The 115,343-nt window shown below is 61.9% G+C and carries 101 protein-coding genes (2 of these 101 cut by a window edge); 45 read left to right on the forward strand and 56 right to left on the reverse strand.

What is annotated here, in order from left to right; all coding sequences use genetic code 11:
- From J2W46_RS11110 to flhC, 3 genes are all read left to right on the forward strand, one after another.
- Positions 1 to 405, forward strand: the end of a protein-coding gene (locus J2W46_RS11110) for a YeeE/YedE family protein (RefSeq protein WP_027777596.1). It extends 819 nt beyond the left edge of the window; only the last 405 of its 1,224 coding nucleotides appear in the window; its start codon lies off the left edge, out of view; its stop codon occupies positions 403 to 405.
- Positions 406 to 932: 527 nt separating this feature from the next.
- Positions 933 to 1,253: a flagellar transcriptional regulator FlhD gene (gene flhD / locus J2W46_RS11115; protein ID WP_020068239.1), complete on the forward strand. Its 321-nt coding sequence runs from the start codon at positions 933 to 935 to the stop codon at positions 1,251 to 1,253.
- Positions 1,254 to 1,266: 13 nt separating this feature from the next.
- Entirely contained in the window at positions 1,267 to 1,836 is a 570-nt protein-coding gene (flhC, locus tag J2W46_RS11120; protein ID WP_020068238.1) for a flagellar transcriptional regulator FlhC, read from the forward strand.
- A gap of 169 nt (positions 1,837 to 2,005) precedes the next feature.
- Here flhC and J2W46_RS11125 read toward each other — a convergent pair whose 3' ends face one another.
- From J2W46_RS11125 to J2W46_RS11170, 10 genes are all read right to left on the reverse strand, one after another.
- On the reverse strand, positions 2,006 to 3,337 hold the full coding sequence (locus J2W46_RS11125; RefSeq protein WP_087753864.1) for an Nramp family divalent metal transporter: 1,332 nt from the start codon (positions 3,335 to 3,337) through the stop codon (positions 2,006 to 2,008).
- A gap of 59 nt (positions 3,338 to 3,396) precedes the next feature.
- Positions 3,397 to 4,599 (reverse strand): acyl-CoA dehydrogenase family protein, encoded by a 1,203-nt coding sequence (locus J2W46_RS11130; RefSeq protein ID WP_310353639.1) that lies wholly within the window; start codon positions 4,597 to 4,599, stop codon positions 3,397 to 3,399.
- Positions 4,600 to 4,798: 199 nt separating this feature from the next.
- Positions 4,799 to 5,455 carry a methionine ABC transporter permease gene (locus J2W46_RS11135; protein ID WP_020068235.1) on the reverse strand — a complete coding sequence of 219 codons (657 nt, stop codon included), beginning with the start codon at positions 5,453 to 5,455 and terminating at the stop codon, positions 4,799 to 4,801.
- Positions 5,448 to 6,608, reverse strand: coding sequence for a methionine ABC transporter ATP-binding protein (locus J2W46_RS11140; RefSeq protein WP_310353641.1), 1,161 nt, complete (start codon positions 6,606 to 6,608; stop codon positions 5,448 to 5,450). Before J2W46_RS11140 ends, J2W46_RS11135 begins: the two co-directional genes overlap by 8 nt.
- A 13-nt stretch (positions 6,609 to 6,621) precedes the next feature.
- Entirely contained in the window at positions 6,622 to 8,028 is a 1,407-nt protein-coding gene (locus J2W46_RS11145; RefSeq protein ID WP_310353644.1) for an LLM class flavin-dependent oxidoreductase, read from the reverse strand.
- Between the two features lie 42 nt (positions 8,029 to 8,070).
- The gene (locus tag J2W46_RS11150) at positions 8,071 to 8,910 is read right to left on the reverse strand and encodes a MetQ/NlpA family ABC transporter substrate-binding protein (protein WP_310353645.1); all 840 of its coding nucleotides are present in this window, start codon (positions 8,908 to 8,910) and stop codon (positions 8,071 to 8,073) included.
- Between the two features lie 223 nt (positions 8,911 to 9,133).
- Positions 9,134 to 10,729 (reverse strand): efflux transporter outer membrane subunit, encoded by a 1,596-nt coding sequence (locus tag J2W46_RS11155; RefSeq protein ID WP_087753869.1) that lies wholly within the window; start codon positions 10,727 to 10,729, stop codon positions 9,134 to 9,136.
- A 13-nt stretch (positions 10,730 to 10,742) separates the two neighbouring features.
- Positions 10,743 to 13,928: an efflux RND transporter permease subunit gene (locus tag J2W46_RS11160; RefSeq protein ID WP_310353650.1), complete on the reverse strand. Its 3,186-nt coding sequence runs from the start codon at positions 13,926 to 13,928 to the stop codon at positions 10,743 to 10,745.
- Between the two features lie 70 nt (positions 13,929 to 13,998).
- Entirely contained in the window at positions 13,999 to 15,207 is a 1,209-nt protein-coding gene (locus J2W46_RS11165) for an efflux RND transporter periplasmic adaptor subunit (protein ID WP_020068229.1), read from the reverse strand.
- A 45-nt stretch (positions 15,208 to 15,252) separates the two neighbouring features.
- Positions 15,253 to 16,107, reverse strand: coding sequence for an alpha/beta hydrolase (locus J2W46_RS11170; protein WP_027777587.1), 855 nt, complete (start codon positions 16,105 to 16,107; stop codon positions 15,253 to 15,255).
- A 172-nt stretch (positions 16,108 to 16,279) separates the two neighbouring features.
- On the opposite strand from J2W46_RS11170, the gene J2W46_RS11175 reads away from it, so the two are divergent.
- Positions 16,280 to 17,284 carry a LysR family transcriptional regulator gene (locus J2W46_RS11175; RefSeq protein ID WP_020068227.1) on the forward strand — a complete coding sequence of 335 codons (1,005 nt, stop codon included), beginning with the start codon at positions 16,280 to 16,282 and terminating at the stop codon, positions 17,282 to 17,284.
- Positions 17,285 to 17,507: 223 nt separating this feature from the next.
- Complete coding sequence (locus J2W46_RS11180; protein ID WP_020068226.1) at positions 17,508 to 17,822, forward strand: DUF4148 domain-containing protein; 315 nt, start codon at positions 17,508 to 17,510, stop codon at positions 17,820 to 17,822.
- A gap of 272 nt (positions 17,823 to 18,094) precedes the next feature.
- Here J2W46_RS11180 and J2W46_RS11185 read toward each other — a convergent pair whose 3' ends face one another.
- The 5 genes from J2W46_RS11185 to J2W46_RS11205 form a co-directional block, all read right to left on the reverse strand.
- Positions 18,095 to 19,168, reverse strand: a complete 1,074-nt coding sequence (locus J2W46_RS11185; protein WP_310353655.1) for a purine-nucleoside phosphorylase — start codon at positions 19,166 to 19,168, stop codon at positions 18,095 to 18,097.
- A 156-nt stretch (positions 19,169 to 19,324) separates the two neighbouring features.
- Positions 19,325 to 20,230: a cation diffusion facilitator family transporter gene (locus J2W46_RS11190; protein WP_310353659.1), complete on the reverse strand. Its 906-nt coding sequence runs from the start codon at positions 20,228 to 20,230 to the stop codon at positions 19,325 to 19,327.
- 157 nt (positions 20,231 to 20,387) lie between these two features.
- Entirely contained in the window at positions 20,388 to 25,241 is a 4,854-nt protein-coding gene (locus J2W46_RS11195) for an NAD-glutamate dehydrogenase (RefSeq protein WP_310353662.1), read from the reverse strand.
- 110 nt (positions 25,242 to 25,351) lie between these two features.
- Positions 25,352 to 26,227 (reverse strand): alpha/beta fold hydrolase, encoded by an 876-nt coding sequence (locus J2W46_RS11200; RefSeq protein ID WP_310353665.1) that lies wholly within the window; start codon positions 26,225 to 26,227, stop codon positions 25,352 to 25,354.
- Positions 26,224 to 27,258: a M14 family zinc carboxypeptidase gene (locus J2W46_RS11205; protein WP_088173345.1), complete on the reverse strand. Its 1,035-nt coding sequence runs from the start codon at positions 27,256 to 27,258 to the stop codon at positions 26,224 to 26,226. Before J2W46_RS11205 ends, J2W46_RS11200 begins: the two co-directional genes overlap by 4 nt.
- Positions 27,259 to 27,558: 300 nt before the next feature.
- Here J2W46_RS11205 and J2W46_RS11210 point away from each other — a divergent pair, with 300 nt between their 5' ends.
- The 3 genes from J2W46_RS11210 (at position 27,559) to gabD (ending at position 31,391) form a co-directional block, all read left to right on the forward strand.
- Entirely contained in the window at positions 27,559 to 28,395 is an 837-nt protein-coding gene (locus tag J2W46_RS11210; protein ID WP_310353667.1) for a DMT family transporter, read from the forward strand.
- A 234-nt stretch (positions 28,396 to 28,629) separates the two neighbouring features.
- Complete coding sequence (locus J2W46_RS11215) at positions 28,630 to 29,919, forward strand: 4-aminobutyrate--2-oxoglutarate transaminase (protein WP_087753878.1); 1,290 nt, start codon at positions 28,630 to 28,632, stop codon at positions 29,917 to 29,919.
- 11 nt (positions 29,920 to 29,930) lie between these two features.
- Positions 29,931 to 31,391, forward strand: coding sequence for an NADP-dependent succinate-semialdehyde dehydrogenase (gene gabD / locus J2W46_RS11220; RefSeq protein ID WP_310353669.1), 1,461 nt, complete (start codon positions 29,931 to 29,933; stop codon positions 31,389 to 31,391).
- A gap of 69 nt (positions 31,392 to 31,460) precedes the next feature.
- On the opposite strand, the gene J2W46_RS11225 is transcribed toward gabD, so the two are convergent.
- Together J2W46_RS11225 and J2W46_RS11230 are read right to left on the reverse strand one after the other, a co-directional pair.
- Positions 31,461 to 31,784 carry a DUF4148 domain-containing protein gene (locus tag J2W46_RS11225; RefSeq protein WP_020068216.1) on the reverse strand — a complete coding sequence of 108 codons (324 nt, stop codon included), beginning with the start codon at positions 31,782 to 31,784 and terminating at the stop codon, positions 31,461 to 31,463.
- 113 nt (positions 31,785 to 31,897) lie between these two features.
- A complete protein-coding gene (locus J2W46_RS11230; RefSeq protein WP_131316788.1) occupies positions 31,898 to 32,905 on the reverse strand; it encodes a GlxA family transcriptional regulator in 1,008 nt (335 codons plus the stop codon).
- Positions 32,906 to 33,271: 366 nt separating this feature from the next.
- On the opposite strand from J2W46_RS11230, the gene J2W46_RS11235 reads away from it, so the two are divergent.
- The 6 genes from J2W46_RS11235 (at position 33,272) to J2W46_RS11260 (ending at position 38,653) form a co-directional block, all read left to right on the forward strand.
- The gene (locus J2W46_RS11235; protein ID WP_087753882.1) at positions 33,272 to 34,225 is read left to right on the forward strand and encodes a choline ABC transporter substrate-binding protein; all 954 of its coding nucleotides are present in this window, start codon (positions 33,272 to 33,274) and stop codon (positions 34,223 to 34,225) included.
- Positions 34,226 to 34,271: 46 nt separating this feature from the next.
- The gene (locus tag J2W46_RS11240) at positions 34,272 to 35,201 is read left to right on the forward strand and encodes a BKACE family enzyme (RefSeq protein ID WP_020068213.1); all 930 of its coding nucleotides are present in this window, start codon (positions 34,272 to 34,274) and stop codon (positions 35,199 to 35,201) included.
- A gap of 72 nt (positions 35,202 to 35,273) precedes the next feature.
- Positions 35,274 to 36,239, forward strand: a complete 966-nt coding sequence (locus J2W46_RS11245) for an L-carnitine dehydrogenase (protein ID WP_310353675.1) — start codon at positions 35,274 to 35,276, stop codon at positions 36,237 to 36,239.
- 104 nt (positions 36,240 to 36,343) lie between these two features.
- On the forward strand, positions 36,344 to 36,853 hold the full coding sequence (locus J2W46_RS11250; protein WP_131316782.1) for a thioesterase family protein: 510 nt from the start codon (positions 36,344 to 36,346) through the stop codon (positions 36,851 to 36,853).
- Positions 36,846 to 37,793 carry an alpha/beta hydrolase gene (locus J2W46_RS11255; protein ID WP_310353682.1) on the forward strand — a complete coding sequence of 316 codons (948 nt, stop codon included), beginning with the start codon at positions 36,846 to 36,848 and terminating at the stop codon, positions 37,791 to 37,793. The genes J2W46_RS11250 and J2W46_RS11255 overlap by 8 nt, the downstream gene beginning before the upstream one ends.
- A 362-nt stretch (positions 37,794 to 38,155) precedes the next feature.
- On the forward strand, positions 38,156 to 38,653 hold the full coding sequence (locus J2W46_RS11260) for an acyl-CoA thioesterase (RefSeq protein ID WP_020068209.1): 498 nt from the start codon (positions 38,156 to 38,158) through the stop codon (positions 38,651 to 38,653).
- Between the two features lie 22 nt (positions 38,654 to 38,675).
- On the opposite strand, the gene J2W46_RS11265 is transcribed toward J2W46_RS11260, so the two are convergent.
- From J2W46_RS11265 to J2W46_RS11300, 8 genes are all read right to left on the reverse strand, one after another.
- A complete protein-coding gene (locus J2W46_RS11265; protein WP_310353686.1) occupies positions 38,676 to 40,106 on the reverse strand; it encodes a sensor histidine kinase in 1,431 nt (476 codons plus the stop codon).
- A gap of 23 nt (positions 40,107 to 40,129) precedes the next feature.
- Positions 40,130 to 41,101 carry a response regulator gene (locus J2W46_RS11270; RefSeq protein ID WP_087753986.1) on the reverse strand — a complete coding sequence of 324 codons (972 nt, stop codon included), beginning with the start codon at positions 41,099 to 41,101 and terminating at the stop codon, positions 40,130 to 40,132.
- Between the two features lie 288 nt (positions 41,102 to 41,389).
- Complete coding sequence (locus J2W46_RS11275; RefSeq protein WP_020068206.1) at positions 41,390 to 42,064, reverse strand: HAD family hydrolase; 675 nt, start codon at positions 42,062 to 42,064, stop codon at positions 41,390 to 41,392.
- A 57-nt stretch (positions 42,065 to 42,121) separates the two neighbouring features.
- Positions 42,122 to 42,808, reverse strand: coding sequence for a DUF2894 domain-containing protein (locus J2W46_RS11280; RefSeq protein WP_310353688.1), 687 nt, complete (start codon positions 42,806 to 42,808; stop codon positions 42,122 to 42,124).
- 34 nt (positions 42,809 to 42,842) lie between these two features.
- On the reverse strand, positions 42,843 to 43,490 hold the full coding sequence (locus tag J2W46_RS11285; protein WP_310354142.1) for an OmpA family protein: 648 nt from the start codon (positions 43,488 to 43,490) through the stop codon (positions 42,843 to 42,845).
- Between the two features lie 5 nt (positions 43,491 to 43,495).
- Positions 43,496 to 45,940, reverse strand: a complete 2,445-nt coding sequence (locus tag J2W46_RS11290; RefSeq protein ID WP_310353690.1) for a DUF802 domain-containing protein — start codon at positions 45,938 to 45,940, stop codon at positions 43,496 to 43,498.
- 10 nt (positions 45,941 to 45,950) lie between these two features.
- A complete protein-coding gene (locus J2W46_RS11295; protein ID WP_310353694.1) occupies positions 45,951 to 46,850 on the reverse strand; it encodes a DUF3348 domain-containing protein in 900 nt (299 codons plus the stop codon).
- 176 nt (positions 46,851 to 47,026) lie between these two features.
- Positions 47,027 to 47,674 carry a helix-turn-helix domain-containing protein gene (locus J2W46_RS11300; protein WP_310353695.1) on the reverse strand — a complete coding sequence of 216 codons (648 nt, stop codon included), beginning with the start codon at positions 47,672 to 47,674 and terminating at the stop codon, positions 47,027 to 47,029.
- Between the two features lie 106 nt (positions 47,675 to 47,780).
- On the opposite strand from J2W46_RS11300, the gene J2W46_RS11305 reads away from it, so the two are divergent.
- Both J2W46_RS11305 and J2W46_RS11310 read left to right on the forward strand, forming a co-directional pair.
- The gene (locus J2W46_RS11305; RefSeq protein ID WP_088173336.1) at positions 47,781 to 49,067 is read left to right on the forward strand and encodes an MFS transporter; all 1,287 of its coding nucleotides are present in this window, start codon (positions 47,781 to 47,783) and stop codon (positions 49,065 to 49,067) included.
- Positions 49,068 to 49,272: 205 nt separating this feature from the next.
- Positions 49,273 to 50,505, forward strand: a complete 1,233-nt coding sequence (locus tag J2W46_RS11310) for an NAD(P)/FAD-dependent oxidoreductase (RefSeq protein ID WP_310354144.1) — start codon at positions 49,273 to 49,275, stop codon at positions 50,503 to 50,505.
- A gap of 63 nt (positions 50,506 to 50,568) precedes the next feature.
- On the opposite strand, the gene J2W46_RS11315 is transcribed toward J2W46_RS11310, so the two are convergent.
- Positions 50,569 to 50,841: a hypothetical protein gene (locus J2W46_RS11315; protein ID WP_310353700.1), complete on the reverse strand. Its 273-nt coding sequence runs from the start codon at positions 50,839 to 50,841 to the stop codon at positions 50,569 to 50,571.
- A gap of 114 nt (positions 50,842 to 50,955) precedes the next feature.
- Entirely contained in the window at positions 50,956 to 52,431 is a 1,476-nt protein-coding gene (locus tag J2W46_RS11320) for a putative bifunctional diguanylate cyclase/phosphodiesterase (protein WP_310353702.1), read from the reverse strand.
- Positions 52,432 to 52,657: 226 nt separating this feature from the next.
- On the opposite strand from J2W46_RS11320, the gene J2W46_RS11325 reads away from it, so the two are divergent.
- Positions 52,658 to 53,608, forward strand: a complete 951-nt coding sequence (locus J2W46_RS11325) for a LysR substrate-binding domain-containing protein (RefSeq protein ID WP_087753896.1) — start codon at positions 52,658 to 52,660, stop codon at positions 53,606 to 53,608.
- A gap of 102 nt (positions 53,609 to 53,710) precedes the next feature.
- Here J2W46_RS11325 and mctP read toward each other — a convergent pair whose 3' ends face one another.
- Together mctP and J2W46_RS11335 are read right to left on the reverse strand one after the other, a co-directional pair.
- A complete protein-coding gene (gene mctP, locus J2W46_RS11330; protein ID WP_087753898.1) occupies positions 53,711 to 55,192 on the reverse strand; it encodes a monocarboxylate uptake permease MctP in 1,482 nt (493 codons plus the stop codon).
- Positions 55,189 to 55,386 (reverse strand): DUF3311 domain-containing protein, encoded by a 198-nt coding sequence (locus tag J2W46_RS11335; protein ID WP_020068194.1) that lies wholly within the window; start codon positions 55,384 to 55,386, stop codon positions 55,189 to 55,191. The genes mctP and J2W46_RS11335 overlap by 4 nt, the downstream gene beginning before the upstream one ends.
- Positions 55,387 to 55,713: 327 nt before the next feature.
- Here J2W46_RS11335 and J2W46_RS11340 point away from each other — a divergent pair, with 327 nt between their 5' ends.
- The 3 genes from J2W46_RS11340 to J2W46_RS11350 all read left to right on the forward strand — a co-directional run bounded on the left by J2W46_RS11340 (position 55,714) and on the right by J2W46_RS11350 (position 58,404).
- Positions 55,714 to 57,135, forward strand: a complete 1,422-nt coding sequence (locus J2W46_RS11340) for a cache domain-containing protein (protein WP_204523008.1) — start codon at positions 55,714 to 55,716, stop codon at positions 57,133 to 57,135.
- Positions 57,132 to 57,779 (forward strand): response regulator, encoded by a 648-nt coding sequence (locus J2W46_RS11345; protein WP_020068192.1) that lies wholly within the window; start codon positions 57,132 to 57,134, stop codon positions 57,777 to 57,779. The genes J2W46_RS11340 and J2W46_RS11345 overlap by 4 nt, the downstream gene beginning before the upstream one ends.
- 97 nt (positions 57,780 to 57,876) lie before the next feature.
- Positions 57,877 to 58,404 (forward strand): hypothetical protein, encoded by a 528-nt coding sequence (locus J2W46_RS11350; protein WP_310354145.1) that lies wholly within the window; start codon positions 57,877 to 57,879, stop codon positions 58,402 to 58,404.
- 53 nt (positions 58,405 to 58,457) lie between these two features.
- On the opposite strand, the gene J2W46_RS11355 is transcribed toward J2W46_RS11350, so the two are convergent.
- The 6 genes from J2W46_RS11355 to J2W46_RS11380 form a co-directional block, all read right to left on the reverse strand.
- A complete protein-coding gene (locus J2W46_RS11355) occupies positions 58,458 to 58,943 on the reverse strand; it encodes a hypothetical protein (RefSeq protein WP_020068190.1) in 486 nt (161 codons plus the stop codon).
- Between the two features lie 22 nt (positions 58,944 to 58,965).
- Positions 58,966 to 59,850, reverse strand: coding sequence for an H-NS family nucleoid-associated regulatory protein (locus J2W46_RS11360; RefSeq protein ID WP_310353708.1), 885 nt, complete (start codon positions 59,848 to 59,850; stop codon positions 58,966 to 58,968).
- 252 nt (positions 59,851 to 60,102) lie between these two features.
- Entirely contained in the window at positions 60,103 to 60,441 is a 339-nt protein-coding gene (locus J2W46_RS11365; RefSeq protein WP_087753905.1) for a hypothetical protein, read from the reverse strand.
- Between the two features lie 221 nt (positions 60,442 to 60,662).
- Positions 60,663 to 61,736 (reverse strand): DUF6765 family protein, encoded by a 1,074-nt coding sequence (locus tag J2W46_RS11370; RefSeq protein ID WP_020068187.1) that lies wholly within the window; start codon positions 61,734 to 61,736, stop codon positions 60,663 to 60,665.
- A gap of 225 nt (positions 61,737 to 61,961) precedes the next feature.
- Positions 61,962 to 62,363 (reverse strand): FKBP-type peptidyl-prolyl cis-trans isomerase, encoded by a 402-nt coding sequence (locus tag J2W46_RS11375; protein ID WP_020068186.1) that lies wholly within the window; start codon positions 62,361 to 62,363, stop codon positions 61,962 to 61,964.
- 57 nt (positions 62,364 to 62,420) lie between these two features.
- Positions 62,421 to 63,278, reverse strand: coding sequence for a carbon-nitrogen hydrolase family protein (locus J2W46_RS11380; RefSeq protein WP_310353712.1), 858 nt, complete (start codon positions 63,276 to 63,278; stop codon positions 62,421 to 62,423).
- 170 nt (positions 63,279 to 63,448) lie between these two features.
- Here J2W46_RS11380 and J2W46_RS11385 point away from each other — a divergent pair, with 170 nt between their 5' ends.
- The 5 genes from J2W46_RS11385 (at position 63,449) to J2W46_RS11405 (ending at position 71,013) form a co-directional block, all read left to right on the forward strand.
- Positions 63,449 to 66,106 carry a ligase-associated DNA damage response DEXH box helicase gene (locus J2W46_RS11385; RefSeq protein WP_310353714.1) on the forward strand — a complete coding sequence of 886 codons (2,658 nt, stop codon included), beginning with the start codon at positions 63,449 to 63,451 and terminating at the stop codon, positions 66,104 to 66,106.
- Positions 66,103 to 66,765 carry a ligase-associated DNA damage response endonuclease PdeM gene (gene pdeM / locus J2W46_RS11390; RefSeq protein WP_131318845.1) on the forward strand — a complete coding sequence of 221 codons (663 nt, stop codon included), beginning with the start codon at positions 66,103 to 66,105 and terminating at the stop codon, positions 66,763 to 66,765. The genes J2W46_RS11385 and pdeM overlap by 4 nt, the downstream gene beginning before the upstream one ends.
- Positions 66,766 to 67,099: 334 nt before the next feature.
- Positions 67,100 to 68,488 (forward strand): FAD-binding oxidoreductase, encoded by a 1,389-nt coding sequence (locus tag J2W46_RS11395; RefSeq protein WP_131318847.1) that lies wholly within the window; start codon positions 67,100 to 67,102, stop codon positions 68,486 to 68,488.
- Positions 68,489 to 68,686: 198 nt separating this feature from the next.
- The gene (locus tag J2W46_RS11400; RefSeq protein ID WP_131318849.1) at positions 68,687 to 69,277 is read left to right on the forward strand and encodes a BPSL1445 family SYLF domain-containing lipoprotein; all 591 of its coding nucleotides are present in this window, start codon (positions 68,687 to 68,689) and stop codon (positions 69,275 to 69,277) included.
- Between the two features lie 248 nt (positions 69,278 to 69,525).
- A complete protein-coding gene (locus J2W46_RS11405; RefSeq protein WP_310354147.1) occupies positions 69,526 to 71,013 on the forward strand; it encodes a SulP family inorganic anion transporter in 1,488 nt (495 codons plus the stop codon).
- 69 nt (positions 71,014 to 71,082) lie between these two features.
- On the opposite strand, the gene J2W46_RS11410 is transcribed toward J2W46_RS11405, so the two are convergent.
- Entirely contained in the window at positions 71,083 to 71,622 is a 540-nt protein-coding gene (locus tag J2W46_RS11410) for a YbaK/EbsC family protein (RefSeq protein ID WP_310353725.1), read from the reverse strand.
- Between the two features lie 210 nt (positions 71,623 to 71,832).
- Here J2W46_RS11410 and J2W46_RS11415 point away from each other — a divergent pair, with 210 nt between their 5' ends.
- The gene (locus J2W46_RS11415; protein WP_310353728.1) at positions 71,833 to 73,158 is read left to right on the forward strand and encodes a YihY/virulence factor BrkB family protein; all 1,326 of its coding nucleotides are present in this window, start codon (positions 71,833 to 71,835) and stop codon (positions 73,156 to 73,158) included.
- 401 nt (positions 73,159 to 73,559) lie between these two features.
- The gene (locus tag J2W46_RS11420) at positions 73,560 to 74,756 is read left to right on the forward strand and encodes a porin (protein WP_310353731.1); all 1,197 of its coding nucleotides are present in this window, start codon (positions 73,560 to 73,562) and stop codon (positions 74,754 to 74,756) included.
- A 248-nt stretch (positions 74,757 to 75,004) separates the two neighbouring features.
- On the opposite strand, the gene J2W46_RS11425 is transcribed toward J2W46_RS11420, so the two are convergent.
- The 7 genes from J2W46_RS11425 to J2W46_RS11455 form a co-directional block, all read right to left on the reverse strand.
- On the reverse strand, positions 75,005 to 75,877 hold the full coding sequence (locus J2W46_RS11425) for a proteasome-type protease (RefSeq protein ID WP_131318853.1): 873 nt from the start codon (positions 75,875 to 75,877) through the stop codon (positions 75,005 to 75,007).
- 281 nt (positions 75,878 to 76,158) lie between these two features.
- Positions 76,159 to 76,959 carry a transglutaminase family protein gene (locus tag J2W46_RS11430; RefSeq protein ID WP_088173324.1) on the reverse strand — a complete coding sequence of 267 codons (801 nt, stop codon included), beginning with the start codon at positions 76,957 to 76,959 and terminating at the stop codon, positions 76,159 to 76,161.
- Between the two features lie 10 nt (positions 76,960 to 76,969).
- Positions 76,970 to 77,920, reverse strand: a complete 951-nt coding sequence (locus J2W46_RS11435; RefSeq protein ID WP_020068174.1) for an alpha-E domain-containing protein — start codon at positions 77,918 to 77,920, stop codon at positions 76,970 to 76,972.
- Positions 77,921 to 78,061: 141 nt separating this feature from the next.
- The gene (locus tag J2W46_RS11440; RefSeq protein ID WP_027777539.1) at positions 78,062 to 79,471 is read right to left on the reverse strand and encodes a circularly permuted type 2 ATP-grasp protein; all 1,410 of its coding nucleotides are present in this window, start codon (positions 79,469 to 79,471) and stop codon (positions 78,062 to 78,064) included.
- A gap of 409 nt (positions 79,472 to 79,880) precedes the next feature.
- Positions 79,881 to 80,333, reverse strand: a complete 453-nt coding sequence (locus J2W46_RS11445; protein ID WP_020068172.1) for an HU family DNA-binding protein — start codon at positions 80,331 to 80,333, stop codon at positions 79,881 to 79,883.
- A 450-nt stretch (positions 80,334 to 80,783) separates the two neighbouring features.
- Positions 80,784 to 82,271 carry a MocR-like pyridoxine biosynthesis transcription factor PdxR gene (gene pdxR, locus J2W46_RS11450; protein ID WP_310353736.1) on the reverse strand — a complete coding sequence of 496 codons (1,488 nt, stop codon included), beginning with the start codon at positions 82,269 to 82,271 and terminating at the stop codon, positions 80,784 to 80,786.
- 103 nt (positions 82,272 to 82,374) lie between these two features.
- On the reverse strand, positions 82,375 to 83,916 hold the full coding sequence (locus J2W46_RS11455; protein WP_310353739.1) for a peptide MFS transporter: 1,542 nt from the start codon (positions 83,914 to 83,916) through the stop codon (positions 82,375 to 82,377).
- 445 nt (positions 83,917 to 84,361) lie between these two features.
- On the opposite strand from J2W46_RS11455, the gene J2W46_RS11460 reads away from it, so the two are divergent.
- The 7 genes from J2W46_RS11460 to J2W46_RS11490 all read left to right on the forward strand — a co-directional run bounded on the left by J2W46_RS11460 (position 84,362) and on the right by J2W46_RS11490 (position 92,333).
- On the forward strand, positions 84,362 to 84,934 hold the full coding sequence (locus J2W46_RS11460; RefSeq protein WP_020068169.1) for a cupin domain-containing protein: 573 nt from the start codon (positions 84,362 to 84,364) through the stop codon (positions 84,932 to 84,934).
- Positions 84,935 to 85,107: 173 nt separating this feature from the next.
- On the forward strand, positions 85,108 to 86,724 hold the full coding sequence (locus J2W46_RS11465; protein WP_310353742.1) for a peptide ABC transporter substrate-binding protein: 1,617 nt from the start codon (positions 85,108 to 85,110) through the stop codon (positions 86,722 to 86,724).
- A gap of 15 nt (positions 86,725 to 86,739) precedes the next feature.
- Entirely contained in the window at positions 86,740 to 87,678 is a 939-nt protein-coding gene (locus tag J2W46_RS11470; RefSeq protein WP_020068167.1) for an ABC transporter permease subunit, read from the forward strand.
- A 2-nt stretch (positions 87,679 to 87,680) separates the two neighbouring features.
- Positions 87,681 to 88,595, forward strand: a complete 915-nt coding sequence (locus tag J2W46_RS11475) for an ABC transporter permease (RefSeq protein WP_027777533.1) — start codon at positions 87,681 to 87,683, stop codon at positions 88,593 to 88,595.
- 1 nt (position 88,596) lies between these two features.
- The gene (locus J2W46_RS11480; RefSeq protein ID WP_310353744.1) at positions 88,597 to 89,598 is read left to right on the forward strand and encodes an ABC transporter ATP-binding protein; all 1,002 of its coding nucleotides are present in this window, start codon (positions 88,597 to 88,599) and stop codon (positions 89,596 to 89,598) included.
- The gene (locus J2W46_RS11485) at positions 89,595 to 90,614 is read left to right on the forward strand and encodes an ABC transporter ATP-binding protein (RefSeq protein WP_087753919.1); all 1,020 of its coding nucleotides are present in this window, start codon (positions 89,595 to 89,597) and stop codon (positions 90,612 to 90,614) included. The genes J2W46_RS11480 and J2W46_RS11485 overlap by 4 nt, the downstream gene beginning before the upstream one ends.
- 156 nt (positions 90,615 to 90,770) lie before the next feature.
- The gene (locus tag J2W46_RS11490; RefSeq protein WP_027804654.1) at positions 90,771 to 92,333 is read left to right on the forward strand and encodes an OprD family outer membrane porin; all 1,563 of its coding nucleotides are present in this window, start codon (positions 90,771 to 90,773) and stop codon (positions 92,331 to 92,333) included.
- Between the two features lie 80 nt (positions 92,334 to 92,413).
- Here the strand turns inward: J2W46_RS11490 and J2W46_RS11495 are convergent, their stop codons facing one another.
- Positions 92,414 to 93,313: an IclR family transcriptional regulator gene (locus J2W46_RS11495; protein WP_087753920.1), complete on the reverse strand. Its 900-nt coding sequence runs from the start codon at positions 93,311 to 93,313 to the stop codon at positions 92,414 to 92,416.
- 276 nt (positions 93,314 to 93,589) lie between these two features.
- On the opposite strand from J2W46_RS11495, the gene J2W46_RS11500 reads away from it, so the two are divergent.
- The 7 genes from J2W46_RS11500 to J2W46_RS11530 are packed head-to-tail and all read left to right on the forward strand — an operon-like array spanning position 93,590 to position 100,428.
- Entirely contained in the window at positions 93,590 to 94,681 is a 1,092-nt protein-coding gene (locus J2W46_RS11500) for an ABC transporter ATP-binding protein (RefSeq protein ID WP_087753921.1), read from the forward strand.
- Positions 94,674 to 95,588, forward strand: coding sequence for an ABC transporter permease (locus J2W46_RS11505; RefSeq protein WP_310353750.1), 915 nt, complete (start codon positions 94,674 to 94,676; stop codon positions 95,586 to 95,588). The genes J2W46_RS11500 and J2W46_RS11505 overlap by 8 nt, the downstream gene beginning before the upstream one ends.
- Before the next feature lie 27 nt (positions 95,589 to 95,615).
- Positions 95,616 to 96,410 (forward strand): ABC transporter permease, encoded by a 795-nt coding sequence (locus J2W46_RS11510; protein WP_131318868.1) that lies wholly within the window; start codon positions 95,616 to 95,618, stop codon positions 96,408 to 96,410.
- A gap of 23 nt (positions 96,411 to 96,433) precedes the next feature.
- A complete protein-coding gene (locus tag J2W46_RS11515) occupies positions 96,434 to 96,802 on the forward strand; it encodes a (2Fe-2S)-binding protein (RefSeq protein WP_310353752.1) in 369 nt (122 codons plus the stop codon).
- The gene (locus J2W46_RS11520) at positions 96,799 to 98,232 is read left to right on the forward strand and encodes an FAD/NAD(P)-dependent oxidoreductase (RefSeq protein WP_310353754.1); all 1,434 of its coding nucleotides are present in this window, start codon (positions 96,799 to 96,801) and stop codon (positions 98,230 to 98,232) included. The genes J2W46_RS11515 and J2W46_RS11520 overlap by 4 nt, the downstream gene beginning before the upstream one ends.
- Complete coding sequence (locus tag J2W46_RS11525; protein WP_310353757.1) at positions 98,225 to 99,352, forward strand: NAD(P)/FAD-dependent oxidoreductase; 1,128 nt, start codon at positions 98,225 to 98,227, stop codon at positions 99,350 to 99,352. The genes J2W46_RS11520 and J2W46_RS11525 overlap by 8 nt, the downstream gene beginning before the upstream one ends.
- Before the next feature lie 29 nt (positions 99,353 to 99,381).
- The gene (locus tag J2W46_RS11530) at positions 99,382 to 100,428 is read left to right on the forward strand and encodes an ABC transporter substrate-binding protein (protein WP_020068155.1); all 1,047 of its coding nucleotides are present in this window, start codon (positions 99,382 to 99,384) and stop codon (positions 100,426 to 100,428) included.
- A gap of 76 nt (positions 100,429 to 100,504) precedes the next feature.
- On the opposite strand, the gene J2W46_RS11535 is transcribed toward J2W46_RS11530, so the two are convergent.
- From J2W46_RS11535 to J2W46_RS11590, 12 genes are all read right to left on the reverse strand, one after another.
- Complete coding sequence (locus J2W46_RS11535; protein WP_088173314.1) at positions 100,505 to 100,804, reverse strand: hypothetical protein; 300 nt, start codon at positions 100,802 to 100,804, stop codon at positions 100,505 to 100,507.
- A 69-nt stretch (positions 100,805 to 100,873) separates the two neighbouring features.
- Entirely contained in the window at positions 100,874 to 101,809 is a 936-nt protein-coding gene (gene panE, locus J2W46_RS11540; protein ID WP_310353760.1) for a 2-dehydropantoate 2-reductase, read from the reverse strand.
- Positions 101,810 to 101,938: 129 nt separating this feature from the next.
- Entirely contained in the window at positions 101,939 to 102,904 is a 966-nt protein-coding gene (locus J2W46_RS11545) for a nucleoside hydrolase (protein WP_310353762.1), read from the reverse strand.
- 7 nt (positions 102,905 to 102,911) lie between these two features.
- Positions 102,912 to 103,310 carry a cytidine deaminase gene (locus tag J2W46_RS11550; protein WP_374726820.1) on the reverse strand — a complete coding sequence of 133 codons (399 nt, stop codon included), beginning with the start codon at positions 103,308 to 103,310 and terminating at the stop codon, positions 102,912 to 102,914.
- A 7-nt stretch (positions 103,311 to 103,317) separates the two neighbouring features.
- Positions 103,318 to 104,595 (reverse strand): NupC/NupG family nucleoside CNT transporter, encoded by a 1,278-nt coding sequence (locus tag J2W46_RS11555; protein ID WP_310353767.1) that lies wholly within the window; start codon positions 104,593 to 104,595, stop codon positions 103,318 to 103,320.
- A 75-nt stretch (positions 104,596 to 104,670) separates the two neighbouring features.
- A complete protein-coding gene (locus tag J2W46_RS11560) occupies positions 104,671 to 104,880 on the reverse strand; it encodes a hypothetical protein (protein WP_087753931.1) in 210 nt (69 codons plus the stop codon).
- Positions 104,877 to 105,170: a hypothetical protein gene (locus J2W46_RS11565; RefSeq protein WP_310353771.1), complete on the reverse strand. Its 294-nt coding sequence runs from the start codon at positions 105,168 to 105,170 to the stop codon at positions 104,877 to 104,879. Before J2W46_RS11565 ends, J2W46_RS11560 begins: the two co-directional genes overlap by 4 nt.
- 112 nt (positions 105,171 to 105,282) lie before the next feature.
- Positions 105,283 to 105,915 carry a response regulator gene (locus J2W46_RS11570; protein ID WP_020068147.1) on the reverse strand — a complete coding sequence of 211 codons (633 nt, stop codon included), beginning with the start codon at positions 105,913 to 105,915 and terminating at the stop codon, positions 105,283 to 105,285.
- Positions 105,912 to 107,543: a hybrid sensor histidine kinase/response regulator gene (locus tag J2W46_RS11575; protein WP_310353774.1), complete on the reverse strand. Its 1,632-nt coding sequence runs from the start codon at positions 107,541 to 107,543 to the stop codon at positions 105,912 to 105,914. The genes J2W46_RS11570 and J2W46_RS11575 overlap by 4 nt, the downstream gene beginning before the upstream one ends.
- Positions 107,540 to 109,699: a hybrid sensor histidine kinase/response regulator gene (locus J2W46_RS11580; protein WP_310353777.1), complete on the reverse strand. Its 2,160-nt coding sequence runs from the start codon at positions 109,697 to 109,699 to the stop codon at positions 107,540 to 107,542. The genes J2W46_RS11575 and J2W46_RS11580 overlap by 4 nt, the downstream gene beginning before the upstream one ends.
- A 192-nt stretch (positions 109,700 to 109,891) precedes the next feature.
- The gene (locus J2W46_RS11585) at positions 109,892 to 110,212 is read right to left on the reverse strand and encodes a hypothetical protein (RefSeq protein WP_020068144.1); all 321 of its coding nucleotides are present in this window, start codon (positions 110,210 to 110,212) and stop codon (positions 109,892 to 109,894) included.
- Between the two features lie 171 nt (positions 110,213 to 110,383).
- Positions 110,384 to 111,283, reverse strand: coding sequence for a hypothetical protein (locus J2W46_RS11590; RefSeq protein WP_310353779.1), 900 nt, complete (start codon positions 111,281 to 111,283; stop codon positions 110,384 to 110,386).
- Positions 111,284 to 111,606: 323 nt separating this feature from the next.
- Here J2W46_RS11590 and J2W46_RS11595 point away from each other — a divergent pair, with 323 nt between their 5' ends.
- The 4 genes from J2W46_RS11595 to J2W46_RS11610 form a co-directional block, all read left to right on the forward strand.
- Positions 111,607 to 112,953, forward strand: a complete 1,347-nt coding sequence (locus J2W46_RS11595) for a class I SAM-dependent methyltransferase (protein WP_310353781.1) — start codon at positions 111,607 to 111,609, stop codon at positions 112,951 to 112,953.
- A gap of 253 nt (positions 112,954 to 113,206) precedes the next feature.
- Positions 113,207 to 114,370, forward strand: coding sequence for an HPP family protein (locus tag J2W46_RS11600; RefSeq protein ID WP_310353783.1), 1,164 nt, complete (start codon positions 113,207 to 113,209; stop codon positions 114,368 to 114,370).
- A gap of 146 nt (positions 114,371 to 114,516) precedes the next feature.
- Positions 114,517 to 114,933, forward strand: coding sequence for a MarR family winged helix-turn-helix transcriptional regulator (locus tag J2W46_RS11605; protein WP_027804649.1), 417 nt, complete (start codon positions 114,517 to 114,519; stop codon positions 114,931 to 114,933).
- 2 nt (positions 114,934 to 114,935) lie between these two features.
- A protein-coding gene (locus tag J2W46_RS11610; protein WP_310353791.1) for a chloride channel protein crosses the window boundary here: on the forward strand, positions 114,936 to 115,343 show its beginning. It continues 1,392 nt past the right edge of the window; the window shows 408 of its 1,800 coding nt (coding positions 1-408); it begins with the start codon at positions 114,936 to 114,938; its stop codon lies beyond the right edge, outside the window.

Below are 115,343 nucleotides of genomic sequence, written 5' to 3' on the forward strand. Positions count from 1 at the left end.
CTTTTTGCCGCGCTGGGCGTGGACGTGGCGAGCTGGCCGTACTGGGCGACCCGCGCGAACGCGGGCGCGCTGGCAGCGCCTGTTACACATGACGTCACCACGGTGATGGACGTCGGCATCATTCTCGGCGCCATGGCCGCCGCCGCGCTCGCCGGCCGCTACGCACCGGTCTGGAAAGTGCCGGCGCGCTCGCTGATCGCGGCTGTCGTCGGCGGCCTCCTGCTCGGCTACGGTGCCCGCCTCGCCTATGGTTGTAACATCGGCGCCTACTTCAGCGGCATCGTCTCAGGCAGCCTCCACGGCTGGCTGTGGCTCGTCGCCGCCTTCATTGGAAACGTGCTCGGCACGCGCCTGCGGCCCGCGTTTGGGCTCGAAGTCGAGCGAGTTCGCCCGACGGGCTGCTAATTCTTACCGATCCGGTTACAAACTCGCTGAGTTTGTAACCGGGGCGCCATCTTTTCGTTACAAAATCGGTCCGTCCCTGAAACGGGAAATCGGAAGGTAGTAATTACACGACTCAGCGCGCACTTTTCGCTTCGTTTCCATTCAGTCTTAATTACCGGTTCTCTCCGAACCGCCTCGGTGTTGCGCGGACGACACGGTCTAATCCCCGCCGCACAAGGGTTTTCATGGATCTGACGAAAGCTCGACAAGGCGGAAAAGGCGTCCAGCGCGGCCCATTACAGGCCCATGAAATTCTTACCGAAATTTCATGTACTTTTTCGAGATATTTTTTTGAGAAGGGATTGATTTCTGGTTTTGCCCTTCATACAATTCGTCCCAAGCTGTTACGAAATGTAACGCGATGTATCAAAAGGTCGCCATGTGTATCAGGGACGACTTGTAGCCGAAGGACAACGTTTTCGGCGAGGCATAAAAGACATAACGGCAAAAAGCCGACATAGTAATTCGGGGCTTCGGAAACAGAGAAAATGGACCGTAGCAGCGAGACGCTGGACTCAATCCGCGAGATTAACCTGTCGTACATCATGCTTGCGCAACGTATGTTGCGTGAGGACAAACCGATCGGAATGTTCCGTCTGGGTTTGTCGTCGGAACTGGCTGATCTGCTTGCCGGGCTGTCGCTCGCACAGATCGTCAAGCTGGCGTCTTCCGATCAGCTGTTGTGTTTCTTCCGCTTCAACGACCACTCGATGCTGTCGGCGTTGACGCAGACGACGAAGCACACCGCAGTTGCACCGACTCACGCGGCGATCCTGCTTGCAGGCCAGCCCGCTGAGCAATTTGCCTAATAGGGTGACTGCGATGCTCAAGCGTAGCCTGACGGAAGATGCACAAGAAGTGTTTCGTGCGATCGCGTTGATCGAACTCGGCGCACGCATGCAGGTGCTCGAGAGCGAGTTGACGCTCTCGCGTGACCGCATGATCCGCCTGTACCGCGAGGTGAAGGGCGTATCGCCGCCCAAGGGCATGCTGCCGTTCTCGGCGGACTGGTACATGACGTGGCTTGCGAACATTCACGCGTCGCTGTTCTACAACACGTACCTGTTCCTGAAGAACGAAGCGCGTTGCTCGCATCTCGATGCGCTGACCAAAGGGTATCGGCTGTATCTCGAACACTGCAAGCACAGCGAAACCGAACCGGTGCTCGACCTGACGCGCGCCTGGACGCTGGTGCGTTTCTTCGACGCTGACATCCTGCAGTTGACGAAGTGCTGCCGTTGCACCGGCAAGTTCGTCGCACACAAGCACGACCTGCAGCACAACGTCGTGTGCGGCGCATGCCAGCCGCCGTCGCGTGCCGGCAAGACGAAGAAAGCCGCAGCCGCTCGTCAGGAAGCACTCGAAGCCGCGCAGGTCGCCCAGGCCGCCTGAGCCACGCGGCTTGCCAGATTGAAATCCGATGACGGCTGGTCCGCCCGATTCGAATCCGAAGCCTTAAAGTAAAAGGTCCGCCAGTTTGCGCGGACCTTTTTTTGTTCGACGTTCGCGCTCTTCGCGCGGCAACGCGGCGATGCATCAGGCCGCGCCGCACTTCGCCCCTTCAGTCTCCAACGAGTCCCACCGTCTGCACGACGAGCCACAGGTTCGCCGCGGTAATCACCGCGAACAGCGTCCACGCGACGATCCGCGTGAGCAGCGTATTAGCGAACTCGCCCATCAGCGAGCGGTCGCCGGTCATGCGGATCAGCGGATAAAGCGCGAACGGCAATTGCAGGCTGAGCACGACCTGACTCGCGACGAGCAGCTTGCCCACCGCGCCGTTGCCCATCATCTGCACGCCGATCAGTGCGGGAATCAACGCAAGCGCCCGCGTGATGAAGCGCCGCTGCCAGCACGGAATCTTCAGCTTCAGGAAGCCTTCCATGATGACCTGCCCGGCAACCGTGCCGGTGAAGGTCGAACTTTGTCCCGACGCGAGCAGCGTGATCGCGAACAGCACCGCCGCGAAGCCGGTGCCGACAATCGGCGCGAGCAGCTTGTAGGCGTCTTCGATTTCGGTGACCTGATTATGGCCGGTCGCATGAAACGCGGCGGCCGCGAGAATCAGGATCGCCATGTTGATCATAAGCGCCAGCAGCAGCGACACGATGGTATCGATGCGCGACATGCCGATCGCGGAGCCGATGCTCGCCGGATCGCGCTTCACCGCTCGCGTTTGCACGATTGACGAATGCAGATACAGGTTATGCGGCATGACCGTCGCGCCGAGAATGCCGATCGCGAGATACACCGGTTCGCGCGAGCTCAACGCCTGCCACGACGGAATCAGCCCTTGCGCGACCGACGGCCAATGCGGCTTCACGAGTGCGAGTTCGACGATATACCCGACGCCGATCGTCGCGATCAGTCCAAGCATGATCGCTTCCAGATCGCGGAAGTTCTTGCCCTTCAGGCCGAGCACGATCAACGTGTCGAACGCGGTCAGCAGCACGCCCGTGGTAAGCGAACATTTGAAGAGCAGATGAAAAGCGAGCGCGCCGCCCAGCACTTCCGCGAGATCGCACGCGACGATCGAAAGCTCGGCAAGAAACCATTGCCCTCGCGCGACCGCAGGCGAATAACGCGCCCTCGACAATTCGGCCAGATCGCGCCCCGTCACGATACCCAGGCGCATGCTCAGACATTGCAACGCCATCGCCGCGAGACTCGACAGCATGACGACGAACAGCAGGCTGTAGCCGTAACGCGAGCCGGCTTCAATGTCGGTCGCCCAGTTGCCCGGGTCCATATAGCCGATGGAAACCAGCAGACCGGGGCCGGCGAACTGCAGGATCTTTTTCCAGAAAGGCGCGCCTTGCGAGACGGCGACCGAGCCTTGCACTTCAGACGGGCAAAACGGCGCTGTTGCCGTGGTCGGTAATTTGAACTGCAATCCGGAGATCTCTTGAGAAGGAATAAACGCGGCGCAGACTGGCTGCACCGCGGACCGCCTCAAGTGTACAAAGAAACTTCCGGCAATGTCCCGCTGAGTGCATAACGGCCGACATCGCGCACGCGATAGTCGAGCGGATCGTGCAGCGTGTGCACGCGGGCGTTGCGCCAGAAACGATCGAGCGCGAGCGGCGCATGTGTGGCGCGCGCGCCGCAGACGTCGAACAGTTTTTCGCTGACGTCGAGCGCCGCACGATGCGCGACGATTTTCGCCTCTGAAGTAGCGAGCGCAACGTGGGCTCGCGCTTCGGCGGAAAGCGACGGGCCTTCGCGCCACGCGGCATCGAGCGCTTGCGCGGCGCGCACGGCCAGCGCTTCGGCGCTCACCGCCTGAATACGCATCTCGCCAAAACGCTGGATCAAGTAAGGATCGTCGGTGGCTTTCGCCACGCCCGAAGTCATCCACGGCTTGCCATATTGCGTGACGTACGCACGCGCTTCATCGAGCGCGCCTTGTGCGATGCCCACGAACAGATTGGTCATGACCTGCTGCGAGACGAGCGTGCGCAAACTCGCATACGGCGTGTCGCCACGTTGCAAGACTTCTTCCGGTTCGACCCGGACCTGGACAAACGACACGCTGCCGCTGTCGGTCTGCCGCTGGCCGATCGGATTCCAGTCTTCGTTGACGGTGATGCCCTCGCGCGTGGTCGGCACGACTGCGAACATCGTGCTGCCGGTCTGCGGGTCGTGTCCGGAGACCGTCATCATGTGCGAGCCGCGCGTGCCCGAGCAAAAGCCTTTCTCGCCGTTCAGAACATAGCCGCCGTCGCCGGTTGCGTTGGCAACGAGCCGGGTGTCGAGCGGATTCACCGCGTTGCCCCACCACCAGCGCTCTTTTACCGTACCGCCCAGGTAGCGGGCACGCTGCTCCGCATTACCCCACACATAGACGCTGACCTCTTGCAAGAACGTGAAGCCGAGCAGATGCGCGAGCGCGCTGTCCACCTGCGCGATCTTACGAATGGTGTCGTAGATTTCCGGCCACGAAGCGCCCTCGCCGCCGAATTCGCGCGGCACGGCAAGCGCGAGCAAGCCCGCGTCGGCTATCCACTGTTTCTCCTGCGCGGCGTGGCCGCCCGCAAGGTCGCGCTCCGCGGCGCTCGCATGCAGTGCCGCGAGCAGGCCGGCGAGATCGCGCACGGCTGGTGCGGCGGACGCCTCGCGCGTCTGCAGCGCCGCGGTCTGGCGAAAATCGTTCATGCTGTTTCCACGTGATGATGTTTTCGAGGCGACCCTGCAGTGCAGGTGGAATGGGCTCGCGAGAGGCTTGCGGCGCATCCGGCAGCTTTCATGATAGGCGGTGAGGTCCGCGACCGATAGGGCGCGCGTCATTCGTCATGCGAATGCACTGTATCAGCAGGCCGACGCGAACACGGCAGTCAGTATGCGAACGCGCTCCTCACGCGCGCTGCGCGAGTCGCCGCACGAAGCGATCGCCCACCAGTTGCACCGTAGTTACGATCGCGATCAGCAACACGATCACCGTCACCATTACCGTCGTATCGAAACGCTGATAGCCGTAGCGGATCGCAAGATCGCCGAGGCCGCCTGCGCCAACCGCACCGGCCATCGCCGAAGATCCGATCATCGCGACTACGGTGATCGTAAAGCCGCCCACTATGCCTGGCAGAGCTTCGGGCAACAGCACATGCCAGATGATATGCCTGCGTTGTGCACCCATTGCTTGCGCCGCTTCTATCAGGCCGCGGTCCACTTCGCGCAGGCTCACTTCGGCTACGCGGGCGAGGAACGGAATCGCGGCAATGCTGAGCGGCACGATTGCCGCCCATACGCCGATAGTCGTGCCGATCAGCAAGCGCGTGAGGGGCAGCAGCGCGACCAGCAGAATGATGAACGGCGTCGAGCGAAACGCATTGACGAGCGCGCCGAGCGTGCTGTTCACCGCGCGCTTTTCGAAGATGCCGCCGCGCGTGGTCGTGACCAGCACCAGCGCCAACGGAATGCCGACCAGTGCCGCGATTACTGCGGACACGCCGACCATTACAACCGTATCGCGTATCGCCCCGACGAGTTCCGACAGCCAGAGATCAGACATAACCCAATACCTCGACGTGGTTAGCGTGGCCGAGCGCGCGTTCCACCAACGCGGCGACCTGCGCATGCACCGTGGCGCCCTTCTTTGCGCGGACCTGCGCGGACACGATGAGGCGCCCTTGCGCATGCCCTTGAATGCGGTCGATTCCACCATGCACGAAGCTCACGCCGCCTCCGTCGATGCTCAGCGCGGAAGTCAGACCGGCGAGGTCGGGGTCACGTGCATTGCCGCCAGTAAAGCGCACGTCGAGCAGAACGCGCGCGTCGGCTTGCGCGATCCCGGCAAGCGGCTTCACGCGATCGGCAAGATCCGCAGGCAAGTCGTGAACCAGCGTGCGCAGCAGCGCCCGCGTTGCATCGTGCTGCGGCTCGCCGAACACACGCCACACCGGACCCGTCTCCACTACGCGGCCACGCTCGATCACGGCGACCGTATCGCACACCTCACGAATCACCTGCATTTCATGCGTGATCAGAACGACGGTCAGGTTTAACCGACGGTTGATGTCGCGCAGCAGCGCGAGAATCGCTTGTGTCGTTTCTGGATCGAGTGCGGATGTGGCTTCGTCGCACAGCAGAATGTCGGGGTCCGTGACGAGTGCGCGCGCAATGCCGACACGCTGCTTCTGTCCGCCCGACAAGCTCGCTGGATAAGCGTCCCGCTTTGCCGCGAGGCCGACCAGTTCGAGCAACGCATCGACCTTCCTGTCGATCGCCGCTTTCGGTACGCCGGCAATCTTCAACGGCAATGCGATGTTCTCGCGCACGGTCTTCGCGGAGAGCAGATTGAAGTGCTGAAACACCATGCCGATGCGACGGCGCAGCGTCACGAGTCCGCGTTCGTCGAGTTCGCCGACATTGATTCCATTCACACGCACTGCGCCCGAACTTGGCTTTTCGAGTCCGTTCACGAGCCGCAGCAACGTGGACTTCCCTGCGCCGCTGCGGCCGATAATGCCGAACACCTCGCCGCGCGCAACGTTCAACGTCACCTCTGCGAGCGCCGCGGTCGGGGCACCGCTGGACCCCGCGAATACTTTGCCGACGTGGTCGAATACAACGGCCGACTGCGCCGGCGCCGCGTTCGCACGATGATCGGCCGCGGCAGACGGTGCATCTTCGATAAACTGCGGCACGTCGAAAAGATTAGCCATCGCTTCGTTCCTCTCAGGCTTCCACGGTTTGTTTGATGCCGCTTTGCGGCGCTCGCCGATGCTGTGCGCCGGCATGCACGTCCGGTAAACGCGCGCGGCCGCCGCCGAACAGCTTCTCCCGCAGCGTAGGCGCGGGATCGTAGTCTTCCTTGTAGACGCCGCGGTTCTGCAACTCCGGCACGACGAGGTCCACGAAGTCCTCGAACGATTCCGGCATCACCGTGCGTGTCAGATTGAAACCGTCGACGCCCGCTTCGTCGATCCACGAAACCAGTTCGTCCGCGATCTGCTGCGGCGAGCCCACCACCGGTTTTGCGCGACCGCCGAGCGTCATCTGTTCGAGTACTTTGCGCTTGGTCCAGACGCCGCTCACGCTCTTCTTCGAAATGGCTTCGACCGCCGATTGCATGGATTGCGTCTTTACATACGAGATCGGCTCATCCAGCTCGTATTGCGAAAAGTCGATACCTGTCGAGCTGGAAAAATGCGCGATGCCGCCTTCAGCGCTTGCATAGCGCCGGTACTCTTCGAACTTTTCCTGTGCGGCTCGTTCGGTTTCGCCGACCACCACGGTGATGCCCGCGAAGATCTTGATGTCGTCAGGCGAGCGCCCAAAGCTCACGGCTCGTGCGCGAATGTCGTCGACGATCGAACGCGTCAACTGCTTGTTCTGTCCGCCGACAAACACGCACTCCGCATGGCGCGCCGCGAAATCCACGCCGCGGCTCGACGATCCGGCCTGATACAACACGGGTGTGCGTTGCGGCGATGGCTCGCTCAAGTGAATCGCGTCGATGGAATAGAAAGGGCCGTCGTGTTTCACGCGATGCACCTTGCCCGGTTGCGAGAAGATGCGTGAAGCGCGGTCGCGCACCACCGCGTCGTCTTCCCAGCTTTGTTCCCAGAGCTTGTAGACCACATCCATATAGTCGTCGGCACGGTCATAGCGGTCATCGTGACTGATCTGTTGCGCGAGACCCATGCCGCGAGCGGCGCTATCCAGATAGCCGGTGACGATATTCCAGCCGACCCGCCCTTTGGTCAGATGGTCGAGCGTCGACATGCGCCGCGCGAACAGATACGGCGGCTCATACGTCAGATTCGACGTTACGCCAAAACCGATATGACGCGTCACATGCGCCATCGCGGGCACGATCAGCGAGGGATCGTTGATTGGAATCTGCACGGCTTCGCGTAACGGCGTGTCCGGGCCGCCCTGATACACGTCGTACACGCCGACAATATCCGCGAGAAAGATCCCGTCGAACTTGCCGCGTTCGAGCGTTTGCGCAAGACTCGTCCAGTAGTCGAGATCGGTGTAATGCGCCGAACGATCTCGTGGATGCGTCCACAAGCCGTGATTGATATGGCCCACTGCATTCATGTTGAATGCGTTCAACAGAATCTTCTTCTTCGGCATTGCGTCACTCCTGTTGTTTCTGATCAGCGCGAAATGCGCCGCTTACCAGGCGACCGCGTACAGAGTGCCGAATGCTTTGTCGAGCGCGGCGCGCACCGCCGGCGAATGCTGATAGATCGAAATGAACTTGCGAATGCGCGGATCGTTCACGCTCTCCGGACGCACGACCCACTGAATTGCGTAGTTCTTGTTCTCCAGACCGTCGAACAGCAGCGCGCTATTCGGGTCCGTCGTCCCCGCGAGCTTGATGAAGCTCGGATAGCCTTGCGCAAGATCGACATCGTCGAGCGAACGCGCCAGTTGCGATGCTTCGAGTTGAACGATCTTCAGATGCCGGGGGTTGTCGATAATGTCGAGCGTAGTTGCGCGATAGTCGATTCCGGGCGTCAGCTTGATGAGCCCCGCGCGTTGCAGCAGCAACAAGCCGCGCCCGCCATTGACGGGATCATTGGCGATAGCCACGGTCGCGCCGTCTTTCAACTCGTCGAAGCGTTTGATCTTCTTCGAGTACAGACCGATCTTCATGATCGTGCCAGGGGCAATTGCGACAAAGTTATAGCCGCCCTGCTTCTTCGCGTTCTCGAGAAACGGAATGTGTTGGAAGTAATTGACGTCGATATCCTTATTCGCGAGTGCGGCGTTCGGCGTGTTCCAGTCTGTGAATTCGATGACCTTCACGTCGAGCCCCTGCTCTTTCGCCTCGCGCACGGCTACTTTGAGTGCCTCGATTTGCGGACTCGTGGCCGTGCCGATTTTCAGTGTCGGCGCGTCCGCTGCGAATGCGGGCGCTGCGGGCAGAGCCAGTGCGAAGCCGAAGGCGCTGACAAGCGCGAGCGCCGGCGCGTGAAAAAAACGCCGCATGTTTGAAGCGAAATTGCGCATGGTGGACTCTTGTAGTCGATACGTGATTTGGTTCGCGGCGAGCCTGTTCGACAGCCCGCGTCATGGTGCGAATCATCATAGAGTCCACGATACCTACGGGTCTACGAACGGATTTTCGAATGGAAAGTGCTAAAAAAGATTTGCGCAGAAAAAAGCCGGACCGCGCTCATCGCGCGATCCGGCCTGTTTGCAGCACTCGGGTCCAGCCTCAGCAGTAAAACGTCTAGCGCCTGGCCACCTGCTCGGCAGGCGCCGCTGACGAAGCCGGCGTTGCAGCCGGTGCAGCGGAACCCACTGCGGTGTCGGACGCAGCCACATCGCCCCAGCCGCCGCCGAGGGCGCGAATCAGGTTGACCGTCGCGACAGCCTGCGTGCCCTGCAAGTGGCTCGCCTGCAGTTGCGTACTCAACACCTGCCGCTCGCCGTCGATCACGTCCAGATAGCTGACCGCGCCTTCGGTGTACTGCGTGCGCGACAGACGCGCCGCGCGCTGCGAAGCCTGCACGGCATTGTTCTGCTCGCGCATCTGATCGTCGAGCAGGCGCAGGTCGGCCAGGTTGTCCTCGACTTCGCGGAACGCGACCAGAACCTGCTGACGATACTGCGCGACGTCCTCGTCGTATTTCGCACGAGCCTGCGCGAGATTCGCCTTACGCCGGCCGCCGTCGAACAGAGGCAACGTCAATGCAGTGCCGGCAAACGGTCCGAGAATGAACGCGCGGCTCGACCACATGAACAGATTGCCCAAGGTTGCCGACTCATAGCCAAATGCGCCAGTGATATCGAGCTTCGGGAAAAACGCCGACTTCGCGAGACCGACACGCGCGTTTGCCGCCGCCATCGCGCGTTCGGCTGCCGACACGTCCGGCCGCCGTTCAAGCAGCGCCGAAGGCAAGCCCGGCGGCACGCGCGCCGCTACCGGCACGAGCGGCGCTTCTGCGAACGAGAAGTCTGCCGGCGGCTTGCCGAGCAGAATCGCGAGACTATGCTCTGACGCCGCGCGCTGACGTGCGACGCCCACGGCATCCGCACGCGCACTCGCAAGTTCGTTGCGGGCGCGAGAAACATCGAGCTCGCTGATGTCGCCTTCCTTGAAACGACGCTCGACGAGCTTCAACGTATCTTCACGCAATGCCACTGTGCGGCGGTACAAGTCCTGATCGGTATCGAGTTCGCGCAACTGGAAATAGTTTTGCGCGACGTCGGCCTGCAACGACAACTGCACCGAGCGGAACAGCGCTTCGCTTTGCTGCTCGTCCGCACGCGACGCATTGACGTTAGAGCCGACACGCCCGAACAGATCCGCTTCATACGACGCGCCGACCTGCGCACGCCAGATGGTGCCGGTCGTGCCGCCCGCGCTATCCGGCTGGAATTGCGACGCTGCGGACGCACGTTCGCGAGTCGGGCCGAAGCCCGCATCGATCTTCGGGAACCAGTCCGATTTGGCTGCACGCGTGACCGCACGGGCCTGTTGCACGCGCGCTGCTGCCGCCTTCAGGTCCTGATTCGCGGCGGCCGCCTGCTCTTCGAGCGCGTCGAGTTGCGCGTCGCCGAAAATCTTCCACCATTCGCCGCGATGCGCGTCGTCGGCAGGTTGCGCCGTCTTCCACGTGCCGGCGTCCGGTGCCGATGCAGCGGAGGGCGCCGAAGCTGCCGAGGCCCCCGAAGCCGCTACCGGGGCTTCCTTGAACGCGGTGGGCGTATCCACTTCCGGCCGCTTATAGGTGGGCTCCACCGAGCAGGCGGCGAGCAGTGCAAGCAGCAAACCGCTGGCTGCTGCCCGGCCCCATCCACTCAAACTTTCAAAGCGTTTCATTGTTGTTTTCTCCTCAGGCGTCCGTGACCGGTGCGCCAATGCGCGGCGAATCCTTCTGCGCGACATGAATCGTCCCGCCGGCCAACGTACGCAGCACCACATAGAATACCGGCGTGAGCATCAGCCCGAACAGCGTGACACCGAGCATGCCGAAGAACACCGCGACACCCATTGCGTGACGCATTTCCGAACCGGCTCCGGTCGACAGCACGAGCGGCACCACACCCATGATGAACGCGATCGACGTCATCAGAATCGGTCGCAGACGCAGCCGGCTCGCCTCAATCGCCGCCGACAATGGCGTATGTCCATCGTGTTCGAGTTCTCGGGCGAACTCCACGATCAGAATCGCGTTCTTCGCCGACAAGCCCACCAGCACCATCAAGCCGATCTGCGTGAAGATGTTGTTGTCGCCGCCCGTGAGCCACACGCCGGTCAGCGCAGACAGCACGCTCATCGGCACGATCAGGATCACGGCGAGCGGCAGCGTCAGGCTTTCGTACAGTGCGGCAAGCACGAGGAACACGAGCAACACGCTGATCGGGAACACCCACAGGCCCGCATTACCGGCGAGAATCTGCTGGTACGTGAGGTCGGTCCATTCGAGCTTCACGCCGCGCGGCAGAACTTCGGCCGCCACGCGCTCAGCCGCGGCTTGCGCCTGACCGGACGAGAATCCCGGCGCCGGTCCACCGTTGATGTCCGCTGCGGTATAGCCGTTGTAACGCACCACCATTTCCGGGCCGAACGTCGGCGTGACCGACACGAGCGACGACAACGGCACCATGTCGCCCGCGGCATTGCGCGTCTTCAGTTGCAGGATGTCGTCGGCGCGTTGACGGAACGGCGCGTCTGCCTGCACCCGCACCTGATACACGCGGCCAAAGCGGTTGAAGTCGTTCACATACAGCGAGCCCAGATAAATCTGCATCGTGTTGAACACGTCGGTAACCGGCACGCCGAGCTGCTTCGCCTTCACACGGTCGAGGTCCACGTTCAATTGCGGAACGTTGATCTGATAGCTGGAGAAGGTCGGACCGAGTTCAGGCGTTTGCGCGGCCTTCTTCACGAATGCCTCCGCCGCCTTGTTCAGTTCCGCGTAACCGAGCGCACCGTGATCCTCCAGTTGCATCTTGAAACCGCCGAGCGTGCCGAGACCGAGCACAGGTGGCGGCGGAAACACCGCGACGAACGAGTCCTTGATCGCACCATATTGCTGGTTCAACGCGCCGGCAATCGCACCCGCAGAGAGCTTCTTGTCGCCGCGCTCCTTGAACGGCTTGAGCGTGACGAACACAATGCCCGCGCTAGAACTGTTCGTGAAGCCGTTCACCGACAAACCCGGGAACGCCACTGCGCTTTCCACGCCCTTCTGCTTGAGCGCAATCGCGCTCATGTCGCGGATCACTTTTTCCGTACGATCCAGCGATGCGCCATTCGGCAACTGCGCGAACGCAATCAGGTACTCCTTGTCCTGCGCGGGCACGAAGCCGCCCGGCACGACACGCGAGATCAGCACCGTTGCACCGAGCAGAATCGCGTACACCGCGAGCATTGCACCCTTACGGCGCAGCACGCCGGTCACGCCGCGGCCGTATGCCGTCGAGCCGCGATGAAACACCTTGTTGAAGCCGTTGAAAAAGCGGCCCAGCACGCGGTTCATCACACGCGTCAGCAGGTCTTCCTTCGCACCGTGACCGCGCAGCAGCATGGCGGACAACGCCGGCGACAGCGTCAACGAGTTGAACGCCGAGATCACCGTCGAGATCGCGATGGTCATCGCGAACTGCTTGTAGAACTGACCCGTGAGGCCCGTCATGAACGCGAGCGGCACGAACACGGCGACGAGCGTGAGCGCGATGGCGATAATCGGCCCGCTCACTTCCTGCATCGCCTTATAGGTTGCATCGCGCGCACTGAGCCCGCTTTCGATATTCCGTTCGACGTTCTCCACCACCACGATCGCATCGTCCACCACGATCCCGATCGCGAGCACCATGCCGAACAACGACAACGCATTGATCGAGAAACCGAACGCAAGCAACAGCGAGAACGTACCGACAATGGACACCGGCACGGCGATCAACGGAATGATCGATGCACGCCACGTCTGCAGGAACACGATCACGACGATCACCACCAGCGCGATTGCTTCGAGCAGCGTATGCACGACCGCCTCGATACTCGAGCGCACGAACTGCGTCGGGTCGTAGACGATCTTGTATTCGACGCCCGCGGGCATGTCTTGCGCGAGGTCCTTCATCGCGGAGCGAACTTCATCGGAAATCGCGAGCGAGTTCGCGCCTGGCGCCTGGTTGATTGCGAGCGCAACCGCCGGCTTGTTGTCGAGCAACGAACGCAGACCGTATTCCGACGCGGCCAGTTCGACACGAGCGATGTCACGCAGATAAGTCACGCCGCCATCGGGCGCGGTTTTCACGATGATGTCGCCGAATTCGCCCTCGGTCTTCAGACGGCCGCGCGCATTGACCGACAACTGCAATTGCGTACCTGGCACCGAAGGCGATGCGCCGATCACACCGGCCGCCACCTGAATGTTCTGCTCGCGAATCGCGTTGACCACTTCTGTCGCTGTCAAACCGCGTTGCGCGACCTTCTGCGGATCGAGCCACACACGCATTGCGTAGTCGCCCGAGCCCCACAATTGAACCTCGCCGACGCCCTGAATACGCGCGAGCCGGTCCTTGACGTTCAGCAGCGCGTAGTTGCGCAGATACGTCATGTCGTAGCGGTTATTCGGCGAGATCAGGTGGACCACCATTGTCAGCGTGGGCGAACTCTTGATCGTCGTCACGCCGAGCCGTTGGACGTCTTCCGGCAAACGCGGCAGTGCCTGGTTCACGCGGTTCTGCACCAGTTGCGTCGCGAGGTCCGGGTTCGTGCCGAGCTTGAACGTGACCGTCAGCGTGAGATTGCCGTCGCTATTTGCTTGCGACTGCATATACAGCATGTTCTCGACGCCGTTGATCTGCTCTTCGAGCGGCGAAGCGACGGCTTCCGCGATCACTTTCGGATTTGCGCCAGGATACTGCGCGTGCACCACGACCGACGGCGGGACCACTTCGGGGTACTCGGAGATCGGCAGCTTGAAGAGCGAAATGACGCCCGCCAGCAGAACCAATACCGATAGCACGCCCGCAAAGATCGGCCGATCGATGAAGAATTTGGATATGTTCATTGGAAGCTCTTGATGTTGGAGCAAGCGGTTGGAGCAAGGCGCCGCGCGTTCAATGCCGCGGCGGCGACGCTCACGAATTCTTGTCCGCTTTGGCGCGCGTCTGTGCAAGCGGCGCGCTGTTCGGGTCCTGGTCGGTCGTCATGGGCACCATGTGCGCGCGCACTGCATCGCCCGGACGCACACGCTGAATGCCGTTGACGACGATCCGGTCGCCCGCTTTCAGTCCGCCCTTCACGACGCGCAGGTTGCCCTGCATATCGCCGACGGAAATCTCGCGGTACGCAACGTGATTGTTTTGATCGACCACCAGCACGAACTTCTTGTCCTGGTCGGTGCCCACGGCGGCGTCGTCGATCAGCAGCGCGGGATGCGGCTCGCTGCCGCCCACTTTTACGCGTGCGTAGAGGCCCGGAATCAATGTGCCGTCCTGGTTATCGAAACGCGCGCGAACGCGAATCGTGCCCGACGACGTATCGAGCCGGTTGTCTACCGACTCGATCACGCCGTTGCGGGAGTAGCCGCTTTCGTCGGCGAGACCGAGTTCGACCGGCACCTTGCCGCCGTCTTTTGCACGACGCAGGTATTGCAGATACGTTTGTTCGTCGGCGTCGAACGATGCGTAGATCGGCGAAACCGACACGAGCGTGGTGAGCGGCGTCGAGCTCGCGCCCGCCGACACCACGTTGCCCACCGTGATTTCCGCACGCGACACACGGCCCGAAACCGGCGCAACAATCTTCGTGTAGCCGAGATTGATGCGCGCGGTTTCGAGCGCGGCTTGCGCGGCCTTCAGGTTCGCGCTCGCTTCCCGCGCGGCATTCTGCTTCTCGTCGTAGTCACGCTTCGCGATTGCGTTGTCGGTGATCAGGCGCTGCGCGCGCTCCCAGTCGCTTTGCGTGTAGCCGGTGCGCGCCTGCGCGGCCGCGAGCTGCGCTTCCGCTCGGGCCACTTCCGCCGCATACGGGCGCGGGTCGATCACGAACAGCGTGTCGCCTTTCTTCACGAGCGCGCCGTCCTTGAAGTTGACCGACACGATCGTGCCAGGCACCTGTGAACGGACGTCCACTTTTTCTACCGCCTCAAGGCGGCCCGAATAGCTCTGCCAGTCAGTAATGGTTTTTTGCACCACAGTGGCGACATCGACTTCCGGCACGATGGTCGGCGCGGCAGGCGAACTGGCGTCGACACGAATTGCGCCGAACGTGCCGAGGCCGGCTACGACGATCACGGCTAGCGCGGCTATCGCCACACGGCGACGGGAAAGAGGAAGAATGGTCATTTGAAGCTCCCGGTATCGTTGATTGAAGTTCTGCTTATTTGTGTTTCATCGATGGGCGCGCGCATCGAAGCGCCACTGAAAAAATCGCACCGCTTCCTGCAAGGCGGGCGGATGATCGGCCAACGCCGCATGCGAGACGGCCGGATAGCGGACCACCTGGGTCAGCACACCTGCGTCGATCAGGCTGCTCGCGTATTTCTCCGCCTCGACGTGCAGCACGTCGTTTTGCGCCGTCGCGATCAGCGTGGCCGGCAAGCCCGCGAGTCGCGACGATTCGAGCGGCGCCGCATACGGATGCATGCGTTGCGACGCTTGCGGCAAGTACGCGCGGTAACAAGCCGCGCACTCTCTCGCCGTGATGTCCGAGCCGAGGCGCTTTTCGTCGCCAAGGCGGGTGAGACTCGGGTCCAGCATCGGCCCGAACAAAGCCTGCGCGGCAATCTGCACGTCGCCGCGATCACGCGCGATGAACGCGAGGCAATTGGCCAATTGCCCGCCGGCGTCATGGCCCGCTACGCCAACCTTTCTGCTATTGCCGCCAAAAGCGCGCGCCCGCGTCTGGACCCACAATGCCGCGCGATGCGCGTCTTCAGGCGCGGCGGGGAACGGAAACGCCGGCGCCAGCGAATAACCGACCGACACCACCAATGCCGGTAAATGTTCTGCGAAATAACGCGAGGCGAAGTCGGCTTGATCGATAGATCCCTTCGTAAAGCCGCCGCCGTGAAAATAAAGCAGTACTGGCAGTGCGGTTTTCTTTCCCTGCCGGTACAAACGCAATGTGATGTCCTGAGCGTGCCCTTCTATCTGCACGTCAGTGACTTCGAGTGCCGTGCTGTCGGCCTCTACCGGTGCACTGCCGGTGGGCTCAAAGGAGTACGGCGGTTTAAATGCTTGCATGTCGAGCCGCGCAATGCGCAAAGAACTTCAATGGTGCGAATTGTGGGTTCGGCAGACTCGTAAATAAATGCCTATAATCCGGCAACACAATTCGGCGCCCCTGAACAATCCATCCGATTGCTCCGCGGATTCGAATCCTGATCAGTACGCCTGCCCCTTCTGGAGGTTTGCAATGGACCGGCTTCAGGCCATGCAAGTGTTCACACGCGTTGTCGACACCAACAGCTTTACCCGTGCGGCGGAAACGCTCGACCTGCCCCGCGCATCGGTTACCACGATCATTCAGAACCTCGAAGCGTTCCTCGGCACGCGGCTCATGCACCGCACTACGCGGCGCCTGTCGCTCACGCCGGACGGCGCCGCTTATTACGAGCGCTGCGTGCGCATTCTCGCGGACGTCGAAGAGACCGAGGCCAGTTTTCAGAGCGGCAATAAAAAGCCGCATGGCAAGCTGCGCATCGACATGCCGGGCTCGATCGGCCGCTTGCTGGTGATTCCTCAACTATGTGAATTCCACACGCGCTACCCGGACATCGACCTGCAACTCGGCTTGTCGGACAGACAGGTCGACCTTTTGCAGGAAGGCGTGGATTGCGTGGTGCGCGTCGGCGCACTCCAAGATTCTTCGCTGGTGGCGCGGCGTATTGGCCTATTCGAGGGCGTGACGTGCGCGGCCCCGGAATACATTGAACGGGCCGGCATGCCGACTTCGCTCGACGACCTGGAAAATCACAAAGCAGTCAATTACTTCTCCAGCCGTACGGGACGCACGCTCGACTGGGCGTTTATGGTTGATGGCAAAGAGGTTGAAGTAAAAATGAAGGGCATTGTGTCGGTCAACGACGCCGATGCCTACGTGACCTGCGGGCTGGAAGGTTTTGGCCTGATTCAGCCGGCTCGTTTCATGGTGCTGCCGCATCTGCGTTCAGGCCAACTGGTTGAAGTACTGCCAGAACTCAAGCCTTTGCCGATGCCGATTTCCGCAGTCTATCCGCACAGTCGGCATCTGTCGCCTAAAGTCCGTGTTTTCGTAGACTGGATCGCCGAAGTATTCGATCGCTGCCCATTGCTGAGCGGCCGCGGTGCGCTCGATGCAACATGCTCGCAACGCACACTGGAAGAACGCGAGTCGGCTCCGGCACTCGACACGCCGATTATTTCGGAATGGGTCGCGTAATTCAATTAGATTGAAGTACAAAATCTGGAACAGTGAATTCCAACCGCGGCGCTAATGCCGCGGTTGTTGTTTGAGCCCGTGTTTATAGGGGTCGTCGCGCGATTGTTCCGAAATCGCGACAATTCATTTCGCGAAAGCGCGATTTATCGAGGCCGGCTCGAAGTCTACATTTCACCCTGTCGCAGCACCCCTCGTGCTGCAAACGAATCGACAGGAGTGAATCATGAAACGCAATCTTCTCGCAGGTCTTGCTCTCTCGCTGCTCGCCAGCGCGCCGGTATTTGCACAAAGCAACGGCGGCGGCAACGGCATTGGCCACGCCGGTTCTTACCAGACTCAACCCACTTCGACGACGAGCGGAAAAACGCGCGCCGAAGTGCAGGCTGAATTGGTTGCCGCATATCGTGACGGTTCGTTGCCCGCGCTCAATCGCACGAGCTACCCGAACAAAGGTCTGATCGGCCAGACGCAGGCCGCACGCATCGCGTTGCAGGAAGGCACGAGCGGCGACGTCACGCGTGTGGCGAATGGTCAGTAACGGGCAATAAGCAAAGCACGAGCGGAGCAACAAGCGGGGCATTGAGCAAAGAGGAAAGCAAACGCCAGAATCGTTAGTTTTCCGGAATAAATGCAGATCGCCTCGCTAGCTTTCCAGTCTTTAGAAAAAGGAGCACATCATGACACCATCGGAACTCGATCATTGGGATACGGACGCCGCCGTCTGGACACCGTATCGCGCACCACAACATTGAGTGTCGCGCGCCATTGCAGTGCGGGCCGCATGAAGCGGCCCGCACTGCAATTAGCTGGTTAGCGTTTGGGCACGCCCTCGCGCCATTCGCTCCAGTGCGTGACAATGTCCTGAACGAGCGGATTACCCGAGCGGTACAGATTTTCGAGAGCAATCGTGAAGCCGCCTTGCGCGGAGTAGTTCAGCAGGTTGTCGGCGCTGGTCTGTCCGTCGTACGGACGGTCGAAATCAGAGCCCGCACGCACCACGGCAACGCGGTTCAAATCGACCTTGTGCACCGAAGCCGCGCGTTTTAGCGCTTCGTACGTGGCATTGTCTTCCTGCTGCGTGGTGCAATACACGCCTTTTTGATCCGTCAGGATCTTGGTCCAGTCGCGAGCCCGTTGCCCGAGCAGCGTGCCCGACCACCACGTATCGCCGGCGAGCGTATCGCATTGAATGACGGTCGGCGGACGATTAGCCGGCGCGTATGAATACTTCGCACGCGCGGCCTGCGCCTGCGCGTTGTCGGAAAGCACCACATTGCGCGACAGGGCGAATGCGGTATCGGCGAGTTGCGTATTGAGCTGGAACACTTCGGTCCGGTAATCGAGCGGCGGCTTTTCTGACGGGCTCTTTGTGTTGATGCCGAGATAGCCAGTATTCCAGTCGGCCGGAATCTCGCGCCCGTCGATCTCCCATTGAATGCCGAAGTCGACGAGATATTTGGCCCACGCAGCGGAGCCGACCGTGCCCTGTTGAGGATCGATGCCGGCAATACCCGCCACCATGAAATACGTATGCCGCAAATCGAATCGCGGTGAGAACGTCAATGCCATGATCGACGCGGCCGCGTTCGTGTGACCCATGCCGGTCGTCATTACGCATACGTCCTGGCGGTTGCAATGTACTGCCGGGTAATCGGGTGACAGGCCGTCTACCGGAATATCGCGCCATGGCCCGAGCTTATCGAGCCACACCTGGCCCTCCGGACCAAACATCGAAATAATCATCACCTTGACTGGCCGCCCGCGCGAGCCGCCGCCGTCATGCGAGAAAGCGTCGTTGTCGTCCGCGCTTGCCGGCCCGGAAGTAAAGGCTGTGCATGCCGCGAGTGCAATGACCGAGAGAGCGTTAAACGTGCGAGTCAGCATCGTGATCTTCCTTTTGCTTGTGATGCAGTTTGGGAGAGTGCCGCCTTCAAGCCGAAAGAAGTATAGATGCGAAGAAATTATTTTCCACTACAGGAAGTGTCGATTGCGTAACTCGCGCAAAGCCCTGCGCGAGTTACGTGCGCGGAAAAAGCACGGTTAAACGCGCGGCACGTCTGGTTCAAAAAATACCCAGCGCACCTGCGGAAATGCGGCTTGCAGATCTGCCTCGATCACGTTGATCGCGTCGACCATCGCGCGGCCGCTCGCGTAGTCGATCATCTCAGCCTGCACGGCGACCACTACATGACGTCCCCATTGCAGGGTAATCATGTTGATGATGCTGCGAATCTCACCGCGGGCGCGCAAATGCGCCTCGATTGCGCGGCGCACTTCAGGGCTTGCCGATTCGCCGACGATCATTGACTTCACCTCGCGCGCCACGAGGCCGGCAATCACCATCAGCAGCAAACCAACGGCGATGGAACCCAGCGCGTCATAGACAGGATTGCCGGTCACCAAAGTGAGCAGCACGGCCACGAAGGCCATTCCCAGGCCGGCCAGCGCGGCAATATCCTCGCCCGCGACCACCAGCAACTCGGACTCGCGCGTTTCCCGGAACCAGCGCCAAAGCGATTTCTCGGGGTGCACCTTGCGGATCTCCTTCATCGCGCCCCACAGCGAGAAGGCCTCCAGCACCACGGAGACGCCGAGCACTACGAGCGCGACATACGCATACTGCAGCGGCTCACGCGCGACCAGGCGATGCACGCCTTCGTACACTGAAAATGCGCCGCCGACAAAGAACAGCAGCAGCGCGACCAGCAGCGAATAAAAGTTGATCTCGCGCCCGCCGCCCATCGGATGCAAAGGGCTTGCGGGTCGGCGCGCCTGGCGCAGGCCGAAAAGCAGCAGCAGTTGATTACCGCAGTCGGCGGTGGAGTGAATAGCTTCGGCGAACATCGAACCGGAGCCGGTGAACGACGCAGCGGCGAACTTGCAGACGGCAATGCCAAAGTTGGCGGCAAGCGCATAAATAATGGCTTTCGGCGATTCTTCTTTCATCGTCGTGGAGGGCGTTAGTTGATTTTCAAAAGGCTTTCACTTGCCGGGAATCCGTATTATGGACATGCCGGGCAGCGTGCGTCCAACCGCGGTGCTATGCGCACCGCGTGCGTGGACCTTTGGCCAGCCTTTCTTTACCGCTTCATCCACGCAATGCTCATGCCCTCTCGAGCGCAGCCATTTCCCGAACAATCACCAGCAGCATCGACAGGCTCGCTCCGCCGGTGGCCCTCAGGTCGGCAAGCAGGCGCGCATAACGCTCGAGCTGCGTGGCGCGCTTCTCGCGCCACGCCTGAACCAGCGCGTCCGGCGTGGCTGCCTCGTCGGCGCCGGCAAGCGCGCTCATCGTGAGCGCGCGTTTGAGTCGCGCAAGTTCGGCCAATGCGGACGCGCGCGCCAGCATGTCCCAGTGCGACGGCGCGGGCAGCGCGGCCGCGCGTTCGCTGATCCAGTTGTAGTTGAGCAGCGTGCCGAGCGCGAAATACACACCCGCCACCAGTTCGAGCTTGCGCTCGCACGTGGACGCTACTTCTGCGATGTCGAGCAGCGCCGCTGAAATCTCGCCGCTCGCAATGCGCACCGCGAGTTCGCTATCAACCCCGGCGTCGACCAGCACACGCTGGCGTTCGGATAGCGCTTCGAGATCGGCAGCCGGCAGCAAAGCGGGCCATTGCGGCGCGAGACGCTGCGCGGCGTCGCGGCAACGCGCGAGCAGACCGGTCACGTCGTCGCTGTTCACGCCCGGCGACGACAGATGTCGCAGGAACCACAACGCCGATCGTTCGACGAGCCGCGCGACCTCGACAAACATGCGAGCCTGCACGTCGTCGGCGACGCGGTTATCCAGCGCGTCGATGCTGCGCCACACATCGTCGAGATCGAACACATCGCGAGCCATGATGCAGGCCCGCACGATGTCGCCGGGTTGCGCATCGGTTTCCTCCATCAGCCGATGCACGAACTCGCAGCCCACGCGGTTCACCAACGCGTTGGTTAGATGAGTCGCAAGGATTTCGCGGCGCAGAGGATGACGCTGCATCGGCTCACTGAAGCGCTGGCGCAAAGGCCTCGGAAAATATTCGATCAACATGTCGCTGACGAGCGGGTCTTCGGGCACCGAAGAATCGAGTAGCGCGTCGTACAGCCACATCTTGCTGTACGCGAGCAGCACCGCGCGCTCCGGCGTGGTGAGCCCTTGTTTCGCGGCCTGCCGCTCGGCCACTTCTTCGTCGTTCGGCAGAAACTCGATCGCGCGGTTCAGGCGGCCGGCGCGTTCCAGATAGCGCATGAGGCGCGTTTCAGCGTCGAGCAGTTCGACACCATAACGGCCTGCAATCGAGAGCGCCTGAGTCTGGTAATAGTTGTCCGTCAACACCAGCAGGCCGACTTCGTCGGTCATTTCCGCAAGCAACGCGTTGCGTTGCTTGGCGGTCATCTCGCCGTCGGCCACCACGAGTCCCAGCAGAATCTTGATGTTGACCTCATGGTCGGAACAGTCGACACCTGCGGAGTTGTCTATTGCATCGGTATTGATGCGGCCGCCGCGCTGCGCAAACTCAATACGGCCGAGTTGCGTGAGCCCCAGGTTGCCGCCTTCGGCTACGACCTTGCAGCGCAAGTCCGCGCCGTTCACCCGGATCGCATCGTTCGCCCGGTCGCCAACCTGCAGGTGCGTTTCACGTGAGGCCTTCACATACGTGCCTATGCCGCCGTTGTAGAGCAGGTCGACGGGCGCCTGCAGAATCGCGCGCATCAGTTCGGCCGGCGAGAGCGCCGCTGCGCTGATGCCGAGTACCGATTGCACGGCCGGCGAAAGGGCAATGGTCTTGGCCGTGCGCGGAAACACGCCGCCGCCCGCTGAAATCAGCGAAGGGTCGTAGTCGGCCCAACTCGATCGATCGAGAAGAAAGAGACGTCCGCGCTCGGCAATACTGGCTGCCGGATCGGGATTCGGGTCCAGGAAAATATGCCGATGATCGAACGCGGCCACGAGCCTGATATGCGGCGACAACAGCATGCCATTGCCGAACACGTCGCCGGACATATCGCCGATACCGACCACCGTGAAGTCCATCGTCTGCGTATCGACGCCCATTTCGCGGAAATGCCGCTTGACGGACTCCCAGGCGCCGCGCGCCGTGATCGCCATTTTCTTGTGGTCGTAGCCGACCGAGCCGCCCGACGCAAACGCGTCGTCGAGCCAGAAACCGTATTCCTGCGAGATCGCGTTCGCGTAGTCGGAAAACGTGGCCGTGCCTTTGTCCGCGGCGACCACCAGATACGGATCGTCGGGGTCGTGCCGCACTACGTCGCGCGGCGGCACGACCGTCGTGCCCGCGAGATTGTCGGTCAGATCGAGCAAACCGCGCAGGAACGTTTGATAGCACGCAATGCCTTCGCGCATCCATGCGTCGCGTTCCGATTGCGGCGGCGGGTTCTTCACGACGAAGCCGCCTTTCGAGCCGACCGGCACGATCACGACGTTCTTCACCATTTGCGCCTTCATCAGACCCAGCACTTCAGTGCGGAAATCCTCGCGACGGTCCGACCAGCGCAAGCCGCCGCGCGCCACACGTCCACCGCGCAAATGCACGCCTTCGACGCGCGGCGAGTAGACCCATATCTCGAACATCGGCTTGGGCTCCGGCAAGCCGGGCACCTGCGCCGGATTGAACTTGAACGATAGATACGGCTTGGGCTTGCCGTCAGCATCGAAGACGTAATAGTTGGTGCGCTGCGTGGCTTTGATGACGCCGAGAAACTGCCGCAGTATCCGATCCTCGTCGAGATTGGGGACCTGGTCGAGCGCGCTGTCGATCGTCTTCAGCAAATTCGCCACGCGCGCCTCACGTGTGCCGGCCAATGACGGGTCGAAGCGCGCGATGAAGAGTTCGACCAGCATGCGCGCAATCGCGGGATTGCCGGTCACCGCGCGTTCGATATACGCATCGCTGAAAGTCGAGCCCACCTGACGCAGATACTTTGCGTACGCACGCAGTATCGTCACTTCGCGCGCGCTCAGTTGCGCGCGTAGAACGAGGCGGTTGAAGTCGTCGCTTTCTATCGCGCCGGTCCACACCTGCTCGAACGCATCTTCGAAAAGATCCTTCACGCGCTCGATATCGAACTCGGCGTCGTCGACCACTTCGAGCCCGAAGTCGTGAATCCAAGCAGGTGTCGCGCCCAGCGCTTCGATCAGATACGGCCGCTCTTCATCGACACGCACGCCCAGGTGTTCGAGCATCGGCAAACTGCGCGACAACGCGATCGGCATTCCCGCTCGATAGACCTTGAAGCGGAATGCGCGCGGCCCGGCTTCGATTGGACGATACAGGTTCATCGCGAGGCGCTCGCTGCCCTGCACGCGCTCGATCAGTTCGATGTCGCGCACCGCCGTGCGCGCGGCATAGTCGTCGCGATAGCCGGGCGGAAACGAATCCGCGTAGTGCTGCAGCAGACGATTGCCCTGCTCTTCACCGAACGCGTCGAGCAGCGCATCGGCGAGATCGTCCTGCCAGCGGCGCGACACCTGCACGAGACGTGCTTCGAGTTCGCGCGTATCGACATCGGGCATGCCGCCCGGTTTTGCATGCACGACGAAGTGAATGCGCGCGAGCGTGGATTCGGAAAGCAGCGGCGTGAACTCGACGCTCGCTCCGTTGAATGCTTCAGTAAGCAGATTAGCGATACGTTGCCGCAAATCGGTGTTGTACTTGTCACGCGGCACGAACACGAGACACGACACGAAGCGGTCGAAGCGGTCGCGCCGCACAAACAGGCGCGTGCGCTGATGCTCCTGCAAACGGAGCACGCCGAGCGCGATATCGTAGAGCTGGTTCTCGTCGGCCTGAAACAGTTCGTCGCGCGGATACGTTTCCAGCACCGTCACGAGCGATTTCGCCAGATGACCTTTCGGCAAGAATCCGGCCCTCCTCACGATGTTCGCGCACTTGCGCCGAACGATCGGAATCTCGGCCGCCGACACAAAATACGCGGTCGACGTATAAAGGCCGATGAAGCGCCGCTCGCCGACCACCTTGCCGTCAGCACCCGCGAGTTTGATGCCTACGTAATCCAGATATCCGGGCCGATGCACGGTTGCCCGCGAATTGGCCTTGGTCAGGAAGATCGGCGAGGCGCTCGAAATGATTTCGGCAGCGGCCGGCGGTAAGACCGTCACCTCTGGCGTCGCTGCGGCGCCATCCGTTGCACGCAGTTCATCGCGCATGATGCCGAGGCCCGAGCCGGGCACCGCGCGCAGTCCGTAGCCCGTGCCCTGCTGCACGAGTTCGTAATCGCGGTGGCCGAGAAAGGTGAAATGGTCGGCGACCATCCATTCGAGAAACGCGCGCGCTTCCATCGCATCCGGCCCGCTCTCGCCGACTTTCATGGCCTTGATCGTGACGCGTGCGAGTTCCACTATCTTCGGCCAGTCTTCAACCGCGGCGCGCACGTCGCGCAGCACTTTCGCGATGTCGTCGCGCAGCGCGTCCAGTTTCGCCGCGTCGCCGCAACGGTCGACTTCGAAGTGAATGAACGAAGCCAATTGCGAGCGCGTGTCGGCAGCTTCTTCCGAGCCCTGCGTCACACGCGCGATGTCGCCGTCGGGCCCGCGCCAGATGCGAAACACCGGATGCACGACCGAATGCAACGCGAGACCTTGCCGATTGACCGCCATCGAAACGGAGTCGACCAGAAACGGCATATCGTCGTTGACGATTTCTATTACCGTGTGATCGGAGTGCCAGCCATGCTGCTCGAGAATCGGGTTGTAGACGCGCAGCCTTTCCCTGCCGGGCACAAAGCGTTGCGCGGTCTGCCAGTGGGCAAGCGCGGCGCCGTACAGATCGGGAATGGAGCGGCTTTGCAGATCGTCGACGTCGACGAAATCGTAGTAGTGCCGCAGAAAGGGCTCGACGATGTGAAACGTCGGCTCGGGCAAGCGCGCTCGTGCAAACTCGACGACATCGTTCAGCAAGTGCGTGACGGCTTCTTCGTTCTTTGCTTGCATGATGAACTCCCCGGCTGTCGGCAGTGGCGGGTATCGCCCGGATCGCATGCATCGTCTGAACAAGGATTATGCGCCTGCATGCCGCAATGCGACCCATGCACCGACTTAGGTTATACCCGCTGCCCGGCCTTATGCTGCAGGCGCGCAATCGCCATTTGCCGTACATGGTCCGCTTCGGCGGCTTCGGCGGCTTCATGCGCGAGCCATGCACTCACCTGTTCGCCGACCCACGCGGGATCGTCGTGCGGCAGGTCGTGGCCTGCCCATGCATGTTGGCGATGACGCGCGCCCCACGCTGCGGCCAGCTTCGCGGAGCAAACCGGATCGACGAGCCGGTCTTCATGCGAAGACAGAATCAGCAGCGGACAAGCCGGTTTGGCCGCGCCTGCGGTAAAGCGCGCCGCCGCCGATAACTGGCGCAACGCATTGCCGCGGCTCACCGGCGCGCTGCGGCGAATCATGCTCCATGATTGCAGATCGGCTTCAAGGGTATCGACGTTGTTGCACGTCAATCGATGAATGGCGGACTCAGCGCGCACCGTGTCGTTCCAATGCATGGCTGTTGTCAAAAGATCCGGCCATGCGGACGGACGCAGCCGTTCGTGTACGCGGCTGAACGGACGCATGCTCGTGTTGATCAACACAAGGCGCCCAATTTCGTCGGGGTACCGTTGCGCCCAGGCAGTCGCGACCATGCCGCCGAGCGACATCGCCAGCACGTTGAATGGGCCGCGCGTGGATAGATCCGTTGGATCGGCGCCGACCGTGCTCGTGCCGTTCGCCCCTCCTTGCACAGCAGCAATGCGCACGAAGTCGACCATTCCGGCGACGGTCGCTGGCGCGCGCAAGTGTGCAAATTCGCCGTTGCCCGGCAAGTCGATCAAGCTCACGCCCGAAGCGCCCGCGGCTTCACGTAACACATCGGGCAAACGGCCCCAGTGACGTGTCTCGCGTGTCAGTCCGCGCAGCAGAATCCACGTGCTCATGCGTTGTCCGGTCTGTACCAGTGATCGATCGCGCTTTGCAGCAATTGCTCGCGGCGGTTGCCTTGCGGCAGCCAGCGCTGCGCCGAAAAAACGGCGCGCGCCAGAAAATCGAGCAGGTTCGCGTGGCGCCGCAAAACACGCGCCGTGCGATGCGCCTTCACCGGATTGAAGATTCCCTGACGCGAGAACAATTGCCGCGGGTTCTTCTTGATCCATAGCCACGAACCGAGTTCTAGCGTCATCGGCAGAAAGACGTTGGGTGCGGGCGCGCGGTCGTACGCGAAGTCCCACAGATCGCCGTGCAGCAGATATTGATGGCTCTGCGGCTCGAACGTATAGCCGTGATGCGGATGCGAACGCTCGAACATGGTTTTCAGCACGTACATTTCCGGCAGATGCGGCATCAGCTTGCGCGTGCGCGCATACGGAAACCAGATGCTGTCGTTCCAGCCGTAACCCGAATGGCAATCGAGCGCGATGCTCAAGGGCCGCGCGGCCAGTTCCGTTTCGACTACCTGCAGCAGCGCGGCGGCCTCGGCTTCCATCGGGGCGCCGCGGCGTCCGCGATACCACGGCAGCCACGCACCGACGCGCTGGCCGCCCGCCAGCAGCGGCACGCGCTCGTCCGCGTTTTGCGGCGCGTTGCGCATCAGGTCGACGCCGTTCGGATTGGCTCGCGTGGCCGCCCACATGCCGCCCGGATTGACGATCGGCACGAAGATAAGGCGAATCGACTGAAGTTGCCGGACCAGCAGTTCGTCCCATTCGAGCCGTGCAAGCAGCGCGCGCATGTAATCGAGCACGAGTTGCGAGCCGATTCGCTCGAGTCCATGAATGCCGCCGAAGAAGCCGATGGCCGGCGCGCGCGGATCGGTCGAACCGATGCTCGCGGTATGCACGCCGAAACGCCGGCCACGCACCGTCGTCTCGCAGAGCGTGCGGATCGCAAAGCTTGCACTGCCCTGATCGAGGATCGCCTTGAGATCTTCGTACTCGGCAAAGCTGTCGGGAAGAAAGCTCAAAGGCTGCATGGGGGCGTCGCGAGGAGTGCTGGGTGTCGGGGACGGCACGGCGAATGAAGCAATATAGCCTGGCCGCAGGCCCGGATGCATGACGGCTGCGCAGCGATGAAACGCTGACATACGCGCGTCATATTAACGTCGCATGGACGTCATCATGACGTCACCCGGGCCACCACAAATCGCCTCCTTTTTCCCCATAAAGCCCCTCCATTTTGGTCGTGCACTCATCCATTTGCGTCTTCTGCTGGAATAATCACGGGCTTGCGGCCGGCAGTCAGGCCAGCCAACCTAGCCCTGTCCTGACCTTCGATGGAAACCCTTGTCGTCCTGCTGGTCCTGCTGTCGGCGCTCCTGCACGCCACGTGGAACGCCTTCCTGCATCTGTCCGAAGACCGTGTGTGGCTGCTCGGCATGATGGCGATTCCCTACCTCGCCGTGAGCGCGGTCGGTGTGATCGTCCTGCCGTTGCCGGCGCCCGCCGCGTGGCCGTATATCTTTGCGTCGGTGGTCCTGGAGTTCGGCTATCTGCTGGCGCTGATTCGCGCCTATCGAAGCGGCGACTTCGGGCAGATCTATCCGATTGCGCGCGGTCTGTCGCCGATGCTCGTCTTCGTCGGTGCGCTGGTGTTCGCGCATGAATCGCTCAAACCGCTCGCCGCGATAGGCGTCGCGCTGGTGTCGATCGGGATTGTCTCGCTCGCGTTTCGCCGCAGCATGCGCTTCTCCGGCGAGAGCGTGCCGTTCGCGCTGTTGACGGGATTTTTCATCGCGACATATTCGGTCGTCGACGGAATCGGCGCGCGCGTCGCAGGCAATGGCCTTAGCTACATCATGTGGGTCTATCTGATCTGGAACGTGCCGCAGTTTCTGCTCGCATGGCATTGGCGCGGCGGCGCCAAAGGGCTTTTCATCGGCCGCTCGGTGGTGCTCAAAGGCATGGCGTCCGGCGCGCTCGCGCTCGTCGCGTATTGCCTGATCATCGAGGCATACCGTTATCTGCCCATTGCGATGGTCTCCGCGCTACGCGAGTTGAGCTCGATCTTCGCGGTGTTGATCGGCTGGCTTTTCATGCGGGAAAAGCTCACTGCGCGGCGCATCGTTGCATGTGCACTGGTGACGTTGGGTGCGGTGCTGATCCGGATTTGATGCTGGCGGCGCGGCCAGCGGCCTTGCGCTGACAAGTTGCCGCTTAGGAACTGCGAATTCTCAATCTCGAACTTCGCCTGGCGTGCTCACGCACGCGCCGCCCTTCTCCTCAGCGCCCCCAATTGGCTCCAACGTTTTCATTTAAATGGCTCTGAAGCTAAGAGCCAAATCTAACTATAGTCGCTCCATGTGCCGCGCGACGCGCGGCGTCCGCCGACACAGAGGAGCCACGCGATGAACCTGAAGAACGCAGAATTGAAGAGCCGCAAGGATGCCGCCACGCCGCGCGGCGTCGGCGTGATGTGCGATTTCTATGCAGAGCGTGCGCAGAACGCGGAACTATGGGATGTGGAGGGTCGCCGCTTCATCGACTTCGCTGCGGGAATCGCAGTGTGCAATACCGGCCATCGTCATCCAAAGATCGTCGCCGCCATTCGCGACCAGCTGGACCGTTTCACGCACACGGCGTATCAGATCGTGCCGTATGCGTCGTATGTGGAACTCGCGGAAAAGCTCAACGAGCGCGCGCCTGGCGATCATCCGAAAAAGACCGCGTTTTTCACGACCGGCGCGGAAGCCGTTGAAAACGCGATCAAGATTGCACGCGCCGCGACCGGCCGTCCGGGCGTGATTGCCTTCACCGGCGGCTTTCACGGCCGCACGCTGATGGGCATGGCGCTGACCGGCAAGGTCGCGCCGTACAAGGCGGGCTTCGGTCCGTTCCCATCCGACGTATTCCATGCTCCGTTCCCCAATCCGCTGCATGGCGTGAGCACGGCCGACTCGCTGAAGGCGATCGAATTCCTGTTCAAGGCCGACATCGATCCAAAACGGGTGGCCGCGATCATCTTCGAACCGGTTCAGGGTGAAGGCGGGTTCTATCCCGCGCCGGCCGAGTTCGTGCGCGCGCTGCGCAAGCTCTGCAACGAGCACGGCATTCTGCTGATAGCCGATGAAGTCCAAACCGGCTTTGCCCGCACCGGCAAGCTGTTCGCAATGCATCACTACGACGTGGTGCCCGATCTGATGACGGTTGCCAAGAGTCTCGCGGGCGGCATGCCGCTGTCGGGCGTGATTGGCCGCGCCGACGTCATGGATGCGGCGGCGCCCGGCGGGCTCGGCGGCACCTATGCGGGCAACCCGCTGGCGGTGGCCGCCGCGCTTGCGGTGCTCGACATCATTGACGAAGAGAAGCTGTGCGAGCGCGCCACGATCCTCGGCGACCGCGTCAAGGCGAAGCTGATCGCGCTGCAAAACGAGGCGCCGCAAATCGCCGACGTGCGTGGCCCGGGCGGCATGGTGGCCGTCGAGTTCTGCAAGCCTGGCAGCACGGAACCCGACGCTGAATTCACGAAACGCGTGCAAACACGCGCGCTCGAACGCGGCTTGCTGCTGCTCGTGTGCGGCGTCTATTCGAACGTGGTGCGCTTCCTGTTCCCGCTGACGATCGAGGACACAGTCTTTGACGAAGCGCTTGCGATTCTCGAAGACGTCATCAAGGACAGCGTAGCTGTCGCAGCTTGAGGAAACGCCCAATGACCACGCTCACTCTCAAAGACCCGGCTCTGCTGAAGTCCCACGCCTATCTCGCGGGCGAATGGCAAGGCGCCGACGACGGCTCTACCTTCGAAGTTGTGAATCCCGCAACCGGCGAAGTCGTCGCGACGGTGCCGCGCATGGGCACCGCGGAAACGCGGCGCGCCATCGACGCCGCCAACGCCGCATGGCCCGCATGGCGTGCAAGCACCGCCAAGCAACGCGCCGTGATCCTGCGCAAATGGCATGACCTGATGCTGGAGAACGCCGACGACCTCGCGCTCATTCTCACCACCGAGCAAGGCAAGCCGCTTGCCGAGGCAAAAGGCGAAATCCAGTACGCCGCCTCGTTCCTCGAATGGTTCGCGGAAGAAGGCAAGCGCGTGAACGGCGACACCATTCCGACTCCCGCAAACGACAAGCGCATTGTCGTGACGAAGGAGCCCGTCGGCGTTTGCGCGGCCATCACGCCGTGGAATTTCCCGGCCGCCATGATCACGCGCAAGGTCGGTCCGGCGCTCGCAGCGGGCTGCCCGATCATCGTCAAGCCGGCTGAAGCGACGCCGCTTTCCGCGCTCGCGCTCGCCGTGCTGGCCGAACGCGCAGGTGTACCGCGCGGCGTGTTCAACGTGGTGACGGGCGAGCCGAAAGCGATCGGCGCGGAAATGACCGGCAATCCGATCGTGCGCAAGCTGTCGTTCACCGGCTCGACGCCCGTTGGCCGTCTGCTGATGGCGCAGTGCGCGCCAACGGTAAAAAAGGTGTCGCTCGAACTGGGCGGCAACGCGCCGTTCATCGTTTTTGACGACGCGGATCTCGACGCCGCCGTGGCCGGCGCGATTGCATCGAAATATCGGAATAGCGGCCAGACCTGTGTTTGCACGAACCGCTTCTACGTGCACGACAAGGTGTACGACGCGTTCGCCGCGAAGCTGCGCGCCGCCGTCGAGCAACTGGCCGTGGGCCGCGGCACCGAGGCAGGCGTCACACAAGGTCCGCTGATCAATGAGGCGGCGGTGCTCAAGGTGGAGTCGCATATCGAAGACGCACTCGCCAAAGGCGCGCGCGTCGTGACGGGCGGCAAGCGTCATGCGCTCGGTCACGGCTTCTTCGAGCCGACCATACTCGCGGATGTCACGCCCGACATGAAAGTGGCGCGCGACGAAACCTTCGGTCCGCTTGCGCCGCTATTCCGTTTTTCATCGGACGAGGAAGTCATCGCGCTTGCGAACGACACCGAGTTCGGACTCGCGTCGTATTTCTATAGCCGAGACATCGGACGCGTCTGGCGCGTCGCCGAAGCGTTGGAGTACGGCATGGTCGGCATCAACACAGGACTCATCTCGAACGAAGTCGCTCCGTTCGGCGGCGTCAAGCAGTCGGGCTTGGGGCGCGAAGGCTCGCACTATGGCATCGACGACTACGTGGTCATCAAATACATGTGCGTCGGTGGCATCTGAATGCAAAAACGGCACGCAAAAGCGTGCCGTTTTTTTTCGCGCGGCGAAAAGCGCCGCGCCGCTGTTCCGTTACTGCCCGACGTAGACCGGAGCCGAATACGAGCTCGACGTCACTTCAGCGCGGTTGCCTGCTTGCGACGAGCCGTTCGTTGCCGAACCGTAGCCGCTCGTTTGAGCCGCACGGTTCTGTGCGGCGACGCGCGCTTCGGCAGCCTGAATATTTGCCGGGTAATCGTAGTCGTTCGACGTTGCCGGGTTATATCCCGCCTTCTCCAGCTGGATCAGTTCCGCGCGGACCTGAGCGCGGGTAACCGGCTGGTTCGATTGCGCGAAAGCGGCGAGCGGTGCAGAGATAAGAGCGGCGATAACAGCAGCTTCGATCAGGGATTTCATGATTACTACCTCCAGAGATTGTTCTGTGCTGGGCTGAAGGCGGTTTGTCTTCAGCAGATGGACACAGTTTAGGAGGCCAGGAACCTAGGGTAAACCCCAGATCATAGAATTCACTATTGTCGTATTTGTGATAATTCAGCCGCGTGCGCGCTGATTAGCGCGTTCTTCGACACGAGACCGCCGGTCACCTGACGGTCGCTGCGCGGGCTTGCGCCGAATCGCGCGCGATAGGTCCGCGAGAAATGCGACGGTGATTCAAACCCGCACGCGACGCAAATCGACGTAATGGACATGTCGGTCTGCTGCAGCAACTCACGCGCGCGAGCAAGGCGCAACTGCAGATAGAAATGCGTCGGCGTGTCCTTCAGCGACGCGCAGAACAGCCGTTCGAGTTGCCGGCGCGTCACGCCGATCTCCTGGGCGAGCCGGTCGGGCGTCAACGGCTCTTCCATATGCTGCTCCATCACGCCGATCACCTGAATCAGCTTGCGGTTGTGCACGCCGTAGCGCGCGGCGATCTCCATGCGTTGATGGTCGGAGCGCTGACGGATGCGGCTCACCACGAACTGCTCGGACACCGCCGAAGCCAGCGCCGCGCCGTGCTTGCGGCCGATCAGGTCGAGCGTCATGTCGATCGACGCGGTGCCGCCTGCGCATGTAATGCGCCTCGCGCCGATTTCGAAGAGTTCCTGACTGGCATTCAGCGACGGATAGCGCTCGCGAAACGCCGACAACGCCTCCCAATGCACGGTCACGTTGTCCTCGCCGCCGAGCAGCCCAGCTTCCGCGAGAACGAAGCTGCCCGTGTCTATCCCGCCGAGCGTCGCGCCGGCCCGGTCCAGGCGCCTGAGCCACTCGGCCAGTTCGCGCGTGTAGCAGGCGAGCGGCTCGAAGCCCGCCACCACGAACAGCAGCCGCGCATCGTTCACTTCGGCGATGGCCGCGTCGGCGTTAATCGAAATGCCGTTGCTGGCTGCGACCGGTGTGCCGTCGAGGCTCACGATGCGCCAGCGGTAGAGCTCGCCGCGAAAGCGATTGGCAACGCGCAACGGCTCGACCGCCGACATGAAGCCGATCGCCGAAAAACCAGGCAGCAGCAGGAACGATATCTCTTCAGGCATTGCGCGGGACCCGGTCAGATGCGAAGACGAAGATGCGAGACGAAAGCGGCAAGCGCAAGCCGCCCCGCGGTTCCGGGCGAGCGTAGCAAGGGCGTCGCGGGCGGGCAAGGCGTGCCAAAAATCTCCCAGCCAATTGCTGCGTTGCAACCGCACGGCAACGTCGGCGCATGCTGGTTTTCCCTTGTTGTCGCGTGGAAGCAAGAACGGGTCGCTGACGGTCGCTTTGGCGGCAATATGGGGCATTAACGTTAGGGCATCGAGGCAGGCGATTTCGTGAGATGGCAGCCGTGCCTTGCAGCCTCACCGGTAAGCGGTCCATTCGACAACGCGCGGTTAAACGCGCACAAGCGTCAATAGGGGAACGTCATGGAATTACGCATCAAAACGCGGCTGGCCCGGCTTGCGTACCTCGCCGCCGCCGTTACCGCGCTGCCTGCGTTTGCGCAGGACCCGGCCGCCTGCCGCGCCGTGCATTTCGCGGACATCGGCTGGACCGACATCACGTCGACAACTGCCCTTGCGTCTACCGTTTTCGAGGGGCTCGGTTACCAGCCGGTCACCACCGTCGCTTCCGTGCCGATTTCGTTCGCGGGCCTGAAGAGCAAGCAGCTCGATGTGTCGCTCGGCTACTGGTGGCCGGTGCAGGAAAAAGCCATCGCGCCGTTCGTCGAATCGAAATCGATCCAGGTGTTGCAGCCGCCCAATCTGACGGGCGCAAAGGCGACCTTCGCGGTGCCCGCTTATGCGTATGACGCGGGCCTCAAAACATTCGCGGACATCGCCAAACATCGCGATCAGCTCGACGGCAAGATCTACGGCATCGAACCCGGCAGCAGCGCGAATGCTGCGATCCAGAAAATGATCGCGACCAACCAGTTCGGTCTCGGCGGATTCAAGCTGATCGAATCGAGCGAAGCGGGCATGCTCGTTTCCGTGGACCGCGCGATCCGCGACAAGAAATGGGTGGTGTTTCTCGGCTGGGAACCGCATCCGATGAACATTCAGATCGACATGAAATACCTGTCCGGCAGCGAGGGCGTATTCGGTCCGAACGACGGCGAAGCCCGCGTTTATACGCTGACGTCGCCCGATTATCTGACGCGTTGCCCGAACGCCGGCAAGCTCGTGAGCAACCTGCGCTTCTCCACGCAACTGGAGAACCTGGTCATGCAATCGGTGATGAACAAGCAAAAGCCCTCGGATGCCGCGAAGGCTTATCTGAAGAAAAACCCGCAAGTACTCGACGCATGGCTCGCCGGCGTCAAGACCTACGACGGCAAGGACGGTTTGCCCGCGGTCAAGGCCTACCTCGGGCTATGAGTCGGCGCGCGAGTCGTGACACTTTCATTTACAGGACCTGGTAAGCATGAACCATGAAGTCATCGTGACCTGCGCGGTCACCGGCGCGGGCGACACAGTCGGCAAGCATCCCGCCATCCCTGTCACGCCCAGGCAGATCGCCGAGGCCGCGATCGAAGCGGCGAAAGCGGGCGCCACCGTCGCCCATTGCCATGTGCGCGATCCGAAAACCGGACGCGGCAGCCGCGATCCGCAGTTGTATCGCGAGGTAGTCGACCGGATTCGCTCGTCGGGCACGGACGTCATCATCAATCTGACTGCGGGCATGGGCGGCGACCTCGAAATCGGTCCCGGCGAAGACCCGATGCGCTTTGGCGCGAACACGGATCTGGTCGGCGGCCTGACGCGCCTCGCGCACGTCGAAGAGTTGCTGCCGGAAATCTGCACGCTCGATTGCGGCACGCTCAATTTCGGCGATGGCGATTACATCTACGTTTCGACGCCCGCGCAACTGCGCGCCGGAGCAGCGCGCATTCAGGAACTCGGCGTGAAGCCGGAACTGGAAATTTTCGACACCGGCCATTTGTGGTTCGCAAAACAATTGCTGAAGGAAGGCCTGCTCGACGCGCCGCCGCTGTTTCAACTTTGCCTCGGCATTCCGTGGGGCGCGCCCGCGGACACCACGACGATGAAAGCCATGGCCGACAACCTCCCGCCTGGCGCGCAATGGGCGGGTTTCGGCATCGGCCGCATGCAGATGCCGATGGTCGCGCAGGCGATGTTGCTCGGCGGCCATGTGCGAGTCGGTCTCGAAGACAACATCTGGCTCGATAAGGGTGTGCCCGCAACGAACGGCACGCTCGTGCAGCGCGCGGTGGAAATCATCGAACGGTTGGGCGGACGTGCACTCACACCCGCCGAAGGACGACGCAAGCTCGGCCTGCCCGCGCGCGGAGAACGGCAACTCGAACGACGCGTAGCCGGGGAATACGTTTAAGCGTGCGGCGTTGCATGCTCACGAACGGCTAGGGCATCGAAGAACTCATAGGCAAACAAGGAAACGTCAGCAATGGCAGTGATCGTCGATATCAAAACATTTGCCGCGATCGGCGCGGGCGTGATCGGCAGCGGCTGGGTGGCGCGCGCGCTCGCGCACGGGCTCGATGTGATCGCGTGGGACCCCGCACCGGGCGCGGAAAAACAGCTGCGCGAGAACGTCGCCAATGCATGGCCCGCGCTAGAACGCGTCGGTCTCGCGGAGGGCGCGTCGCAGTCGAGACTGCGCTTCGTCGATACGATCGAAGCGTGTGTCGCGAACGCGGACTTCATTCAGGAAAGCGCGCCCGAGCGGGAAGAACTGAAGCTCGCGTTGCACGAGCAGATCAGCCGCGCCGCGAAGCCGGACGCGATCATCGCTTCGTCCACTTCGGGGCTATTGCCGAGCGACTTCTACGCGCGGGCTGTGAATCCGGAACGCTGCATCGTCGGGCATCCATTCAATCCGGTGTATCTGCTGCCGCTCGTCGAGGTGCTCGGCGGGGAGCGGACGGCGCCCGAAACCATCGACGCCGCGCTGCACATTTACCGCTCGCTTTCAATGCGCCCGCTGCGGGTTCGCAAGGAAGTGCCAGGCTTTATCGCGGACCGGCTGCTCGAAGCGCTGTGGCGCGAGGCCCTGCATCTGGTCAACGAAGGCGTGGCGACCACCGGCGAAATCGACGACGCCATCCGCTTCGGCGCCGGCATCCGCTGGTCGTTCATGGGCACGTTCCTTACTTACACCCTTGCAGGCGGCGATGCAGGCATGCGCCACTTCATGCAGCAGTTCGGTCCCGCGCTGGAGTTGCCGTGGACTAAACTGATAGCGCCGAAGCTGACCGGCGAACTGATCGACCGCGTCGTGGACGGCACCGCCGAGCAGGTCGGCCCGCGCTCGATCAAGCAGTTGGAGCGTTATCGCGACGACTGCATCACGAGTGTGCTGGCCGCAATCGGCGAAGCCAAGGCGCGGCACGGATTGATGCCGGCGGATTGACGCGAGTCGCGCAATGCGCGGCACCGCACCGTGCCGCGCCGCTTCCGCCATGTACGCCGCAAAGCGCGAAGCAGGCGAGGCATCAGACAAGGAGACTCCGCAACATGCTGCAAACCGCTTCCCTGCCCTGCTATCGCGACACGGTGCGCGCGGAATGGGTCGATTACAACGGCCATTTACGCGACGCGTTCTACATGCTGATCTTCAGCTTTGCGACCGACCAGCTGATCGACCAGATCGGTTTGCCGGACGCCGTGCGCAAGGAGCGTGGCCGCTCGATCTACACACTCGAAGCGCACATCAACTATCTGCACGAAATCAAGGAAGGCACGCGCGTGCGGGTCGATATGCGCGTGCTCGGGTGCGACGCCAAGCGGCTGCAACTCTACCTGGAGATGTTCGCCGAGGGCAGCGACACGCCGGTCGCGGCGGGCGAGCAGATGCTGTTGCACGTCGACACGGGCGGGCCGCGCTCGGTCGCGTTCGATGCCGACGTGGCCGCTCGCGTGCAGGAATTGGCCGACGCCCATGCCGCGTTGCCGCCCGCGACCTACGCGGGCCGCATGATCGGCTTGCCCGCCGCCGCACAACGTAGCCGGAGCCAACATGCTTGAGCCGCAGATGGCTGAATTTATCGCGCGAGCCGCCGCGGTCTATCCGGGGCATAGCACCTCGTTGACGCCGCGCGAGCAGCGCGAAATCTACGACCGCTACGCGGCTGCGCTCACTCCGCCTTTGCCGGCAGAAGTCGTCACGGAAGACGCGCAATTCCTGTCCGCGGCAGGCCATTCGATTGCGCTAAGGCTGTATCGCAACGGTGCGAATGCGGGCACGATGCCGCGCGGCACTGTGCTGTATTTCCACGGTGGCGGCTTCGTGCTTGGATCGCTCGACAGTCATCAGGTCATCACGGCGCGCCTTGCCGCGGATACCGGCCTCGATGTAATCGCCGTCGATTACCGGCTCGCGCCCGAACACCGCGCACCGGCCGCGCATGACGACTGCATGGAGGTCACGCTCGCGGCGCTGGAACGGCGGCTGCCCTTCGATTTGCCTGACGGCGCCACGCTGCAACTCGCGGGAGATAGCGCCGGCGCCACGCTCGCTGCCAGCGTGGCGATGCGATTGCGCGACGAGGGCATCGAAGGAATAAGCGGTCTCGCGCTGATTTATCCGATGCTCGGCACCGACCCGCAGCCGCCCTCACGCGATACCGAAGCGCAAGCGCCCATGCTCACGCTCACCGACGTCCATGCGTTTCGCGACATGTATTGGGGCGAAACGGCGCCATACCCCAAGTGGACCATCCCGCTCGACGCCACGCGTTATGACGGACTTCCGCCCACGCTTGCGATAGGCGCCGAACACGATCCGCTCAGAGACGACGCGCGTGTGTTCGCCGAACGCATTCAGGCTGCAGGCGGAGAAGCGCACCTGTGGATCGGCACAGGACTCGTGCATGGATGCTGGCGCGCTATCGAATCGAGCCCTGGCGTGCAGGCGATGCATGGCGAAGTCTGCCGCTTTCTGTCCGCAAAAGCCCACGCGGTGTGAACGGCAATCGCCGCGTCATTTATGCGCTTTCGATAAACGCCGTTTGTCAATCGGTCATTAAACCTGAAACGCGCTGCATAGCGGGTTTCCTTCCCGCTCATACCCATTGCCGCATTCGGCGTCGCAGTTCGATTTGTTCTGTTGGCTGACCCACTGAATAAAAGAATCGCTGCATCAACACTGTCGTCGGACTGATGGTCCGTTCACCAGGGCCCCGTCGTGCGAGCCGCGCACGAATTGCGGGCGCTTGTTGCGCGCGAATAGCCATATCAGCCATTTCCCCAAGAGAATGGGATGTGCCCGCCGTGCTGGCCGGCATGTGTGGCTGCCACAAGCAGCCGTTCCTGTAAAAGGAAAATCGTATGTTGATGCGAGAAGCTATCCCTCACGCTTTGAATCGTGGCAATGCTCATCTTTCGGACAGCCCGCTGGTAATGGATTCGCCGAAAACCTTTGTCCATTCTTTCGACATCTATCTAAAAGATTCGAATGCGTTCATGAACACGTATTTCGCCCGCTATTTCGAGTGGCAAGGCGTTTGCCGCGAGCGGTGGTTCCACGAGTGCATTCACGACAACCTGCTCGGCTCGGACGGCATGTTCGTGACCAAGCGGGCGCACCAGGAATACGTGCATGAAACCTTTCCGTTCCAGCGGGTCGATTGCTACCTGAACACGGTGCAAGTGAGGCAGTGCTCGGCGTACTTGCTGTTCCGCTTTTGCGTCGATGGACGCAAGGTGTCGCAAGGCTATCAGCAGATTCTGTATGCCGGGCGCGACCGGAAGATCCGCCGCTTTCCGGATGGAATCGTCGACCGCGTGAAGGAGTATGAGTTGCCGTTGTCGGCGCTGACGGAATAAGCCACAGCGCTCAACCGAAGTCTCAACGCCGGCGCGCTTCGCGTACCGGCGACCTGGACAATGCCCTGTCCGCTGCCGAGCCCGGCAGCGGCAGACGCACGATAAATGTAGTGTGCGCACCGCGCACCGACGTGCATTCGATACTGCCGCCCAGCAGCTCCGTCGCGCGGCGGCAGAACGCGAGTCCCATGCCCGCGCCGCTGCCGTGCCGCTTGGTCGAGAAGAATGCGTCGAAGATGTGCGGCAGAACGTCCGGTGCAATGCCTGGTCCCGTGTCGCGGAATTGCAGCATGCAGAAATCCTGGTCTTCCAGCGCGCTGATCGTGATCTGGCCTTCGCCGTTCACATGAATCGCATGCAATGCGTTTTTCAGCAGATTGAACAACACGAAGACCACCACCGTATCGGAGCCGGAAAAGCGCAGCATTGGATCGATCGGCAAGATCGTGATGCGCTCGCGTTCGTCGGCGCGGAACGGGTAGCGTTCCAGCGCGGAATCCACGCACTGCCGTACCGGATGGGCACTGAAACGGCTGCGGTCGAGCCGGTCGAGCGTGTATGAAGCCAGCGCCATTTCGACCATCGCGCTCGTGCCGGACACCTCGCGTCTAATCGCCGTGGCAAGCTGGCTGATGCGCTCGGACTGGCCGGAATGTTCTTCATCGTCATACAGGCCGTGCGCGACGGCGAGGCGGTAGCCTTGGAAAACATGACTCCAGACGCTCGCGATCTCGTCGGCGTGCATGCCGATCGTGGCCAGCGGAGTGGCGATCTCGTGCGCGATGGTAGCTGCAAGCGCATACGGGTGAATCAGGTGGTAGCGGACAATCGTGATGGCAAGCAGCCCCAGACTCAGCGCGATGAACAACACGCCAGGCGGATAGAACGGGTAGCCATAGTTGACCGCATAGTCGACGGCTGCAAACGAGTAGAGACCAAGCGCCGCGAGACACAGGTCCAGACGCCGGCGCGCCTGGCCGCCTGCATTTTTTCGCGCGCCAAGCAGAAGCTGGCCGCTGCGCGCGGCAAGCAGAACAGTCTGCACGACATGCAGCGGATGCAGCGGCCCGGCAATCGGATAGTAGCCAAAGAAATAATGCCGATAGCCGGCAACGACTTCATTGCCTGGCAGCAACACCGCGAGCACGAAACACAGACCATACGACGCCAGCAGCAGCGGCCGCTCCCGGCGCCGCGCCGCAACTTCGGTGACGAAGTGATAGAACGTGGTTGGCAGAAAGAGAATGAAGAGATAGCCGACGCGAACCAGCAAGCCGGCGACTTCCGTATCTTTGGTCTGGAACAGCAGCGTCCATGTGCCCTGCCATGCGAAAGTCGCCGCGCACATCAGGAGGAAAGGCACCGAGAGCCGCGTCACCCCTTGCGTGATGACCACGTAGAGGCCGAACACGACGAACATGGCCGACACGAAGGCAGTGGGGATGGCGTACATGTTGCTCGACGTGCCGGCAGACGTTAGCGTGCCCGGTCACTCCGCCACTGCGCGAACGTGAGCGGCCTGACGCCGGCCTGGACCACTTCGGGCGTCTCGATCGGGCTCCAGCAGTAAAACGCGTCGCCCCAGCCGGGAATGGGTTGCGGCTTGAGCATTCTGAATTCGACGCCCGAGCGGTAGGCGAGATGCGGCCAGAAAAGCGGCATGACTTCGCGCACTGCCATCTGTTTGAGCAACTCGGCGGGGCCGCTTTCGTCTGCGACGATTTCGCCCTGAGATATCCAGTCGTGCTCGGCCCACGCGACGAAGACACTGCCCCTTCCCTCGCGATCGAACATGAGAATCGCATTCTGCTCGGGCCGCCAGTAATACTCGACGATGCCTTTGTCCTTCACCACTTCGTCCAGCACCTTGCGCGTGCGCGGGTCGCAATACGTCATGCCGTTCTCGCCCAACGCGAGCCAGCCCATTTCGGAGCAGTGACGGCTCTTCGCGTCTTTGAGGAAGTGGACGAGCCGGTTTGCCGAATCGGCGTCGGTCTTGCGCAGATATAAATCGACAATGCCGGCGTTGAACGCTTTCACTGCGACAGTTTCGTCCGCGACGCCTGTGAGCAGAATCTTCGCGCAATGCAGGTTGGATATGGAGGACAGGAACTCGACACCGCTCACGCCCGGCATGTCGTAGTCCACTACGACGGCTGCCACTTCGGAGAAACGTGTTGCGCGCGCGAGCACATCTCGCTGCGGCGATGACTCGACGAAGCGATCAAAACCGGTCTCGCTCAAGCATGCTGAAGCCGGCGCGAATTCCAGCGAGTTCTCACGCGCATGCTGGCGTATGAAAGCAAGCCCCGCCTGCGGACGCGAGAAGAACAGATTGGTGGAAACGTCCGGAAAGAAGCGGCGCAGGGCGTCGAGGTAGTTGTCGTTGTCGTCGACGAAAACAACCGTTGTCGGATAGGAGACGGGTGGTCGAATAAACTTGTTCATGTTTTTAGCGTGGTTCGTCGGGCCGCCGCAGAGCGTTACCGTGACAGGCTCGCCGGCCACCGCATGAGCTCGTGGAACATACCGGCGCGCCGCCATATGCGTACACGCCGGTCAACTATTGCAGGTTGCAGGGCCGGCCCCGTTTCACCATATAGTACAGGGCTCTTGGCGCGAACAGTACAAAGTTACGCGTGGTGCCGGCAGCCTATGCGCGTTGAATCAACCGGATGAGCATGGGTGGAACGAGCCACCGCGGCCGCGTTGCTTGCGGTCGCGCGATGCTCGTGATTAGGGCCGCGAGGCGACTTCGTCGAGATGGTCGAGTAGAGCCGCGGGGTCGTCGTAGACGCGCAGCGCGCCGGAACGCTCCAACTCTTCGGTGCCGTAGCCGCCCGACAGCAATCCGACACCGAGCGCGCGGCAGCGCCGCGCCGCGAGCATGTCCCAGATGCTGTCGCCTACTACGACCGAGTGTTCGATCTCAACGCCAAGGCGTTCGGCCGCCGCGAGGAAAAGGTCGGGGTCGGGCTTCGCATATTTAACGTCGTCGCGCGTCACGACGACCGCTTTTGCCGGATCGACGCCGAGCGCTTCGAGATTCACCGCAGCGGTTTCCATGCGCCCGCTGGTCGCCACCGCCCAGGGCGTGCCCGCTTGCGTCAAGGCATCGAGCAGTTCGCGCGCACCCGGCAGCGGACATACCTGGGCGCGCAAGTTCTGATAGGCAGCCGCGTGCGCATGACGAAGACGCTCGCTGCGCTCGGCGCTGATCTCTCCGTGGGTCTCACGCAGAAGCTGATTGGTGAAGAGTCCCCCGCTCATGCCGATCTTTCGATGAATCCGCCAGACCGACAGGGGAATGCCTTCGCTGTCGAGCGCTTCTTTCCACGCCAGCACGTGTTGATAAACACTGTCGACGAGCGTGCCGTCGAGATCGAATAAAAATGACGTCTGGATTCGCATGGTGGGCTCCTTTCGATGGCTACCCCACCAATATGCCACGGCCCACGCCGTCCGGCATCAGCGGGACTTGCTGCGAGTGCCTTTGGCGGACGCCCCGGCGCGCGGCGCATCCTTGCTGGCCGGGACGCCGCCGCTCAATTGCTCCATCCAGGACAGCGCGTCGACATACGACAAAAACTGTTTCAGATAGCCCGGCGACAACTCGCGCATGAGCGACAGCGAACGGTGCACGAGGCTGCTCGAATTGAGCGGACCGGCATTGCCGGGCGCCGGCTGCAGCGACTGCCGCAACTGCTTTTCAGTGCGGACCTTGGCCCAGGTTTCCCTGAAATAGTCGAGAGCGGGAAGCTCCGGGTAGGGGGCCCGTTCGCTTGCAAGGTGCCGCGGCTCGTCTTGCATGTAGCCGACGAGTTCGGCAAGCGTGCCGCTTGCAGGCGCATCCGGAGACGACGAATGACCGGCGGTGGCCGCCGCCTGGTCGACTTTGCGCGCATAGGTTTCGAGCAGCGCGGCAAGCTTCTCGTCGAGCACGTGGCGCGCAGCGCCGGTGTGCGCGGCGGCACGTCGTTCGAACGCGTCGATGAAAGCGAAACGCAGCGGATCAAGGCGGTCGGCGCCGCGCTCGCGCCACGCGTCGAGGGTGGCGCGCGGGGTTTGCACGGCGGATTTCGTGGGCGCGGTCCCGGGTGGGTGGTTTGCCTCGGCCGCGTGCACCGTTTCACCCGTGCATCCGGCCTGCGGCATACCCGGCGTCGGCCTTGCGTCGACGTTCGCGCTGTTACTCATGAGGCTTGCCTGCCGCAGCCGACGGCCTCGGAACCGGCGCTATTTCCACGCGACGGTTGCGCGCCCGTCCTGGTTCGTCGGCATTCGAGCTAACGGGTTGTCCGGAGCCGAATGCCGCCGCGAATACCGACGACGCCGGCACGCCCGCATCGATCAGCGCGCGGGTCACTGTCAGCGCGCGCTGCGCCGACAATTCCCAGTTGTCCGCGAAACGACGGTTGCCTTCGCGTAGCCGCTGGTCGTCGGTAAAGCCGCTCACCATCAGGATCTGGTCGTTCGCGCGCAGATACGCAGACAACGGCCCGGCGAGGCTCTTCAACAGATCGCGCCCTTGCGGCTGCAGCTGGTCGGAGTTCAGCGCAAACAGCACGTTGCCGCTGATGCCGATACGTCCGTTCACCAGCGTCACGCGGCCCGCCGCGAGCGGCCCCGCCAGCGCCTGTTCGAGCGTCTTGCGGCGCTGCGTTTCAAGCTGACGCTGCTTGACCTCCTGGTCGAGCTTGTTCGACAGTTCGAGCTGCACGCCGATGACAGCCACCAGAATCAGCATGAACGCGCCGAGCAGCACCGACATCAGGTCGCCGAACGCCGCCCAGATCGGCGTGCCCTGCTCCACGCCGCCGTCGATGTCCTCGCTCATCCCGCTCATGCTGCCTCGGCTCCATCCGCGGCGCGCTGGGCAGCGAGCAGCTGCAGATCTTCGACGATCTGCTTTTGCGACATCACGCTCAGATCGACCACCTCGCGTGCTTGCGCGACGTAATACGCAAGCTGCTCGTCACTGCGGGCGAGCGACTTGTCGAGCGCGGCCTCGATTCTCTCCAGATGCGCGACGAGCTTGTCGTTCGACTCGCCGAAACGCTGAACGGCCGAGCCGAACGCTTCACCGAGGCTCGCCACTTCGACGGCGCCGCCGGTGATCTGCGCGGCAATCGCGCCGATCCGGTCCGCCTCGGTTTCGACCTTGTCGGTGAACCTTGTCCCGACACGCTCGAGAAGATCCGCCGACGTCGCGACGAGCGCATCCACCGCCGTGCGCTGCTCCGTCGATGCATGGTTGACAGCATCGAGCAGCGTTTCGAGCGTCTCCATCAAGCGGCTGCGCTCCTGCAACATGGCGGTGTCGCGCACCATGCTGTCCGACAGCTTCTGACGAAGTTCCGCGACCACTTCGGCGGCAGCCTTCGGTGCCTCCGACGCTGCCTGCACGAGCCGCGATATTTCGGCGATGGTCTCGCTCGCGTGCGCCTGCGTTTGCGCAGCGATATCGCTCGCGGTCCGCGCGAGGGTGTCGCATATCTCCTGCTGACGGCTCGCCGTGCGCTCGCCCGCCTGCTGCCATTCCTTGCCAAGCGTGGCGGCCATTGAATCGAGCTTCGAGGTCCACGCCGTCAACCGCTCTTCATTACGCTCGCCGGCCTGCTGCCACTCCTTGCCGAGCATGGCCGCCATTGAATCGAGCTTCGAGGTCCACGCCGTGAGCCGCTCTTCATCACGCTCGCCTGCCTGCTGCCACTCCTTGCCGAGCGTGGCCGCCATTGAATCGAGCTTCGAGGTCCACGCCGTCAACCGCTCTTCGCTGCGCTCGCTCGCCTGCTCCCATTCCTTGCCGAGGCTGGCCGCCATCGAATCGAGTTTCGAGGTCCACGCCGTGAGCCGCTCTTCATTACGCTCGCCTGCCTGCTGCCACTCCTTGCCGAGATTGGCCGCCATCGAGGCCAGCGTCGCCGTCCACGCCGCGAGCCGCGCTTCGTCTTGAGAAGCCAGTTCAGTCCGCAAATCGGCATGCGACTGCCCGACGGTCCGCACCAACGACGCCGAACGCTCTTCGAAGCTCGCCGCCGCTGCAGCGAGCGCCTGCTCGTGCCGCACTGCAAGCGTCTCGCCGGCCTGCTCCTGACGCGAAAGCGCTTCCTTCCACGCCTGCGATACGTTGCCCGCCGCGGCTTCCAGCCGCGCGGACACGCCGTCGACCAGGCCGGCCGAGCGCTCGTCGAAAGTCTGTGTAAAGCGCTCCAGCGACGCGCGGAACTGCTGCGTCATGTCCTCGTTCGAACGCTGCTGGCCCGCAAGCGCCTTGCTCCAGATGTCGGCGACCGTCGCAGCGGCTGATTCGAACCCGCTCGACAGGCCATCCAGTTGCTGCTGAACCGCTTGACCCACGCTCGCGTGCAACGCCGCGGACTCGCGCGCGAGGCCGGCCATCGTTGCTTGCATGACGGGCTCCAGCGCCTCGCCGGCCGCGCGCGTGCTGTCCGCGATACTCCGCTTCAGCGACTGCTCGACCGACGCCGCGAGCTGCGTATAGGCGACCTGCGCATTGCTGTGGAATGCCTCCTGACTCGCAAGCTGGCGCTCGTTGAAAGCGAGGCTGTGCTGCTCCATCGCCGCCATCATGGTTTGCAGGCGATCGACGAGCGTCGGCATCAATTCAGCCTGCGTTTGCAAGAGCCGGAAGCTTTCGTCGCGCTGATGAGCCTGCGAGTAGATGCGCAAGCTCGTCGCGATCTTGACGTCGAGCCGTTGCGCCGCTTCGAGCCGCTCGCGCCGGCAGAGCGCCGACAACAGGCCGAGCATCGCCGAGCTGGCGACGCCCGCGATCGACGTGCCGAATGCGAAGCCGAGCCCCTTGACCGGCGCGGCAAGCGAAGCGCGGATCGCTGCGAGGTCGGTCGCGCTTTCGAGCGCCATGCCCGTGCCTCGCAGCGTCACGACCATGCCCAGCAGTGTGCCGAGCATGCCGAGCAGCACCAGCAAGCCAACCAGGTAAGGCGTCAGTGCAGGGCCCGGCAACGCAACGCGCTCGCCTTCGATACGCAGCCGCGCCGCGTTCCGTAGACCCGGATGCAGCAGTTCGAGCCACGCGCCTAGCTGCGGCGGCGGCTCGGACAAACCGGCCACGGCACGCGCGAGCGTCCCAGTGGCCTGGCTATAGCGACGCAATTCGAGCGCGCCCGCCAGATAGCAGGCGCCGATAAGTAACGTGACCGCCAGCGCCAGCCAGTTCGAACCGACATAGCCGATAGCGATGCCGCACACCGCGGCGAGACCTGCCGCGAACACAACGAATTCAATACGAAATCTGGACATAGTGTCCCAGTTAGCGAGTACGAAGAGCGGCGAGCAGCCCTTCGACCGGTTGTAAACGAACATCCAGCTCAGCAAGCAACACGCTCTGCATGTCCTTGCGGAAAACGTCGAGCCACGCATTGGGCGCGACCGCTTGGGCGGGCGTCGGCGCAGCGTCAAGAGCGGTTGCTTGCGGCTGGGGCGGGACGTGGGCCTTCGCCTCAACGCTGCCCTCTGCGGCACTGCTGCCCGCGGCTGCGGCAGCGGCGTTGCCTGCCGCCGTGCTTGCGGCGCGGCTCGCTGCAATCTCCGCTTGCGTACCGTCGTCCAGTGCCGGCGCCGGCTCCTGGTCTTGCGCCTGCTGCGCGGCCTCGCGAAGCCGCTCGAAGTGCCCGGCGAGCAGCACGGGCACGCTCGCCAGCAGATTCCGCTCACGCTCGCCGAGCGCGCGCTCCATCACGGCGTCTAGCAGCGCAAGGCGGCCCATTGCGGGAGTTTTCGCGGCGAGCAGCGCCCGCAACCGGCCGCGCAAATTGCCGACGCCCGTTTCCATCGACTGCTGCATGGCCTGGTAGCGTTGGCGAAACAACGCGTAGTCCGCCGGCATGGCCTGCGGCTCGACGTACCCGGCACCGCGGCGCCTCGCGGCGGCAAAGGCGCTGTCGCCCGTAATGATCTTGACTAGCGACGCACGCACGCGCGCGCATTCCGCCTCCTCCGCGCTGCCGAACGCTCGCGCGGTCGCAGGCACCGAGGGCGGCGCGCCAGTAAGCGCCGAAGACAGCGCAATCGCGTCCGTCCAGCCGAGCCACTGGCTCAGCCTGTCGGACAGCGATTGCCGGGGTTCGGGGACGTCGGCATCGGCGAAACGCGCCAGCAGGCGGATGAGCGCCGGGCCGCTGGGAGCTGTGCGCTGAAGGGCTTGCAACATACCACCGGATGCAAAAAAGTCAGCAGTTTACACGCTGACGCGGACGACGGCTTCCGTCCCCCAAAGATCGGTCCGCAACAGGGACGTGTCGCGGCCCCGCATATTGCGTTCGGTAGAGCTGCGCGTCTGGCCCGCGGCCCCGTGGTCACGCGACGCACGAGCGCAAACGCATTCGTTCAAATGGCCCCGCGGGGACGATGTTCGTCCGTATCGACGCAGCACACGAGCGCATCGGCGTCTTCGTCGCCGACGCTCAGATAGATGTGCCCGACCGAGCTATCGAAGTAAAGACTGTCGCCCGGCATCAGCTTGAACGACTTGCCGTTCTCGAAGCGCAGTTCGAGTTTGCCGCTCAGCAGAAAAACGAATTCTTCGCCCGAGTGCCGGATGTATTCGGGGAAGTCGGATACGGCGCGGGCGTGAATGTGTGCGCGCATCGGCATCATGCGTTTGCCGGTCAGACTGTTCGCCAGCATCCCGTACTCGTAATTCGGCGTGTCGTAAATCTGCTGCTTGCCCGCCGCCGTGAACGAGGGCTTCATCGCACCGGCGGCCGGCTTGCGACGCCGCCCGAAGATCGCGTCGAATTCGAGTTCCAGCGAATGCGCGAGCGCCGCGAACTTGTCATAGGTCAGCGCAATGTCGCCGCGTTCCGCCTTCGAGATCGTCGATACCGCAATACCCGAGCGCTCCGACAGTTCGGCCAGCGTCAGTGCGCGCGCTTTGCGCGCCTGCCGCAAATGCGCGCCCACCAGCTTGTGATCGAGCAAGGGCGGCGCTTCATGTCCTAACGCCGCCTGTTGTTTCACTGCTACTTTGGCCATCTCACCGGATTCCGCTTGCAAGGAAAATTTCTCGTATGTGAGAAATTTATTTTTTCTCGTATATGATAACTCACGTCGATTCCACCTTTTCTGTGGGAACCCTATCGTGTCTACCCTTGCTCTCAGTAAGCCCGGTTTGACGAAGACCCGCGTCATCACCGCCACGACCATCGGCACCGCGCTCGAGTTCTACGACTTCACGATCTACAGCTTTTTTGCTATTCAGATCGGGCAGTTGTTCTTTCCTGGCGCGTCGCCGGTCAACCAGTTCCTGCTGTCGATCGGCGTATTCGGCGTCGGCTTCGTGGTCCGGCCTTTGGGCGGCGTGGTGATCGGCGCCTATGCGGACCGCGCGGGGCGCAAGAACGCGATGGTCCTGACCATCATGCTGATGGCGCTCAGTTGCGCGATGATCGCGTGCGCGCCGACTTATGCGGTTGCGGGACTCGCCGCGCCGTTGATCGTGCTCGTGGCGCGCCTGATCCAGGGTTTCGCGGCGGGCGGCGAATTCGGGCCTGGCACGACGCTGCTCGTCGAGTACGCGACCGACGACACCCGCGCCTTCTTTGCAAGCTGGAACTTCGCCGCGACCGCAGCGGGGCTCGTGCTCGGCGCGCTCGTCGCAACGCTCGTCAATGTGTTGCTGCCGAAGCAGGCGGTGCTCGAATGGGGCTGGCGTCTCCCGTTCGTGCTCGGCATTGTCGCGGCACCGGCCGGCATGCTGATCCGCAGACGCCTCGAAGAAACGCTCACCGAACGCAAGCCCGGCGAACCCGCGCCGCGCGGCGCGCTGAAGGCCGCGCTGACCACGCACCTGAAGCTGACGATTCTCGGCACTTTCGCCGAATTGGGCGGTTCGGTTTCTGTGTATATCACCGCGTTTTTCCTGCCAAGCCATGCGGTGCGCGCGCTGCACCTTTCTTCCACGTCCGCGGTGATCTCGGGTATCGTCAGTTCGCTCGCGCTCTTCGTTTCGGCGCCGCTCGCGGGCATGCTGGCCGATCGCTTCACCCGCAAGCGGGTACTGGTGATCTCCCGCGTGGCAATGCTCCTGCTCGTGTATCCGGCGTTTGCATTTCTGAGCGCGCATCCGTCCATGGCAGCGCTTTGCATGGTCTCGGCGCTGCTCGCGGTCTTTGTGTCCGGGCAGATCGTGCCCGTGCTGGTGATGATTCCGGAACTGTTCCCGAAACATGTGCGCGCAACGGGAATTGCGTTGACGTATGTGGTGAGCGCGTCGTTCTTCGGCGGCTTCTCGCCGTTTATTGCAAGCTGGCTGGTCGCGCGCACCGGCAATCCGCTCGCGCCGGCCTGGTATGTGGCCGCTGCCTGCGCGATCTCGCTAGTACCCGTGATCTGGCTGCGAGACCGTACGGGCGAAGCGCTCGGCTGACAATGAACAGGCAACAAGCAAGAATGCAATGAGCGAACAGGCGACGACTACCGACACCGGATTGCCTGGGTGCAGAGCGGTCGAGTTGCGCCGCATGATTGGCGTGAAGACAATCGCCTGTAGAACTGCTCGGCGCGTACCTTATCTTCTCAACCGGTCCGGCTCGAATGGCTCGGGCCTTTCAGCGCTTTAACCGATGACTGCAATCAAATTCGATACCGTAGTGTTAGGCGCAGGCATTGTCGGCGTGTGCGTGGCCGTGCATCTGCAACAACGCGGCCGTCAGGTCGCGCTGGTCGATCGCAAGCTGCCCGGCAACGAGACTTCGTTTGGCAACGCAGGCCTGATCCAGCGCGAAGGCGTCTATCCGTATGCGTTCCCACGCGGACTCGGCACCCTGCTTCGGTACGCGCGCAACCAGTCGCTCGACGTTCGCTACCATGGCGATGCGCTGTTCCACGCCGCGCCCTTTCTGTGGAGGTACTGGCGCAATTCCGAGCCCGCGAAACACGCTGCAATCGCGAAGTCGTACTCGACGCTCATCGAACACTGCATTAGCGAACACCGCGAATTGGCCGCAAACGCAGGCGCGAGTGCATTGCTTCGGCCCACCGGCTGGATCAAGGTGTTTCGCAGTAATGCGGCCCAAGACGCGGAAATACGTCTCGCGGAGCAATGGCGCCGCGAATATGGCGTCGAATTCGAAACGCTCGACGCGGCTCGATTGCAGCAGGCCGAACCCGATCTCGACAAGGCATTGCAAGGTGGCTTGCGCTACACGCAAGCCGATTCGGTGAGCGATCCGAACGCACTCGTCACGACCTACGCCAAGTACTTCGAGACACTCGGCGGACGCATCTTCACCGGCGATGCGAACACGCTTCGCAATGGCTGGGAAGTGACGACAGACGCGGGGACTATCGCGGCCTCTTCGGTGGTCGTCGCACTCGGGCCGTGGTCGGACGTTCTCACTTCGAGGCTCGGGTACTCCCTGCCGCTCGGCGTCAAGCGCGGCTATCACATGCACTATTCGCCAAGGGCTGGAGCACGCCTGAATCATCCGGTGCTCGACGTGGAAAATGGCTACCTGCTTGCGCCAATGGCGCGCGGCATCCGCTTGACGACGGGCGCCGAAATTGCGCTGCGCGACGCGCCGAAAACCCCCACGCAACTCGCCGCTGTCGAGCCGATTGCGCGCACGCTGTTCCCACTGGACCAACGTGTCGACGATCAACCGTGGATGGGCGCGCGGCCTTGCACGCCCGACATGATGCCGGTGATCGGGCGCGCTGGAAAACATCAGGGCTTGTGGTTCGCATTCGGCCACGCGCATCACGGACTTACGCTGGGGCCAGTGACAGGCCGCCTCATCGCCGAAATGATGACCGGAGAGCAAACGCTGGTGGACCCGCGGCCGTTCAGAGTGGACCGGTTCTAACGGCGAGCGCGAGCGGCGCCATTGCCGCTCGCTTTTACCGGCGCCGCCACTGCGCCGCCGGACTCAGTGCAGCGGTTGCAAGGCCGCCCAGCGGGTCCAGCCACCTTCGCTCTCAGCCGCGCTAACCCGCAACGCACGCGAGCCGTCGGCAAAAATCAGCGACTCGGTACGGCACGCGTCGCTATCGGGAATATCGCGCAAGCCGACGAAGCCATGCTCGTGTTTGAACGTCAGATTTCCTTCCCTCAGTATGCCGAGGTAAGACGCCTCCGGTTCGTCGAATGGCTGAAGTGTGCAACGGTTCAGCAACACAGCAGCGACTTCTGCATCGCACATAGTCTCTCTCCTCATTAGTGCAACACCGCCCGTGCGACGGGCACTCGATCTCGTCGTTTTTATAAAATTGATTCTAGAATCCATGGTAGAAAACGCTACTTCTTTTAGTTAGGATCACTTATCCACGTGGCAGTTCTTCATTCGCACAGGCCGCCGCGACAATGCGGCCGCGCATTCTGCAGCGTTGCATGGACGGCTGAACAGATAGCCTTGCAGCGCGTCGCAACCGATTTCGCGCAACGTAACGGCCTGCGCTTCGGTTTCCACGCCTTCCGCCGTTACGCGCATATTGCATGCGTGGGCCATTGTCACGAGCGCATGCGTGATCGCCACCGAATCTGCATCGCGCGGCAAACCCGCAACGATCGACCGGTCGATCTTCAGGCTATCCACCGGGAACCGCTTCAGGTATGACATCGACGCGTAACCGGTGCCGAAGTCGTCGATTACCAGCTTGACGCCTAGCTTCGCAAGCGCCGCAGTGGTGGCGCGCACGGCCGCGTCATCGGGCAATTGCATGCCCTCGGTGATTTCGAGTTGCAGCGCCGACGGCTCGAGACCGCTGTTCTCGAGACATGCAGCGACATGTCGCACCAGACGCTCGCTGAATTGCGACGGCGAAATATTCACCGAGACAGCGATGTCCGGCGCGATACTCCAGCGCCAGTCCGCAGCCTGTGCGCATGCCATCTCCAACACCCAATCGCCGATGCTTTCCATCAACCCGACCTGTTCCGCAACGGGAATGAACTCGGCGGGTGGAACGTCGCCAAGTTCGTTGCTCGTCCACCGCGCCAGCGCCTCCACGCCTATCGTCTTGCGTGACGTCGCATCCACTACCGCCTGATAGGCAAGTCGGAATTCGCCGCGGGCGAGTGCATGGTGCAACAGACCTTCGATCGCAAATCGGCGCTGCACCCCTTCCCGCATCTCGCCGGTGAAGAAGCACACGGTGCCGCGGCCACACCGCTTCGCGTGGCGCATCGCGGCCCCGGCGTCACGCATCAGGGAAGCCGCATTGCGCGCATCGTCGCCGGAGACAGCAACGCCCACCGATGCACTCACGCGATACTCGCGCCCGGCGATCACGAATGGCTCGCCGAACGACGCGAGCACTTGCTGCGCGAATCGGGTCAGCCGCGACACATCGCCGAACCTATGCATCACGATCACGAACTCGTCGCCGCCGATACGGGCGAGCAACTCGTCCTCAGAGATGGAGCTTGCAAGCCGCTGAGCAACGCGGCGCAGGAGCCGGTCGCCGAGATCATAGCCGGCAATGTCGTTGATTCTGCTGAAGCCGTCGAGGTTGACGACCAGCATCGCAACGTCTCCCGCCTTCGCAGCTGCGAGCAAATTTCCCGCGCGCCTCGTTGCGCAAGCGCGGTCGTACACACCAGTGAGCAGATCGAAAGACGATGCGCGCGCAACGTTTCCATGATCCGGACTTTGCGCTATCACCCCCGAATTGTGCGCATGGTGCGACGGTGCGCTGCGAGACGCAGAGGGTGACTTTGCGTGCGAACGGCTCGCCGGCAATACCGAGACTTGCTGAGTCATCGCTACGCTCCTATGATAAGCATTACACATCAACCGAAATTCAGCTTGTTTTATGCATTTACCGAATCTTCACTTACCTTAAGGACTCCGTATATCGAATCTGGTTAAAGCGGGGAGAACAGGCCGGCACTGCAACGCTGTATTCGTGCCTCCAAGATATTCCGGCATAGCACTTCTGAGAATGGGTCGCGTTGGTGAACGCGTAAAGCAACGGCAAACGCTTCGCCACGTCCCGCACAAACCGCTGGACAACATAATGAAAATTCATCAGCTACGCGCTCTCATCGCCATTGCGGATGCGGGCAGTGTCAGGGGCGCCGCGCGAGTGCTCGATTCATCGCCGGCCGCCGTCACGCAATGCATTCAACAACTGGAAGAAGCGGTACGCATGCAACTCGTTGTGCGCACATCTTCCGGCGTGACGCTTACGGCATCAGGACAAACCCTCCTCTTGCACGCGCGACTCGTGGCCGCGCAAATGAAGCGTGCGCAGCAAGCCATGAACGCAATACGCGGGGAGCCGGGTGGGCGTTTGTCCATCGCCGTGACTGCATGGGTCGCGCTTACCTTTCTGCCGGAAACAGTGGCCCGGTTTCGCGCGAAGATGCCGACCATTCAGCTGGAGCTATTCGAAGGCTTATTGGCGATCGCGACACCGCGCTTACGCGACGGCAGTCTCGACATTTATGTGGGCCGCCAGGCGCCGGGCGCGACAAGTTGCGACTTCACCTATCAACCGCTATTCGCATCGAGTCGGGCAGTTGTGGCGCGGCACGATCATCCGTGTGCGGAGTGCCGCTCGCTGGCGGAATTGCGCGACGCCGACTGGCTCGTGGCGCTAGACCCTGAAACCGATGCGCAAGCGCCGTATCAGATATTCGGCCGCCGCGCGTTTCCCGAGCCACGCAGTATTCACTATCTGCACTCGCTGACTGTCGCGGTCGCGCTGCTCAAGCGCACTGACATGCTCAGCATTTTTCCCTGGCCTCTTGTCGAGCTTTGTGCGGCGCGTGACGGTCTGTGTGCGATCCCGTTGCGGGACGAACTCGATGAGTCCACCGTCGGCGTCATAGTGCGCACTGGCGAGCCGGCCGATGCCGCGTCGCGATGCTTTATCGATTGCCTGATCGAAACGATTCGCGACGAATCGTGGGCCCGAACGGGCGACATTCGCCGGGCCATGCAATCGGTCGAAGTATTGGTCTAGGGCGTTTGCTGCAGGCTGCGCTTCGTTCTTTCGATCAAACAAAAACGCCGCGGGCCTTACGGCTCGCGGCGTCTGCCAAGCTGAACAGCAACTGGACGACGATCAGGCGCTAACTGCCACCCGGCGCGGCGACACGGCAGAGACGACAAACGTCACGACAATGTTCACCACCAGTGCGATGAGGCCGATATAGATCGGGTACACAGCATCGCCGAGATGCAACGCAAACACCGGCTTGAGCCCCTGCGAAATTGCGAGTGCCGTGCCCAACACGATACCCACGAGCCAGCCGGCGAACAGGCCCGGCGTATTCAGGCGACGCGTGTACAACGAGAACACGATAGCCGGGAAAATCTGCAGTATCCACACGCCGCCGAGCAATTGCAGGTCGATTGCATATTGCGTGGGCAGGAACACGATAAACAGCAGCGCGCCGAACTTCACCACCAACGACACGATCTTCGCGTTCGACGCCTCGGCCTCCGGCGTGATGTTCGGCGACACCAGCGGACGCCACAAATTGCGCGTGAACAGGTTGGCCGCACCGATCGACATGATCGCTGCCGGAACCAGCGCGCTGATCGCGATCGCCGCCGCGGCGAAACCGACGAACCACGACGGGAACAAGGTGCCAAAGAGGGTCGGCACAATGTCCGACGCCGACTTCACATGCACGCCGGCCGCAATCGCCATATAGCCGAGCAACGCGATCAAACCCAGCAACAACGTATAGGCCGGCAGGAAAATCGCATTCTTGCGGACCGTAGTCGCCGATGAAGAAGACAGCACCGCCGTCATCGTATGCGGATACATGAACGCGGCGAGAGCGGAACCCAGCGCGAGCGATGCATAAGCCGTGAATTGCGTCGGCTTGAGGATGATGCCGGTCGCGCCACCCTTTGCCTTGAAGTACGTATCGGCTGCGTCGAACACATGCGCGTAGCCGCCGAGCTTCGCGGGAATCAGCCACACCGCCGCAATCACGACGATATAGATCATGATGTCCTTCACGAACGCGATCATCGCCGGAGCACGCAGGCCGCTCGCATACGTATAGAGCGCGAGGATCACGAACGCGACGATCAGCGGCAATTCGCCGGTCACGCCAAGCCCCTTGATCACTACTTGCATGCCGACGAGTTGCAGCGCGATATACGGCATGGTCGCGACAATGCCGGTCAGCGCAACAGCGGCCGGAAACCACTTGCCGCCGTATTCACCGTGCACATAGTCCGCTGCCGTGATGTGGTTTTTCGCATGCGCGACTTTCCACAGTTTCGGCATGACAGCGAACACGAACGGGTAAACGATGATCGTGTACGGCAGCGCGAAGAAACCATAGGCACCGACGGAGTACACGAGCGCCGGAACCGCGATCACCGTGTATGCGGTGTAGAAGTCTCCGCCCACCAGGAACCACGAAATCACCGTACCGAACTGCCGGCCACCAAGCCCCCACTCATGCAATTGCGTGAGGTCGCCGCGCTTCCAGCGCGCCGCGAAGAAGCCAATCACCGTAACGAGAACAAAGAACGCGATGAAGACGGTCATCGCCACCGGATTGACGGGATTCAGATCGCTCATTTGACACCTCGATACACGACGTAAATCAGTAGCGAGGTCAACGGCACCCACAAGAACTGATACCAGTAAAAGAACGGAAAACCGGCGAACGACGGACGCGTGTCGTTATAGAACGGCAACCACAGCAACGCGATGTACGGGAGCAAAAGAATGAGCCATAGCCATGACCGGCCGGCGGTGGGGGAGGTCTCCATGTACTTCTCCTAGATCTATTATTGACACCACGCATCCGGACTTGTGGTCCGGCACGCGGAAAGCCGGCACCGGGCATCTGTTTGCAATACCCCGGGTGCCAAACCGGGTTTGCCTTGCGCGCTGCTAACGCCTGTCAGGCGCAGCATTAACAGGGCCCGGCTCAAACGTTCATACGAAATGCGCGGCGGCATGAGGTCGAAAAGGGCCCGCAAAGACGCAGAACGCCGCGGGGATGTAGTATTCGCCTTCGTAAGCGTCCTCACAAGCGCGCAACTACGTAAGCCGGCTACGTATTACTACGTAGCCTACCGGCCGTTTTTTCAACGATGAAACTCAAAGCCAAGATTGTTCTGCTGGCGATCGTGCCATTTCTCGCTGCTATTGCCAGCATCGAAATCGGTGTGCGCCGCGAAGCGACCGCGCTTGCGCAAACGCAGCACGCGACGACCCAGGCTGCGTACATGACCAGCAAGGAGATCGAGCTCAAGCATTACGTGGAGTTGGCCACTTCCGCAATCGCACCGCTTTATGAAGCAAGCCAGGACAATGCGCGCGACGATGCACTGCGCCGCACGCGAGCGCTCGACATCCTTGAAAAGATGGATTTCGGCAAAGACGGTTATTTCTTTGTCTACGACATGCACGGCCGCTCGCTGATGCATCCGCGCGAACCGGACCTCGTCGGGCGCGATCTATCGGAATTGCGCGATCCGCAAGGCGTGCCGACGATCCGCAAACTGCTCGCCGCGGCTTCGCAAGGCGGCGGCTATGTGCGTTACCTGTGGCATCGTCCGTCGACGGGCAAACTGGCGTCGAAACTCGGCTACGTCGTGCCGCTCGAACGCTGGGGCTGGATGATCGGCACAGGTATTTACCTCGACGACGTCGACACAACGCTCGCGCATATCGACGAACGGGCGGCGATGAATATCGACCGCACGATGATGTGGATCGACGCGATCGCACTGGCCGGGCTCGCCGCGATTGCACTGTGTGCGCTCGTGCTCAACGTCACCGAATATCGCAGCGCGGACGCGAAACTGAAGCGGCTCGCGCAACAGGTTGTCGAGTCGCAGGAGAACGAACGCGCGCGGCTGTCGCGCGAATTGCACGACGGCATTAGCCAGATGATGGTGTCGGTGAAACTGCTGCTCGAATCCGCGCTTGCTCGCTTCGAACGCAGCGAAACCCGCGTGCCCGCCGCCGAAGCCGCGCTTTCCACGAGTCTCACGCGTCTCGGCGATACCTTGCGTGAAGTGCGCCGCATTTCTCATGCGCTGCGTCCGTCGATGCTCGACGACCTTGGCGTCGCGGCAGCCATCGAACAACTCACCCGCGAACTGAGCGAACAATCGGGAATTGAAATCGGCTTCACGCAAATTGCGCACACTCATGCGCCGGCTCTGCCCGATGCGGTTAACACGGTGCTGTTTCGTATCGCGCAGGAAGCGCTGACCAACATCGTGCGCCACGCGCACGCGTCGAGCGCGGCGCTCGCATTGGAAATCGCCCACGACGCGGTCACACTGACAATCGCGGACAACGGCTCGGGTTTCGACGTCACGCACGCCTTCGTTGGCCGCCGCTCAGGCGTGGGCCTACGCAACATGCGCGAGCGCGTAGAAGCACTAGGGGGAACGCTTGCACTCAGTTCCCAGCCCGGCCACACACTGGTCACGGCGCGCGTGCCGCTCGGCATCGGCACCACGGAGCTTCCTACCCGGAGCCTGCAGGAGACCTCTTTATGAACGACATATCGCACGCAGCGGCCCGCCTTATCCTGGTCGACGATCACCCACTCGTACGCGACGGTCTGCGCGCGCGGCTCGAAGCCGTGCGCAACATCGAGGTTGTCGGCGAAGCGGGCAATGCGCAGGAAGCACTTGCGCTCGCGGAGAGTCATGAACCTCACCTCGTGTTGATGGACGTCGGCATGAACGGAATGAACGGCATTGCCCTCGCTGGCATGTTCCATGAGCGCTTTCCGGCAATTCGAGTGTTGATGCTGTCCATGCACGACAACCTCGAATACGTCACGCAGGCCGTGCGTGCAGGCGCGAGCGGTTATGTACTGAAGGACTCACCGGCGACCGAAATCATTCAGGCGATCGGCGCAGTGCTCGACGGCAAGACGTATTTCAGCGCGGGACTCGGCGCCCGGCTGATTCATGCGTCGGCCATGCAATCGCCGGTGGAGCGGCTTACGCCGCGCGAACGCGATATTCTCGATGCACTCGCCGAGGGCTTGTCGAGCAAGCAGATTGCTCAGCGCAATGATCTGTCGGTGCGTACTGTGGAAACGCATCGTCTGAATTTGAAGCGCAAGCTCGATATCGAAGGTCAGGCCGAATTGATCAAGTTCGCGGTTGAGAACCGGCGCGCGAGCCGTTAATACGAAACGATGTCTCGCTGCACACGGAGTGGAGACAAAGACAATGAGACGATTAATGCGGACGCCCGCCAGTGCATTGCAATTCGCGGCGTTATGTATGTGGGTGACGCTGGCGTCAGCGTTGGCTTCAGTTTCGCCCGGCGCCCACGGCCAGGAAGAGCGCATTAATCGCGGACACGATCCGTTCTTTCAGATATCTAAAGCGATTGACGGATGTCCAGTGCCGCTGGGACCGCTCGAAACCGAACAGGAATGGCTGGCCGACAGTCATTACCGCATCGAGCGCGGCAACAGTTGCTGGATAGAAGGCCGCTGCCGTTTGTCGAACGCCTATTTGTACGACGCTGAAATCGCCGAAGCCGTACAGCGGCGTCTGGCCAATATCAATGCCGCCACGCATTGGCGCGAACAGTCGACGTTGTGGCTCACGTTGCAACGCCGTTTTATTTATGTGCAGGGTTGCGTTGCTGCAGGTTTCGACAAGCAGACATTCCTCTCCGAACTCGCGAAAACCGCGGACGTTGAACGCGTGATCGACGACACGACAAGTAATCCCCACGCCGCAAGACTGCCGTATAAAACGCTTGCGGACCCGGACCGGCCTGTAGTCGATCCGGGCAACTAGCGCGAAGAAAGCTGAGTCGCGCCGCACGCTTATGGACACTGCGGTCGATTTGCCTACCGCACCAGCGCAAATGCTTCGCGGCTGGCGATCTCCGCCGCGCCATATACGCCGACCACGGTGTAATCAGAGGCCACACATTCGAACGTCGATTGCTGAAACGTAATGACGAAATGGCGCCTCGTCAGTTCCGGTGACGAAACTGCGGAAAGCTCTTCGACAAGAGACGAATTGATGACTTCGTGGACTGAGTAAGCAGCGAGGCCTTGCGACGCAAGCGGGTGAATCTGCATATCGTGCTCGCCCGGCGGCCCAAGTCGATGAAACGTGGTGTCGGGAAACAGCACCGTGCAGAAAGGGTCGTCGTCCGGATCGAATGGACCGAACCGTTCGAAGTCGGACTCTGCAATGGGATAAGCGAGAATCACACGGCGGTCGCTCGCGACAATGAACGGTTCGGCAGCGTCGTCTGCGGGATGAGGAACTGAGTCCAGCAGAAGAACCTGGTCCTCCTGCTGGGATGATTCGAGCGCGTTGGTCATGTACTTCGTTATTCCAGTACGCTTACGCGCCGGCTTGCACGGTGGAAGCGACCGGTGCGGACGCGCTTACTGTTGCCGTTTCCGCTTTTGCCGCCCTCTTGCGGCCTGGCGCCTTGCTAGCGGCTTTCGTTGCAGCTTTCGTTCCGGCGTTTGTTGCAATCTTTTTCGCGGCCTTTTTTGCGGTCGCCTTTCGCGCAGTAACTTTCTTCGCGGCTGACTTTTTTACAGCGGCTGTTTTAGCCGTTACCGATTGCGCTCCCGCCTTCGCCTTTTTCGCCACGACTTTTTTCGCGGCGGCCTTTTTACTGACAACGCCGCTTGTGGCTGCCGACTTCGCCTTGCCCGCCGTTTTCTGGCTGGCGGCGCCAGACGCCGGTGCCGCACTGCTGTCTATCAGGAACCTCGTGCGATCTTTAACCGATGCGAGCCATGCGGGCGCAGGGCCGCGTCCGCTCCACGTCGCACCAGTGGTGGGATGACGATACTTGGGCGGTTGCGCGCCTTTGGGCTGACCTTTGCCTTTCGCGCCACTAGCGACAAGCTTCGTGAATCCGTTCGATTCGCTTGCGCCGTCGATCAGAAACACGCTTCGGTCTTTCGCATTGACAATCCAACCCGGCGCGCGACCGTGTCCGGTCCAGGTCGCGCCTGTTTTGTGATCGCGATACTTGGGTACTTTCTGGCCGGCAACTGCAAGCTTTGCCTTGCCGCTTCCGCTATTGCCATTAACACGATTGGCTTCGCGCCGCGCTTTTGCTTTGGCTTCGATATCTGCGGTGGTCAGGCCGTGCTTGAGCATCAGGTCGCGGATCTGGTCGATTGCGACTTGTGCTTTCCTTGCAATCAGGATGTCAGCTTGCGCCTGGAGCTTCTTAAGCTTTGCCTGGATCTGCTCTAACGTGGGCATTGGATTGCTCCTTATGTGGTAATCGATCGAACTATGCCATGAATAGCGTCAGAAAGGCATAGTCGAGTGGCCGTAAAAACCCGAGTTTATTTCCGCTATGCGTGCCGGAGTACGAAACTTTTCTTCGATGCACTCAATAGACGCCTTTTTCGAGCTTTCGTTCTTTGCCCTCGATCTTTTTTGGTCTCCCTATCGGCTTACTTCTTTCTGCTATTCGCCTTCTCTTTATATTTCCAATTGTTGCAGCACAGATCATATCGGCGTAAACACAGCAACCTGACGGTCGGCAATGTATCTAACGCCGCGCAAGAAGCGGTACTGCTGGTCGTCGGCGGTGATCCGGTTGAGGCCGATTCTCGTCAACGCCAGGATCTCGTCCGCCTGCTGGGCAGGTATGACGCCTTCGTCCCGCAGGTCCTCGAAAACGCCGGACGGATCGCCGACATAAACGCTGCGTACCTGCGTACCTATCCGCATCAGGACCACGCTTTCCCCCTCGTCGAGCGCGAGTTCCAGGTAGCCGGCCAGTGTTCGCAACGACTCGGGCGTGCAAGTCTGCGACTGATAGATCGCAGCATTCGATGGCGTCATGTCGGTACCCCGTTACCTATATAAAGAAAGAGCCGCCACTATGCGTCGCGGCAGTACTCGCTTCTACTATAGGCAAGCATTCGAATATTCAAAGCCTTCCAGTTCGTTTTTTAACGCCGCTTTGGCCTGTAACCATGCGTTACTTGTCTTGCGGTGCCGTTTTACGCGCGTCCAGCGCGCAGGTCAGCCTCCCAAACGTGAGCTTTAAAAAGCGATGCGCGTCAGGCAATCCGCAGGCCATAGGCAGGCAGAATCTCCTGGGTCGTCAAAAAACGGTGCTGTTTGACGGCGTCGTGAAAGAGCCGGTAATCGCTCTTTTCGAATGCCTCGGTCCAGACCGGTTTGTCGCCGGAGTCGTCTTCAGAACGAAGACCGGTGGCTTTGTATTTCCATGAGCCGACGCCTTTGGGGACGTAATCGGGAATGGACTCTCTCAAGCCGGGAATACCACCGTTTCTCACTACCTCGCAGACAGCGCGCAAGCGCTCGTTGTCGTCCATGATCCGGTTCGTATCGAGCAATTCCGTCACGGCCTCTTTGACGTTTTCCGGCAGCCCCGCTTCGTTTTCGAAGTCTTCTCGCCCGGCCACGTACGCGCGCACCGCGCGGCACGCCATATCCGCGGCCGCGACGAACTCGGGCAGGTTATGTCTCTGTATCAGCGTGTTGCGGCCGTCGATGTAGTGCCACTTGGCCCACGGCTGATCCGGATAGTGCAAGGCAGCACCGTGTCCGACCGGCAGTGCGAGCGTAAGAACATCTTCCTCGACGTGCTGGATCAGGTGCTGCATCGCGAGGGTGAGGTTGGCAAGCCAGCCATGACGTGTGCAATCCTGCGCCACGAGTGAATGAACCCGGTTCCCAGGACTTTCGATACCGGCAAATCCCTGATGCGCCCATGTATCGACATACGTATGAAGCGTGACGCCGAGACGATGCAAGCCCATCTCCGCGCCGCGCTGACGGATCGCTCGCCGCACGACCTCGCGCGCGACTGCGCTGTCCGCACGGCACACGGCTTTTTCCTCCAGCGTTGCGCCCACTCCTGCCGGCAGAAAATGGAACGGCGCCCATACGAGCCGGTTCTGGTCGTTCTCGGTGTTGGCGTAGTCGAACGTCTTATGGGCGGTGGCGAAGCGCTCGAACGTTTCTCCGCCCTGAAAACGGAGGATGCCCGGCGTGGTTGCGTCGTCGACATACTGGCAGGCATGGGCGACAGTCAGCGCCTCGCTAGGCGTCATCCCGCCGACTCGGGCAACGATATAGACCACGCCGTAGTGGAAGTCGATGTTCATGGCATACGCTCCTCATGCACGATGAATGACAACAACAGCATTGGTAAACGAGCGAGTGGGCGGCGACTTAAAAGCATGTCGCTGCTTGCCGGTATTCTTTCTTATTGTTCGATGATGTTTTCTGTCCGCGTGCGCCAACTGGCATTGCCCCAATGCCATGCCATAAAAAAACCCCGCTGCGTTATCCGTAGCGGGGTCTCTTTTTTCAGCGCATTGTGCGCCGCCTTATTTCACTATGTCGACCAGCTCGACTTCGAACGTCAAGTCGCTGTTCGGCGGAATAACGCCCACACCGCGGCTACCGTAGGCGGTAGCGGCTGGGCAGGTCAATTTGGCCTTGCCGCCCACTTTCATGGTCTGAACGCCCTGCGTCCAGCACGGAATCACACGGTTGAGCGGGAATGTCGCGGCGCCGCCGTGCTTTGCGGAAGCGTCGAATTCAGTGCCATTGGCAAGCGTGCCACGATAATTGACCTTGACGACATCGGTGGCCGCGGGCTGCGCGCCGGTACCCTGCACGAGGTGCTCGACGATCACGCCTGAAGGCAGCTTTTCCGTAGCCGGAGCGGCGGCCATTGCGGTGGACGAAAGTACAGTGGCAGCGAGCAGAGCAACGATTGATTTCAAAACGAATCTCCAGATGGGTAGTACAGATCATTCTAGCGCAACGACTGCTGCGTGCCGTCAGTCTATCTGCCTTATTGCATGGTCGCGCGCCGGCGCGTCGACATGCGCGGCGAAGTCCGCAAGTGCCGTTTCGCGTTGCCGGACCTCGGCAAGAACAGCGGGGTCGAGTAAAGCACTAATCACTTCTTCCCGCTCGCGACCGGCTTCTGCAATCACGTCGCCATACGGACTCCAGATCGCGCTCGCGCCACACGTATCCCAGCCGCCGGTGGTACCGATATGGTTGGACAAGAGAACATACATTGTGTTGTCGAACGCGCGTGCAGGGAACCAGATACGTGACTGGTGATAGCCGGACTTGACGCTGAATAGTCCACTGACCAGATAGGCATGCGCACCGTTCACAGCCGCATGACGTGCATGTTCGGGAAAGCCGGAGTCGTAGCACACGCCGAGCGCGAGCCGCCATCCGTCGAGTTCCAGCATGCAGCCTTGCGTGCCTGCGCGGTAGATTTCCGCTTCGCTTTTATACAGATACTGCTTGTGATAAGGCTCGACGTCTTCGCCGCGACGATCGAACACGAGCGATGAGATGTGCAGTCCATCGGCGTCGCGCGTGGCCGCGCCGACAATCGCCGCAATGGCGTGCCGGCGACACGCTTCGCGAATCGGGTCGAGGCGCGAATCCGATTGACCGAATGCGTATTCCGACGGGTCGCCCGCAATCAGGCCGGGTTCATACCCGCTCAAGAACTTCTCGGGAAAAACCACCAGTCTTGCGCCGCGGTCGGCGGCATGACCGGTCAATTCGACCGTCTTTGCTATGTTTGCCGTCACGTCCCCGCAAACCGGTTGCGCCTGCGCAGCGGCAATTTGCAATGGCACTCGAGGCAACGACGCGAGCTTGTTATTCACCGTAGACTCCGTTATCAACGCACATGTGAAGCCACGGCATTTAATCACGGATGGTCACAAAGTGGGAGTGCGAGGATATGGTGAACCAGCACGGTACATGCATGGTCCACACACAAGCTGCATTGCGAAGAATCGCTGCGATGCGAACCCGATGCTAATGAGCGCTTTCGATGAGTGAACCGGCCGATCCCGACAACCGCGAAGTTCCACCGCCTACGGCCATGCCAGAGCGGCGTCGCGCGCCCCGGCCACGACGCATTCCGCGCAGCCGCGAGCAGCAGGCGCGGCTCGACGCGCGTGAGCCGGCATTCGAGCCGCTGCCATTTGCCATCGACGAAGATGCGGCGCGCCGCCCTTTCGCCGACAAGCTTCACGCGTGGTTCGAGGCGCGCGGCTGGCAGCCTTTCGACTTTCAGCGCGAAGTCTGGCGCGAAATGGAACGAGGCGCGAGTGGGTTGCTGCACGCAACCACCGGGGCGGGCAAGACGTGGGCCGTGTGGTTCGGCGCGCTCGCCGCCCTTGCGTCGAGCGCGTCGTCCGCGCCCACTGCCACCCGAAAACGAGCGCCGGTTACTCAGCCCGAACCACTCACGGTTCTCTGGATCACGCCGATGCGCGCACTCGCGGCCGACACCGCGCGTGCACTGCAAAGCTCGGCAACCGAACTGGCTGTGCCATGGACAGTGGGTCTGCGAACCGGCGACACATCGTCCGCAGAACGTGCGCGGCAGAATCGGCGCATGCCGTCCGCGCTGATCACCACACCCGAGAGCCTGTCGCTCATTCTCACGCGAGCCGACGCACGCGAAGTACTGTCGCACCTCAAATTCGTGATCGTCGACGAATGGCATGAGTTGCTCGGCAACAAGCGCGGCACGCAGACGCAACTCGCGCTTGCGCGGCTCGCGCACTGGAGACCGGAACTGCAGGTGTGGGGTTTGTCGGCGACACTCGGCAATCTTCCTTTCGCGGCCGAAGTACTCCTCGCGCCTGTCAGAACGCCGCGCGTGAGCGTGCACGGCAAGCTGCCCAAAGCATTGATCGTCGATACGGTTATTCCGGAAACCATCGAACCGTTTCCGTGGGGCGGTCATATGGGCATGCGGCAGGTCGAGGCGGTCGCCGATGCCATTGGCGAAGCGCATACGTCGCTCGTATTTACGAACACCCGCTCGCAATGCGAGGTCTGGTATCAGGCACTGCTCGAAGCGCGGCCCGAATGGGCGGGTGCAATTGCATTGCATCACGGCTCGCTCGATCAGGAAGTCCGCGAGTGGGTCGAGCGCGGCTTGAAGAGCGGCTTGTTAAAAGTAGTTGTATGTACATCGAGCCTGGATCTGGGCGTCGACTTTCTGCCGGTGGAGCGTGTATTCCAGATCGGCTCGCCCAAAGGCGTCGCGCGTTTGATGCAGCGTGCCGGCCGCTCCGGCCACGCGCCGGGGCGGCCGTCGCGGGTGACGATCGTGCCCACGCACGCGCTAGAACTCGTCGAAGCGGCTGCGGCGCGGGAAGCGGTTGAAAAGCGGCAAATAGAAGGCCGCGAAACGCCGGAAAAGCCGTTCGACGTCCTGGTTCAACACCTGGTGACCGTGGCAATCGGCGGCGGTTTCGACGCGCGTGAGCTTTACGATGAAATTCGCGCCGCGTATGCGTACCGGCATCTCACGCAAAATGAATTCGATTGGGCACTAGGCTTCGTCGAGGGCGGCGGCACCGCGTTGCGAGCGTATCCCGACTACCATCGCGTGGTGCGCGAAAGCGACGGCTTGTACCGCGTGCCACGCGAGGACCTCGTGCGACGGCATCGCAACAACGTCGGCACTATCGTCGCAAACGGCACGCTGAATGTCGCTTATCTCGCGGGCGGACGCATCGGCGCAATAGAAGAGTCTTTTGTTTCGCGACTTAAGCCGGGCGACATCTTTACCTTTGGCGGACGGGCGCTGGAACTGATTCGGGTCCAGGACATGACCGCATGGGTCAAGCGCGCGACGTCTGGACGCGGTGCAATGCCCCAATGGGCGGGCAGCCGCATGCCGCTTTCCTCTGAACTCGCCGAGGCGACATTGACAATGCTCGCGCGCGCCGCGGACGGCATCTATAACGAACCGGAAATGCGCGCGGTTCGACCGCTGCTCGAATTGCAGCAGAGGTGGTCGGCGTTGCCGGAGCCCGGCGTTCTGGTCGCAGAAGTACTGAAATCGCGCGAAGGGCACCACTTTTTCTGTTATCCATTTGCAGGGCGCACGGCGCATATCGGTCTCGGCGCATTGCTCGCATGGAGAGTGGCGCGAGAGAAACCGGGCACGTTCTCCATTTCAATGAACGACTACGGTTTCGAGCTGTTGTCCGCGCAACCATTCGACTGGGCTGCGGAACTCGAAAGCGGTTTGCTGTCCCCTGAAGAACTCGACCACGACATACTTGCGAGCCTCAATTCGTCGGAGCTTTCCAAACGGCGTTTCCGCGAAATTGCGCGGGTGTCGGGCCTAGTATTCCAGGGACATCCGGGCCAGCAAAAGAGCGCGCGGCAATTGCAGGCTTCCAGCGGCCTGTTTTACGATATCTTCCGCAACCACGACAGCGGCAATTTACTACTCAATCAGGCAGACGCCGAAGTGCTGTTGCAAGAACTCGACGCCAAACGCATTCGCTCCGCGCTCGAACGGATGAATGAAAGCCGCCTCGTTCTCACGCGCCCGAAAAAACCAACGCCGTTTGCGTTCCCGCTGATAGTTGGACGCTTACGCGAAAAGGTCAGCACGGAGAAGCTCGCGGATCGCGTCGAGCGAATGCTCGCGGAACTGGAAAAGGCGGCTCGCACATGAAGCCTGCTTCGTTGCAGGTCGACATCGCCGGACACGCGCTCGTGCTGTCGAGCCTGCGCGCCGCGTTCGATCCCGCGCTGCGCTGCCTTTTCGTTGCGGATGCGCATTTCGGCAAGGACGCGGTATTCCGCGCGCGCGGCGTTCCCGTGCCAGTCGGCTCGACTGCCGACAACCTGATGCGCCTCGACATTCTGATCGCCGAATTCGAACCGACCACGCTCGTTTTTCTCGGCGATCTGCTGCATGCGCGCGAGGCACACGCCGACGAAATGCTCAATGCGTTGCACGTCTGGCGCGCCCGGCATGCGGCTTTGCGGGTCGTGCTGGTCGAAGGCAATCACGATCGGCATGCGGGCGCCTTGCCCGCTACACTCAATGTCGACTATGTGCAGGAGCCTTGGCGAATAGGACCGTGGGCGTTGTGTCACCACCCACAGAATGTCGAAGGTGCTTATGCACTCGCCGGCCATTTGCATCCCGTCTATCGAATCGCAACACGCAACGACTCGGTTCGCGTGCCGTGCTTTCGTTTCGGCCCGCGACACGGCGTATTGCCCGCATTCGGCAGCTTTACCGGCGGCGCACGCGAAGACGGCCGCGCCAGTGGCGAAAGAGTCTTTCTCGTGGTTCACGAGAAAGTGATCGAGGTGCCTCGCTGATCGTGCGGGCTGCACACGGCTGCGTCGTTTTGTCATATGTGTCGTAGCGCAACGCTCGCACAACTGCCGACCCAACACTTTCAGACACGCCCTTTTCCGCAAGCACATGCACCATTGACCACGCGAGCGCCGCTGTAGTGCCGCCTCGTGTCTGTGAACGCCCGCGCTGCGGGCTTCCGCACGAGCGTCGAGCCGCACGCGGGTTTACGTGCGTTTGACTAAATAAGACAGCCCCGTTTACTGAACGCTGAACCAAGCTGTCAAGATTCTTGCGATCTACCTGGTCAGTCAACGGTGCTCGACGAGCGCCCTCACCAAACCTTGGAGACAAACCATGGCTCACGTGTCGAACAGCGCCATCGAGGAACTGAAAACCGCTGTACGCGGGCAGCTGATGTTGCCCGACGATGCCGGTTTTGACGAAGCACGCAGCATCTGGAATGCAATGATCGACCGGCGCCCTGCGATGATCCTGCGCTGCGCCGGTGTCGCCGATGTGCGGCGCGGCGTAGCCTTCGCGCGCGACAACGGTCTGCCGCTTGCGATTCGCGGCGGCGGTCATAACATTGCCGGCAGCGCCTTGTGCGACGACGGTCTCGTGCTGGATTTCTCGCTGATGAAATCCGTGCGAATCGACCCCTTCGCGAAACGCGCGTACGTCGAACCGGGCGCGACGCTCGCCGACTTCGACCATGAAGCGCAGGCCTTCGGACTCGCGACGCCGCTGGGCATCAACTCGACTACGGGCGTCGCAGGCTTGACGCTGGGTGGCGGTTTTGGCTGGCTTAGCCGCAGATACGGCATGACGGTGGACAACCTGATTTCAGCCGACGTCGTCACCGCCGATGGAGAATTGCTGCGCGCCAGCGCCGAATCGAATGAAGACCTGTTCTGGGCGATTCGCGGCGGCGGCGGCAACTTCGGCGTGGTTACGTCATTTGTGTTCGAGCTGCATCCGGTAGGACCGATGGTGTTCGGCGGACTCGTCGTATTACCGCTCGATCAGGCGCGGGACGCGCTCGTCAAATATCGCGCAGCAACGCCGGACATGCCGGACGAACTCAGTGTGTGGGCCGTTCTGCGCCTTGCGCCGCCCCTGCCGTTCTTGCCCTCCGACGTGCACGGCAAGCCTGTCATTATCTTCGCGATGTGCTACACGGGGCCGACAGCGAACGGTCCTTCGGCCGTCGCGCCAGTGAAAACCTTCGGCACACCGGTCGGCGAACATCTCGGCGAAATGCCGTACGCGATGTGGCAAAAGGCGTTCGACCCGTTGCTCGCGCCGGGATCGCGCAACTACTGGAAGTCCCACAACCTCGCCAGCATCGACGATGGCCTGATCGAGGCACTGCTTCAGTCGATCCAGAATCTGCCGTCTCCGCAGTGCGAAATTTTCTTTGGGCAGATTGGCGCACAAACGCAACGCGTACCGGTGAACGCGACAGCGTATTCGAGTCGCGATACTCAATACGCGATGAACGTGCATGGCCGCTGGGAAGATCCCGCCGACGACGACCGTTGCATATCCTGGGCGCGCGCATTCTTCGACGCATCGGCGCCATTCTCGCTCGGCAGCGTCTATGTCAACTTCATGACGCAAGAAGAAGCGGGCCGCGTCGCCGACGCGTATGGTCCGAATTACGAACGGCTTGTAGCCGTGAAAAGCCGTTATGACCCGCACAATCTATTCAGTCACAACCAGAACATTCGCCCGGCCGTGTAGCAGGGGAACGTGGAATTCGACATACCCGCCGGCGCGGACCCCGCGCCACGCGGGCCTCCATGCCGCCCTTGCGCACGCGGCATGCGCAGGCACAGGAAATGCTGCATCATCATGGACACCGGTCTATGGCCGGCGTCATGGCATTACCGTTTCATCGATAAAGAAAAACCACCTCGATAACGTAAAAGGACAAATAACATGCGCAGACGACAATTCATCACGACGGCCGGCGCGGCTTTCGCTACCGCGGGTCTCGGCCTCGCCGGTTGCACCACCACGTCCTCGTCTTCGAACGCGTCGGCGTCCGCCAACGCCAGCAAGCGCGACACGATCAACGCGGGTGTCGATTCAACGCTGTCGCGTCTGTATGCGAACGTCGGCGGCTCGCGTGAACTCGTGGCGAAAGCGCGCGGGGTGCTGGTGTTTCCGTCGGTGATCTCCGCGGGCTTCTGGGTCGGCGGCCAATATGGCGAAGGCGCATTGCGCGTGGGTGGCCGCACGAGCGGCTACTACAGCACGGTGGCCGGCTCGTTCGGCTTGCAGATCGGCGCACAGTCGAAAGCGCTCATCTTCCTCTTCATGACGCAGGAAGCACTCGACAAATTCCTCAATAGCCAGGGCTGGGCAGCCGGTGCAGACGCAACCGTTGCCGTGCTGAAGGTCGGCGCAAACGGCGCGATCGATACGTCGACCGCGACGAGCCCGGTTGAAGCATTCGTTTTGACGAACGGCGGCCTGATGGCCGGCGTATCGCTCGAAGGCACGAAGGTCTCGCGCCTGATCATCTGATCGACGTGAGAAGCCACGCGGCCGCATTGTGGACCGCGTGGCGACGGACTTGCGCTTCCTCCCGCGCGATTCAGCGCAATCCACCGCGAACGCTGAGAGCGTCACCGGCCAAAACCGCTGACCTGCTGTAAAATCCACCCCTTTCGCAAACGCCCGGCCCCCGAAACACCTCAGGCCAGGACGCTCATGTTGCCAGGCATCCGCATCTGCAGATGCAACGTTCGCCGCGGCAAACCACCTCGCTCAAGATGAATACCGCTAGCCCTACTCACGGTTGGCCCGCAAGGCTTTCCGGAATCCGCGCCAATGTGCTCGCGGGTCTGACCTCGTCGTTCGCGCTGGTTCCCGAATGCATCGCGTTCGCGCTGGTCGCGCACCTCAATCCGCTCATGGGCTTGTATGGCGCGTTCTTCATCTGCACGATCACTGCGCTCTTCGGCGGCCGTCCGGGAATGATTTCGGGCGCGGCCGGGTCGATGGCGGTTGTTATCGTGGCGCTGGTCGTTCAGCACGGCGCACAGTATCTGCTCGCTACCGTCATACTCAGCGGCGTTCTGATGGTGCTGTTCGGCGCATTACGGCTCGGCAAACTGATCCGCATGGTCCCGCATCCGGTCATGCTCGGTTTCGTCAACGGACTCGCGATCGTGATTGCCACCGCGCAGCTCGCGCATTTCCGGCAGAGCACGCCGCAAGGCGAAGCATGGCTGCACGGCAGCGCGCTCGCGATGATGTGCGGCCTCGTCGCGCTCACCATGCTGATCGTTTATGTACTGCCGCGCGTCACGCGGGCAGCGCCGCCCGCACTGGTAGCGATCGTCGGCGTGGGCGTATTTGCGCAACTGCTGCATCTCCCTACTCGCACGCTCGGCGATATGGCGCACATCGCGGGCGGGCTGCCGGGTTTCAATCTGCCGGACGTCCCGCTGAACCTGGAGACGCTGCAAGTCGTGCTGCCGTATGCGGTGCTGATCGCAGTTGTCGGTCTGCTGGAAACGCTGCTGACATTCAACCTGACCGATGAGATCACCGAGACCCGCGGTCAGCCGAACCGCGAGTGTCTCGCGTTGGGCGCGGCGAATATCGCCTCGGGTCTGTTCGGCGGCATGGGCGGTTGCGCGATGATCGGCCAGACGATGATCAATCTGAATTCGGGGGGACGCTCACGCCTTTCGGGCATTGTCAGCGGCGTGATGATCCTGATGTACATCCTGTTTCTGTCGCCGCTCATCGAACGCATCCCTCTGGCGGCGCTAGTCGGCGTGATGTTCGTGGTCGCGCAGCAGACTTTCGCATGGGGTTCGCTGCGCTTGCTCGGCAAAGTGCCGCGCAACGACGCACTCGTGATCATTGCGGTCACGCTCATCACCGTGTTTTCCGATCTGGCGATCGCCGTGCTGTGCGGCATCCTGATCGCGGCGCTGAACTTCGCGTGGCAGCACGCGCGCGAAGTTCACGTGCATATCGAAGACCGCGCCGACAATAGAACCTATGTGCCGCGCGGCACGCTGTTCTTCGCTTCCACCGCGCGTTTTCACGAGTTGTTCGATCCGCAGCAAGATCCGGCGGACGTCACGATCGATTGCAGTCATCTGCTGCTCGCAGATCATTCCGCGCTTGCGGCGCTGCAAGGTCTTTACGAGCGTTATCGCAAAGCCGGCAAACAGCTTCGCGTGAAGAACCTTTCCGAGCATAACCGGCGGTTGCTGAGCCGCGCGGGTGTCGGGTTCGCCTGAGGGTTCGCCTCAGGGGGCTCATGCCTCGTTCTCATGCGGCGTGCTTTTGGATGGGCACGCCGACGAGATTCACTCCGCGGGCAACGTCAGGTCGGCCACCTCGCAACGCGGCCACTGACGCAACACGTGGGGCGCCAGCAGAAGCTTCGCCGCGCGGATGCCCGCGCCCATGACGATCTGCGCGCGCTCCATCACGGCGGCATCGACGAGAATGCGCCAGTCCGCCGGCAATCCGAAAGTCGTAATGCCGCCGAACTCCATTGCGCTCAATTCGACCGCCACCTCGCGCTTGGCGAACGACAGCCGCTGCGCGCCGAGCGCCGCCTTCACCGCGCCGTTGACGTCGAGCCGCAACGACCCAAGCGAAACGAGCGCCGCATAGTGCTCGCCGCCGTCTCTTTTATAGCGCACCACGATCGTATTCGCGCAGTCTTCAAGACCAAAACCGTAGCGCGCGCTGAAGGCGGCGGTGTCCGAAGCGTCGTCGGTCACGGAGAAAACCGTTACGCCTTGCGGCGGCAACTGCGCGAGAACATGCGCGGGCAAATGCGCTCCGAGTTCTTCTGCGGGGATCACGTCCAACTGCGTTAAGGCTTCGTGCGAATGCATGGCAGTCTATAAAAGTAGATGAGGTAAGCCATCGCATTCTAGCGTCTAGCGGCAATGCGCATCGGCGCGTGGCCGAGCGGCTCGCGGACTAACGCGCTTGCTATAGTCACAGGCACAAGGTTTGCGGAAGACAGCGATACGCGGCTGCGCCGCGCTGGCCGAACGGTTCGCGCGTACCGGCCGGCGCCCGTACCCATCGAGACTTCGACCATGGACATCGACACGCTTTCCGCCGAGAACCTTCAGCACGCGGCTCGCCAGCAAGCGAACTGGGCAATCGGAGCGCTCAAGCAGTTCTCCGAAGACCGCTGCACGGCAATGGCAGCGAGCATTGCGTTCTACGCCGCGTTTTCCCTCGCGCCGACCCTCGTCATGGTGATCGCCGTGGCGGGCTGGTTCTTCGGCGCCGAGGCCGCGCGCGGTGAACTGTTCGACCACATCCACGGGCTGCTCGGCGACCAGGCCGCGGCGGGCGTGCAGACCATCGTCGAGAACGCGCACCACAGCGGCAGCGCGGGCGGCGTCGCGGCCATCATCTCATTCTCGATGCTGGCAATCGGCGCGTCCGCCACTTTCTCGTCGCTCAACAGCGCTCTTAACGTCGTGTGGCCGAACACCGGTCCACGCACATCGAGCGTGATCGCGCTGGTGCGCGTGCGCCTGATCTCGTTCGGCCTGGTGCTCGGCGTCGCGTTTCTGCTGATCGTCTCCCTCGTGCTCGATACGGTGATCACGTTCATCGGCAAATGGCTGTGGGGCGACTCGCCGTATGTCGTGATCGGCAATCTGCTGCAACTCGGCGTGGGTTTGCTGGTGCTTGCGTTTGCGTTCGCCGGCCTGCTCAAATTCCTGCCGGATGCGAAGGTACGTTGGCGCGATGCGCTGGTCGGCGGGGCCGTGGCGGCGGTGCTGTTTTCGGCCGGCAAGAAGCTGTTCGCGCTCTATCTCGCGCACGCCGGCATGGCAAGCTCGTTCGGCGCGGCGGGATCGCTCGCCGTGCTGCTGATGTGGCTGTACTTCTCGGCCGCCGTGCTGCTGCTCGGCGCTGAGTTTTCGGCCGCGCGGGGCCGTCTCAACGACCCGCGCGGCGGCTGGGGCATGCAGGCCGACTCGCCGCCGGGCAGCCGCGCGAAACTCGCATCGGTGCTGGCGGCGTCGACGGTGCCGGCAAACGCGGCCTTGCACGCTGGCGCCGAAGCTTCCGGCAGCGACGTGCCGACGGCTTCGCTCGACAGCGCCCACGCGGAGCCGGGCGCCGGCACGCATGCGGCTTACGACTTACGCCGCATGCAACTGCGCAAGAAGGCGTCCGCGCGCGCGACCGCGCTGAACGTCGGACGCTCGGTAATCTCGGCGGAGGCGCAAGCGACCCATCTCGCCGCAGTCACGTTGCTCGGGGCGAGCCGCAAAGCGGTCGAGGCAGATCGCTACGTGCGCAAGCACCCGTGGAAATCAGTCGCCCTGGCAGCGGCTGCCGGCCTCGCGGCGGCCACCATCGCGCGTCACAACCGGGACGACGACGTTGCGCCAAAGTAGCGCAACGACTGTTGCGACCGTTTTTGCCCCGCAATGGTGCGCATTGATCACAATCGGGCCGGCATGTCTAGTCCGCTTTTCGGCGTAGTCGTTCCGCGCCTGCCTCGACCCGCTCCAAAACCCGTAGTCTCTGTTTAGACGACTTTATTACAGTTTACTTACGCATAATTGCCTAAACGGCCGGTTCCGATGCGGTCCGAGTCAATGAAACAACAATAATGCGAACACAACGAATCAATATTGCGAAAAAAGAAACAATCCCAAAGCCGCTTTAAATACAAGGCTTTGCGACGATTGTCGGTTTTTGGCGACACTCTTTTTTTTCCAGTTCTTACCGATTGACGCCCTGAGCTATTCTCCTTTCCGCAACAAGTAAACTAATCATCTGCGTGGAGAATTGGATGAAACGAATCGCACTGTCTACCCTCTCGTTGGCGCTCCTCGGCGTTACCGGCGCTGCACACGCTCAAAGCAGCGTGACCCTGTACGGCTTGATCGATGAATCGATCCAGTTCGCGCACAACACCGCAGTTACCGACGCGACGGGCACCCACAACACGAACCAAGTGGGCCTGGTTGCAGGCAACCTGCAGGGCAGCCGCTGGGGCTTGAAGGGTACGGAAGATCTGGGCGGCGGTCTGAAGGCGATTTTCCAGTTGGAAAACGGCTTTGATCCGAACAACGGCCGTCTGGGCCAAGGCGGCCGCATGTTCGGTCGTCAGGCATATGTCGGCCTGACCGGCGATCAGTGGGGTACGGTCACGTTGGGTCGCCAGTATGACCCGCTGGTCGACTTGGTCCAGCCGCTGACGGGCGACAACTTCTTCGGCTCGACGTTCACGACGCCGGGCGACGTGGACAACAACGACAACTCGTCGCGTACGAACAGCGCCATCAAGTACACCTCGCCGGTGTGGGGCGGCTTCCAGTTCGAAGGTATGTACGCACTGGGCGGCGTCGCTGGTCAAACGGGTTCGGGTCAATCGTGGGCAGGCGCTGCAACGTATGGCACGGGTCCGTTCAGCATTGCAGCCGGCTACTTCCACATGAGCAACGGCAACACGCTGGCTAGCCGCACGGCTGGCACGCCGCCGTCGGCTGGCTGGAACGGCAGCACGTCGGACGGCACGTTCGACAACCAGGTCAACGGCGCATACGCCGCTGCCAAGTCGATCGGTATCGCTTCGGTTGCTGTTCAATACGTAGCAGGCCCGTTCACGGCTAACCTTCGCTACAGCAACGCGCAGTACAAGCCGGACGCGTTCTCGGGCTTCGGTTCGACCGAGAAGTACAACGTCGGCGGCGCATACCTGGGCTACCAGGCAACGCCGGCAATGCTGGTTGGCGTTGGCTACATCTACACGAAGGCTAGCGGCGACGCGAGCGCAACGTATCACCAGGTTTCCCTGGGCGGCGACTACAACCTGTCGAAGCGCACGGACATCTACCTGGTCGGTGCTTACCAGCACGCCAGCGGCGATCAGCGTGCTTCGACCGGCGCATTGGTCAGCGCAGGCGCGGCAATCGGTTCGTACGGTTACAACTCGGCTTCGAGCTCGCAAGAAATCGTCAGCCTGGGTATTCGCCACAAGTTCTAATCGAGCTTGGTGGACTGCTGAAGCTTACGCAGTTTGAAACCAGCCACGGGCGAAAGCCGGTGGCTGGTTTTTTTTCGTCCGTTGCTTCTGGCTAACGTTCTCAACAGTTGAGCGGAATGCAAAAGGAAAAGGCCGCCGACGCACCCGCCAAGCGAGCTTGTGACGACCTTTTACTCCGATCACATCGCAGATCTGCGCCGCGTCGATTGCGACGCGCAGCCATGAGCAAACACGAAACCGCCCAACAACTACCTGCGCTGCGCCTTGCCCTTCTCCGCCTGCGCCAGAGTCTGCGCGGGCCTTGCGTCGAGATCGTGCTCCACGCCATCAGCACCCACCGGCGCGCGATGCATGACAAGCGCGCGCTCGCGCTGCAGCATCGGCACATTGGGCGATTCGTGCCAGTCGGGATCGGGGATCTCGCCGAACACCTGACGCAGCCGCTCGCCCCACGTGCGATGAATCATCTCGAAGTAGGCGTTGTCGTGATCGATGGACACGAAACGCGTGACCCGCAGCGAATCTTTCTCATAAACCAGCAGATCGAGCGGCAGCCCGACCGACAGGTTCGAGCGCAACGTCGAGTCCATTGAGATGAGCGCGCACTTCGCGGCTTCGTCGAGCGGCGTGGACGGCGTGAGCACCCGGTCGATAATCGGCTTGCCGTACTTCGCCTCGCCGATCTGGAAATACGGGTTGACCGCCGAGGCCTCGATGAAGTTGCCCGCCGCATAGATCATGAACAATCGCGGCCGGTTGTTGGCAATCTGCCCGCCGAGAATAAAGCTGCAATTGAAGTCGACGCCGAATTCCTGCAGCGCTTCCGCCTCCCGCTGATGCACGCAACGCACCGCGCGGCCGATCACGCGCGCCGCGTCAGCCATGGTGGGCGCGCTCCAGAGCGTGGGCTGCGACGGATCGCTCGGCTCCGACAGTTCGTGCAACACCGCCTGCGTCAGCGACAGATTGCCCGCGCCGAGCAGCACCAGCATGCGTTCGCCCGGCTGCTCGAACACGGACATCTTGCGGGCGGTGCTGATGTGGTCGACGCCCGCATTGGTCCGCGTGTCCGAAAGGAACACGAGACCCTCGTCGACGGACATCGCTACACAGTAAGTCATAAGAGAGGATACCCGCGAAAAACGACTGAACGGCGCTATTGTAATGCGGCGCAGATGCGCCTCTTCACCGTATTACGGCCTCGGCCGGTTTGTTCTTGATAGTGGCGAACACCGGCACGGCCGGACAGCCGCTGTGGGCGCTACGCGGAACGTCAAGCGGGATAGCACGCGCGCTCGACAAGCGCCCGCACAAAACAGGCTCGCGTGCCCGGCAATTGCGGACCGAACTCGGCCGAAGGCAGCGTACACAGCCACCTTCCGTGCGCTTGCGGCCCCGCAACCTACTGAGACATCTGCGCGCTGACCGTTACCGAGACTTCCAACTCCTCTTCCCTGCCGCCGATCCGCCGGCCGCGCACCGGCGCCGCAGCCTCGTAGTCACGCGCGACCGCCAGCCTGCAGTAGATTTCGCTGGCAAAGGCCGCATGCGTGACGTCGATCGACACCCAGCCCGTGCCGTCTACCCACACGTCCACCCATGCATGGCTCGCCGCATGCGGCACGTCGCCGGGTTCGATATAGCCGCTCACGTAGCGCGCCGGAACTCCACGCGCGCGGCAACAAGCGAGCATCAGATGCGCATGGTCCTGACAGACGCCATTGCCGAGCGCGAGCGCCTGCGCCGCCGTGCTGGTGACCTCGGTGATGCCGGGGTGGTACTTCACGCGCTCCACGATCCGTTCGGACAGCGCGATCAGATTCGCCGAACTGGTGAGGCTCGGGACCGAGCCCGCCAGTTCGCGGATCGCCGCGTCCGCTTCGGTCAGACGCGTCGCGCACGTGAAGTGCTCGAGCGGAATCGGGCCGACGTCGTCGAGAAGCCGGCCGTCGATCAGCGCAATCGTCTCGACCTCGCCCGACACCTGCAGCCGGATCTCGCTATGCGGCTTGTTGATGACGAGCGTATGCAGCACGTTGCCATAGGCGTCGAAGGCCGGGTCGAGCTTGCCCGGCGTGTCGATGCTCCAGCGCCGCACCATCTGGGAAGCGCCGTTGGCTGGAGTCAGGCGCAATTGCTGGATTGAATAATGGACAGTCGCTTCGTAACGATAGGACGTGTCGTGGCGGATCGTCAGGTACATAAGCACTCCGTCAGGCGACTGGCAGCATGAGATAAGTACGCGCGACGAGATTGCCCAGCTCGAACACGCGAGCGAGGAACTGGGTCAGGTAGGCGTGCAGGCCGGCTTCGAAAATCTGCCGGATGTCGGAGTACAGCAGTTCGGCGCGCAGCTTGCCGGCAAAACGCTCGCACTGGTTCGAGCCGGACGTTCGCAGCATCGCCAGATTCGCGCAGACGCCTTCGAGCGAAGCCAGCAGCGAACGCGGCATCTGCTGGTTCAGGATCATCAGCTCGACCACACGCGCTGGCGTGACGACATCGCGATACACCTTGCGATAAATTTCCAGCGCGGACACAGAGCTCAGGATCGAAGTCCAGTAATAGAAGTCTTCGAGCTGGCGCGCGGCGTCGCGTGAATTCGGTTCGACGTCGGCAAAGCGCACGTCGAGAATTCGCGCGGTGTTGTCGGCGCGTTCGAGGAAAGTACCCAACTGCGTGAAGAAAAACGCGTCGTCCTGCAGCGCCGTGCCGATCGTCACGCCACGCGAAAGATGCGAGCGGAACTTCACCCATTCGAACAACGCGCCCGGATTGGCCGCTGCCTGACCAGACGAAATGCGCTCGTTGAATTCGAGCCACGTATCGTTGATGGTCTCCCACCATTCGGTCGTCAACGTACCGCGAACGGCACGCGCGTTTTCGCGCGCCGCCTGCAGGCACGAGTGAATACTCGAGGGGTTGTTCGCGTCCGCCACCATGAAGTCGAGCACGTGTTCGCGCGTCGGCTCGTCGTAGCGTTGTGCGAACGCTGTTTCGAGTTCGGAAATGCGCAGCACCGAACGTTGTGCGCGCGCCTCCTGATCGGGCGTCTGCGGCAGCAGAAGCGCCTTCAGATTGATATCGAGCATGCGGGCGGTGTTCTCCGCGCGCTCCATGTAGCGGGCCATCCAGAAAAGGTGATCGGCGGTGCGGCTTAACATGACGGCGTTCCGTATCTGATGACGCGAAGCTCGATGAAGTGAAAGCTCGCGCTGGTTATCCGTATGCGCCGGCGGCTTAGTGATAAACGCCCCGGCGCGCTGGGTTGCGGGCGCGGTGGTTGCAACCGCGCGGCAACTGCGTCAGTCGACCATCCACGTGTCCTTGGTCCCGCCTCCCTGCGACGAATTGACGACGAGTGAGCCTTCCTGCAACGCGACGCGAGTGAGTCCGCCCGCGACCATCGTGACGGTCTTGCCTGACAGCACGAACGGACGCAGATCGATGTGGCGCGGCGCGATGCCGGCTTCGACGAACGTGGGGCACGCGGACAGCGCCAGCGTGGGCTGAGCGATATAGCCCGCCGGCCGCGCGATCAGACGCTCGCGGAACGCTTCGATCTCGGCTTTCGTCGACGCGGGTCCGACCAGCATCCCGTAGCCGCCCGCGCCATGCACCTCTTTCACGACCAGTTCCGGCAGATGCGCAAGCGTGTAAGCCAGATCGTCGGGCTTGCGGCACTGGAACGTGGGAACGTTGTTCAGAATCGGCTTCTCGCCCAGATAGAACTCGATCATTTCCGGCACGTACGGATAGATCGATTTGTCGTCGGCGATGCCGGTGCCCATCGCGTTCGCGAGCGCGACCCGTCCCGCGCGATACGCAGTCAGTAGGCCCGGCACGCCCAGCGCCGAATCGTTACGGAACGCGAGCGGGTCGAGAAAATCGTCGTCCACGCGGCGATAGATCACGTCCACACGCTTGGGTCCCTGCGTGGTGCGCATGAACACATAGTTGTCGTCGACGAAAAGATCTTTGCCTTCCACCAGCTCGACACCCATCTGCTGCGCGAGGAACGTGTGCTCGAAATACGCGGAGTTGTACATGCCCGGCGTGAGTACCACCACGACCGGATCGTCGACGCCTTCGGGCGCTACCGAGCGCAGCGTATCGAGCAGCAGATCGGGATAATGCGCGACCGGCGCAATGCGGTTCTGTACGAATAGCTCGGGGAAAAGCCGCATCATCATCTTGCGATTTTCGAGCATGTACGACACACCCGACGGCACCCGCAGATTGTCTTCGAGCACGTAGAACTCGCCCTCGTCGCCAGCGCGCACCACGTCGACACCGGCAATATGCGCGTAAACACCGAGCGGCACATTCACGCCCTGCATTTCCGGCCGATATTGCGCGTTGGTATAAACCTGCTCAGCGGGCACGATGCCCGCGCGCACGATTTTGCGATCGTGGTACACGTCGTGGATGAACAGATTGAGCGCCCTCACCCGCTGACGCAAACCCGCTTCGAGCGTCTTCCATTCGTCGCGCGGAATGATGCGTGGAATCAGGTCGAAGGGGATGAGCCGCTCGGTTCCCGACAGGTCGCCGTTCACCGCAAACGTAATACCGACCCGGCGAAACAGCAGGTCCGCTTCGGCACGCTTGCGTGCGATCGCTTCGTTTCCCTGCTTCGAGAGCCACCGTTCGAAGCGCGCGTAGTGTGGCCGCACGGCATCGTCATGATGACGCATCTCGTCATAGCATCGCATGTCACGCCCCGCTCTTGTTGTCGGATAGAAGGCGAATGCGCTGCGCATTCGGTGTTCGATATTCGTTCAAGCAAGCGCTATGCCATTCGGCTTTTAGCGCATGAAACCGCAGACGTGCACACGAACAGCGCATAGCGGGGCAAAGGGTCTCGCTGTCATCGTACTGCGGCAGCACACGATGCGCTAGTACAGTGCACGCGCGAATGGCGGATGCACCGCATCGCGCTTTTGGGACCTGCGGCGCGCATTAGGAGCGCAAGAACGAGCGTAAACTTGGGCGCAAAAAAATCCCCGTGAACTTTCATTCACGGGGATTCATACGACTTGCAGTGCGGAATTGCAGTGCGTGAGCCGCGGAGGTCAACCAACGCGAACGTGGTCAACCGCCTGGGCGACGCGCGATGCGCAATTAGCCTGCTGCAGCGTCCTTCAGCTTCTTCAGCGGGCGTGCCTTGATGCGCACGCTAGCCGGCTTGGCCGGGAACCAGCGCTCTTCGCCCGAGAACGGGTCTTTGCCGAAGCGCTTTTTCTTGGCCGGCACAGCTTGCACGACGATCTTCAGAAGACCCGACAGCGTGAATTCGCCAGCGCCCTTCTTGTGAACAGCGCCGAGGATCGTGTCTTCGAGTGCGGCCAGAACAGCCTTCGCAGCCTTCGGTTCCACAGCGGCGCGTTCAGCAACGTGTGCAGCCAGCGAGGCCTTCGTGAAGGTGTCCTTGATCGGCGACGGTGCGCTGGACGCCTTCACGGCGACCTTCTTAGCTGCGGGAGCTTTCTTCGCAGGGACTTTCTTTGCAGCAACCTTCTTGGTCGGTACCGGGGCAGCAGCCTTCTTGGCCACCTTTTTTGCGGAAGTCGGCATGTTTCTCCTACCTGTTGTGGTCAGTGAATTGCACGAAGCGCATACGGTATGTGCACGCTTCAACGCCGGATTCTACAAGCGCTGATGCGATTTGCGCGACTCTTTTATGTATAACAGCGCAGGTTTGTTGCGCGGCGCAGACTGCGCGACACATTTTGATCCTTGTTTCAGGGGCTAAACTGCTTTGGCGGCCCCTTCAACACGGACACGTAACGTGCGTTACAAGCGGTTTCAGTGCATGTATAGCGGCACATTCTGCACGGCGCGATGGATCGAGACGTGCCATCGCCCGGTCATTTTTGGCGCTGCGGGCACCGCGTCTCGACGTTCGCTGGACGGCATTGGCCTTGTCTTCGATTCGCGAAGCGACCGGCAACCGGCGCTTCGGGTAACTCCGCATTGGCCGCGCCACGCGAATCCATGCAACGCCATCGCGTCGCATCGGACGTCTCAGTTGCCAGGCGACGAAGCGAGGCGCGCAAGGATGCCCGCAAGTGTCCCGAGCGACGTATCGATATGTGGCTCGGCGATGTTGCCGTAGCCGAAAATCAGACCGGCCTGTGGTTTGGCGCGCTGATAAAACGGCGCGAGTCCGTACAGACCGATCGACGCCTCGCGCGCCGCCGTCACCACGGCCTGCTCCGTCAGCGGCGCTCGCAGGCGCGCCGCTATATGAATGCCTGCCGTCGGCACGATCGGCTCGAACCACGGTGAAAGCCCGCCTTGCAGATGTTCGAGCAGTCGTGCGCGCCGCGCCGCGTACGTCTTGTGCATGCGCCGCAAGTGCTTGGCGAAGTCGCCGTTGAGCATGAACGACGCCAGCGCGGTTTGCGTCAGCGTGCAGCCGTGCCAATCCGCAATCTGACGCGCCTTGTAAAGCGGCCCGTAAAGCGAAGCGGGCGGCACCACGTAGCCGACCCGCAACTCCGGAAAGATAGTTTTCGAAAACGTACCCACGTATGCAACCAGGCCGGCGCGGTCGAGGCTTTTCAACGGCTCCATCGGCCGGCCTTCGAAACGGTACTCGCAGTCGTAATCGTCTTCGATGATCACCGCGCCGCGTTTCTGCGCCCATTCGAGCAGCTCGACACGACGCTCGAGACTCATCGGCATACCCAGCGGAAACTGATGCGACGGCGTCACGTAGACAAGCCGCGCATTGTCCGGCAGTTTGCCGACGATCAAACCTTCACGGTCGACGGGCACATGCGCCACGCGCGCACCGGTCGCCTCGAAACACGCATGCGCCGGCGGATAACCGGGATCTTCGATGGCGGCGACTTCGCCGGGACCGAGCGTCACGCGCGCGAGCAGGTCGAGCGCGTGCTGCGCGCCTTGCGTGACGATCACCTCTTCCCAGTTGCTCGACACCGCCCGATTGAACGCGAGATAGCGCGCGATCGCCAGACGCAACTCCTGTTCGCCGGCTGCGTCGCGATACGTTCCCTGTCCGCGCGCTTGCGTACGCAACGCATGATTCACGCAGCGGCGCCAGACGTCGAATGGAAACAGCGTCTTGTCGGTGGCACCGCCTATGAAATCGTACGGCGACGCCACCGATGGCCGCGGCACCGGCAAGCTGTCGGGCATCTGCTCCCACAGCGGTTGTGCGCGCGCCGCGTCCCGCCTGCCCTTCGCACGTTCGCGCGACGAGTCTGCCACGCGCGCATGCGGCGAGCGCTCCACCGGCAAGCGCTCGAGACCGTCGGCGACGAACGTTCCCGAACCGGCTCGCGCGGTGAGATAGCCTTCCGAAAGAAGCCGCTCGAACACGTCGAGCGTTGTCTTGCGCGACACGCCCAACTGCGTCGCGAGATCGCGCGTCGACGGCAGCCGCGTGCCGCCGGCAAGACGCCCTTCGAGTATGCCGGCTCGCAACTGGCGATAGATCTGTCCGGACAGGTCGTGATGCCCTTCTACGGCGATGTGGATTTCCATTTGACCGGCTACCTGAGATGTCCGCGCCATGATACTTCGGCGAGGCCAGACGGCAGCAAGACGGCAGCCCCAGACTGAATCCACCGCGTTCCGGCGGACCGGCTTATTCCGTCACCGCGCTGCCGGCCGTAGCAGACTGCGTTGCGCGGTCGCGCGCGTCGTTGCCGGATCGCTGATGTTCACGCGAGAGCTTGCGCATCAGCGGCAACAGCAGTACCGCGACGAGCGCACCGGCGGCGGCAAGCCAGCCGAGACCGGTGAAGAGCTTCGTATAAAGCGGCAATGACACGAGCGGGTCCATGTCGCCGGCCGGCATCTGCGCGAAATTCGCGACCACGCTGCCCAGATACTGCGACACACCGGTCGCAACGAAGTACGCGCCCATCATGAAGCCGCCCATACGAGCGGGTACGTAGCGGGCGATCATCGCGAGGCCGAGACCACTCACGAGCAGTTCGCCGAGCGAATACAACCCGTAGCCGCCGACCATGAACCACGACGACACGCGTCCATTGACAGCCGAGTGACCGCTTGCCGCATAGACGAAGAAGCCGGCCGCCACCACCGCGAAGCCGAACGCGTATTTCACTGCGACCGGGACGTCGTTGCCGCTTTTCGCGAGCCGCGTATAAAGCAGCGCAAGCAACGGGCTCAGCAGCATGATCCAGATGGGATTGAGCGCCTGAAATTGCGCCGCGCTCCAGGTAAAGAGCGTCGCGCCGAACAGCGAGAACCGCGGATCGACGTTGCGCAGCGCGAACAGCGTGAGCGACGTAGACATCTGCACATAGAACACGAAGAACAGGATCACCTGAGCGGTGAGGATCAGCGCAGCCACGAGACCCGCGCGTTCCGAGCGTTCGCACTTGAGGAGCATGTAGCCGAAAATAGCCAGAATCGCGGCGCCCGCTGCATACACGCAGGCGACTGCGATCGCCTTGTGCTGCAGCACGAACATGGTCGCCACGCCCAGCGCGACGCCGCCAATTGCGACCGCGCCGACGCGCCGCCAGCGTACCGGTTCGGCGTCCGGGGCGGAGCCGATATGCGCCAATGTGCGGAACATCACGAAGTAGTTCGCCACCGACAACAGCATGCCCGCGCAGCAGACGCCGAAGGCCGTATGCCAGCCCCAATGGTCCTTGATCCACGGCGTGGCGAGCATGGAAACCGTCGAGCCGATATTGACCGCCATGTAGTAGATCGTGAACGCGCTGTCGATGCGCGCGTCGTCGCCTTCATAGATGCGCCGCACGAGATTCGCCGCGTTCGCCTTGAAAAGACCGTTACCCACGACGATCACGCCAAGCGACGCGTACACGAACGCAAGCTGGTCGTTGGGCAGCGCCAGCATCAGATAGCCGGCGGCCAGCACTACGGCACCGAAAATCATCGTGCGGCGCGCGCCCAGAATGGTGTCGCCAATCCAGCCGCCAATCGACGGCGACGCGTAGACGAGCGCGGTGAAGGCGCCCCACGTGAGTGTCGCGTGGCTGTCTGCAAAGTGCAGCTTGTCGATCATGAACAGCACGAGCAGCGCAGCCATGCCGTAGTAGCCGAAACGTTCCCACATCTCGATCAGAAAGACGGTCGAAAAAGAACGCGTCTGCGAAATATGCGCACCAGCGCGTCTGGATGATTCCATCATCTACCTCTTGCTTGAAACAGTTGTGTGCGGTGGCAAGGACTTGCGAGCCGCCGCGAAAAATCGAATTGCGGAGAACGGTCCGGCGTTCATGAGTTGTCGGTCCCGGCGGTGGGAGTTGCATCTCGCCAGCCCATACTTAGGGATTGGAGAGCGGCATCGGAAACTGTCCGTCGTGTCATGCCCTTAACGTCTTGATATTCAGTTTGCATAGCCTTGCAAAGCGCCGAAACCTCGCGCGATCCTGGAGGAAGAGACGCCCGGTTTCCTCGGCCTTATCGGTCAAATTGGCCGGAGGTCGTGTGGCTTCTGGCAACATAGCGTGCTGTCTCGAAAAATGTGACGCGTATCCAGGCGGGGCTCCAGGCCCGCAGTCCCGCCAAGGCGTCATCAAACCATATTTGTATATATCAAACAAATTTTGACGGGCTAATTTCCTCCTGCTATGGTCACGACAATTCATAAGAGCAATGCGGCACTCGAAATAGGCAGCAAGATCCGCGCGTTGCGGCAACGACTCAAGCGAACGCTGGACGACACGGCAACCGCGGCGGGAATTTCCAAGCCGTTTTTGTCGCAGGTGGAGAGAGGTTTGGCGTCGCCCTCCATCACGTCGCTTGCCGGCATCGCTCACGCGCTAGGAGTGACGGTTCAGTATTTCGTCGACACGCCTAGCGAAGAGCGGTCGGTAAGCCGCGGCGATCAGCTGAAGTTTTTCGGTTTCGCGGACTCGGCCAATCTGTTTGCCCGATTGACCAATGTGACGGGCGGCCGTCAGCTCGAGGCGATCCTCGTGAGAATGCCGCCGGGGCAAAAGCGCTCGGAAGTCACGACGCATGCCGGTGAAGAGTTCATGTATGTGATCGACGGCGAAGTGTCGTTGACGCTGGAAGGCAAGACGTTTGTGCTGCGCGCAGGAGACAGCGCGCATTACGAATCGACGGTGCCGCACAGCTGGGTGAACACCGCTCGCGTGGAGTCGGTGGTCGTCTGGGTCGGCACCCCGAGACTGTTTTAAAGAAGCGGGCTCCTTTTCCGGTTCATCCGGCAGGGACAGCCTGCATTACCAAATGTAAGGATTCCTGCATGTCGGACAAACAACAAGGGCCGCCCAGGCCCGAATAAGACAGATAGCCGGGCGCTCCCGCGTCAGCGCGTTTCTCTCTCGACCTTTCCTGCGATTCTGAACCGATGAAAACCCCGTTTGCCTATGCGACGGCGCTGAGTGCGCTCGTCCTTACATTTACCTCGTCCGCGTTTGCCGTCACGGTGCCGCCCGGCGTCACGCTCGCCGCCAGCCAGGAGATCACCCGCCAGGTGCCGGCGGAAACCGAATCGCTCGACCCCGCTCATATCGAATCGTGGACAGGCAACACCATTGCGCTCGACATGTTCGAAGGCCTCACGCGCATCGACGCGGCCGGCGCGGTCGTCCCCGGCGTCGCGCAATCGTGGACGCGCACCGGGCCCGACACGTGGGTCTTCAAGCTGCGCCACGACGCGCGCTGGAGCAACGGCCAGCCGGTCACAGCAGCAGACTTCATTTACGCATGGCAACGCGTGCTCGATCCGAAGACAGGCTCTAAATACACGGTGCTGGTCGAATTCGTGAAGAACGCGAAGGCGATCCTGGCGGGTAAGGCGCCGCTGTCGAGCCTCGGCGCACGAGCCGTCGATCCGTACACGATCGAAGTCACCACCGAAGTGCCCGCGGCCTTCTTCCCGCAGCTTGCCGCGATGCCGACCATGGCGCCGGTCAATCGCGACGTCGTGGCCCGGTTTGGAAACGAGTGGACGCGGCCGGGCAACTTCGTCGGCAACGGTCCTTACACGCTCGCCGACTGGCAACCCAACAACCGTCTCGTCGGCGCGAAGAGCAAGACCTATTGGAACGCGAGCAAGGTCGTGATCACGAAAGTGACCTATTTGCCGATCGAAAACGATGAAACGGCCATGCGCATGTACCAGGCCGGCCAGTTCGATTACACGTATTCGATTCCGTCGGGCATCTATGCACAAGTGAGCAAGCAGTTCGGCCCCGAGCTAAAGACCGGGCTGCAGATCGCCACCTACTACTACAGCCTGAACAACGAAGATCCGATCTTCAAGGACAAGCGCGTGCGTCAGGCGCTTTCGATGGTGCTCGACCGCGACCTGCTGACGCAGCGTCTGACCGCCGACGGCGAGTTGCCGATGTACGGCCTCATCTCCAAGGGTACGCAAGGCGCGGCAGTCTTCAAGCCGGATTGGGCCGGCTGGCCGATGGCAAAGCGCGTCGACTACGCACGCAATCTGCTGAAGAGCGCCGGCTATTCCGACGCGAAGCCGCTTACTTTCACGCTGACGTACAACACGAACGACCTGCACAAGAAGGTCGCGCTTTTCGCGACGTCCGAATGGCGCACCAAGCTCGGCGTGAATACGAAGCTCGAAAACGTCGAATACAAGGTGCTGCTCAAGCAACGGCATGACGGCAAGGTGCAGGCCTCGCGCGACGGCTGGTTCGTCGATTACAACGACGCGATGTCGTACTTCGACCTGATCCGCTGCAATAGCGTGCAGAACGATCAGCGCTACTGCAATCCGCAAGTGGACAAGATCGTCGACGAAGCCAACCAGCAACTCGACGACGCAAAGCGCACCGAGCTTCTCACGAAGGCGCATGACACGGCAATGAACGACTACCCGATGGTGCCGCTCTTCCAGTACTCGGCGGTGCGGCTCGTGAAGCCGTACGTGGGCGGCTATACGTCGACCAACTACGTCGACCAGCGCGCCACACAAGACATGTATCTGATCAAGCACTAAGCGCGGAGCATCGACATGCTGGCCTATACGCTGCGCCGCACGCTCTGGGCGATCCCGACGATTCTCGCCGTGATCACCGCGTGCTATCTGCTGCTGCATCTCACGCCGGGGGGGCCATTCGACACCGAGAAGCAACTTTCGGCGGCCGTGCTCGCGAATCTCAACGCCAGGTATCACCTCGACGAACCCTTGTGGCTGCAGTACTTCCACTACCTCGGTTCGCTGCTGCACGGCGATCTCGGGCCGTCGTTCCGCTACGCCGACTGGTCGGTCAACGACCTGGTGTGGAAAGCGTTGCCGGTGAGCCTCGGCGTGGGCGGCGTGTCGGTGCCGATTGCAGTCGTGATCGGCGTCACGCTCGGCACGCTGGCCGCGGTGCGCCGCGACCGTTTCGTCGATCACGCGGTGATGGTGCTCGGCAACATCGGCAACGTCGTGCCGCCGTTCGTGCTGGGGCCCGTGCTCGTCTGGATCTTCGCGATCCTGCTGAAGACCTCGGAAGGTCACGGCTGGCTGCCTGCGGGCGGCTGGGGCGAAGGCGAATGGCGCTATCGCGTGCTGCCGATCGTGCTGCTCACGTTCATCAACGTGGCTGCAATTGCGCGGGTAATGCGCGGCAGCATGATCGAAGTGCTGTCCGGCAACTTCATTCGCACGGCTCGCGCGAAAGGCTTGCCGGGCCGCACGATCGTGTTGCGTCACGCGCTCAAGCCGGCGCTCATGCCTGTCGTGTCACTGCTCGGCTCGGTCTGTATTTCGTCGATCACGGCGGCTGTCGTGACCGAGTCGGTATTCGCACTGCCGGGGCTCGGCCAACTGGTGGTGAACGGCGCGATCAATCGCGATTACACGCTGGTGCTCGGCCTCGTCGTGCTGACGACCGCCGTTGCAGTGCTTTTCAATCTGCTGGTCGACCTCGCGTATGCGTGGCTCGATCCGCGTATCCGGTACTGATCATGGCCCGCTCCATTCAATCGACTGCCGCGGCGCTCGATCCGCTCGCGGCCATTGCCAGCGCCCCCCGCTCGCGCGGGCCGCTCGCTACCGCCGCCGCGCGCTTCGTACGCAACCGCGCGGCGTTCACCGGTTTTGCCGTTCTGTTGCTGATCGTGATCGCATGCGTGGCCGGTCCGTGGCTGCTGCCCAACGGCCCTATCGACAGCGACTGGTCCGCGATCAGCCTGCCGCCCACGCTGCAAAACATGCACTGGTTCGGCACCGACGAGCTCGGCCGCGACCTGCTCGCGCGCACGCTGCAAGGCGGGCGCGTCTCGCTTGAAGTCGGCTTGCTCGGCACGCTCGTGTCGGGACTGATCGGCGTTGCATATGGCGCGACCGCGGGTTATCTCGGCGGCCGCGTCGATGCGGTGATGATGCGCATCGTCGACATGATGTACGCGATTCCCTACATGCTGATCGCCATTCTGATGATGACGATGTTCGGCCGCGCGTTCTATCTCGTCGTGCTGACCATCAGCGCGTTTTCATGGCTCGACATGGCGCGCGTGGTGCGCGGCCAGACGCTGTCGCTGCGCTCGCGCGAGTTCATCGACGCGGCTAAGGCCATCGGCGTGAGTTCGCGGTCGATCATCGTGCGTCATATCGTGCCGAACCTGTTCGGCGTCGTCGTGGTGTACGCCAGTGTGACCGTGCCCAACATCGTGCTGACGGAGTCGGTTTTGTCGTTCCTCGGTCTCGGCGTGCAGGAGCCGATGACAAGCTGGGGCGTGCTGATTCAGGACGGCGCGCAGAAGCTGGAATCCATGCCCTGGCTTCTGCTATGCCCGGCCGTGATGCTGTGCGTGACGCTCTATTGCGTGAATTTTGTCGGCGACGGTTTGCGCGACGCTTTCGATCCGAAGGACCGCTGACATGCCGCTACTCGAAGTCAAAAACCTGAGCGTGCGCTTCACGCGCCGCGAAGGCGCACCCGTCGACGCGGTGCAACGCGTGTCGTTTTCGCTCGAACCAGGCCGCACGCTCGGCATTGTCGGCGAGTCCGGATCGGGCAAGAGCCAGACGGTCATGGCCTTGCTGGGTCTCCTCGCGGGCAACGGCAACGTTTCCGGCGAAGCGCTCTATCGCGGCGAAAACCTGCTTGCGATGAACGAAGCGGCACTGAACAAAATCCGCGGCGATCGCATCGGCATGATCTTTCAGGACCCGATGACCTCGCTCAATCCGTTCCTGACGATCGAACGGCAGATGACCGAAACGCTGCAACTGCATCGCAAGATGTCGCGCCGCGACGCGCGCCGCCGCGCGATCGAAACGCTCGAAACGGTGCGCATTCCCGATTCCGCACGCCGCATCGGCATGTATCCGCATGAATTTTCCGGCGGCATGCGGCAACGCGTGATGATCGCAATGGCGCTGCTGTCCGAGCCCGAAATCCTGATCGCCGACGAACCCACCACCGCGCTCGACGTAACCGTGCAGGCGCAGATCATCGAGTTGCTGCGCGAACTGAATCGCGAGCGGGGCACGGCGATCATTCTGATCACGCACGACATGGGCGTCGTCGCGGGCCTCTGCGACGACGTGATGGTGATGTACGCCGGCCAGACCGTCGAGCAGGCGAGTGCCGCATCGCTCTTTGCGGCGCCCACGCATCCGTACACGCGCGGGCTGCTCAACGCATTGCCGCGTCTCACCGACAGCTCTGACGACGACCGTCCGTTGCAAACCATTCCCGGCAATCCGCCGCTGCCTGGCGAAGTCGGCGCAGGTTGCACATTCGCGCCGCGCTGTGCGTACTGCAGCGATCAGTGCCGCCAGTCGCGTCCTGCGCTCGTTGCAGCGGACGGCGATCCGCAAGCACTGCGCGCCTGCCACCGTCCGGTCGGAGAAATACTCGAGGCACAACACGTATGAACGCGACTTCCATCGCAAGCGGCGAAGCAACGACCTTGCTCTCAGTCGAACAACTCAAGGTGCAGTTCGGTGTGCCACGCGGTGGCTACCCGTGGTCAGGCAAGACGACATTGCGAGCCGTGGACGGCGTGTCGTTCAGCGTTCGACGCGGTGAGACGATCGGCCTTGTCGGCGAATCCGGTTGCGGCAAGTCGACGCTCGCGCGCGCGATCATCGGGCTCGCGCCAGTTGCAAGCGGCAGCGTGCGTTGGCTCGGCAACGAAACCGTATTGCCCAACGCGCGCCGCGATACGACGCTGCTGCGCCGCGACGTGCAAATGATTTTCCAGGACCCGCTCGCATCGCTGGATCCACGCATGACGATCGAACAGATCGTCGCCGAACCGTTGCTCACACACGGCAAGGACATCGCGCGCGCCGACGTGCAGCGCCGCGTACTGACCATGCTGGAGCGGGTCGGCCTGAACGCGCAGCATCTACGCCGCTATCCGCATGAGTTCTCGGGTGGCCAATGTCAACGCGTGGGCATTGCGCGTGCGTTGATCGGCGAGCCGCAACTGGTGATCTGCGACGAACCGGTGTCCGCACTCGACGTGTCGATCCAGGCGCAGATCGTCAATCTGTTGCGCGATCTGCAACGGGAGTTGTCGCTGTCGCTACTGTTCGTCGCGCACGATCTCGCGGTGGTCAAGGCAATCAGTCACCGCGTGCTCGTGATGTACCTGGGACGCGTGATGGAATTCGGCGACAAGCGCGATGTGTACGGCACGCCGCGTCATCCATACACGCGCGCTTTGCTGTCCGCTGTGCCGGTGCCCGATCCGGCGATCGAGCGAGCGCGGCGCCATCTGCTGTTGCGCGGCGAAATCGCTTCGCCGCTGAGCCCACCGTCGGGCTGCGCGTTTCGCACACGGTGTCCGGATGCGATCGACGCTTGTGCGGCTCAGATTCCGCAACCCGTGACGCACGGCGCGAACTCGACACGAGTGGCGTGCATCCGCGTTAGCAACGATTAGGTTCCGGACGTTTTAACCAGCGGCCCCACATTCACCGGCGCGGCGTTAATGCCACGCCGTGGGATTCGCTCGTCATGTCATCAGCATGACGAGCGATCAGCATGGACTGGCTAAGCGCCAGCCAGAGTTTCAATAACAACTGTCGAGACATTCCCAATGAAACATAACCCAACAAAAAACCGGTCAAAAAAGTCCGGACTCACTGCCGCGCTTTGCTGTGCAATTACCCTCCCCGCCATGGCCGTTGCCGCGAATGCGTATGCCGACGACGCCATAGCGCAGCCCTCGACCAGCCCGGCTATCGTGCCGCCTGCCGCGCAAACGTTGTCGTCGCCCGCGCAGGTCTCGCAGGCTCAGCCTGCGAACAAGCGCCGCGCGGACCAGGGCGGTCAGATCCGCAACGATCAGCCGGACACGACGAACGCCATCGTCAACGCCGAGGCCTCGCAAATCGTCACGCCGCCCACGCCGCCATCGAGCCAGGCGGCGAGCCAGGGCTTCATCGCGGATAGCCACCTGAACCTGCAATTCCGCAATTACTCCGACTACTTCCAGGCACCACCCACGACTTACCGTCATGCGTGGGTGCAAGGCATGCAGGTCAACTATGAATCCGGCTTTACGCAAGGTCTGATCGGCTTTGGCGTCGACGCGTCGCTGTTCGCGGCGCTGAAGCTCGACGGCGGCAACGGCGCGGGCAACATGGTGCACGTCGGGAAAAGCGGCGGCGGGTCGCAACAACTCGCGTGGGCGTACCCGGGCATGTACGACATCAAAGGACGCATTTCGGAAACGGTCGTGAAATACGGTCTGCAAGACGTGACGAACCCGTTTCTCGAACCGCACGACAACCGCGCGCTGCCGCCGACCTTTCTTGGCGTTTCGCTCGTCAGCAACGATCTTGCTCACACGACGCTCGAGGCCGGCAGCTTCACCAAGGTCGATGCACGCGGTCACACGAATCTGAGCAATCTGACCACATCGTATGGCGGCACGCGAATCGACCGCGTGACCTATCTCGGCGGCACCTGGCACTATGCGAAGAACGGCGAGATGGCTCTGTACGTCGATCAGGCCGACGACGTCTGGCGCCAGTACTACGGCTCGGTCGCGCAGTCGTTCGGCGATCCGACCACGATCAAATGGAGCGGGCTCGCCAACATCTACTCGACGCACGACACAGGCGCGTCGCGTCAGGGGCACATCAACAGCAACGCCTATAGCGTGTCCGTGTCCGCGCAACACGGCCCGCACGCGCTGCTGCTCGGTTATCAGCAAGTACTCGGCGACCAGTTCTTCGACTACGTGAACGAAACGAACGGCATCTACCTGACGAACTCGATGGACGTCGACTACAACGCGCCGCATGAACAGTCGCTGCAACTGCGCTATACATTCGACGGAAAATACGCGGGCGTGCCGGGGCTGAAGGCGATGTTCTGGGGCGCGTATGGCTGGGGCGCCGATGGGTCGGCGGGTGCTGCGGAAAACGCGTCGCCGTCAGCCGCGTTGCACGATCTCTACTGGAAGAACGGAGAGCCGGTGCACGGCCATCATCACGAGTTCGGTTTTATTCCGAGCTATACGCTGCAAAGCGGCCGCTTCAAGGACACCAAGGTCACCTTCATCGCCATGTGGCATAACGCCAGCTATCACTACTCGGACGGCAACAACATGGAATACCGTCTCGTCGTGAACGTGCCCGTGAAGGTGTTTTAGGCGCACCGTTCTCGTTCGATGCAAGGGCGTCGCGTTGCGCAGTTTGCGCGCGACGCCCTTTTGTCGCACGCCTGTGCCGCTTATTCCTGCTCCGAGCCGGCGATGCGCACACTGGTCATGGCGCGCGACAAGCCATGCATGGGCCGGCGCAGGGCGACATCGAACGGATTGGTTTGCGGGCCGATCGCTTCGGCCTGACGGCGCAGCAGTTCGACGACCATCGGCAAGCGGTCGTCGCTCAAACGCGCCGCGAGCGTACCCACGCTCAATGCCGCGACCGCCACGCCGGTGCGGTCGAGAATCGGCACAGCCACGCCTGCCATGCCGTCGAGCACGCCGCTATTGCGGCCCGCGTATCCCAACTGCCGCACGCGTTCGATCTCGGTGCGCAAGTACACTTCGTCCAGCACTCCGTAGCCGCGAATTCGCGGCACATTGAAGCGGATGATTTCCTCGCGCTCCGCCTCGGGCAGGAACGCGAGAATCGCGAGACTGCCCTGCCCCACGCCCAACGCCACGCGCCCGCCAATATCGCCCGTGAACGAGCGGATTGGAAACGGGCCTTCGCAGATGTCGAGACACACCGCGTCGAAACTGCTTTTGACAAGCAGGAAGATCGTGTCGCCAAGACTCGCGCAAAGCCTCAACAACGCGGGGCGGCATAACGTGCGCATGCCACTCGGGTTTCCTGCTTGCGCCGCAAGCGCGAAAAAATTCACGCTGAGGCGATAAAGCTTCGAGTTTTCGTCCTGTTCGACGATGCCTTCCGCGATCAACGCGTGCAGGATGCGATGCACGGTGGCCTGCGTCAGACCCACTGCTTTCGCGAGACGCGTGACGCGACCGCCGTCGGGCTGCGCTTCCGACAATGCGCGAATCACGGCGAAAGCGCGTTCCAGCATGCCCGTGCCGGGAACCGCGCCCGGTTCGGCGGTTTCGGCGGTCCCGCTTCTGGTGTCTCGCTTGGCGGCAGCATTCATCTCTTTTGGCTCGTTTGTATTTCAATCACCGGAATACTATAAAGCGTTTGCGTGATTGATGGAATCGCAGCCGTCCGCCCCGCCTCGCTACACCACCACAGTTTCATAGGGTTTTTACCACTGCTGTGCAGTGAAACACTCACCGCCGCATTCCGTCTCGACATTCCATTGAACGGAATGTTTATGATTTAAATATCGCCAATCGGAATTTCAAATTGACGCCGCATAATTTGGCTGGCTAGAGTCGGCGTCATCGAGGCATCTAAAGGCCACATCATGTCGTTCCTCACACTTACAGACGTCACGAAATCGTTCGGCGACCTTCAGGCCGTTGCGGACGTCAATCTGTCGGTGGAAAAAGGCGAGTTCGTTTCGCTGCTCGGCCCTTCGGGCTGCGGCAAGACGACGACGCTGCAGATGATCGCCGGCTTCCTCGAAACAACGCGTGGGCGCATCACGCTCGACGGTCGCGACATCACGCATATGAAGCCGAACAAACGCGGCCTCGGCGTGGTGTTCCAGAGCTACGCGCTCTTCCCGCACATGAGCGTGGCGGAGAACGTCGGCTTCGGACTCGAAATGCGCAATGTCGACAAGGCGGAGCGCAACGAACGCGTGCGCGAAGCGTTGTCGCTCGTGCGGCTCGATCAGCTCGCGCACCGCTTCCCGCGCGAGTTGTCGGGCGGGCAGCGGCAACGCGTGGCGATTGCGCGCGCAATCGTGATCGCACCGCCCGTGCTGCTGCTCGATGAACCGATGTCGAATCTCGACGCCAAGCTGCGTGAAGACATGCAGTTCGAACTGCGCGGCATTCAACGCAAGATCGGCACGACGACAATCATGGTCACACACGACCAGTCAGAGGCGCTGTCGATTAGCGACCGCGTCGTGGTGATGGAAGCCGGCCGCATCACGCAGATCGACACGCCATACGAGGCGTACGAGCGCCCGGAGAATCGCTTCGTCTCGCAGTTCATCGGCAAGGCCAACATGTTGCCGGGCACGGTGATCGCGCGCGAGGGCGACGCGATTCGCATCGACCTCGGACACGATCTGTGCGAGACCGGCCGTACCGCGCAATTGCCGATGCGCGAGCGCGTGGTCGGCGTAGGCGACGCGGTGACGCTGTGCATTCGCCCGGAAAAACTCCGGCTCTGTCCGCCGGACGCGGGACGTGTGCCGGCCACGGTCACGAGCCGCTTTTTCCTCGGTAGTCAGTGGTTGTATCGCCTCGACAGCCGGCTCGGCGAAGTGCTGGTGTGCTGCCAGAACGAAGGCAATGAGCCGTTGCCCGAAGGCGCGGCAGTCGGCGTCGACTGGAACAGCGAAGCGATCCGCTTTATCCAGCGGGATGCGCATCATGGATAGCACGCTGCCCGCAACGGAGAACGGCAAGTCCGCGTCCGCAGGCGTGAAGCGTGCGCCGTGGCGCGCATTCTTGCCGCTGTGGCTCATGTGCCTGCCTGCGTTCCTGCTGTTCGTCGCGCTCGTGCTCGTGCCGCTTCTGATGACGCTTGTGTTGAGCTTCTATCGTTTCGATCCGGCAAGCGGCCCGCTCGCCGCGTTCCAGTTCGGCAATTACGCGGAAGTGCTGGGCTCATCGTATTTCCACACGATCTTTCTGCGCACGTTCGGCATTGCGTTTCTCGTCACGCTGCTGTGCGTCGTGATCGGCACGCCAGAAGCATATGTGCTGTCGCGCATGCGCGATCCGTATCGTTCGATGTTCCTGCTGGTGATTCTCGCGCCGCTGCTCGTCTCGGTCGTCGTGCGTGCGTTCGGGTGGAGCATGCTGCTCAACAGCAACGGACTCGTGAATCAGGCGTTCGGCCTCTTCGGCCTCGGCCCCTACAAGCTCGAGTACACCACCTTCGCGATCGTCATTGCACTGGTGCACGTCATGCTGCCCTTCATGGTGATTCCCGTGTGGACCGCGTTGCAGAAACTCGATCCGCAAACGGAGAACGCAGCGCTGTCGTTGATGGCGTCGCCCGCAACGACGCTGCGCCGCATCGTGTTGCCGCAACTCACGCCTGGCATTCTGTCGGGCAGCCTGATGGTGTTCGGTTTGTCGGCAAGCGCATTCGCGATTCCCGGACTGCTCGGCGGACGCCGGCTAAAGGTCGCCGCGACCGCCGTCTACGACGAATTCCTCGGCTCGCTGAACTGGCCGCTCGGCGCCACCATCGCGCTGCTGTTGCTGGTTGCGAATCTGATCGTGATGCTCACTTACTACCGGGTTCTGGAACGCAGATACACCAGAAGCCTGGGCTGACACAGCGGTTCATCGCGCGGAAATATCATGAGAAAGAACGGTCCCATTGCGTTGATTTTCCACACGCTCGTCATTGCGTTCGTGCTCGCGCCGCTTGTGATCGTCGTGCTGGTCGCCTTCACGCCCGACGAAACGCTCACGCTGCCCACGCACGGTGTCTCGCTGCGCTGGTTTCGCGCGATTCTCAACTACCCCGACTTCATCTCGGCGTTTTTCAACAGCCTGAAGCTCGCGTTTGCATCGGCGACGCTCTCGCTGATCGTCGCACTGCCCGCCGCGCTCGCCATTGGCCGCGCGCGCTTTCCAGGCCGTGCTTTTCTGAACGGCTTGCTGCTCTCGCCGCTAGTGATTCCCGGTCTTGTACTCGGCATCGCACTGCTGCGGTTTTTCGCGCTGATCGGCGCGACTGGCTCGTTCGCGTGGTTGATCCTCGCGCACATGATCATCATTACGCCGTTCGTCATGCGGCTCGTGCTGGCCTCGGTAAGCGGCCTTGACCGCAGCGTGGAACACGCCGCGCATTCGCTCGGAGCCGATTCGTGGACCGCGTTTCGCCGCATCACGTTGCCGATGATTCTGCCCGGCATAACCGGCGGCTGGCTGCTGGCCTTTATCAACAGCTTCGACGAACTGACGATGTCGATCTTCGTAACGTCGCCGCAAACCGTCACGCTGCCCGTTCGTATGTATATGTACGCGACAGAATCCATCGATCCGATGATGGCCTCCGTCTCCGCGCTCGTGATCTTCATTACGGCGGGAGCAATGCTGCTGCTCGATCGCGTGTATGGACTCAACCGCATTCTGATCGGCCAGCACTGATGTCTTCTTCTGTTCATGCCCTCATGCAGTCCAATTCCTCGCCGTCCGACGCCGCAGTGCCCACAGGCGAGGCTCAGTTCGTCCGCATCGCCGAAACGCGGCGCGAACCTCTGCACTTTTATCTCGACGGCCGGGAAGTGTCCGCTCTGCAGGGCGATACATTGCTGACCGCCGTGCTGATGCAACAGCGGCGCGTGCGCGACAGCGAATTCAGCGGTGCGCCGCGCGCCGGTTTCTGCCTGATCGGCGCGTGCCAGGACTGCTGGATGCGCACCGAAGACGGCAAACGTCTGCGCGCGTGCTCGACGCTCGTCACCCCGGGACTGCGGGTGCTGACGCGTATCGAACCGGCAAGCGCCGCAGCGAAAAGCCACAGTGGAGACGCGCAATGAGCGACGATCGCCGCATTGTGATTGTCGGCGCCGGACCGGCCGGCGTGCGCGCTGCCGAAACGCTGGTCGCGGCAGGCATGCGTCCCACCGTGGTAGATGAAAATGCGCGCTGGGGTGGACAGATCTACCGGCAGCCACCGGAACATGGCGGCTTCCAGCGCTCGAAGAAGACGCTCTACGGCTTCGAGGCGCGCAAAGCCGACGCGTTGCATACGACAATGCAAGCGCTCCTGCCTTACATCGATTATCGGCCCGACACACTCGCGTGGGCTTGCGAAACCGGTCGACTCGACACACTTCAGGCGGGACGCGAAATCAGTGTGCCGTTCTCGCATCTGCTCATTGCGAGCGGCGCGACGGACCGCGTTTTGCCTGTGCCCGGCTGGACCTTACCCGGCGTCTATACACTCGGCGCGGCCCAGGTCGCGTTAAAGTCGCAAGGCTGCGCAATCGGCCGGCGCGTGGTGCTCACGGGCACAGGCCCATTGCTGTATCTCGTCGCATATCAGTACGTCAAAGCGGGCGCGCAGGTCATGGCCGTGCTCGATACGAGCCCGCTCAGCCAACAGATTTCGGCCGCTTCGAAACTCGCCCGGCTTCCGGCGACATTCGCCAAGGGTCTGTATTACGTCGGCTGGCTCAACGCGCATCGCATACGTATCGAACGGGGCGTGAAGCTTGTTGGTATTCGCGGCACGCGCAATGTCGAGGCAATCGAATGGTGCTCCTCCGAAAATAGTTCGGTTACCGAATCAATTGTATGTGACGCGGTGGGCATCAGTTTCGGCCTGAAGCCCGAAACGCAGCTTGCGGATCTCGCCGGTTGCCGTTTCCGGTTCGACGCGCTCAACCGTTGCTGGCTGCCCGAACTCGACTCCGCCGGGCGCAGCTCCGTGAGCGGGCTCTATCTGGCCGGCGACGGCGCAGGCATCGCGGGCGCCGACGCTGCCGAACTCGCGGGACGCCGCGCCGCGCTGGCCTTGCTCGACGATCTCGGCATCCAACATCCACGCGGACCCGGCATGCTCGACGCCGCATCGATTGAACGCAAGCTGCAACATATCTCCGTCTTCCGCGCGGGCATTGAGACGGCATTCGAACCGCCCCCGAAATGCGCCGCGCAATGGCCCGACGACATGACCGTCTGTCGTTGCGAGGAAGTCGATGCGGGCACGTTACGGCGTTGCATCCGCGGTGGCGAAGCGAACGAGATCAACCGCCTGAAGGCGCTGACTCGCGTCGGCATGGGTCGTTGCCAGGGACGCATGTGCGGCGAAGCCGCGCTTCTATTGCTCGCCGAAGAAACCGGCCGCCCACTCGAAGCAGTTGGCCGCCTGCGCAGCCAGCCGCCAGTCAAACCCATCCCGCTGTCGCCCGCGATGTATGCCGACGATGTCGCTGCGATTCCAGAGGAGGCCCGCGATGAGTGACGCACCGCACTACGAGGTGGCGATCGCGGGCGGCGGTCTCGTCGGTTCGTCGGCGGCACTCGCGCTTGCCAGGCGCGGCTTGCGCGTGGGCCTCTTCGAGCGGCGCTTTTGCGGCGCGCAGGCGAGCGGTGTGAACTACGGCGGCGTACGCTGCCAGGGCCGCCCGGTCGAGCAGATGCCGCTCGCCATGCGCGCGCGTCGTATCTGGGACCGCTTGCCGGACCTGATCGGCATCGACGGCGAATTTACGGTGTCGGGACATTTACGCCTCGCTCGCAGCGAGAGCGACCTTGCCGCGCTTCAGCAATGGGCGGATATGGCGCGCGATTACGGACTCCACGCGCAGTTGCTGAGCGGCGCGCAGTTTCGCGAGCGCTATCCGTGGCTCGGCGCGGCGGCTGTCGGCGGATCGTTATGCGCGAGCGACGGACACGCGAATCCGCGCCTCGTGTCGCCCGCATTTGCGCGCGCTGCGCGTGCCGCGGGCGCGGACGTGCGCGAGCAGACCGCATTGAGCGGCATTCATCACGACGGCAAGCGCTTCCATATGCGCGCGGGCGACACGCAGATCAGCGCGGACTGGCTGATCAATTCCGCCGGCGCGTGGGCGAATACGGTGGCGGGCTACTTCGGCGAAAGCGCGCCGATGAAGCCGATCTATCCGAACATGTGGGTCACCGAGCCGCTGCCGCTTTTCATCACGCACAACCTGGGCGTGTATGGCGGCGGCATCTATGCGCGGCAAGTGGCGCGCGGCAATTGCGTGATCGGCGGCGGACGCGGGCATGGCGACGGCGAATACGGTCAACCGTCGACGGAAACCACGCGGGCCGTCATGCGCGACGCGTGCGCGCTGCTGCCCGCGTTGCGCGAGGCGCTACTGATTCGCACATGGAGCGGTGTGGAAGGCGAGACGCCCGACAGCAATCCGATCATCGGGCCGAGCCGCGCAGTGCCGCGTCTGTTGCATGCATTCGGCTTTTCGGGCGGGGGCTTTCTGCTCGCGCCCGGAGTTGGCGAGGTGCTCGCCGATCTCGTTATCGACGGCACCACGGCCACGCCTCTCGACGCTTTTTCGATTGGCCGCTTTGCGCAGCTTGCTACTTCATCCGTCGCTTAGATCACGTTTGTGAAACTCAGGAGCCTTTAATGAAATTGTTCAGGACGATCGCGGCATTGGCCGCATTGTGCGCATTCGGCGCGGCAGCACCCGCATGGTCGCAAACGAAGACGATCTACATCGGCATGAATGGCGGCCCGATGGAAAAGGCGTACACGAGCCAGGTGCTGCCCGACTTCGAGAAAGCGAACAATGTGAAAGTAGTCGTGGTGCCGGGCACGTCGTCGGATATTCTCGCTAAGCTGCTCGCAAACAAGGCGAGTCCGCAGATTCACGTAGTGTTTCTCGACGACGGCGTGATGGCGCGCGCCGTCAGCATGGGCGTATGCAAAAAGCTCGACGACTCGCCGGTGCTCAAGGAACTCTATCCGTTCGCGCGTATGAAGGACGACATGGGCGCGGGCGTGCAACTCGGCATGACCGGTATTGCGTACAACAAGAAGCTGTTCGCTGAAAAAGGCTGGGCGCCGCCTACGTCATGGATGGATTTCGCCGATCCGAAATACAAGGGCAAGGTGGTGTTCCAATCCGCCTCGAGCAGCACGTTCGGCCTGCACGGTTTCCTCGCGATCAACCGTTTGATGGGCGGTACCGAGCAGAACGTCGAACCGGGCTTCACGAAATGGGCCAGCACGGTTGGCCCCAACGTCGTCGAGTACGTGCCGAACTCGGCGAAGATTTCGGAAATGGTGCAGACCGGCGAGGCCGGCCTCTTTCCGCTGACGCCGACCGCGGTTGGCGATCTGGCCGATAAAGGAATTCCGGTCGGCTATGTGAATCCGAAGGAAGGTCCCGTGCTGCTGCTCGTCGATCTGTGCGTGGTCAACAACAACCCCGACCCGCAACTTGCACAAAAGCTCGCGCAGTTCCTGCTGTCCGCGCCGGCGCAGACGAAAGCCGCCGAAGCCGGCCGCCAGATTCCGACCAACCGTCTCGCGAAAATGACGCCGCCGATGCAGCAAAGCCTCGGCAACGTGGAAGACCTCGTACGCAAAGTCACGGTGGTGGACTGGGACACTATCAATGCGCACCGTGCGCAATGGGACACGCGCTGGAACCGGCAGATCGAACGCTAGGCTTCCCGCTTCGCCTGAATGAAACGCGCGCCACCGTGCTGCGGGGCGCGCGTTTTTACGTCATGTGGGTGGCGGCTCAGAAGATCACCGAGATCGCCACCGCGAGCCAGATTGCCATGACGCCAGCAAGAAACAGATGACGCGCAATGCGTATCCTGACGTCGCTTGTCTCCGGCTCCACGGGGCTCGTGGCCATCCACGGTACAAGCCCGAGGCATCCAAAGCCGATCAGCGCGAGTACGAACACAATAATGTCGGCAACACGCCACCCGGTCGGCTCATACATTCCCCAGTAGCCGAGGAAAGCGATACCGATCGAGAAAATCGTAGCCGACGCCGCGCTGAGCGCGGGCACTGATCCGATTGGAGCCGGCATGTTCGCCTCCGGTCATTGAGCGGTTACGGCAACCTCCGGTCACACGACTCGCGACTTGCGACCGAAGGCTTACGACGTGCGCGTTTGCCTCGCTTCATACGTCTTCAGATGGCTATACGCGATGCGCAACAACGTCAAAGCGTGGTCGCCGTTTTGCGCTTCGCCGCCGCGCGAGATCAGATCGCCGAGTATGTGATCCGCCTCAGTATGCGAGTGATTTTCCACGTCGCGCAACATGGACGCAGTGAGCGGAGACGGTGTGAAGAGCGTTTGCGTTGCGCGCGCATCGAAGTCTGGCGCCATGGTAAAGCTGTTCTGTTCCGCAACCGCGCGACACTCGCCGAGCAGGCCTTCGATTACGCGCTTGCCGTCGGGCGCGGACAGTATGTCGCCGATCGAACCGCGCATCAGACACGTGCTCGCCGCCAGCGTGGCGAGGAACACCCACTTTTCCCACATGCGCAACAGGATGTTCTCGCTGACGGTGACGTCGAAGTTCGCGCCGGCCATTGCATCGGCAATGGCTTGTACGCGTTCCGATATGCCGCCCGCTAGTTCCCCGAACGTAACCGCATGCATTTCGTTCAGGTGCACGATCTGCTGGTCCGCGTTGAGCGTGGCCGCAATCACGCATTGGCCGCCGAGCACTCGCGCTTCGCCGAATTTCTGCGTGAGCACGTCGATATGGCGCATGCCGTTGAGCATCGGCAAAATCAGCGTTGATTCGCCCACGAGCGGAGCAAATGAATCGATTGCGTCGTCGAGACTGTAGGCCTTGCAGCTTAGCAGCACGAGATCGAACGGCTCGGCGTTCACGCCGGCCAGAATCGTTTTGACGTCGCGCTGAGTGAGATCGCCGCGCGGGCTCCTGATCACCAGTCCGTCGCGCTGAAGCCTGTCCGCCCGGCCCGCGCGCACGAGGAAGGTGACGTCCTGCCCTGCCGCTGCGAGTCGTCCGCCGAAGTAGCCGCCTACCGCCCCCGCTCCCACCACTAGAATTCGCATCTCTGACCTCTCGAGTGAATGTCGTCGCTCGAAGCAATGTAGCAAAGATCGACGCAACGCATCGGACAAGCGCCCATGCTGGGCCTGACGTGAGCCGGCATTCTTCGTCCGGTCAACGAGACCGACCGTTCAACCTCGTGCGCACACTGTGCTCTCGTACAGCGCGAGCATGCCGGCCGCGTCAACGCCGACGCAAACCTGGCACTCCGGCCGCTCGTCCCAGTCCGGCGCGGGCACGGGCATAGTGGACGGCTTCTGAATAGTCTGGCCGACCGCGATGCCGTCCGTCAGCACCCGCACAGGACCGCTGCGCGTGGTGTACAGATGCGGCGCCAGCACATACGCGACGGCCGACGAATCGTGCACGTAGATGCCCTGGAGCTGCGCGCTTTGCTGATGAAACGCCTCGTAATGCCGCGACACGTCCCACACGAACTGGCCCGCCGCGCCGCCACGGTCGCGGATCGACGCCAGATACTCCTGGCTCATGACGGTGCGCTGCGTGACGTCGAGCCCGACAATCGCGACGGGCCACGCCGCGCCGAACACGGTATCGGCAGCATCGGGGTCGCCGAGAATGTTGGCCTCGGCTGCGGGCGTGACGTTGCCGAGCACGCCGTCCGTGCCGAATGCGCCGCCCATGATCACGACCTGCTTGACGAGCGGCGCGATCTGCGGATCTTCCGCAAGCGCCAGCGCAAGATTGGTCAGCGGGCCGACTGCAAGCAGCGTGACTTCGCCAGGATGCGCACGCACCGTGTCGATGATGAATCGGTGCGCGGGCCGTGCATCGAGCGGCGCATGTTCAGTGGCGCCCAGCGCGATGTTCCCGAGTCCGTTGTCACCGTGAATCCGCGCGAGCGGTTGCGGCGCGGCTCGCTTGAGCGGCGCCGCAGCGCCGCGCGCGACCGGCACGCCCGGCGCGAACCGGCCTGCAAGAAAGCGCGCGTTGTGCGTAGTGGTCTCGATCGTGGCGTTGCCGAATACGCTCGTTAGTCCGAGCAGTTCGATATCCGGATGCAGCGCCTGGAACACGAGCGCCATGGCATCGTCGACGCCGGGGTCGGTGTCGTAGATCAGCTTGTGCGTGCTCATGGCGTGCTCATAGATAGAACGCGTCCGGCAGTTGTTCGCGCGCGGTCGTGTCGCGCGTTGCGCCGTGGAGATTGCCGAGACGAATCGGCAACTCGGGACCGCCCAGTTCGATGATCACCTGGCGGCACGCGCCGCAAGGTGCAATCGGCCCCTCCGTATCGCCGATCACAGCGAGCGCGGCAAACTGGTCGCGCTGATAACCTGCCGCAATCGCGCTGAAAAACGCTGTACGTTCAGCGCAGTTGCACAACCCGTACGACGCATTCTCGACGTTGCAGCCGTCGAACACACGGCCGTCTTTCGTCAGCAACGCCGCGCCGACCTTGAATTTCGAATAGGGCGCATAGGCCTTTTCTCGCGCCACGCCTGCGCGTTCCAACAGCTGTTCCATGTTCGTGCAAGACATCCTCGATTCAATTGAGCGTAATGAACATGCCCGCGATGGTCGCGCTCATCAGATTGGAGAGCGTTGCCGCGAGCACGACACGCAACCCGTAGCGCGCGACCTCGGCGCGGCGTTCCGGCGCGACGGCGCTAAAGCCGCCCGTGAGCACCGCAATCGACGCAAAGTTCGCAAAGCCGCATAACGCAAACGACAGAATAGCAATGGTACGCGGATCGAGCGCATGCAAGCCCGCAGCAGTCACGCTCGCCGCATCTTTCAGGTACGGCGATAACGATGCGTATGCAACGAACTCGTTGAGAATGATCTTCTGCCCGAGGAAATTGCCGGCAATCGCCGCCTCGTTCCACGGGACGCCGATCAGCCATGCGAGCGGCGCGAACACCACGCCGAGGACCGATTGCATCGACAGTTGCGGGTGGCCGAACCAGCCGCCTATGCCGCCAACGAGGCCGTTGAGCAGCGCGATCAGACCGACGAACGCAATCAGCATCGCGCCCACCATGACCGCGATCCTAAGGCCCACGGTCGCGCCCGAGCTAGCCGCCTCGATCACATTCGCGGGACGCTTTTCGTCGAAATTGAGGTTGTCGAGATGAACGCGGCTCGGCTCAGTCGACGGATGAATGATCTTCGCGAACAACAGCCCGCCTGGCACCGCCATGAAGGACGCCGCGAGCAGATATTCGATCCGTACGCCAAGGCCCGCGTAACCCGCCAGCACCGAGCCGGCAACCGCGGCCATGCCGCTCGACATCACCGCGAACAGTTCGGCGCCTGTCATGTCGCGCGTGAACGGTTTGATAACCGCGGGCATTTCGCTCTGGCCGAGAAAGATCGTGGTGACAGCGGAAAACGACTCCAGCTTCGACACGCCGAGCAGCTTCTGAAACACCGTGCCGAGCACGATCACGATCCAGCGCATCACGCCCAGGTAGTACAACACGGAAATCAGCGCGGTCACGAAGATAATGGCCGGCAACACCCGCACAGCAAAGACGAAACCACCGTTGCCGAACACCTCGAACATTCTGGACTGCACGAGTCCGCCGAACAGGAACTCGATGCCGGCATTGCCGTAGCCAAGCACGTTATTTACGCCTGCGGCGGCCGCCGCGAGAATCGTCTTGCCAAGCGGCACGAAGAGAATAAATGCGCCGATGCAGATTTGCGCGAGCAATGCGCTACTTACAGTCCGTAAGCGAATGGCACGCCGATTCGTCGAAAAGATGAAAGCGATGAAGAGCAGTACGGCAATGCCGAGTACGTTCCGTGCGATGAGTGCCATGTCTCAAGTTCTTCATATGAAAGTGGCACTGATGCTAAACGAAACTGCTGCCGGAGAGAATGTTTAAAGCAGGATTTAATGCGATTTGGAAAAGAACACGCGAGCACCTTCCTCCGGTGTCAGGCCGAGATTGAAATAGCCTTCGAGCCGCTCGGCGTCCGCGTCGTTCAGCGTGAAAGACGTGCGAATGAAGCCGGACACGACCGCATGGTCGTACCACACACTCATCCACATACGCAGCGCCAATACTTTCGGCGATCCCCAACCCCATTCATCGTGGGTCATGATCCTCCCTTCTTCGCGCGTATTGCCGCCTGGCCGGCGGTGGTGGCTACCCTCATGGCGGGCCGCTCGTCAGGCGGGAATACGTGCCACAAACCGTTGCCGTGATGGAAGAAAAAGAGCGTCAACGTGCCCGTCTCACGTTGTGCCTCGACACATATGCAGCGTCTGTTCCCCTGGCCGGCGGAAAGCTGCAACTGGATTCGAGCCGATGCTGCACCGCTCGTGTCCAGCCACTTCTCGACCAGCTCGCGCAACGATCGCTCTGACGCCGCCATAACTCCTCCGCTCATTCGCATGGTGCATCGTAGAACGACGGTGGCAACGCCTCCATCGGCGGCGGCGGAATGTCAGATCAGGAATGCCTGCTTCAGTACTCAGGTTTTCCTGACGCGTGTCCACTATCTATTCGGCGACCAGTCCGTGCCTTATCGCATAGCGAATCAGGTCCGCGTTATTGGCAAGGCCGAGCTTCTGCATGAGTCGCATCTTGTGCGTGCTGATCGTTTTCGCGCTGAGCGCGAAAGCATCGGCAATTTCATTCAGGCTCTTGCCGAGCGCAAGCATTTGCAGAACCTGAAACTCGCGATCGGAAAGAATTTCGTGCGGCGGCGCGTCGCCCGAATACGTTTCGAAAACGATTCCCTCCACCAGTTTCGGGTCGATGAAGCGTCCGCCTTCGGCGAGCTTATGAATTGCAGCGAGCAGCACGTCGGGATTGCTGTCTTTCGTGACATAACCCGTTGCGCCCGCACGCAGCGCGCGAGAGACCACCTGTGCCTCGTTATGGATGCTCAGCACGAGTACCGGCAGCGACGGACGTTCGGCACGCACGCGCCGGATCAGATCGACACCGCTGATGCCCGGCATTGTCATGTCGAGCAGCAGCAAATCCACCTGACAGGTGCGCAGTTTCTCGATTACTTCAGAACCTTGCGCCGCTTCGCCCGCCACCATAATGTCGGGCGTCGTTTCGATTATCTGCTTGAGACCTCCGCGCACGAGCGGATGGTCGTCGGCAATCAGAAGCCTGATCATGTCTGAACCCCGTCCTGAAGCGGTATATGTATCGAGACCGCAGTGCCCGTTCCCGGCGCACTGTCGATCAGCAGCGAGCCGCCTATCAGACGCGCCCGCTCGCTCATGCCGAGCAATCCGTACGAATAGTCGCGACGCACGGCGTCCTGATCGAAACCGCAGCCGTCGTCGCTGACATGCAGGTCGAGTGCCGTCGACGTATTCGTCAACGTGACGTCCGCTCGCGTCGCGCATGCATGCCGCGCGACGTTCGTCAGCGAAGCCTGCACGATTCGAAACATTGCGGTTGCGTGGGCATCGGAAAGCACGGGCTCTCTGCCATTCAGACGAAACTGGCAGGCAAGTCCGCTGCGCCGCCCGAAATCGTCCACGAGCCATTCGAGCGCCGATACGATTCCGTAATTGAGCGCTGCAGGCCTCAAATGGCTCGCGACGTTGCGCACCATCCAGATGGTTCTTTCAACGAGCTCGCGCATGTCGTCGGTTCTTTTCGCCACTTCTAGATCGCCGGAGAGTCGCATTTTAAGCAGCGACACGTCCATCTTGAGCGCCGTTAGCAACTGGCCCAATTCGTCGTGAATTTCCATCGCGATACGCTTTCTTTCCTCTTCGCGAATGGCTTCCATATACGCAGACAGTTCGCGCAACTGCTCGCGCGATCCCACCAGTTCCTGCTCGATCCGCTTGCGTTCCGTAATGTCGTTGAGGCCGACGAAAATCGCGGGCGCATCGTCGTAGGTCGCGACACGCGCAGTCGCGATGGCCCAGAACGTCGAGCCGTCCGCACGCTTTAACTGAACTTCGGTGTTGCGAAAGCTTCCTTCATGACGCAGGTCTTCGACAAGGCGGTCGCGGTCTGCGATATCCGCATACAACTCGGCGATGTTGCCGATATGCGTGGTCACGTAATCGATGCCGAAGAGTTCGCGCAACGGCTTGTTCGTGTACAGAACGTGCCCTTCGGGCATCGACGTAATGCAAAGCGGCACCGGACTCGTTTCGACGATCGTTCGAAAACGGAACTCGCTCGCGACGAGCCGCGCTTCTGCACGCCTGCGTTCCTCGATCTGCGACTGCAGCGTCGCATTTGCGCGCCCCAGTTCGTCCGTGCGCTGCGCGACACTTGCTTCGAGGCCGTCGCGCACGCGCGACAACGCGGCCTCGGCTCGCTGACGCACGAGCACTTCGTCCTGCAATTGCCGGTTCTGCGCAATGAGCTTCTGATGCATGCCTCTGAGCGCAAGATGCGTGCTGATGCGCGCCATCATTTCGTCGACGTGGACGGGTTTCGTCAGGTAGTCGACGCCGCCTGCCGAGAAACCTTCCACCATGTCCTCGCTGCCCGTCAGCGACGTCATGAAGATCACGGCGATATTGCGCGTGCGCTCGTCCGACTTGAGACGCCGGCAGGTTTCGAAGCCGTTTATGCCTGGCATCCTCACGTCGAGAAGAATCAGGTCGGGCTGCGAGAATTGCGCGCGTTGGATCGCCTCCGGGCCGTCTAGCGCGACGAGCACCTTGAAGCCGCGCGCTACCAGACTCTCGACAACGATCGCCAGGTTGGCCGGGTTGTCGTCCGCGATCAGGACCGTGGGCGAGTCGTCAGCGGGAAGCGCGGTGCCGTTCATCCGACCGCCCTGCGTTCGAGTTGCTCCTCGACGAGTTGGAGCAGTGCTTTCGATTGATAGCCTTTCGCGAGGCTTAGAATCCGCGCGGCGAATGCGCGGTAATGTGGATCATGCGTCGCGACCCGTTCGGCCCACAGCCTTATCTCCTGCATATCGCCGCGGCGCGCGAGCAGATGCAACTCTTCGAGTTCGTCTTCGGGTACCGCGACAGGATGCCCAGCAGGGGCATCCTGCACGCCGGTTGTAGCGCCCGCGGGCGCGTAGGTCCATTCGAGATCGAGCAGGCGCGCGACATGCGCGAGCAGTTTCCCGAAGTCGATCGGCTTGGGGAGAAACGCATTTGCGCCGGCTTCGAGGCTGCGCTGTTCGTCGGCGCCTGATGGACTCGCGGAGGTCGCAATCACGGGCACTTCCGAAAAACCCTGAATCTGCCGCAACCTGCGCGTGGCTTCCAGTCCATCCATATCGGTCATTACGATGTCTGTCACGATCAGCGCCGGTCGCTCGCTCAACGTTTTCGCGAGTCCCTGGCGGCCGCCTGTTGCTTCAACGATCTCGAACCCGAGCCGGCCGAGGAAGTCCACTAGCACCGCGCGGTTCATCGCGACGTCGTCGATCACCAGCACCTTGCGGCGCGCTCCCTTGTAACCGGTCGTCATGCGAGTATCGGCAATAACCGGCGCGGCGGGGAGCGCACCCGAGGCCGCCGGCAGTTCGAACCAGAATACACTGCCGCGGCCAGGCTGGCTCTGCACGTGAATTTCGCTGCCCATTGCGTGCAGAAACTGCTGACTGATTGTCAGCCCAAGCCCTGTTCCACCCGCGCCGCGCTCCAGGTGCGCAATCTGTTCGAACGGCTCGAAAATGGTCTGAAGTTTGTCGGCGTCCATGCCGATGCCTGTATCGCGCACTTCGAAACACACGCTGTTCTTCGCAGTCATTTCGACCAGCAAGCTCACGCTGCCTTGATCCGTGAAGTTGAATGCGTTTGCGAGCAGGTTCAGCAGCACCTGACGCAAGCGCCGTTCGTCCGCGCGAACGGCGTCGGGCACGTCGGGCGCCACCCGCCAGATGAACTCGACATGCTTCTGCGCATTTTTCACTTCGATGATTTCGCGAATCGCATCGAGCGTGCCGGCGAGCGGCACGTCGCCTATCTCGACGCGCAACCGGCCCGCTTCTATCCGCGCGAAATCGAGTGCATCTGCAATCAGTCCGAGCAGATGTTCGCCGCTGCGTTGAATGACGCCGACGCCGTCGCGTTGTCTCTCGCTCAGGCTCGGGTCGCGCCGCAAGATCTGCGCATAGCCGAGAATCGCGTTCAGCGGCGTGCGCAACTCGTGACTCATATTGGCCAGGAACTCGCCCTTCGCTCGATTCGCTGCTTCGGCAGCGCGGCGCGCCTCGCGTTCGGCACCGGCCTCCCGTTCGTCGAGATATGCGCGATGCAGCCGGGCGCCCATCGAATTGAACGCCGTCACCACGCGCTCAAGTTCGTCGGGCTCGCGGGGCACACGCCGGTTTAGCTTCAGAGGTTCGGCTGGCTCGCGAAAGTCGTAGCCGTCTACAGTACGAGCAAGCACCGCAAGATGGCGCGTCACGAGCCGATTCAGAATAAAGACGATGAAAAGCGAAACGAGGAAAATGTTGGCGGCTTGAGTGATGAGAATCAGCAACGCCGTGTGCTTCAGATCGTCGTACAGATGGTTCAACGTAGCCTGCACGTATAGCGTGCCGATGCGCTGGTCGTTGCCGAGCACGTGATGCATGAGCGGGTACTCACGCGCTATCGACGGCCCGCTGGCTGGTCTGCCCGCGCTCACGAGCGTTGGCGCCGAACTGCCGCCCGACTGGCGCACTTCAGCCACACTGATATCTGCCAGACGCAGAATGCCGCCGAGTTCAAGCCGCAACTGCGCCTCGTCGAGCCGCCACAGCGCCTCGCCCAGACTGTCGCGGTAACTTTTGTCGATGTCCGAAAGGCGGTTTTCTATGAGCGCAATGCCCTGGCTGTAATCGCGATGAATCTGCAGCGCGGTGAGCAACAAGGTGAGCACGCAACTAAACAGGATCGCGATGGCAAGAAGCCGGAGCACGATACTGTGCCGTAACCGCCTGAGCGGATACCACCACTCCCCCATGGGGTTGACAGCCATATTGCCCCCGCAAGCATGGTGATGTCGTTACTCGTTCCGTGCTGGCGCAGCGCGCTGCTATGTCAGGCGCCCGCGCCGAAAAGCGGTTGTTCCTATCTTATGACGCCATGCGCGCGCATCGCAATGTACTCTGCTTCGTTGCCTGCTCCATTGCCCCATTGCTTGCCGCAGTTCGCGCCAATCCCCATTGGCTCAGGATGACAGCCGGATTTCAATGACGCCTTGCGGCTCGTGAACCGCACGAAGCAGCAGAGCGTCGACGCATTCGGTCAGCTCGCGAAGCATTGCCGTTGCCTCGCCATCCAGTTCCATCGGATGGGACTTTCGTAGTTCTCGCAGCGTTTCTCCGACTCGCCTGATCGCCTTGGGTCCGCTATCGACTAGCGGCCAGCAATGCATCAGATAACCCAACGGCGTGATGCTGCGTCGTTCGCACCAGATGTCGAAGAGACGGAAGCAGATCGAGTTGATATGCTCCACCTCGGTTTCACGCTGCGACGGATAGGGAATCATCTCTGTTACCCGGTTAGGCCATTTTGATTCATCCATCATAGAACGATACTCATCGCGCAACAGTCAGGCAGCGCGCATGATCCGTCAAGGGTATCCTGATTCGAGGGTAAGGAAATCCTGACCCCCGCTCACCGGTTTTCGCGAGCGACGCGGCACGCCCTGCTCTCCCCGCTAGGGTGCACTTGCGCGCACGATGGCCGGCCACTGCGCCCAGTACTCTTCCGGAATCTTTCGGTCAGCCGCGGACAGATAACGGTTGTCCAGTTCTATCACCTTCCTGTCGCGCAAATTGGCTTGCGCCAGCGCGCGCTGAATGTACGGGTGCGAATCGAAAAGCCGCATATATGAGCCGTCTTTGTAAGCCGCCATGAAGCCGCGCTCTATTGTCATAGCGAGCCTGGGATCACGGCGAGCCACATAAAAGAGAAAGTCCGACCGGTACTTAAGCAGCAAACGTTTTTCAACCGTCAGGTCGGGCTCCGCCTGCTTGCGCGCTTCGAGTTCGGGGAACGCTTCGATTACGCCTCGCGGGTAATAGTCTATTCGGCCCGCGCGCGTCATTGCGAATAACGTGTCCGTGCTGGACGTTTCCACTTTCAGACCGGCGTCGAGCAGAATGTCCGTGTCGACCCAGCCGAGCCCCTGGCCCGCAGTCAACCGGCGCAGATCTGCTACGTTGTCGACCTTGTCGAAGTCGGCCTGCCGGTCTTTCCTTATCACAAACACGCGATATCCGATCAAGCCGCGATTCACCGGAATGTGGACCACGTTCAGCCCGGTTTCCGCCCGGCTATCCATGCTGGTCCAAAGAAGATTAATGGAGTCGCCGTCGGCGAGGTCTGCCAGCGCGCGGCCGCGCTCCATGGCCACGTCGGCCTGACGAATCGTATAGGTGACTTTTGCCGATCTCATCGCGAGGTCCAGCACTGCAAGCGCAAATGCCGCATGAACCTCTCCGCCGGTGCGGATTCGCGGATGAACGATCTCGAAGTCGGCAGACGACCCGGCATGCGGCCGGCCAAGCATGCCGGCCGTGCTCAATGTCGCGAGTACAAAGCTCCTGCGCTGCATGATGTTATGGACGTATGGTTCTATGGCGCTCCCGTCGGCACCATCATGTAAGCATCCTGTCACTGCGCTGAAAGCTTGGCAATTAGTAGAAGCAGACGGAACTTGCGCGGTGAGCCTCGCTGCAATGTCGATTCGCAGGTATTCGACTCTCATGGAAAACCCTCGGCGCAAGTCGGTATGTCGAGTCTGCAGACGATCCGGATAGCTAACTGTAAAGACCGGTTCATTGGCACGGCAACGCCAGAACCCGCCGGCGGGTCCTTTCTTGCGGCATGAATGATGCTTCGGAAGAACCATCCAGGTTGTTGCAAGGAGCCAACGCCATGACGCTCTGGAGCCTTTTGCGTTCGCCAGCGGAACAGCAGATCGCCGGCATGCCGCTGCCCTGCTCTGTGGCCCTGCCCGACGGTCAGCGCATCGGCGCGCGCGAGCCGCGTCTGTCGTTCGAGATACGCGACACGAGGGCGCTGCTGCATCTCACTCAGGGAGCGATCGGCCGGCTCGCGGAAGACTACGTGGAAGGCCGGCTGGAAATAGACGGCAGCATGCACGACCTCATGGCTGCGGCGCCGGCCTTGCTGCGCAGCGATCCCACACACGAAACACATGGATGGCTGCTGGACCACGTGAACCGTGCGCGCCGCGCGATTTGGGAGCGCACGCACCATAGCCGCGCCAAAGACGCCGCTCAGATCCAGCATCACTACGACGTCTCCGACGATTTTTACGCGCTGTGGCTCGACCCGCTACGCGTGTACTCATGCGCCTACTTTTCTTCGCCGGATATGTCTCTCGCCGACGCGCAGCAGGCCAAGCTCGACCACATCTGCAGGAAACTCATGTTGCGCTCCGGCGAGCGCTTTCTCGACGTCGGCGCGGGTTGGGGTGCGCTGTTGCTGTGGGCCGCCGAACACTACGGCGTTGCTGCAACCGGCATTACGCTTTCCAGGAACCAGCATGCGTACGTCAACCGACTGATCGAGCAAAAGGGACTTCAGGGCCGCGTGACGATGCTGCTGCAGGACTACCGGGACGTCGATGAATCCGCGCCGTTCGACAAGGTCGCGTCGGTCGGCATGTGCGAGCACGTCGGCCGCCTGAACCTGCCGGCGTACTTTGCGAAGATGCGACGTCTGCTCAGACCGGGCGGTCTCATGATGAATCACAGCATTACTGCAGGCGGCGCCGACAACGCGGAAGTCGGCGGCGGTATGGGCGACTTCATCGACAGATACATTTTTCCGGGCGGCCAACTGGTACACGTAAGCGTAATGATGAATGCGATGACGCGCGGCAATCTCGAGCCGGTAGACGCAGAATGCCTGCGTCCGCATTACGCAAAAACGCTATGGCATTGGGCGGATGCACTGGAAGCACATCTCGATCAAGCACGCGAAGTGCTCGGCAAGGACGCGGAGAAAATTATCCGCGCGTACCGGCTGTATCTGGCCGGATCGGCAATGGGATTCGAGCGCGGATGGACGTCGCTGTTCCAGATTCTCGCGTCGCGCCCCGCAGAGTCGGTAAAAGCCGATGATGGTCACGCGGGCCGCATGCGATGGGCTCACAGCGACTATCCGTTCAATCGGACGTACATGTATGCGCGCGACCCTGCTATTGATCGGGTCAACGAGGTCGAACGCGCGAACGGTGGTCACGAAATTCGTTGAGCCGCTGGTTTCTGTCGCCGGAAATCAGATCCGCATTCAGTTCTTCGACGAAGTGCGGAATCCGATCAAGCTGATCGTCAATCGCAAAGAACCCTGTTGCGTGAATGCCCTTCGCCGCCAGCGTCACCGCTAAGCGCCGCCGGCGTTTTATATCATATTGGCATATAATTATGACCACACGGTATTCGCGTTGGCGCAGCTTTCGCGGGTATCTTCGCAGCCCAGTACAATCGACTAACTCCTCGTTCGCATCTTGTCCCGCTCCATCGTCCTGCGCTGGCTTTCCAGCTTTGTTCCCGTTCCGGTCACCGTCAAATGGCAGGAGCGCGCGCGCTCATGTCTGGGTGCGCTGCTCGGTATCGCGTTCACCGGCGGCTCGATGTATCTGCTGTTGGGACCGGGCGCGAACATTCCTCTGCTGGTTGCGCCGATGGGCGCTTCCGCCGTACTACTGTTTGCTGTGCCCGCGAGTCCGCTTGCGCAGCCATGGTCGATCATCGGCGGAAATCTCGTTTCTGCGACGATCGGGGTGACGTGCGCAAACGTGATCGGCGATCCCACACTGGCGGCCGCGCTGGCCGTCGCGCTTGCCATTGGCGGTATGTTCGCGCTTCGCTGCGTGCACCCGCCATCGGGTGCCGTCGCGTTGACCGCCGTGCTCGGGGGCCCCGCCATTCATGCGCTCGGCTACCGGTTCGTGCTCGAACCGATCGCAATACAGTCGGTCGCGCTGCTCGCCGCCGCGATCGCCTATCACGCCGCCACCGGCCACCGTTATCCGCATTCGGCACGCGTGGCGCGCAGCGCGGGCAGTACGGCAGACGCCGACTCGCGCGCCGGCTTCACACGCGCCGACCTCGAAGCCGTACTCAAGCGCCGCAGTGAAATGCTCGACATCGACCCGGACGACCTGGAATCGCTGCTGCGCGAGACTCAACTTCAAGCCTTCTCACGCAGTTTCAACGAACTGACCTGCGAGAACATCATGTCGCGTCATGTGGTGTCGGTGTCGGCGGGCACCCGCGCGGTCGCTGCATGGGCACTGTTGAAACGCAACAAGGTGAAAGCGCTTCCGGTGATCGACGCGGACCACGGTCTGATCGGCATCGTCACGCGTGCAGATCTCGTCGATAAAAGAATTTTCGGCCAGTTCGTGCCGTTCATTGCCTATATAGACGGCTGGCTGCGCGGCGATGCACTGCGTGCGCCAACCGTCGGCAGCGTGATGACCACCGACGTCTGCACCGTCAAGACCAATGCGCCGATTACGGACCTCGTGCCGATGTTTGCCAACTTCGGTCACCACCATATTCCTGTGCTGGATACCGCTGGACACGTGGTCGGCATGATTACTCAAGTGGATCTCATCTCCGGGCTCTATCGGCAGACCGTGGTCAAGGCACAGCAGGCCGCGTGATCGCAACATCGCATCGCACTGCGCGCGGTTGCACGCCACGTCGCAGCGGGAAACGAGAAACGGACAACGTTTGACGCGAAAGTCACGCCCTCAGAATTACATCATTTCATGATACAATTTTTGCTTATCTACGCTGGCGGTGAGCAATGAAAGAACGGTCTCCAGGATTGCGTAAAGCCGACTTCGAGCAACTGTCGGAGTTTCGCTATCAGATGCGGCGCTTCGAACGGTTCTCGGAACAGGCCGCGCAAAGCGAAGGTATTACGCCGCTGCAGTATCTGTTGCTGCTGCATATCAAGGGATATCCGGAGCGCGACTGGGCAACTGTCGGCGAACTCGCGGAGCGGCTTCAGGCTCAGCATCATGGCGTCGTCGCGCTGGTGTCGCGCTGCGAAGCACTCAGTCTGGTGCGCCGTCAAACTAGCGAGACCGACCGCCGCCAGGTTGAAGTACACATTGAAAAAGCAGGCGAAAGAGTGCTTGCGAGACTTGCCGAGCTTCATCGCGCCGAGCTCAGATCGCTCAAGGGCGCCTTCCAGGTTCCTCAGATCGACCTCGACTAATCATGAACACCGACTCCCACAAGCGCGACTTCTCCGCCAACGCGCGACTGCCGGGCATTTTCGCGCTCGCCGCTTGCATCGGCGGAGTCAGCACGCTCGCAGCCTTCGTGTTGCTGAACCTGATTCATCTGTTCACGAACCTGTTTTTCTTCGGCACATTGTCGTTCGTCGAACGTTCGCCCGCCCATAACAACCTCGGTATGTGGGTCATTGGCGTGCCGATAATCGGCGGACTGATCGTCGGACTGATGGCGCGGTTCGGCTCGGAAAAGATTCGCGGGCATGGCATTCCCGAGGCGATCGAGGCGATCCTGTTCGGCAAAAGCCGGATGTCGCCCAAGGTGGCCGTGCTCAAGCCGTTGTCGTCGGGCATCGTGATCGGCAGCGGCGGCCCGTTCGGCGCTGAGGGC

This window comes from Paraburkholderia strydomiana (genome assembly GCF_031456815.1).
Lineage (GTDB): Bacteria > Pseudomonadota > Gammaproteobacteria > Burkholderiales > Burkholderiaceae > Paraburkholderia > Paraburkholderia caledonica.

Excerpts from the sequence above, each read along its gene's own strand:
- flhD (WP_020068239.1), top strand. The coding sequence starts at position 933 with ATGGACCGTAGCAGCGAGACGCTGGACTCAATCCGCGAGATTAACCTG.
- flhC (WP_020068238.1), top strand. The coding sequence starts at position 1,267 with ATGCTCAAGCGTAGCCTGACGGAAGATGCACAAGAAGTGTTTCGTGCG.
- J2W46_RS11130 (WP_310353639.1), bottom strand. The coding sequence starts at position 4,599 with ATGAACGATTTTCGCCAGACCGCGGCGCTGCAGACGCGCGAGGCGTCC.
- J2W46_RS11135 (WP_020068235.1), bottom strand. The coding sequence starts at position 5,455 with ATGTCTGATCTCTGGCTGTCGGAACTCGTCGGGGCGATACGCGATACG.
- J2W46_RS11140 (WP_310353641.1), bottom strand. The coding sequence starts at position 6,608 with ATGGCTAATCTTTTCGACGTGCCGCAGTTTATCGAAGATGCACCGTCT.
- J2W46_RS11145 (WP_310353644.1), bottom strand. The coding sequence starts at position 8,028 with ATGCCGAAGAAGAAGATTCTGTTGAACGCATTCAACATGAATGCAGTG.
- J2W46_RS11150 (WP_310353645.1), bottom strand. The coding sequence starts at position 8,910 with ATGCGCAATTTCGCTTCAAACATGCGGCGTTTTTTTCACGCGCCGGCG.
- J2W46_RS11155 (WP_087753869.1), bottom strand. The coding sequence starts at position 10,729 with ATGAAACGCTTTGAAAGTTTGAGTGGATGGGGCCGGGCAGCAGCCAGC.
- J2W46_RS11160 (WP_310353650.1), bottom strand. The coding sequence starts at position 13,928 with ATGAACATATCCAAATTCTTCATCGATCGGCCGATCTTTGCGGGCGTG.
- J2W46_RS11165 (WP_020068229.1), bottom strand. The coding sequence starts at position 15,207 with ATGACCATTCTTCCTCTTTCCCGTCGCCGTGTGGCGATAGCCGCGCTA.
- J2W46_RS11170 (WP_027777587.1), bottom strand. The coding sequence starts at position 16,107 with ATGCAAGCATTTAAACCGCCGTACTCCTTTGAGCCCACCGGCAGTGCA.
- J2W46_RS11175 (WP_020068227.1), top strand. The coding sequence starts at position 16,280 with ATGGACCGGCTTCAGGCCATGCAAGTGTTCACACGCGTTGTCGACACC.
- J2W46_RS11180 (WP_020068226.1), top strand. The coding sequence starts at position 17,508 with ATGAAACGCAATCTTCTCGCAGGTCTTGCTCTCTCGCTGCTCGCCAGC.
- J2W46_RS11185 (WP_310353655.1), bottom strand. The coding sequence starts at position 19,168 with ATGCTGACTCGCACGTTTAACGCTCTCTCGGTCATTGCACTCGCGGCA.
- J2W46_RS11190 (WP_310353659.1), bottom strand. The coding sequence starts at position 20,230 with ATGAAAGAAGAATCGCCGAAAGCCATTATTTATGCGCTTGCCGCCAAC.
- J2W46_RS11195 (WP_310353662.1), bottom strand. The coding sequence starts at position 25,241 with ATGCAAGCAAAGAACGAAGAAGCCGTCACGCACTTGCTGAACGATGTC.
- J2W46_RS11200 (WP_310353665.1), bottom strand. The coding sequence starts at position 26,227 with ATGAGCACGTGGATTCTGCTGCGCGGACTGACACGCGAGACACGTCAC.
- J2W46_RS11205 (WP_088173345.1), bottom strand. The coding sequence starts at position 27,258 with ATGCAGCCTTTGAGCTTTCTTCCCGACAGCTTTGCCGAGTACGAAGAT.
- J2W46_RS11210 (WP_310353667.1), top strand. The coding sequence starts at position 27,559 with ATGGAAACCCTTGTCGTCCTGCTGGTCCTGCTGTCGGCGCTCCTGCAC.
- J2W46_RS11215 (WP_087753878.1), top strand. The coding sequence starts at position 28,630 with ATGAACCTGAAGAACGCAGAATTGAAGAGCCGCAAGGATGCCGCCACG.
- gabD (WP_310353669.1), top strand. The coding sequence starts at position 29,931 with ATGACCACGCTCACTCTCAAAGACCCGGCTCTGCTGAAGTCCCACGCC.
- J2W46_RS11225 (WP_020068216.1), bottom strand. The coding sequence starts at position 31,784 with ATGAAATCCCTGATCGAAGCTGCTGTTATCGCCGCTCTTATCTCTGCA.
- J2W46_RS11230 (WP_131316788.1), bottom strand. The coding sequence starts at position 32,905 with ATGCCTGAAGAGATATCGTTCCTGCTGCTGCCTGGTTTTTCGGCGATC.
- J2W46_RS11235 (WP_087753882.1), top strand. The coding sequence starts at position 33,272 with ATGGAATTACGCATCAAAACGCGGCTGGCCCGGCTTGCGTACCTCGCC.
- J2W46_RS11240 (WP_020068213.1), top strand. The coding sequence starts at position 34,272 with ATGAACCATGAAGTCATCGTGACCTGCGCGGTCACCGGCGCGGGCGAC.
- J2W46_RS11245 (WP_310353675.1), top strand. The coding sequence starts at position 35,274 with ATGGCAGTGATCGTCGATATCAAAACATTTGCCGCGATCGGCGCGGGC.
- J2W46_RS11250 (WP_131316782.1), top strand. The coding sequence starts at position 36,344 with ATGCTGCAAACCGCTTCCCTGCCCTGCTATCGCGACACGGTGCGCGCG.
- J2W46_RS11255 (WP_310353682.1), top strand. The coding sequence starts at position 36,846 with ATGCTTGAGCCGCAGATGGCTGAATTTATCGCGCGAGCCGCCGCGGTC.
- J2W46_RS11260 (WP_020068209.1), top strand. The coding sequence starts at position 38,156 with ATGTTGATGCGAGAAGCTATCCCTCACGCTTTGAATCGTGGCAATGCT.
- J2W46_RS11265 (WP_310353686.1), bottom strand. The coding sequence starts at position 40,106 with ATGTACGCCATCCCCACTGCCTTCGTGTCGGCCATGTTCGTCGTGTTC.
- J2W46_RS11270 (WP_087753986.1), bottom strand. The coding sequence starts at position 41,101 with ATGAACAAGTTTATTCGACCACCCGTCTCCTATCCGACAACGGTTGTT.
- J2W46_RS11275 (WP_020068206.1), bottom strand. The coding sequence starts at position 42,064 with ATGCGAATCCAGACGTCATTTTTATTCGATCTCGACGGCACGCTCGTC.
- J2W46_RS11280 (WP_310353688.1), bottom strand. The coding sequence starts at position 42,808 with ATGCCGCAGGCCGGATGCACGGGTGAAACGGTGCACGCGGCCGAGGCA.
- J2W46_RS11285 (WP_310354142.1), bottom strand. The coding sequence starts at position 43,490 with ATGAGCGAGGACATCGACGGCGGCGTGGAGCAGGGCACGCCGATCTGG.
- J2W46_RS11290 (WP_310353690.1), bottom strand. The coding sequence starts at position 45,940 with ATGTCCAGATTTCGTATTGAATTCGTTGTGTTCGCGGCAGGTCTCGCC.
- J2W46_RS11295 (WP_310353694.1), bottom strand. The coding sequence starts at position 46,850 with ATGTTGCAAGCCCTTCAGCGCACAGCTCCCAGCGGCCCGGCGCTCATC.
- J2W46_RS11300 (WP_310353695.1), bottom strand. The coding sequence starts at position 47,674 with ATGGCCAAAGTAGCAGTGAAACAACAGGCGGCGTTAGGACATGAAGCG.
- J2W46_RS11315 (WP_310353700.1), bottom strand. The coding sequence starts at position 50,841 with ATGTGCGATGCAGAAGTCGCTGCTGTGTTGCTGAACCGTTGCACACTT.
- J2W46_RS11320 (WP_310353702.1), bottom strand. The coding sequence starts at position 52,431 with ATGTGTAATGCTTATCATAGGAGCGTAGCGATGACTCAGCAAGTCTCG.
- J2W46_RS11325 (WP_087753896.1), top strand. The coding sequence starts at position 52,658 with ATGAAAATTCATCAGCTACGCGCTCTCATCGCCATTGCGGATGCGGGC.
- mctP (WP_087753898.1), bottom strand. The coding sequence starts at position 55,192 with ATGAGCGATCTGAATCCCGTCAATCCGGTGGCGATGACCGTCTTCATC.
- J2W46_RS11335 (WP_020068194.1), bottom strand. The coding sequence starts at position 55,386 with ATGGAGACCTCCCCCACCGCCGGCCGGTCATGGCTATGGCTCATTCTT.
- J2W46_RS11340 (WP_204523008.1), top strand. The coding sequence starts at position 55,714 with ATGAAACTCAAAGCCAAGATTGTTCTGCTGGCGATCGTGCCATTTCTC.
- J2W46_RS11345 (WP_020068192.1), top strand. The coding sequence starts at position 57,132 with ATGAACGACATATCGCACGCAGCGGCCCGCCTTATCCTGGTCGACGAT.
- J2W46_RS11350 (WP_310354145.1), top strand. The coding sequence starts at position 57,877 with ATGTGGGTGACGCTGGCGTCAGCGTTGGCTTCAGTTTCGCCCGGCGCC.
- J2W46_RS11355 (WP_020068190.1), bottom strand. The coding sequence starts at position 58,943 with ATGACCAACGCGCTCGAATCATCCCAGCAGGAGGACCAGGTTCTTCTG.
- J2W46_RS11360 (WP_310353708.1), bottom strand. The coding sequence starts at position 59,850 with ATGCCCACGTTAGAGCAGATCCAGGCAAAGCTTAAGAAGCTCCAGGCG.
- J2W46_RS11365 (WP_087753905.1), bottom strand. The coding sequence starts at position 60,441 with ATGACGCCATCGAATGCTGCGATCTATCAGTCGCAGACTTGCACGCCC.
- J2W46_RS11370 (WP_020068187.1), bottom strand. The coding sequence starts at position 61,736 with ATGAACATCGACTTCCACTACGGCGTGGTCTATATCGTTGCCCGAGTC.
- J2W46_RS11385 (WP_310353714.1), top strand. The coding sequence starts at position 63,449 with ATGAGTGAACCGGCCGATCCCGACAACCGCGAAGTTCCACCGCCTACG.
- pdeM (WP_131318845.1), top strand. The coding sequence starts at position 66,103 with ATGAAGCCTGCTTCGTTGCAGGTCGACATCGCCGGACACGCGCTCGTG.
- J2W46_RS11395 (WP_131318847.1), top strand. The coding sequence starts at position 67,100 with ATGGCTCACGTGTCGAACAGCGCCATCGAGGAACTGAAAACCGCTGTA.
- J2W46_RS11400 (WP_131318849.1), top strand. The coding sequence starts at position 68,687 with ATGCGCAGACGACAATTCATCACGACGGCCGGCGCGGCTTTCGCTACC.
- J2W46_RS11405 (WP_310354147.1), top strand. The coding sequence starts at position 69,526 with ATGAATACCGCTAGCCCTACTCACGGTTGGCCCGCAAGGCTTTCCGGA.
- J2W46_RS11410 (WP_310353725.1), bottom strand. The coding sequence starts at position 71,622 with ATGCATTCGCACGAAGCCTTAACGCAGTTGGACGTGATCCCCGCAGAA.
- J2W46_RS11415 (WP_310353728.1), top strand. The coding sequence starts at position 71,833 with ATGGACATCGACACGCTTTCCGCCGAGAACCTTCAGCACGCGGCTCGC.
- J2W46_RS11420 (WP_310353731.1), top strand. The coding sequence starts at position 73,560 with ATGAAACGAATCGCACTGTCTACCCTCTCGTTGGCGCTCCTCGGCGTT.
- J2W46_RS11425 (WP_131318853.1), bottom strand. The coding sequence starts at position 75,877 with ATGACTTACTGTGTAGCGATGTCCGTCGACGAGGGTCTCGTGTTCCTT.
- J2W46_RS11430 (WP_088173324.1), bottom strand. The coding sequence starts at position 76,959 with ATGTACCTGACGATCCGCCACGACACGTCCTATCGTTACGAAGCGACT.
- J2W46_RS11435 (WP_020068174.1), bottom strand. The coding sequence starts at position 77,920 with ATGTTAAGCCGCACCGCCGATCACCTTTTCTGGATGGCCCGCTACATG.
- J2W46_RS11440 (WP_027777539.1), bottom strand. The coding sequence starts at position 79,471 with ATGCGATGCTATGACGAGATGCGTCATCATGACGATGCCGTGCGGCCA.
- J2W46_RS11445 (WP_020068172.1), bottom strand. The coding sequence starts at position 80,333 with ATGCCGACTTCCGCAAAAAAGGTGGCCAAGAAGGCTGCTGCCCCGGTA.
- pdxR (WP_310353736.1), bottom strand. The coding sequence starts at position 82,271 with ATGGAAATCCACATCGCCGTAGAAGGGCATCACGACCTGTCCGGACAG.
- J2W46_RS11455 (WP_310353739.1), bottom strand. The coding sequence starts at position 83,916 with ATGGAATCATCCAGACGCGCTGGTGCGCATATTTCGCAGACGCGTTCT.
- J2W46_RS11460 (WP_020068169.1), top strand. The coding sequence starts at position 84,362 with ATGGTCACGACAATTCATAAGAGCAATGCGGCACTCGAAATAGGCAGC.
- J2W46_RS11465 (WP_310353742.1), top strand. The coding sequence starts at position 85,108 with ATGAAAACCCCGTTTGCCTATGCGACGGCGCTGAGTGCGCTCGTCCTT.
- J2W46_RS11470 (WP_020068167.1), top strand. The coding sequence starts at position 86,740 with ATGCTGGCCTATACGCTGCGCCGCACGCTCTGGGCGATCCCGACGATT.
- J2W46_RS11475 (WP_027777533.1), top strand. The coding sequence starts at position 87,681 with ATGGCCCGCTCCATTCAATCGACTGCCGCGGCGCTCGATCCGCTCGCG.
- J2W46_RS11480 (WP_310353744.1), top strand. The coding sequence starts at position 88,597 with ATGCCGCTACTCGAAGTCAAAAACCTGAGCGTGCGCTTCACGCGCCGC.
- J2W46_RS11485 (WP_087753919.1), top strand. The coding sequence starts at position 89,595 with ATGAACGCGACTTCCATCGCAAGCGGCGAAGCAACGACCTTGCTCTCA.
- J2W46_RS11490 (WP_027804654.1), top strand. The coding sequence starts at position 90,771 with ATGAAACATAACCCAACAAAAAACCGGTCAAAAAAGTCCGGACTCACT.
- J2W46_RS11495 (WP_087753920.1), bottom strand. The coding sequence starts at position 93,313 with ATGAATGCTGCCGCCAAGCGAGACACCAGAAGCGGGACCGCCGAAACC.
- J2W46_RS11500 (WP_087753921.1), top strand. The coding sequence starts at position 93,590 with ATGTCGTTCCTCACACTTACAGACGTCACGAAATCGTTCGGCGACCTT.
- J2W46_RS11505 (WP_310353750.1), top strand. The coding sequence starts at position 94,674 with ATGGATAGCACGCTGCCCGCAACGGAGAACGGCAAGTCCGCGTCCGCA.
- J2W46_RS11510 (WP_131318868.1), top strand. The coding sequence starts at position 95,616 with ATGAGAAAGAACGGTCCCATTGCGTTGATTTTCCACACGCTCGTCATT.
- J2W46_RS11515 (WP_310353752.1), top strand. The coding sequence starts at position 96,434 with ATGCAGTCCAATTCCTCGCCGTCCGACGCCGCAGTGCCCACAGGCGAG.
- J2W46_RS11520 (WP_310353754.1), top strand. The coding sequence starts at position 96,799 with ATGAGCGACGATCGCCGCATTGTGATTGTCGGCGCCGGACCGGCCGGC.
- J2W46_RS11525 (WP_310353757.1), top strand. The coding sequence starts at position 98,225 with ATGAGTGACGCACCGCACTACGAGGTGGCGATCGCGGGCGGCGGTCTC.
- J2W46_RS11530 (WP_020068155.1), top strand. The coding sequence starts at position 99,382 with ATGAAATTGTTCAGGACGATCGCGGCATTGGCCGCATTGTGCGCATTC.
- J2W46_RS11535 (WP_088173314.1), bottom strand. The coding sequence starts at position 100,804 with ATGCCGGCTCCAATCGGATCAGTGCCCGCGCTCAGCGCGGCGTCGGCT.
- panE (WP_310353760.1), bottom strand. The coding sequence starts at position 101,809 with ATGCGAATTCTAGTGGTGGGAGCGGGGGCGGTAGGCGGCTACTTCGGC.
- J2W46_RS11545 (WP_310353762.1), bottom strand. The coding sequence starts at position 102,904 with ATGAGCACGCACAAGCTGATCTACGACACCGACCCCGGCGTCGACGAT.
- J2W46_RS11550 (WP_374726820.1), bottom strand. The coding sequence starts at position 103,310 with ATGTCTTGCACGAACATGGAACAGCTGTTGGAACGCGCAGGCGTGGCG.
- J2W46_RS11555 (WP_310353767.1), bottom strand. The coding sequence starts at position 104,595 with ATGGCACTCATCGCACGGAACGTACTCGGCATTGCCGTACTGCTCTTC.
- J2W46_RS11560 (WP_087753931.1), bottom strand. The coding sequence starts at position 104,880 with ATGACCCACGATGAATGGGGTTGGGGATCGCCGAAAGTATTGGCGCTG.
- J2W46_RS11565 (WP_310353771.1), bottom strand. The coding sequence starts at position 105,170 with ATGAGCGGAGGAGTTATGGCGGCGTCAGAGCGATCGTTGCGCGAGCTG.
- J2W46_RS11570 (WP_020068147.1), bottom strand. The coding sequence starts at position 105,915 with ATGATCAGGCTTCTGATTGCCGACGACCATCCGCTCGTGCGCGGAGGT.
- J2W46_RS11575 (WP_310353774.1), bottom strand. The coding sequence starts at position 107,543 with ATGAACGGCACCGCGCTTCCCGCTGACGACTCGCCCACGGTCCTGATC.
- J2W46_RS11580 (WP_310353777.1), bottom strand. The coding sequence starts at position 109,699 with ATGGCTGTCAACCCCATGGGGGAGTGGTGGTATCCGCTCAGGCGGTTA.
- J2W46_RS11585 (WP_020068144.1), bottom strand. The coding sequence starts at position 110,212 with ATGATTCCCTATCCGTCGCAGCGTGAAACCGAGGTGGAGCATATCAAC.
- J2W46_RS11590 (WP_310353779.1), bottom strand. The coding sequence starts at position 111,283 with ATGCAGCGCAGGAGCTTTGTACTCGCGACATTGAGCACGGCCGGCATG.
- J2W46_RS11595 (WP_310353781.1), top strand. The coding sequence starts at position 111,607 with ATGACGCTCTGGAGCCTTTTGCGTTCGCCAGCGGAACAGCAGATCGCC.
- J2W46_RS11605 (WP_027804649.1), top strand. The coding sequence starts at position 114,517 with ATGAAAGAACGGTCTCCAGGATTGCGTAAAGCCGACTTCGAGCAACTG.